Annotated in this window: 89 protein-coding genes (1 of these 89 cut by a window edge); 28 read left to right on the forward strand and 61 right to left on the reverse strand. The window is 62.1% G+C overall.

Going from position 1 to position 115343, the window contains the following annotated elements; genetic code table 11:
- The 6 genes from ABVN20_RS25390 to tpx all read right to left on the reverse strand — a co-directional run.
- Positions 1-1158 carry the 5' portion of a putative bifunctional diguanylate cyclase/phosphodiesterase gene (locus ABVN20_RS25390; protein WP_368558517.1) on the reverse strand. It extends 924 nt beyond the left edge of the window, so the window shows 1158 of its 2082 coding nt (coding positions 1-1158); its start codon is at positions 1156-1158; its stop codon lies off the left edge, out of view.
- A 633-nt stretch (positions 1159-1791) separates the two neighbouring features.
- Entirely contained in the window at positions 1792-3261 is a 1470-nt protein-coding gene (locus ABVN20_RS25395) for an efflux transporter outer membrane subunit (RefSeq protein ID WP_368558518.1), read from the reverse strand.
- The gene (locus ABVN20_RS25400) at positions 3258-6365 is read right to left on the reverse strand and encodes an efflux RND transporter permease subunit (protein ID WP_368558520.1); all 3108 of its coding nucleotides are present in this window, start codon (positions 6363-6365) and stop codon (positions 3258-3260) included. The genes ABVN20_RS25395 and ABVN20_RS25400 overlap by 4 nt, the downstream gene beginning before the upstream one ends.
- Positions 6362-9466, reverse strand: a complete 3105-nt coding sequence (locus ABVN20_RS25405; protein WP_368558522.1) for an MdtB/MuxB family multidrug efflux RND transporter permease subunit — start codon at positions 9464-9466, stop codon at positions 6362-6364. Before ABVN20_RS25405 ends, ABVN20_RS25400 begins: the two co-directional genes overlap by 4 nt.
- Positions 9463-10779 carry an MdtA/MuxA family multidrug efflux RND transporter periplasmic adaptor subunit gene (locus tag ABVN20_RS25410; protein ID WP_368558524.1) on the reverse strand — a complete coding sequence of 439 codons (1317 nt, stop codon included), beginning with the start codon at positions 10777-10779 and terminating at the stop codon, positions 9463-9465. The genes ABVN20_RS25405 and ABVN20_RS25410 overlap by 4 nt, the downstream gene beginning before the upstream one ends.
- 211 nt (positions 10780-10990) lie before the next feature.
- Positions 10991-11491, reverse strand: a complete 501-nt coding sequence (gene tpx / locus ABVN20_RS25415; RefSeq protein ID WP_368558525.1) for a thiol peroxidase — start codon at positions 11489-11491, stop codon at positions 10991-10993.
- Between the two features lie 388 nt (positions 11492-11879).
- Here tpx and ABVN20_RS25420 point away from each other — a divergent pair, with 388 nt between their 5' ends.
- Positions 11880-12260 (forward strand): YciI family protein, encoded by a 381-nt coding sequence (locus tag ABVN20_RS25420; protein ID WP_368558526.1) that lies wholly within the window; start codon positions 11880-11882, stop codon positions 12258-12260.
- Between the two features lie 72 nt (positions 12261-12332).
- Positions 12333-12761, forward strand: a complete 429-nt coding sequence (locus tag ABVN20_RS25425; RefSeq protein WP_368558527.1) for a YciI family protein — start codon at positions 12333-12335, stop codon at positions 12759-12761.
- A 137-nt stretch (positions 12762-12898) separates the two neighbouring features.
- On the opposite strand, the gene ABVN20_RS25430 is transcribed toward ABVN20_RS25425, so the two are convergent.
- The 3 genes from ABVN20_RS25430 to ABVN20_RS25440 form a co-directional block, all read right to left on the reverse strand.
- The gene (locus ABVN20_RS25430) at positions 12899-13570 is read right to left on the reverse strand and encodes a DUF3313 domain-containing protein (RefSeq protein WP_368558528.1); all 672 of its coding nucleotides are present in this window, start codon (positions 13568-13570) and stop codon (positions 12899-12901) included.
- Between the two features lie 237 nt (positions 13571-13807).
- On the reverse strand, positions 13808-14287 hold the full coding sequence (locus ABVN20_RS25435) for a DUF934 domain-containing protein (RefSeq protein WP_368558529.1): 480 nt from the start codon (positions 14285-14287) through the stop codon (positions 13808-13810).
- The gene (locus ABVN20_RS25440) at positions 14284-15957 is read right to left on the reverse strand and encodes a nitrite/sulfite reductase (protein WP_368558530.1); all 1674 of its coding nucleotides are present in this window, start codon (positions 15955-15957) and stop codon (positions 14284-14286) included. The genes ABVN20_RS25435 and ABVN20_RS25440 overlap by 4 nt, the downstream gene beginning before the upstream one ends.
- A gap of 389 nt (positions 15958-16346) precedes the next feature.
- On the opposite strand from ABVN20_RS25440, the gene ccoN reads away from it, so the two are divergent.
- On the forward strand, positions 16347-17774 hold the full coding sequence (gene ccoN / locus ABVN20_RS25445) for a cytochrome-c oxidase, cbb3-type subunit I (protein WP_368558532.1): 1428 nt from the start codon (positions 16347-16349) through the stop codon (positions 17772-17774).
- Positions 17775-17790: 16 nt separating this feature from the next.
- On the forward strand, positions 17791-18012 hold the full coding sequence (locus ABVN20_RS25450) for a cbb3-type cytochrome c oxidase subunit 3 (protein WP_368558534.1): 222 nt from the start codon (positions 17791-17793) through the stop codon (positions 18010-18012).
- 148 nt (positions 18013-18160) lie between these two features.
- On the opposite strand, the gene ABVN20_RS25455 is transcribed toward ABVN20_RS25450, so the two are convergent.
- The 19 genes from ABVN20_RS25455 to gspG all read right to left on the reverse strand — a co-directional run bounded on the left by ABVN20_RS25455 (position 18161) and on the right by gspG (position 51321).
- Positions 18161-19141, reverse strand: a complete 981-nt coding sequence (locus tag ABVN20_RS25455; protein WP_368558535.1) for a LysR substrate-binding domain-containing protein — start codon at positions 19139-19141, stop codon at positions 18161-18163.
- A gap of 66 nt (positions 19142-19207) precedes the next feature.
- Positions 19208-20158 carry a peptidylprolyl isomerase gene (locus tag ABVN20_RS25460; RefSeq protein ID WP_368558537.1) on the reverse strand — a complete coding sequence of 317 codons (951 nt, stop codon included), beginning with the start codon at positions 20156-20158 and terminating at the stop codon, positions 19208-19210.
- Positions 20155-20634, reverse strand: a complete 480-nt coding sequence (locus ABVN20_RS25465) for a YbjN domain-containing protein (RefSeq protein WP_368558538.1) — start codon at positions 20632-20634, stop codon at positions 20155-20157. The genes ABVN20_RS25460 and ABVN20_RS25465 overlap by 4 nt, the downstream gene beginning before the upstream one ends.
- A gap of 19 nt (positions 20635-20653) precedes the next feature.
- Positions 20654-21295, reverse strand: coding sequence for a DNA repair protein (locus ABVN20_RS25470; RefSeq protein WP_368558540.1), 642 nt, complete (start codon positions 21293-21295; stop codon positions 20654-20656).
- 17 nt (positions 21296-21312) lie between these two features.
- Entirely contained in the window at positions 21313-23019 is a 1707-nt protein-coding gene (locus ABVN20_RS25475; protein ID WP_368558541.1) for a putative porin, read from the reverse strand.
- 39 nt (positions 23020-23058) lie between these two features.
- Positions 23059-23763: an energy transducer TonB gene (locus ABVN20_RS25480; protein ID WP_368558543.1), complete on the reverse strand. Its 705-nt coding sequence runs from the start codon at positions 23761-23763 to the stop codon at positions 23059-23061.
- Positions 23764-23765: 2 nt separating this feature from the next.
- Positions 23766-24191 carry an ExbD/TolR family protein gene (locus ABVN20_RS25485; RefSeq protein WP_368558544.1) on the reverse strand — a complete coding sequence of 142 codons (426 nt, stop codon included), beginning with the start codon at positions 24189-24191 and terminating at the stop codon, positions 23766-23768.
- A gap of 11 nt (positions 24192-24202) precedes the next feature.
- Positions 24203-26020 (reverse strand): DUF2341 domain-containing protein, encoded by a 1818-nt coding sequence (locus ABVN20_RS25490; RefSeq protein WP_368558545.1) that lies wholly within the window; start codon positions 26018-26020, stop codon positions 24203-24205.
- An 18-nt stretch (positions 26021-26038) separates the two neighbouring features.
- On the reverse strand, positions 26039-27637 hold the full coding sequence (locus ABVN20_RS25495) for a ShlB/FhaC/HecB family hemolysin secretion/activation protein (RefSeq protein ID WP_368558547.1): 1599 nt from the start codon (positions 27635-27637) through the stop codon (positions 26039-26041).
- A 53-nt stretch (positions 27638-27690) separates the two neighbouring features.
- Positions 27691-28302 carry a transposase gene (locus tag ABVN20_RS25500; RefSeq protein ID WP_368558548.1) on the reverse strand — a complete coding sequence of 204 codons (612 nt, stop codon included), beginning with the start codon at positions 28300-28302 and terminating at the stop codon, positions 27691-27693.
- Positions 28303-28863: 561 nt separating this feature from the next.
- On the reverse strand, positions 28864-41328 hold the full coding sequence (locus tag ABVN20_RS25505) for a filamentous haemagglutinin family protein (RefSeq protein ID WP_368558549.1): 12465 nt from the start codon (positions 41326-41328) through the stop codon (positions 28864-28866).
- Between the two features lie 264 nt (positions 41329-41592).
- Positions 41593-42711, reverse strand: a complete 1119-nt coding sequence (locus ABVN20_RS25510) for a substrate-binding domain-containing protein (RefSeq protein WP_368558550.1) — start codon at positions 42709-42711, stop codon at positions 41593-41595.
- A 460-nt stretch (positions 42712-43171) separates the two neighbouring features.
- Positions 43172-44383: a type II secretion system inner membrane protein GspF gene (gspF, locus tag ABVN20_RS25515; RefSeq protein WP_368558551.1), complete on the reverse strand. Its 1212-nt coding sequence runs from the start codon at positions 44381-44383 to the stop codon at positions 43172-43174.
- Positions 44383-45801 (reverse strand): type II secretion system ATPase GspE, encoded by a 1419-nt coding sequence (gene gspE / locus ABVN20_RS25520; protein ID WP_368558552.1) that lies wholly within the window; start codon positions 45799-45801, stop codon positions 44383-44385. Before gspE ends, gspF begins: the two co-directional genes overlap by 1 nt.
- A complete protein-coding gene (gspD, locus tag ABVN20_RS25525; RefSeq protein ID WP_368558553.1) occupies positions 45798-48167 on the reverse strand; it encodes a type II secretion system secretin GspD in 2370 nt (789 codons plus the stop codon). The genes gspE and gspD overlap by 4 nt, the downstream gene beginning before the upstream one ends.
- Positions 48164-48721: a type II secretion system protein GspM gene (gene gspM, locus ABVN20_RS25530; RefSeq protein ID WP_368558554.1), complete on the reverse strand. Its 558-nt coding sequence runs from the start codon at positions 48719-48721 to the stop codon at positions 48164-48166. The genes gspD and gspM overlap by 4 nt, the downstream gene beginning before the upstream one ends.
- Positions 48714-49889, reverse strand: coding sequence for a type II secretion system protein GspL (gene gspL / locus ABVN20_RS25535; RefSeq protein ID WP_368558555.1), 1176 nt, complete (start codon positions 49887-49889; stop codon positions 48714-48716). Before gspL ends, gspM begins: the two co-directional genes overlap by 8 nt.
- Complete coding sequence (gene gspK / locus ABVN20_RS25540; RefSeq protein WP_368558556.1) at positions 49886-50863, reverse strand: type II secretion system minor pseudopilin GspK; 978 nt, start codon at positions 50861-50863, stop codon at positions 49886-49888. Before gspK ends, gspL begins: the two co-directional genes overlap by 4 nt.
- Before the next feature lie 8 nt (positions 50864-50871).
- Positions 50872-51321, reverse strand: a complete 450-nt coding sequence (gene gspG, locus ABVN20_RS25545) for a type II secretion system major pseudopilin GspG (protein ID WP_368558557.1) — start codon at positions 51319-51321, stop codon at positions 50872-50874.
- Positions 51322-51469: 148 nt separating this feature from the next.
- Between gspG and gspI the strand changes: the two genes are divergently transcribed.
- Positions 51470-51850 carry a type II secretion system minor pseudopilin GspI gene (gene gspI / locus ABVN20_RS25550; RefSeq protein ID WP_368558558.1) on the forward strand — a complete coding sequence of 127 codons (381 nt, stop codon included), beginning with the start codon at positions 51470-51472 and terminating at the stop codon, positions 51848-51850.
- Positions 51851-51853: 3 nt separating this feature from the next.
- Here the strand turns inward: gspI and ABVN20_RS25555 are convergent, their stop codons facing one another.
- Complete coding sequence (locus tag ABVN20_RS25555; RefSeq protein ID WP_368558559.1) at positions 51854-52285, reverse strand: type II secretion system protein N; 432 nt, start codon at positions 52283-52285, stop codon at positions 51854-51856.
- A gap of 117 nt (positions 52286-52402) precedes the next feature.
- Between ABVN20_RS25555 and gspH the strand changes: the two genes are divergently transcribed.
- On the forward strand, positions 52403-52855 hold the full coding sequence (gene gspH / locus ABVN20_RS25560) for a type II secretion system minor pseudopilin GspH (protein WP_368558560.1): 453 nt from the start codon (positions 52403-52405) through the stop codon (positions 52853-52855).
- A complete protein-coding gene (locus ABVN20_RS25565; RefSeq protein ID WP_368558561.1) occupies positions 52852-53460 on the forward strand; it encodes a prepilin-type N-terminal cleavage/methylation domain-containing protein in 609 nt (202 codons plus the stop codon). The genes gspH and ABVN20_RS25565 overlap by 4 nt, the downstream gene beginning before the upstream one ends.
- 6 nt (positions 53461-53466) lie before the next feature.
- On the opposite strand, the gene ABVN20_RS25570 is transcribed toward ABVN20_RS25565, so the two are convergent.
- From ABVN20_RS25570 to ABVN20_RS25580, 3 genes are read right to left on the reverse strand one after another with little or no spacing between them, the layout of a single operon-like run.
- Positions 53467-54408 (reverse strand): FecR domain-containing protein, encoded by a 942-nt coding sequence (locus ABVN20_RS25570; RefSeq protein ID WP_368558562.1) that lies wholly within the window; start codon positions 54406-54408, stop codon positions 53467-53469.
- 34 nt (positions 54409-54442) lie between these two features.
- Entirely contained in the window at positions 54443-54991 is a 549-nt protein-coding gene (locus tag ABVN20_RS25575; RefSeq protein ID WP_368558563.1) for an RNA polymerase sigma factor, read from the reverse strand.
- Positions 54988-55572, reverse strand: coding sequence for an STN domain-containing protein (locus tag ABVN20_RS25580; RefSeq protein WP_368558716.1), 585 nt, complete (start codon positions 55570-55572; stop codon positions 54988-54990). Before ABVN20_RS25580 ends, ABVN20_RS25575 begins: the two co-directional genes overlap by 4 nt.
- A 317-nt stretch (positions 55573-55889) precedes the next feature.
- On the opposite strand from ABVN20_RS25580, the gene ABVN20_RS25585 reads away from it, so the two are divergent.
- Positions 55890-56168 (forward strand): hypothetical protein, encoded by a 279-nt coding sequence (locus ABVN20_RS25585; protein ID WP_368558717.1) that lies wholly within the window; start codon positions 55890-55892, stop codon positions 56166-56168.
- A gap of 307 nt (positions 56169-56475) precedes the next feature.
- Here ABVN20_RS25585 and ABVN20_RS25590 read toward each other — a convergent pair whose 3' ends face one another.
- Positions 56476-57393 (reverse strand): IS110 family transposase, encoded by a 918-nt coding sequence (locus ABVN20_RS25590; RefSeq protein WP_368554840.1) that lies wholly within the window; start codon positions 57391-57393, stop codon positions 56476-56478.
- 524 nt (positions 57394-57917) lie between these two features.
- On the reverse strand, positions 57918-58358 hold the full coding sequence (locus ABVN20_RS25595) for a carboxymuconolactone decarboxylase family protein (RefSeq protein ID WP_368558564.1): 441 nt from the start codon (positions 58356-58358) through the stop codon (positions 57918-57920).
- Positions 58359-58566: 208 nt separating this feature from the next.
- On the opposite strand from ABVN20_RS25595, the gene ABVN20_RS25600 reads away from it, so the two are divergent.
- The 4 genes from ABVN20_RS25600 (at position 58567) to ABVN20_RS25615 (ending at position 61826) form a co-directional block, all read left to right on the forward strand.
- Entirely contained in the window at positions 58567-60000 is a 1434-nt protein-coding gene (locus ABVN20_RS25600) for a PLP-dependent aminotransferase family protein (protein WP_368558565.1), read from the forward strand.
- Between the two features lie 117 nt (positions 60001-60117).
- Positions 60118-60411: an antibiotic biosynthesis monooxygenase family protein gene (locus tag ABVN20_RS25605; protein WP_368558566.1), complete on the forward strand. Its 294-nt coding sequence runs from the start codon at positions 60118-60120 to the stop codon at positions 60409-60411.
- 194 nt (positions 60412-60605) lie between these two features.
- A complete protein-coding gene (locus tag ABVN20_RS25610) occupies positions 60606-61016 on the forward strand; it encodes a cupin domain-containing protein (protein WP_368558567.1) in 411 nt (136 codons plus the stop codon).
- Between the two features lie 207 nt (positions 61017-61223).
- The gene (locus tag ABVN20_RS25615) at positions 61224-61826 is read left to right on the forward strand and encodes a hypothetical protein (protein WP_368558568.1); all 603 of its coding nucleotides are present in this window, start codon (positions 61224-61226) and stop codon (positions 61824-61826) included.
- A 177-nt stretch (positions 61827-62003) separates the two neighbouring features.
- Here the strand turns inward: ABVN20_RS25615 and ABVN20_RS25620 are convergent, their stop codons facing one another.
- A complete protein-coding gene (locus ABVN20_RS25620) occupies positions 62004-66896 on the reverse strand; it encodes an NAD-glutamate dehydrogenase (RefSeq protein ID WP_368558569.1) in 4893 nt (1630 codons plus the stop codon).
- Between the two features lie 517 nt (positions 66897-67413).
- On the opposite strand from ABVN20_RS25620, the gene ABVN20_RS25625 reads away from it, so the two are divergent.
- From ABVN20_RS25625 to ABVN20_RS25670, 10 genes are all read left to right on the forward strand, one after another.
- Positions 67414-67767, forward strand: coding sequence for a hypothetical protein (locus ABVN20_RS25625; RefSeq protein ID WP_368558570.1), 354 nt, complete (start codon positions 67414-67416; stop codon positions 67765-67767).
- 239 nt (positions 67768-68006) lie between these two features.
- Complete coding sequence (locus ABVN20_RS25630) at positions 68007-68966, forward strand: AAA family ATPase (protein WP_368558571.1); 960 nt, start codon at positions 68007-68009, stop codon at positions 68964-68966.
- 5 nt (positions 68967-68971) lie between these two features.
- A complete protein-coding gene (locus ABVN20_RS25635; RefSeq protein WP_368558572.1) occupies positions 68972-69916 on the forward strand; it encodes a DUF58 domain-containing protein in 945 nt (314 codons plus the stop codon).
- On the forward strand, positions 69913-70407 hold the full coding sequence (locus ABVN20_RS25640) for a DUF4381 domain-containing protein (RefSeq protein ID WP_368558573.1): 495 nt from the start codon (positions 69913-69915) through the stop codon (positions 70405-70407). Before ABVN20_RS25635 ends, ABVN20_RS25640 begins: the two co-directional genes overlap by 4 nt.
- Complete coding sequence (locus tag ABVN20_RS25645; RefSeq protein ID WP_368558574.1) at positions 70400-71479, forward strand: VWA domain-containing protein; 1080 nt, start codon at positions 70400-70402, stop codon at positions 71477-71479. Before ABVN20_RS25640 ends, ABVN20_RS25645 begins: the two co-directional genes overlap by 8 nt.
- Positions 71476-73212, forward strand: a complete 1737-nt coding sequence (locus tag ABVN20_RS25650) for a tetratricopeptide repeat protein (RefSeq protein WP_368558575.1) — start codon at positions 71476-71478, stop codon at positions 73210-73212. The genes ABVN20_RS25645 and ABVN20_RS25650 overlap by 4 nt, the downstream gene beginning before the upstream one ends.
- Positions 73209-74849 carry a BatD family protein gene (locus ABVN20_RS25655; protein WP_368558576.1) on the forward strand — a complete coding sequence of 547 codons (1641 nt, stop codon included), beginning with the start codon at positions 73209-73211 and terminating at the stop codon, positions 74847-74849. Before ABVN20_RS25650 ends, ABVN20_RS25655 begins: the two co-directional genes overlap by 4 nt.
- 751 nt (positions 74850-75600) lie before the next feature.
- A complete protein-coding gene (locus tag ABVN20_RS25660) occupies positions 75601-76845 on the forward strand; it encodes an exonuclease SbcCD subunit D C-terminal domain-containing protein (RefSeq protein WP_368558577.1) in 1245 nt (414 codons plus the stop codon).
- Positions 76842-80483, forward strand: coding sequence for an AAA family ATPase (locus ABVN20_RS25665; protein WP_368558578.1), 3642 nt, complete (start codon positions 76842-76844; stop codon positions 80481-80483). The genes ABVN20_RS25660 and ABVN20_RS25665 overlap by 4 nt, the downstream gene beginning before the upstream one ends.
- Positions 80480-81076 carry a glutathione S-transferase gene (locus ABVN20_RS25670; protein ID WP_368558579.1) on the forward strand — a complete coding sequence of 199 codons (597 nt, stop codon included), beginning with the start codon at positions 80480-80482 and terminating at the stop codon, positions 81074-81076. The genes ABVN20_RS25665 and ABVN20_RS25670 overlap by 4 nt, the downstream gene beginning before the upstream one ends.
- Positions 81077-81204: 128 nt before the next feature.
- On the opposite strand, the gene ABVN20_RS25675 is transcribed toward ABVN20_RS25670, so the two are convergent.
- The 9 genes from ABVN20_RS25675 to ABVN20_RS25715 all read right to left on the reverse strand — a co-directional run bounded on the left by ABVN20_RS25675 (position 81205) and on the right by ABVN20_RS25715 (position 88147).
- The gene (locus ABVN20_RS25675) at positions 81205-81462 is read right to left on the reverse strand and encodes a hypothetical protein (RefSeq protein WP_368558580.1); all 258 of its coding nucleotides are present in this window, start codon (positions 81460-81462) and stop codon (positions 81205-81207) included.
- Positions 81459-81671: a hypothetical protein gene (locus ABVN20_RS25680; protein WP_368558581.1), complete on the reverse strand. Its 213-nt coding sequence runs from the start codon at positions 81669-81671 to the stop codon at positions 81459-81461. The genes ABVN20_RS25675 and ABVN20_RS25680 overlap by 4 nt, the downstream gene beginning before the upstream one ends.
- A gap of 118 nt (positions 81672-81789) precedes the next feature.
- Entirely contained in the window at positions 81790-81915 is a 126-nt protein-coding gene (locus ABVN20_RS25685) for a hypothetical protein (protein WP_368558582.1), read from the reverse strand.
- Positions 81916-82102: 187 nt separating this feature from the next.
- Positions 82103-82282 (reverse strand): hypothetical protein, encoded by a 180-nt coding sequence (locus tag ABVN20_RS25690; protein WP_368558583.1) that lies wholly within the window; start codon positions 82280-82282, stop codon positions 82103-82105.
- A 155-nt stretch (positions 82283-82437) separates the two neighbouring features.
- Positions 82438-83607, reverse strand: a complete 1170-nt coding sequence (locus ABVN20_RS25695; protein ID WP_368558718.1) for a lactonase family protein — start codon at positions 83605-83607, stop codon at positions 82438-82440.
- Positions 83600-83893, reverse strand: a complete 294-nt coding sequence (locus ABVN20_RS25700) for a DUF5629 family protein (protein ID WP_368558584.1) — start codon at positions 83891-83893, stop codon at positions 83600-83602. Before ABVN20_RS25700 ends, ABVN20_RS25695 begins: the two co-directional genes overlap by 8 nt.
- 191 nt (positions 83894-84084) lie before the next feature.
- The gene (locus ABVN20_RS25705; RefSeq protein WP_368558585.1) at positions 84085-85665 is read right to left on the reverse strand and encodes an aldehyde dehydrogenase (NADP(+)); all 1581 of its coding nucleotides are present in this window, start codon (positions 85663-85665) and stop codon (positions 84085-84087) included.
- A gap of 11 nt (positions 85666-85676) precedes the next feature.
- Positions 85677-86669 carry an AraD1 family protein gene (gene araD1, locus ABVN20_RS25710; protein ID WP_368558586.1) on the reverse strand — a complete coding sequence of 331 codons (993 nt, stop codon included), beginning with the start codon at positions 86667-86669 and terminating at the stop codon, positions 85677-85679.
- Positions 86670-86824: 155 nt separating this feature from the next.
- Positions 86825-88147, reverse strand: coding sequence for an MFS transporter (locus ABVN20_RS25715; protein ID WP_368558587.1), 1323 nt, complete (start codon positions 88145-88147; stop codon positions 86825-86827).
- A 194-nt stretch (positions 88148-88341) separates the two neighbouring features.
- Here ABVN20_RS25715 and ABVN20_RS25720 point away from each other — a divergent pair, with 194 nt between their 5' ends.
- Together ABVN20_RS25720 and ABVN20_RS25725 are read left to right on the forward strand one after the other, a co-directional pair.
- A complete protein-coding gene (locus tag ABVN20_RS25720; RefSeq protein ID WP_368558588.1) occupies positions 88342-90078 on the forward strand; it encodes an IlvD/Edd family dehydratase in 1737 nt (578 codons plus the stop codon).
- 270 nt (positions 90079-90348) lie between these two features.
- Positions 90349-91068: a FadR/GntR family transcriptional regulator gene (locus tag ABVN20_RS25725; RefSeq protein ID WP_368558589.1), complete on the forward strand. Its 720-nt coding sequence runs from the start codon at positions 90349-90351 to the stop codon at positions 91066-91068.
- A gap of 160 nt (positions 91069-91228) precedes the next feature.
- Here the strand turns inward: ABVN20_RS25725 and ABVN20_RS25730 are convergent, their stop codons facing one another.
- The 8 genes from ABVN20_RS25730 to ABVN20_RS25765 all read right to left on the reverse strand — a co-directional run bounded on the left by ABVN20_RS25730 (position 91229) and on the right by ABVN20_RS25765 (position 101566).
- Positions 91229-93613: an RND family transporter gene (locus ABVN20_RS25730; protein WP_368558590.1), complete on the reverse strand. Its 2385-nt coding sequence runs from the start codon at positions 93611-93613 to the stop codon at positions 91229-91231.
- 16 nt (positions 93614-93629) lie between these two features.
- Positions 93630-94682 carry a WD40/YVTN/BNR-like repeat-containing protein gene (locus ABVN20_RS25735; RefSeq protein ID WP_368558591.1) on the reverse strand — a complete coding sequence of 351 codons (1053 nt, stop codon included), beginning with the start codon at positions 94680-94682 and terminating at the stop codon, positions 93630-93632.
- A 360-nt stretch (positions 94683-95042) separates the two neighbouring features.
- On the reverse strand, positions 95043-97700 hold the full coding sequence (gene pepN / locus ABVN20_RS25740; protein ID WP_368558592.1) for an aminopeptidase N: 2658 nt from the start codon (positions 97698-97700) through the stop codon (positions 95043-95045).
- Positions 97701-97710: 10 nt separating this feature from the next.
- The gene (locus ABVN20_RS25745) at positions 97711-98541 is read right to left on the reverse strand and encodes a DUF2797 domain-containing protein (protein WP_368558593.1); all 831 of its coding nucleotides are present in this window, start codon (positions 98539-98541) and stop codon (positions 97711-97713) included.
- Positions 98538-98798: a YeaC family protein gene (locus tag ABVN20_RS25750; RefSeq protein ID WP_368558594.1), complete on the reverse strand. Its 261-nt coding sequence runs from the start codon at positions 98796-98798 to the stop codon at positions 98538-98540. Before ABVN20_RS25750 ends, ABVN20_RS25745 begins: the two co-directional genes overlap by 4 nt.
- A gap of 34 nt (positions 98799-98832) precedes the next feature.
- Positions 98833-99702 carry a rhomboid family intramembrane serine protease gene (locus tag ABVN20_RS25755; protein WP_368558595.1) on the reverse strand — a complete coding sequence of 290 codons (870 nt, stop codon included), beginning with the start codon at positions 99700-99702 and terminating at the stop codon, positions 98833-98835.
- A complete protein-coding gene (locus ABVN20_RS25760) occupies positions 99699-100679 on the reverse strand; it encodes a metallophosphoesterase (RefSeq protein ID WP_368558719.1) in 981 nt (326 codons plus the stop codon). The genes ABVN20_RS25755 and ABVN20_RS25760 overlap by 4 nt, the downstream gene beginning before the upstream one ends.
- Positions 100676-101566, reverse strand: coding sequence for an NAD(+) kinase (locus ABVN20_RS25765; protein WP_034146463.1), 891 nt, complete (start codon positions 101564-101566; stop codon positions 100676-100678). Before ABVN20_RS25765 ends, ABVN20_RS25760 begins: the two co-directional genes overlap by 4 nt.
- Positions 101567-101704: 138 nt before the next feature.
- On the opposite strand from ABVN20_RS25765, the gene ABVN20_RS25770 reads away from it, so the two are divergent.
- Positions 101705-102655, forward strand: coding sequence for a DUF1853 family protein (locus ABVN20_RS25770; RefSeq protein WP_368558596.1), 951 nt, complete (start codon positions 101705-101707; stop codon positions 102653-102655).
- A 111-nt stretch (positions 102656-102766) separates the two neighbouring features.
- Here the strand turns inward: ABVN20_RS25770 and ABVN20_RS25775 are convergent, their stop codons facing one another.
- Together ABVN20_RS25775 and ABVN20_RS25780 are read right to left on the reverse strand one after the other, a co-directional pair.
- Complete coding sequence (locus ABVN20_RS25775) at positions 102767-104050, reverse strand: arsenic transporter (protein ID WP_368558597.1); 1284 nt, start codon at positions 104048-104050, stop codon at positions 102767-102769.
- Between the two features lie 69 nt (positions 104051-104119).
- Entirely contained in the window at positions 104120-104677 is a 558-nt protein-coding gene (locus ABVN20_RS25780; protein WP_368558598.1) for an NADPH-dependent FMN reductase, read from the reverse strand.
- Positions 104678-104853: 176 nt separating this feature from the next.
- Between ABVN20_RS25780 and ABVN20_RS25785 the strand changes: the two genes are divergently transcribed.
- A complete protein-coding gene (locus ABVN20_RS25785; protein WP_368558599.1) occupies positions 104854-105105 on the forward strand; it encodes a hypothetical protein in 252 nt (83 codons plus the stop codon).
- Positions 105106-105203: 98 nt separating this feature from the next.
- Positions 105204-106097, forward strand: a complete 894-nt coding sequence (locus tag ABVN20_RS25790; RefSeq protein WP_368558600.1) for a LysR substrate-binding domain-containing protein — start codon at positions 105204-105206, stop codon at positions 106095-106097.
- On the opposite strand, the gene ABVN20_RS25795 is transcribed toward ABVN20_RS25790, so the two are convergent.
- The 4 genes from ABVN20_RS25795 to ABVN20_RS25810 form a co-directional block, all read right to left on the reverse strand.
- Positions 106063-106677, reverse strand: coding sequence for a GNAT family N-acetyltransferase (locus ABVN20_RS25795; protein ID WP_368558601.1), 615 nt, complete (start codon positions 106675-106677; stop codon positions 106063-106065). The two genes, ABVN20_RS25790 and ABVN20_RS25795, sit on opposite strands and share 35 nt — an antisense overlap.
- Before the next feature lie 14 nt (positions 106678-106691).
- Positions 106692-108947 (reverse strand): Orn/Lys/Arg decarboxylase N-terminal domain-containing protein, encoded by a 2256-nt coding sequence (locus tag ABVN20_RS25800; RefSeq protein ID WP_368558602.1) that lies wholly within the window; start codon positions 108945-108947, stop codon positions 106692-106694.
- 126 nt (positions 108948-109073) lie between these two features.
- Complete coding sequence (dnaQ, locus tag ABVN20_RS25805) at positions 109074-109820, reverse strand: DNA polymerase III subunit epsilon (RefSeq protein WP_368558603.1); 747 nt, start codon at positions 109818-109820, stop codon at positions 109074-109076.
- A gap of 580 nt (positions 109821-110400) precedes the next feature.
- Positions 110401-111561 carry a DUF3800 domain-containing protein gene (locus ABVN20_RS25810; RefSeq protein WP_368558604.1) on the reverse strand — a complete coding sequence of 387 codons (1161 nt, stop codon included), beginning with the start codon at positions 111559-111561 and terminating at the stop codon, positions 110401-110403.
- Between the two features lie 248 nt (positions 111562-111809).
- Here ABVN20_RS25810 and ABVN20_RS25815 point away from each other — a divergent pair, with 248 nt between their 5' ends.
- Positions 111810-112643 carry a hypothetical protein gene (locus ABVN20_RS25815; RefSeq protein ID WP_368558605.1) on the forward strand — a complete coding sequence of 278 codons (834 nt, stop codon included), beginning with the start codon at positions 111810-111812 and terminating at the stop codon, positions 112641-112643.
- Between the two features lie 60 nt (positions 112644-112703).
- Here ABVN20_RS25815 and ABVN20_RS25820 read toward each other — a convergent pair whose 3' ends face one another.
- The 3 genes from ABVN20_RS25820 to ABVN20_RS25830 form a co-directional block, all read right to left on the reverse strand.
- Positions 112704-113627: an abortive infection family protein gene (locus ABVN20_RS25820; protein ID WP_368558606.1), complete on the reverse strand. Its 924-nt coding sequence runs from the start codon at positions 113625-113627 to the stop codon at positions 112704-112706.
- Between the two features lie 150 nt (positions 113628-113777).
- Positions 113778-114314 (reverse strand): hypothetical protein, encoded by a 537-nt coding sequence (locus ABVN20_RS25825; protein ID WP_368558607.1) that lies wholly within the window; start codon positions 114312-114314, stop codon positions 113778-113780.
- Between the two features lie 18 nt (positions 114315-114332).
- Entirely contained in the window at positions 114333-115136 is an 804-nt protein-coding gene (locus ABVN20_RS25830; RefSeq protein ID WP_368558608.1) for an AbiJ-NTD4 domain-containing protein, read from the reverse strand.
- Positions 115137-115343: the final 207 nt, after the last annotated feature.

Here is a 115343-nt window from a genome sequence, read left to right on the forward strand (position 1 = left end):
GACGCTGGCGGAGATCTGCAAATCGTGTTCGGTGACGCGGAACGAACGCGCGATCAGGCCGACCTGGCGCGCGGCGAGGTTCAACGCATCCTCTTCATTGGCCAGTTGCACCAGCAGCACGAACTCGTCGCCGCCGATCCGTGCCAGGGTGTCCTGGCTGCGCAGGTCCTCACGCAGACGCTGCGCCACTTCCCGCAGCAGCAAGTCGCCCATGTGGTGGCCGAAGGCGTCGTTGACCGGTTTGAAGCCGTCGAGATCAATGAACATCAAGGCAAAACAGCCACCCTGCTCCTTCACCCTCGACATCGCCTGTTCGATTCGGTCGGCCAGCAATACGCGGTTGGGCAGCCCGGTCAGGGTGTCGTGCAGCGCCAGTTGGGTGAGTTCGCGATTGGCCTCGGTCAACGACCGGGCCAGGTCAGCGGTGCGCGCTTCCAGGCGCGCATCGAGAATCGAGGTCAGCAAGGCGATGCTCAACACGGCCAGCGTTGTGACCAGCACCAGGCCATCCAGACCTTTACCGTTCAAGCCATTGGTGGCAGCACCGCAGAAACTGCCCTCGGGAAATTGCGCCGCCGCCATGGCCGTGTAATGCATGCCGACGATGGCGATCCCCATGACCACGGCGGCTCCGCCACGGATCAGGCGCACATATGGCGTGTGTTTGCGCAGGCGGAAGGCGATCCACAGCGCCGCACCGGAGGCTCCGACGGCGATCAGCAAAGACACCACGAACAGCGTGGGGTCGTACTCGATACCCGGCTGCATGCGCATCGCCGCCATGCCGGTGTAATGCATGGCACTGATCCCGGCCCCCATCACCAGCGCGCCGAACGCCAGTTGCCAGAGCGGCAAGCGGGGCTGGCGGACCAGCCACAAGGCGAAGCCGCTGGACAGAATCGCGGTGAGCAACGACAGCCCGGTCAACGTGATGTCGTAGCCCAGCGCGATGGGCAGTTCAAAGGCGAGCATGCCGATGAAATGCATCGACCACACACCCACCCCCATCGCAAAAGCCCCACCCGCCGTCCAGAAATGCACGGCCCGGCCCTTGGCCGTGGCAATGCGCCCGGTCAGATCGAGCGCCGTATAGGAAGCGAGAATCGCCACGAAGAGCGAGATGATGACCAGCGAGGGGGAATAGCTACCGATGAGCATGGGACTTCTCGAGACTACCCGCCGTACTGCTTCCGTTCTCGGTGGGCAAATCGGGGGATTGTACTGATTGCGCCAGAGAACGCACTGAGAAAATGAGCAAAAGGCCAGCAAGCCGATGAAACGCTTGTTTTAACGTAGTTTCTTAACTGCGCTGCCACGGGTTTTGGACCGGATGCAGACCACAAGGCCGGTCGAAATTTTTGTTGCCTGAGATACCGCTATCGCGAGCATGCTCGCTCCTACAGGATTTGTGGTGGGCACGAATCTGCGGTGGGCCGAGATCACTGTAGGAGCGAGCTTGCTCGCGATGGCGATCTAATCAGCGCCATTGTTTTCGCCTGACACTCCGCTATCGCGAGCAAGCTCGCTCCTACAGGATTTGTGGTGGGGACAAATCGTGCGGTGGGCCGAGATCACTGTAGGAGCGAGCTTGCTCGCGATGGCGATTCAATTCGCGCCATTGTATTTGCCTGACACTCCGCTATCGCGAGCAAGCCCGCCCCCACAGGTTTTGCGGTGGGCACAAATCTGCGGTGGGCCGAGATCACTGTAGGAGCGAGCTTGCTCGCGATGGCGATTTAATCAGCGCCATTGCATTTGCCTGACACTCCGCCATCGCGAGCAAGCTCGCTCCTACAGGTTCAACTGGCCGTCCCAGCCGCCGCCGAGCGCGGCGATCAGTTGTACGCTGGCGATCAGCCGGCTCTGCAGCAGGTCGAGCATGCTGCGTTCGTTGTTCAGTGCGGTGGCTTGCACCACGACGACGTCGAGATAGGCGATCAAACCGGCCTTGTACTGGTTCTGGATCAGGCGCAAGGATTCGCGGGCCGCGTCCAGTGCCTGTTGTCGTACCTCGGACTCGTTCTCCAGCACCTTGAGCTGGACCAGGTAGTTTTCCACCTCGCGGAAACCGTCGAGCACGGTCTGGCGGTACTTGGCCACGGTTTCGTCGTAGGCCGCTTCGCTGCGGTCGACTTCAGCCGAGCGCTGGCCGCCGTCGAACAGGGTCATCGCCAATTGCGGGCCGACCGACCAGAAGCGGTTCGGCACGGTGAACAGGTTGTTCGAGGTACTGCTGCTGTAGCCACCGTTCATGCTCAGGGTCAGGTCCGGGTAATACGCGGCCTTGGCGACGCCAATGTTGGCGTTGGCGGCGATCACCGAGCGTTCGGCGGAGGCGATGTCCGGGCGTCGCTCGAGCAATTGTGAGGGCAGGCTCAGCGGTACATCGGGCAACAGCGGGATGTTTTTCGTTTCAGCCAGGCTGAATTCAGCAGGCGGCAGACCGATCAGCACCGCGATGGCGTTTTCGAACTGTGCACGTTGCCAGATCAGATCGACCAGATCGGCTTCGGTGCTTTTCAGCTGGGTCTGCGCCTGCGCCACCGCGTCTTTGCCGGAAACCCCGGCGCGGTACTGGTTTTCGGTCATTTTCAGCGAGCGCTGGTAGGCCTCGACCGTCGCTTGCAACAGGCGCTTCTGCTCGTCGATCACCCGCAGTTGCAGGTAATTCTGCACCAGTTCCGACTGCTGGCTGAGGCGCATCGCCGCCAAATCGGCAAAGCTGGCCTCGGCGTTGGCCGTGTCAGCCTCCAGCCCACGACGCAACTTGCCCCAGATATCGGCTTCCCAGCTGACCCCGGCCTGGGCCGTGTAAGTGTTACGAATGCCGCTGGAGGAACTGCTCAGGCTGGAACTGCTGCTGCCGGTGCCCTGGCTGGAGCGGTTCTTGCCGACGGTCAGGTCCACCGTCGGGAAAAACGCGCCACGGGCGCTGCGCACCAGGGCCTGGGCCTGGCGGTATTGCGCTTCGGACTGTGCCACCGTCTGGTTGGCGCTGTTGAGCTTGTCGATCAGGCCATTGAGTTGCTGATCGCCATACAGCTCCCACCAGGCACCGCGTGCCAGGGAATCGCTGGGCGTGGCCTGGCGCCAGCCCGCCGCTTCCTTGTACTGCGCCGGAGCGACTGTTTCCGGACGCTGGTAATCCGGGCCGATGGCGCAGGCGCTGAGCAGCGCCACGCACAGCGACAGGCTCAGCAAGCGCGAGCCACGGGCCATGATCAGCGATGCGGGCAGGTTGAGTGGCGAACGGTCAGTCATAGCGGAGTTTCCAGAGCAGCATCAGTACGCACCCCGCGCCAGCGGTTGAAGCGATGGCGCAGTTTGTCGAGGTAGAGGTAAACCACCGGAGTGGTGTAAAGCGTCAGCACCTGGCTGAAAATCAGCCCGCCGATGATGGTCAGGCCCAAGGGCTGACGCATCTCTGCACCCTCGGCGCGACCCAGCAACAGGGGCAATGCACCGAGGATCGCCGCCAGCGTGGTCATCAGGATCGGCCGCAGACGTTGCAGGCAGGCGCTGCGGATCGACTCCAGCGGCCCCATGCCCTGATGTCGCTCCAGCTGCAAAGCCAGGTCGATCATCAGAATGGCGTTTTTCTTCACCACGCCGATCAGCAGGAACAGCCCCAGCAGGGAGATCAGGCTGAACTCGGCGCCCAGCGCGTAGATCGACAGCAGCGCACCGACGCCGGCCGAAGGCAAGGTCGAAAGAATGGTCAGCGGGTGAATGTAGCTTTCATAGAGCACGCCCAGCACCAGATAAACCGCCAGCAGCGCCCCGAGAATCATGAACGGCTGGCTCTTTTGTGTCGCGGCGAAGGCATCGGCGGTGCCGGCCATTTTCACGATGACGTCTTCCGGCATGCCCAGTTGCGCGAGCGAGCGCTCGATCGCCGCCGTGCCCTGCTCCACCGTCACGCCTTCGGCCATGTCGAAGGAGATGCTTTCGGAGGCAAACTGGCCTTCGTGGCTGACGCGGTCCTCGGCGAGGCTGCTTTCGTAGTGAGCGATGGTCGACAGCGGAATGCGCGCACCGTCAGTGGTGATTACCTGGACCTGATTGAGGGTGATCGGGTCCTGGGCGTATTTGGGATTGACCTCCATCACCACCTGATACTGGTTGAGGCTGTCGTAGATCGTCGAAATCTGCCGCTGGCTATAGGCGTTGTTGAGCACGGCGGTGACCATGTCCATGTCGATGCCCAGGCGCTTGGCCTGGTCGCGGTCGACGATCAGCGTCACCTGCTGCGCTCCGGCACCCTCGCGGGCATCAATCGCCGTCAGTTGCGGCAGCGCCTTGAGGGCAGCCACCACCTTCGGGTACCACTTGCGCAGTTCGCTCAGATCGGCGCTCTGGATGATGTACGAGTACTGCGAGGTAGTTTGCTCACGGCCGCCACCGAACTGCAGGTCCTGATCGGCCATCAGCATCAATTGCGCCCCGGGCACCTTGGGCATTTCCTTGCGCATGCGCTCGATGACTTTCTGCGCGGACAGGCCACGGTCATTGATCGGTTTGAGGCGCACCAGCATGAAGGCATTGTTGGTGCCGTTGCTGCCACCGATGAAGCCGGCGACGCTTTCCACCGCCGGATCCTTGAGCACGGCACGGCGGAAGATCTCCATTTTTGGCTGCATCACGCTGAAGGACAGACCATCGTCGCCACGCACGAAGCCGATCAGTTGGCCGGTGTCCTGTTGCGGCATAAATGTTTTAGGAACAACGACATACAAGGCAATGTTAACGCCAATCGTCACGATCAGGCTGAGCAGCGTGAGGCGACGGTGGCGCAGTACCCAGTCGAGACTGGTGGCGTATTTGCCGACCATCCAGTCGTTGGTGCGCCGACTCCAGCGTTGCAAACGGTTCTCCTGCCCCGGTGTGTGGGGCTTGAGCCAGCGTGCGCAGAGCATCGGCGTCAGGGTCAGGGACACCACCAGCGATACGACGATGGCCGCCGCCAGGGTGATGGAAAACTCGCGAAACAGGCTTTCGATGATCCCGCCCATGAACAGGATCGACAGGAACACCGCCACCAGCGACACGTTCATCGACAGCAGGGTAAAACCGACTTCCTTCGCCCCCAGGTAAGCAGCCTTCATCGGCCGCACGCCCTCGTCGATGTGCCGGGAGATGTTCTCCAGCACCACGATGGCGTCGTCCACCACCAGCCCGGTGGCCAGGATCAGCGCCATCAGCGACAGGTTGTTCAGGGAAAAACCGTACAGGTACATCACCGCGAAGGTGCCGACCAGGGACACCGGCACCGCCAGGGTCGGGATCAGCGAGGCACGGAAATTACCGAGAAACAGGAACACCACCAGAATCACCAGGGCCACGGCAATCAGCAGGGTCATTTCCGCCTCATGCAGCGTGGCCTTGATCACCGGCGAACGGTCCATGGCCAGGTTCAGCTTGACGCTGGCCGGGAGCACGGCTTGCAGGGCCGGGAGCTGGGCCTTGATTTCGTTGACGGTCTCGATGATGTTGGCGCCGGCCTGCCGGTTGATCACCAGCAGCACCGCCGCATCATCGTTGAAGAAACCGCTGTTGTAGCGGTCTTCGACACCGTCGCTGACCTTGGCCACATCCTTCAGGCGCAGGGCCGCACCGTCGGCGTAATGGATGATCAGCGATTCGTAGTCCTTGGCCTTTTCCAGTTGATCGTTGGCCTGAACCTGCCACATCCGCTCGCCATCCTCGACCGAACCCTTGGGCCGGCGCACGTTGGCATTGGCAATGGTGTTGCGCACATCGTCCAGCGCCACACCGTACTGGTTCAACGCCTGGGGTTCGAGCTCGACCCGCACCGCCGGCAGGGAACTGCCGCCGATCTGCACCTCGCCCACGCCCTGCACCTGCGACAGGCTCTGGGACAGAATGGTCGAGGCCAGGTCATACAACTGACCCTTTTCCAATACGTCCGAGGTCAGCGACAACACCATGATCGGCGCCTGGGACGGGTTGACCTTCTTGTAGGTCGGCATGCTGCGCATCCCGCTGGGCAGCAGGTTGCGCGAGGCGTTGATCGCCGCCTGCACCTCCCGCGCCGCGCCGTTGATGTCACGGTCGAGGTCGAATTGCAGAATCACCCGGGTCGAACCCTGGCTGGAGCGGCTGCTCATGGTGTTGACGCCGGCGATGGCGCCAAATGAGCGTTCCAACGGCGTGGCCACGGTCGAGGCCATGACTTCCGGGCTGGCCCCCGGCAAGCTGGCCTGGACCACGATCACCGGGAAATCCATCTGCGGCAGCGGCGACACCGGCAACAGGCCGAAGCTGACGCCGCCCAGCAGCATGATCGCCAGGCTCAACAGCAGCGTGGCAACCGGGCGCTTGATGAAAGGACCGGACAGGTTCATGGCTGCTCGACCGTTTCCGCCGACTCGGATCGACGACCCCAACGTCGACCGAGGCGATCGAAGTACAGGTAAATTACCGGCGTGGTGAACAGCGTCAGGATCTGGCTGACCAGCAGGCCACCGACCATCACCAGACCCAGCGGTTGGCGCAACTCGGCCCCGGAGCCGGTGGCCAGCATCAGCGGCACCGCACCGAACAACGCCGCCAGGGTGGTCATCAGGATCGGCCGGAAACGCAAGAGTGCCGCCTGGTAGATCGCCGTTTCCGGGTCCATGCCCTGGTTGCGCTCCGCGTCGAGGGCGAAGTCGATCATCATGATCGCGTTCTTTTTCACGATACCGATCAGCAGGATGATGCCGATGATCGCGATCATCCCCAAGTCATTGCCGCTGAGCAGCAAGGCCAGCAAGGCCCCCACCGCTGCCGAAGGCAAGGTCGAGAGAATGGTGATCGGGTGGATGTAGCTCTCGTACAGCACGCCGAGCACGATGTACATGGTCACCACCGCCGCCAGGATCAGCAGCAAGGTGCTCGACAAGGAGGCCTGGAACGCCTGCGCCGCACCCTGGAACTGCGTCTGCACGCCGATGGGCATACCGATATCCGCCTGCACCTGCTCGATGATCTCCACCGCATGCCCCAACGCCACGCCGGGCGCCAGGTTGAAGGACATCATCACGGCCGGGAACTGGCCGATGTGGGTGATCGCCAGTTGCGCCTGGCGCTCTTCGATATGCGCCAGGCTGGACAGGCGTACCTGGGCGCCATCGGTGGTCTTGACGTGGATCTGGTTCAGCGCGTCCGCGCCGATGCGCTCGCCGGACTGCGATTGCAGCACCACGCGATACTGGCTGGCCTGGGTGTAAATGGTCGAAATCTGCCGCTGGCCGAAGGCGTCGTACAGCGCATCGGTGATGTCGGACACCGACACACCGACCCGCGAGGCCGCATCGCGGTCGATCACCAGATAGACCTGCAACCCCTTGTCCTGCAGGTCGCTGGTCACATCGGCCAGTTCCGGGCGCTGGGCCAGGGCTTCGACCAGACGGCCGCTCCACAGGCTGAGCAACTCGGCATCCGGCGACGACATGCTGAATTGATACTGCGTGCGACTGACCCGGTCCTCGATGGTCAGGTCCTGCACCGGTTGCATGAACAGGCGGATACCTACCAGCTTATCCAGCTCCGGTTGCAGCCGGGCAATGACTTCGGTGGCGGTCAGATCCCTCTCGCCATGGGATTTGAGGTTGATCAACAGGCGACCACTGTTGAGCGTCGCGTTGTCGCCATCGACGCCAATGTAGGACGACAGGCTCTCCACCGCCGGATCCGCGAGGATCACCTTGGCCAGCTCCTGCTGGCGCTCGCTCATCGCGCCGAAGGAAATCGACTGCGGCGCTTCGGAAATGCCCTGGATGACCCCGGTGTCCTGCACCGGGAAGAAGCCTTTGGGCACCACCATATACAGGAACACGGTCAGCGCCAGGGTGCCGACAGCCACCAGCAGGGTCAGGGGCTGATTCTTGAGAACCCACTTTAACTTGCGCCCGTAAGCCGCGATCATCCAATCAATTGCCGCGCCACTGGCGCGGTAGAAGCGGCCCTGCTCTTCTTCCTTGGGTTCACGTTTGAGCAGGCGCGCGCACATCATCGGCGTCAGGGTCAGGGACACCACCAGGGAGATCAGGATCGCCACCGCCAGGGTGATGGCGAACTCGCGGAACAGCCGGCCGACCACGTCAGCCATGAACAGCAGCGGAATCAGCACCGCAATCAGCGATAACGTCAGCGACACGAGGGTAAAGCCGATCTGTTTCGCGCCCTTGAGCGCGGCATTCAGTGGGCTGTCGCCCTCTTCGATGAAGCGGGAAATGTTCTCCAGCATGACGATGGCATCGTCCACCACGAAGCCGGTGGCGATGGTCAGCGCCATCAGGGTCAGGTTATTGACCGAGAACCCGGCGAGATACATCACGCCGAAGGTCCCGATCAGCGACAGCGGCACGGCGACCGACGGAATAATCGTCGCACTGAAGCGGCGCAGGAACAGGAACGTGACCATGACCACCAGCGCGATGGCGATCAGCAGTTCGTGCTGCACGTCGGTGACCGATGCACGGATGGTCTGGGTGCGGTCGGTGAGCACGGTCACTTCCAGACCGGCCGGCAGGTTGTCGGTGATGCTCGGCAGCAGGGCCTTGATGCGATCGACCACTTCGATGACGTTGGCACCGGGCTGGCGCTGAATGTTGAGCAGCACCGCCTGGTTTTCGTTGGCCCAGGCCGCCAGTCGCTCGTTCTCGGCACCGTCGGCGATTTCGGCGACGTCTTTGAGGCGCAACGGCGCACCATTGCTGTAGGCCAGGATCAGGTTGGCGTAATCCTCGGGCGACGTCAGTTGATCGTTGGCATCGAGCATCGACACCCGGGTCGGGCCGTCGAAGTTGCCTTTGGGCTGGTTGACGTTGGAGGCACTGACCAGCGTGCGCACATCCGACAGGTTCAGCCCCGCCGCCGCCAGGGCCTCGGGGTTGACCTTGATCCGCACGGCCTGGCGTTGACCGCCGGAAATGCTGACCATGCCGACGCCGCTGATCTGCGCGATCTTCTGCGCCATGCGGGTATCGACCAGATCGTTGAGCTTGGGCATCAACATCGTCTTGGACGTGATCGCCAGGGTCAGTACCGGGGTGTCCGCCGGGTTGACCTTGTTGTATACCGGCGGTGCCGGCAAGTCCTTGGGCAACAGGTTGGTCGCGGCGTTGATCGCGGCCTGCACTTCCTGTTCGGCCACATCCATGTTGATGTCGAGGCTGAAGCGCAGGGTTAGCACCGAGGCGCCGCCGGAGCTGGTCGAGGCCATCTGGGTCAGGCCCGGCATCTGCCCGAACTGACGTTCGAGCGGCGCGGTCACGGCGCTGGTCATCACATCGGGACTGGCGCCGGGATAGAGCGTCATCACGCGGATGGTCGGGTAGTCGACCTGGGGCAAGGCCGACACCGGCAGCAGGCGATAGGCGATCAGGCCGGCCAGGACAATGGCCAGCATGCTCAGGGTCGTGGCGACCGGGCGAAGGATGAACAGCCGCGAGAGATTCATGCGCCGCCCTTTTTCGCCTTGTCAGCGGGCGCCGGCTCGGCCGTGCTGGCCGCGGACTTGCCCTGCAGATGCTCGGTCGGCGCGGTCGGCACGTCCTTGGAGTCGTTGACCACTTCCACTTCGCTGCCTTCCTTGAGCCGGTCGGTGCCTTCCAGGACCACGCGGTCCCCTGCTGCCAGGCCTTCGGTGACCACGGTGTTATCACCATCGCTGGCGCCGATCTTCAACTGGCGGATGGTGACTTTCTTGTCACCGTCCATGGCATAGACGAAGGTGCCGTTGGTGCCGAACTGGATGGCGGCCGATGGCGCGAGGACCACGTCCTTGAGGGTGTCGGCCAGCAGGTGCACGTTGACGAACTGGTTGGGAAACAGCGCCTGGTCGCGGTTGTCGTAGCGCGCCTTGAACTTCAGGGTACCGGTGGCGACGTCGATCTGGTTGTCGAGGCTGCTCAATATACCGGTGGCCTGCAATTTGGCGTCGCCACGGTCCCAGGCTTCGGCCGGCAACTGGGCGCCGCTGCGATAGCGGGCCAGCACCACGTCGAGGCTGTTCTCCGGCAAGGTGAAGGCCACGCTGATCGGCTGGGTCTGGGTGATGACCGCCAGCGCCGTGGTGTCATTGGCCGCAACGAGGTTGCCGACGTCGAGCTGACGCAGGCCGACCCGCCCGGTGATCGGGGCGCGGATCTTGGTGAATTCGAGATTGAGCTTGGCGTCGTTGACCGCCGCCTGGTTGGTCTTGACCGTGCCCTGATACTGACCCACCAACGCTTCGGCGGTGTCCAGGGTCTGTTTGGCAATGCTGTCTTCGCGATACAGGCCGCGATAACGCTCGACATCGACCTGGGCGTTTTTCAACTGCGCCTGATTCTGCAACAACGTGCCTTCGGCCTGGAGCAAGGCGTTCTGGTACGGACGCGGGTCGATTTCGGCCAGCAAGTCGCCCGCCTTGACCATCTGCCCTTCCTGGAAGGCCACCTTGATCAGCTCACCACCGACGCGGCTGCGCACATTGATGGTATTGAGTGCCGTCACCGTGCCCAGCGCCTTGTAGTAAAGCGGAAAGTCACCCTTGACCGCGGGCGCCACACGCACCGGCACCGCCCCGGCTGCGCCGCCGAAACCCGGACGCATCGCGCCCGAACGGCCCACGTGGCCGGACGCGGCTTTCTGCCCTGCCCCTTCTTTTGGCGTCGTGCCACCGGGCCAGAACTTCCAGCACAGGGCAGCGATGACCAACAGCACAAGCAGGCTGAACAGCCAGCGACGAGGACTACGGGAAGCGGAGGATTGCATGGAGTGATCAACCATTGGGCGCGTGGGCTTTTTTCTACAGGAGGCTGAACGATAAGCACTGGCGGGTCATTAGCAAAGCGCCTTTACCGGCAATTTACCTTCGGCTTACGTATCAGGAGGCTTGTCTAAGACACTGAAGCGCAAATGAAAACGGCTGGGCGCAGGGGACATCGGCGCAAATCCGCCGAGCGCGTCCCCTGAACCGTCAACAATTGTAGAAGCAGGTTTATTTCAGAACAGCGAGTGCCGCGTCGTAGTTCGGCTCCTGACCGATTTCACTCACCAGCTCGCTGTGCAGCACCTTGTCGTTCTCGTCCAGTACCACTACCGCACGGGCGGTCAGGCCCTTGAGTGGACCATCGGCGATCGCCACGCCGTAGTTCTCGATGAACTCGGCACCGCGCAGGGTCGACAGGTTCTGCACGTTGTCCAGGCCTTCGGCACCGCAGAAGCGCGCCTGGGCGAATGGCAGGTCGGCAGAGATGCACAGCACCACGGTGTTGGCCAGGTCATTGGCCTGGGCATTGAACTTGCGAACCGAAGTGGCGCAGGTCGGGGTGTCTACGCTTGGGAAAATGTTCAGCACTTTGCGCTTGCCGGCAAAGCTGGCCAGAGGGGTGTCGGACAGGTTGCCGGCAACCAGAGAAAAGGCCGGGGCCTTGGAACCGACTTGTGGCAACTGGCCGTTGACTTGAACCGGGTTGCCTTTGAGAGTGACTTGAGCCATGAACGGAGTCCTTCTGAACGTTGGTGGTGAGAGGGCCGAAGTTAACCATGAAATGGGTCTGCGACCTATGGGTGGAAACAAATTGTGAACTCTGTAGACGCCAATTGTAGGAGCGGGCTTGCCCGCGATGGGGCCCGCACATCCGACATCCATGGCGCCAGATACACCGCCATCGCGAGCAAGCTCGCTCCTACAGGGGTTTTGTTGCGGATGTTGGACTCGCGAACAACACAGCCCCCTGTGGGAGCGAGCCTGCTCGCGATGGGGCCGGCACAGTCAACACCTGAGCACCAGACACACCACACAAGAATCCAACCCCAATATGTCGATTTCACCCACCACAAATCGACCATAAGGTGAACCCACCCAAACCAAGGGAACCACCACCATGCGCTTCATGATCATCATCAAGGCCAGCGCCGACTCCGAAGCCGGCCTCATGCCCAGCACCGAACTGCTGACCGCCATGGGCACCTACAACGAAGAACTGGCCAAGGCCGGCATCCTCGTCGGCGGTGAGGGCCTGCGACCCAGCCGCCAGGGCGCGCGCGTGCACTTCAACGGCGACAAACGCACGGTCGTCGACGGGCCCTTCCCCGAAACCAAGGAGCTGATCGCGGGCTACTGGCTATGGGAGGTGAAATCCAGAGAAGAAGCCATCGAGTGGGTCATGCGCTGCCCCAAACCCATGCCCGGAACCGATGCGCAGATCGAAATTCGCGAGGTTGGCTGCTGTGGCGCAGAAGCAGATCGCCGCCAATCGCAATAAAGGATCCTGTCGATTTGCCCCATCACCAATCGACCATAAGGTGAGTCCACCCAAACCAGAGGAACCATCACCATGCGCTTCATGATCATCATCAAGGCCAGCGCCGACTCCGAAGCCGGCATCATGCCCAGCACCGAACTGCTGACTGCCATGGGCAATTACAACGAGGAACTGGCCAAGGCCGGTGTCCTGCTCGCCGGCGAAGGCCTGCACTCCAGCAGCAAGGGCGCGCGCGTGCGCTTCAACGGTGAAAAACGCACGGTGACCGATGGCCCGTTCGCCGAAACCAAGGAGCTGATCGCCGGTTTCTGGCTGTGGCAGGTCAACTCCCGGGAAGAAGCCATCGAATGGGTCAAGCGCTGCCCCAACCCGATGCCCGGCACCGACGCCGAGATCGAAATTCGCCAGGTGTTCGAGGCATCCGACTTCGGCGAGGAGTTCACCCCCGAGTTGCGTGAGCAGGAAGAGCGGGCGTTCGGGGCGGGCAAAACCGTGAAGTGATGCGCAGGGCCGTCAAGGCGTGCGGAGCCCCCTGTAGGGCTCGCGATGGAGTCAGCGACACCGCTGGGCATCAGACAGCCAGCGCCATCGTTGACGTGCATCGCAAGTCAGGCTCGCTCCTACAGGGGAACGTGTAGCTATTTGGATTTGAGTTTCAGATACGACTGGTGCAAATCCGCCGCCCAGCCGTCTATCACGCCCTTCACGTCGGAGGCTTTCAGGACCTGTTCGTCGTTTTCCAACGGTTTGCCGGTGCCTTTGCGCACGACCTGGGCCAGCACATGGTTGTCACCGCCATCGAGGAACACGGCTTCGGTGGCCAGGTCGGTTTCCTGATCGCGGATGCCGCTGGCCGTACTGACGGCCGCCGCGACCAGCGCAATTGGAATCACTTCATAGGGTTTCAGGCCCTCGGTCTTGCTGCTCACCGCCGTGATCGCCGGGCGCACCACGATCACGCCAGGCCCCGGGCCGGTCGCCAGGGGCAGCGACTTGCCCAACTCGCGCTTGAGTGCCTGATCGTAATAACTGGTGATGCCGTTCAGCGTAGTCTGCGGGATTTTCGCAGTGGGTTGGGGTTTGGGGTAAAGCTGGCTGGGTTCGATGTAGACACTTTTATACTTGCCGGTATCGAGTTTGGGATCGATCCAGCGCATCACCACGGCGCCCGAAGGCGACTTGGCTTCCTGCAGACGGCTGTAGTCCTTGAGAAAACCGGAATACTGATCAGGTTCGACCTTGTTGCTGGAACAACCCACCATGCCGATGGAGGCGATGCACAGGGTGCTCATCATTAAGGCAAGCTTCATGCGGTAACTCCTGTAAGGCAGACGCGACAGTTTGGAAATACTGGTTACAGGTATAGCCAATGCGCTGCGCCGCGTCGGGGAGAATTTCGTTGCATGGAGCAAAGTTGTATCGACTGGTGCCCCCTTGTGGGAGCGAGCCTGCTCGCGATGAGGGAGTGTCAGACAACAGTGTTTTGGCTGACAGACCGCCATCGCGAGCAGGCTCGCTCCCACAGGGGGGGGAATCGGGGGGCAAGGCTAACGCCGGCGGAACAACGGCCGCGGCTCGATCACCGAGCGGCCATACAACACGCTCATCCCCGCCAAGCCCTTGAGTGCATCTTCGGCGCTCTTGTCCTCGCGTACGGCAAAACTGTCGAAGCCGCATTGGCGCATGTGGCTGAGTTGATCGCGCAGCACATCGCCGACCGCACGCAACTCGCCGCTCCAGCCCATGCGGGTGCGCAGCAGGTAGGCCTGGCTGTAGGCGCGGCCGTCGCGGAAGCTCGGAAAGTCCAGGGCGATCAGGCGCAATTGACCAAGCCACGGCCGCAGGCTTTCCACCTCGTCATCCGGCCCGAGCCACACACCGTAAAGACCGGGCGCTTGCAACCAGTTGGCCAGCGGCAGGATCAACGGGCCGGCCAGTCTCACCTGTTCAGGATTGCGCAGCAGCGTCCACGGATCATCAGTGACAATGCGCGCTTGACCCGCTTCCAGTCGCAGCACGTTCCTCATACCGGCACCTCCTGCAGCTTGGGATACACCACTTCCTTGAACGGCTCCAGGCCGATACGTTGCAAGGTGTCGACGAACAGCTCTTCGCTTTCGCGGTAAAGCACGAAGGTGTCGATGATGCGTTCGATCACACCGGGTATTTCATCGGCACTGAACGACGGGCCGATGACCTTGCCCAGCGCACTGTCCTTGCCCTGTGCGCCGCCGAGTGTGACCTGGTACCACTCGCTGCCGCTTTTATCGACGCCGAGGATGCCGATGTTGCCAATGTGGTGGTGCCCGCAGGCGTTCATGCAGCCGGAGATGTTCAGGCTGATGTCGCCCAGGTCGTGCAGGTAGTCGAGGTCTTCGAAACGCGCCTGGATGCCTTGGGCAATCGGGATCGACTTGGCATTGGCCAGGGCGCAGAAGTCACCGCCGGGGCAGGCGATGATGTCGGTGAGCAAGCCGACGTTGGCGCTGCCCAGCCCCTGCTCGCACGCCCGTTGCCACAGATTGAACAGCCCGGCCTTGGGCACATCCGGCAGGACGATGTTCTGTTCATGGGCGATGCGGATTTCACCGAAGCCGAACTGCTCGGACCACGCCGCCACGGCATTCATCTGCTCGGTGGTGACATCGCCAGGTGGTGCCGCCGCACCCGGCTTGGTCGACAGGACCACGCTGGCGTAACCCGGCACCTTGTGCGGCTGTACGTTACGGGTGACCCAGCGGGCGAAGCCTGCGCTTTCGGCCATGCGGCTGCCGAATTCCAGGTCGGTGCTCGACAGGTCACGGTAATCCGGCGGTAGGAAGGCGCTGGCGACCCGTTCGTATTCTTCGTCGGTCAGTTGTGCCGGGCCGTCCTTGAGGTGTTGCCACTCTTCCTCGACTTCTTTGGCAAAAGCCTCGATGCCCAGGGCCTTGACCAGGATCTTGATCCGCGCCTTGTATTTGTTGTCCCGCCGGCCATGGCGGTTGTACACCCGCAGCACCGCCTCGACGTAGGACAGCAGGTGATGCCACGGCAGGCCTTCGCGAATCTGCAAGCCGAGGATCGGGGTACGGCCCAGGCCGCCGCCGACGATGACCCGCAGCAGCATCTGCCCGTAGGCGCCGCGGTAAAGGTACAGACCGATGTCGTGCATCATGATGGCCGCGCGGTCCTGCTCGGCCGAGCAGATGGCGATCTTGAACTTGCGCGGCAGGAACAGGAATTCCGGGTTGATGGTCGACCATTGCCGCAGGATTTCCGCCAGCGGCCGCGGGTCGATCAGCTCATCGGCGGCCACCCCGGCGAAGGCTTCGGTGGTGATGTTGCGTACGCAGTTGCCGGATGTCTGGATCGCATGCATGTTCACCTCGGCCAGGCGTTCGAGGATTTCCGGCACCTGGTCCAATTCGATCCAGTTGAACTGCATGTTCTGGCGGGTGGTGAAATGGCCGTAGCCGCGGTCGTAGTCCCGGGCGATGCTTGCCAGCGTGCGCATCTGCTGTGCGCTCAGGGTGCCGTAGGGAATGGCCACACGCAGCATGTAGGCGTGCTTTTGCAGGTACAGGCCGTTTTGCAGGCGCAGCGGCAGAAACTCTTCTTCGCTCAACTCGCCCGCCCTGAAGCGCTCGACCTGGTCGCGAAACTGCGCCACCCGCTCGAACACCAGCGCGCGGTCATAGTCGTCGTATTGATACATGTGGCTACCTCATCAGGGCATTCGGACACCTGCGCCTACCTCCTGTGGGAGCGAGCCTGCTCGCGATGGATTTGAAAACGCCGCGGGGTATCAGGGCCCCTGCGTCATCGTTGGCGACCATCGCGAGCAGGCTCGCTCCCACAAAGATCGATACGCGGCTCGTTTTCTGTAGATCGACTATGCATCCAGCGCTGACTGCATTACAGCTTCACCTGAACATTAAAAAACCAGATCAGAACACCCCGGATCGCCGCTGCAATGGCGCATTATCTGATCCGCATAAATGAGGTTTTACTGAGTCTGTTTTGTTTCCGGCAAGGTTTCTACAGTGCACCGGCATGCCAGTCCGGGTGGCCTGGCAAGACTTTGCAACCGTGGAAGCATTGACCATGAGCACAGCAACAATCGGACAGGCCTATAACTACAAGGTCGTCCGCCAATTCGTCGTGGCGACCGTATTCTGGGGCGTCGTGGGGATGGCGATGGGGGTGTGGATCGCCTCGCAACTGGTATGGCCCGAGATGAACCTCGACCTGCCATGGACCACCTTCGGGCGCCTGCGACCGCTGCACACCAGCCTGGTGATCTTCGGCTTCGCCGGCAGCGCGCAATTTGCCGCCAGTTACTACGCGGTGCAGCGCACCTGTCAGGTGCGGCTGTATTCCGACACCCTCGCCGCCTTCACCTTCTGGGGCTGGCAGTCGGTGATCGTGATCATGTTCATTACCCTGCCGCTGGGCTACACCACCACCAAGGAATACGCCGAGATCGAGTTCTCCGGCGCGGTGTGGATGGCGGTGGTCTGGGTCGCTTATGCCATCGTGTTCTTCACCACCGTGGTACAGCGCAAGACCAAACACATCTACGTCGGCAACTGGTTCTTCGGCGCGTTCATCCTGGTGATCGCCATGCTGCATGTGGTCAATCACCTGTCGATCCCGGTGGACTGGTTCAAGTCTTATCCGGTGTATTCCGGGGCCACCGACGCCATGGTGCAGTGGTGGTACGGGCATAACGCCGTGGGCTTTTTCCTCACCACCGGCTTCCTCGGGATGATGTATTACTTCGTACCCAAGCAGGTCGGCCGGCCGGTGTATTCCTATCGCCTGTCCATCGTGCACTTCTGGGCGCTGATCACCCTGTACATCTGGGCCGGTCCCCACCACCTGCACTACACCGCCCTGCCCGACTGGGCGCAGTCGCTGGGCATGGCCATGTCGCTGATCCTGCTGGCACCGAGCTGGGGCGGCATGATCAACGGCATGATGACCCTGTCGGGCGCCTGGCATAAGTTGCGCACCGACCCGATCCTGCGTTTCCTGGTGCTGTCGCTGGCGTTCTACGGCATGTCGACCTTCGAAGGTCCGATGATGGCGATCAAGACCGTCAACGCCCTGTCCCATTACACTGACTGGACCATCGGCCACGTCCACGCCGGGGCCCTGGGCTGGGTGGCGATGATTACCTTCGGCGCTACCTACCACATGGTGCCGAAAGTCTTCGGTCGCGAGCAGATGTACAGCACCCCGCTGATCAACCTGCACTTCTGGCTGGCGACCATCGGCACGGTGTTGTACATCGCCTCGATGTGGGTCAACGGCATCACCCAGGGCCTGATGTGGCGTGCGATCAACGACGACGGCACGCTGACCTACTCGTTCGTCGAAGCCTTGCAGGCCAGTCATCCAGGCTTCGTGGTGCGCTTTGCCGGTGGCGTGTTCTTCCTCACGGGCATGGTGCTGATGGCCTACAACGTCTGGCGCACCGTGCGGGTCGCGGATGTGCGCATGGCCGAGCGTGAAGCGCAGATTGCCTGAGGCAAGGGAGCTTTATATGTACGAGATACTGCTCAATTTACTGTTCGTGGCGGGTTTGTGGCTGGCGGTCGAGCATTGCCTGAAGCGCGAGACGACACAGAGCCTGGAGGATGCCAGCCTGATTCCGTTTGCCGATGATCCCGAGGTGGCGCGGCGGGTTGAAGCCGCCACTGGCAAGGTGGTGAAGGCGGTGGCGCCGGAAGAGGCAAAACCTGGATACATCAATCTAGAGATGTGAAGCCCGCTTTTACATGCCTGCTGGAACCACTGTGGGAGCGAGCCTGCTCGCGATAGCGCAATAGCAGTCGACATCTACGTTGACTGGTGCACCGCCATCGCGAGCAGGCTCGCTCCCACAGGTATTTCCAACAGAATTCAAATGGGTCTCAGGTATCAAACCACTCCCGCCGCTCATGGAAGGTGTTGCGGATCAGGTCGACGATCATCCGGGTCTGCTCGCAGCCTGCGGACTCGCGCTTCACCGCCATCCACACCTGGCGCTGCATTGATTGGTCGAACAACCCCGGCAAGGCAATCAGGCCGCGGTCGAAGCGCCCCATGTAGCCGGGTAGCAAGCCGATGCAGGCGCTGCATCGGATCATTTCCAGCATCAGCTCATAGCTATGCAACTGCACCACGCCGGCCAGGCGCTGATCGACGATGTCGTGCCAGGGCCGGAAGCTTTCCACCGGACGCTCGTGCTGCCACTGCACCAGCAGGAAATCAGCCAGGTCATCAAGACTGACCGGGCGCGCGGTGACCCGTGAATAGCGTTTGGCAATGTGCGGCAGGTATTCGAGCGGCGCCAGGCGTTCGGGTTCGCTGACGGCAAAACTGGGACCCGGCAGCGGCGATTCGGTGCTGGCCAGCCACACCACCACGTCCGCGCTCACGGCTTGCAGGGACAGGTCGCTGTCCAGCGAGATGATCTCCAGGCGCACACTGGCATTGCGTCGCAACAACGCCACCAGGTCACGGCCCAGGATGTCGTGCAGGATGCTTTGCGCCACCGCCAGGCGAATCAGCGGTTGCTCGATCACCGGCAATTTGCGTTCGTGGGCCATGGCGATCAACTGCGCATGAAACAGTTGCCCATCGCGACTGAGCGTCAGCGCGCTGCCCTGAAACCGGAACAACGTGCGTTGCAGTTGTTCTTCCAGCAACGCCAGGTGCTTGCGCAGCTGGGTCGGACGGACATTGAGGCTGCGCGCCGCCTGCATGAAACAGCCACAGCGGGCGCTGACCAGGAAATACTGGGCCACCTCGGCATCCAGCCCGGCGGCCACGTCCATCAGGGGATCGCTGCTGACCATTGCAGATCGGTAATCGTCAGCCCGCTGACGCCCCATGGGTTCGGTAAAAGACATCGATGACTCCCTGTCGATCTTATTGTCTGCGCCTGTGCCAGCGAATTTCACTGGCACAGGGCGTGATTAACGCTTGTCCTCGAGGATCTTGTTCAGCTCTGCCCCATCAATGCTCAGCGTCGCCGTATTAAGCATGCCTTCGAGGTAAGCCTTGGCGATCTGCTCCTGGCGTTGCGCACGCAAGGCCTGGGTCAGACGGTCGCGCAGTTCGTCGAGCGTGGCCACGCGGCTCGGTTGCAGCTCGGTGAGCTTGATCACATGCAAGCCCGCCTGGCTTTGTACCGGCTCGGAAACCCCACCGACCTTGAGCCGCGCCACCGCGCTACGCACCTCCGGCACCAGTTGCTGCAACGGTTGCATGCCGGTGTCGCCGCCGCGCTGCGCGCTCTCGCGATCCTGCGAGTACTGGGTGGCCAGCGCAGCGAACTCGGCCGGTGCCGCCTGGGCCTTGCGGCTCAGTTCCTGGGCCTGCTTGCGCACCGCCTCCAGGCTCTGCGCATCGTTGACCGCGAGGAAGATCTGGCTGACCCGATACATCGCCGGCGTCACCCACTCCGCCTTGCCCGCGTCATACGCCTGTTGCAGCTCGGCGGCACTCGGGTAATCCGCGGGCACCTGGCTGACCGACTGCAAGTAATTGCGAAAGACGATCTGCTCGGTGGCAGCGCGGGTCTGCTGTTCGATCTCCGGGCGCTGGCGCCAGCCCTGGGCGTCGGCCTGTTCGAGCACGGCTTTCTCGGCCAGGCGCGAACGAATCCAGCTTTCCAGGGTGGCGCGGTTGCCGCGCAGTTGCTCGCGGGACTCGGCCGGCAGGCTAGCCAGCAACGACTTCAGCTCGGCCGTGGCCACCTGCTGATTACCCAGGCGCGCCACGGCGGGCTCGTTGACTGCCGCGGCAGCGGAAGGCGCCGGCTGCGTCGCCGCCACCGGGTCGTGGCCCGAGGGCAAGCCCAGGGCCACGGCCACCGCCAGTATTGCCAGCGCGCCTGCGCCGGCCATTACCGTGAGTTTTTTCACTGGGCTTCTACCTCTTGCTCCGGCGCCTCAACGTTTTGCGCCTGGGCATTGAGCTGCGCGGCGTTCTGGCTGTAGTCGCGCAGGTAGACGATGAATTCCTGCAACAGGCGGTCCCACAGTTCCAGGTTGCCGCGCAGGTAATCGGCGCTGACACCGGCCGCCACCACCACGTCCATTTCCATCACCAGGAACTCGCCCTGCACCGACAGGCGGGCAAAACGGCGCGAGGCGTTCCACAGTTCCGCCAGGCCGGCGGGCAGTTCGCCCTGCACGCGCAAGGCGCAGCTGAAGGTGAAGTCGACATAGTTGCCCTGCTCCGCCGCCGGGTTGCCGAAACGCACGGCGTAACCGATGCCCTGGCTGGCGCTGAGCAGTTGCACGATGCCGTTCTGGTCAGTCTGGTTAACCCGGTAGCCGGCGTTTTGCAGCACTTCGGTCAGCGATTGTGGCGATACGTGGGCGATCAATTGAGTCATGAATGTTCTTCCCTGTTGTTCAGTGAGCGACCGCGGCTTGCGGCGCGTCGAATTGGTTTTTGTACAGTGCATCGCCAAAGTCCTGGGTCAGTTCTTCGAACTTGACCCGGGCACTGCCGGCGAACGGCTGGCGGATTTTCATCACTTCGGCTACGTCGATCTTTTCGTAGGAAGCGAGAATCTCCTTGGCCACGCCGTACAACTGTAGATTCTTGTATGCACATTGCTGCATTTGTGTGTCACGTTCAGTCAGTTGCTGTTCCAGCCTGGAACGCTCGGTTTCCTTGCCCCGGGCCATGACCAGCAATTCATCGTAGGCCTTCTTGAACTTGCCAATCTGTTCGTTACTGGCGGCGACCTGCGCCTGGGCCTGACTGTGCAGACTGTCCTGCTGGGCCGCCAGTTGCTCGGCGACGCCCTTGTACTTGGCAAGCTCGGCGCTCAATTGTTTGACCTGCGCCTGCGCTGCCTTGGTCTCGGCCTGGGCCGCCACCTGTGCGGCGCTGGCCTGGGCCTGCTGGCTTTGCAGGGCCTGCAATTGCTGGGTGGTGCTGCGCAGTTGCGTGCGCAAGCGTTCCTCCATGCCCTCGGCGCTCGCGCCCTGGGCCAGCGCCAACCCGCTGACCAGCAGGCAGACCGTGGCCGCTATGCGTGTGCTCATGTCGCTCTCCCGGCGCCTTAGAAGCGCGTGTTGATTTCAAGCTGCAAGACGTCGATGTCGAATGGCGCGCCATACACCGCCTCGGAGCTCAACCAGCGACCGGTGGCCGAGACGTTCTTGGCCAGGCCGTAATTGCCGCCGATGAAGTAACCCTTGGCGTTGGTGCCGCCCAGGTGGAACGACGAATCGTTGAAGCCGTCAGGCAAGGCGTCCGGCTGGATGTACTTGTAGCCGGCGAACAGGTTCCAGTCGCCCTGCTTGCGGGTATCCAGGCTGTTGCCCAGGGTGAACTGCATCATCCAGGCATTGGCGCCGCTCTTGATCTCGCCGTCGCTGCCCAGGTTGTTGACGATCTGCCCGGCGGAACGCTTGCGCATGTCGCCTTCGTCGTAGCCCAGGTTGTGCACGTAGTTGGCCTGGCTGCGCAGTTTGAAGTCTTCCGGCAGGTCGGTGTCCCAGGTGAAGTTCAGGTCCACCAGGTTGAACTCGGACGCCAGGCCGACGAATTGCGGTTGCGGCGTGGTGGCCGGGCTGAGCGGGTTCGGCGTGATGTCGCGCAGCAGGAACACGGTGTTGCCCTTCTGCATGAACGCCGCGCGCGTGCCGTCGGAGTCGCAGCCAGGCTGGCCGGACCAGGGTTCGCAGGCACTGGAGCGCTGGCCTTCGATGTCGTCGAAACGGTAGTAAGCCAGCGCACCCTTGAGCCGGTTACTGGAGTTGAGCGCCCATTTGGCGCCGATCTGCGCGCCGTACAGCCATTTGTTGTCGCTCTCTTCCTTGTCGAAACCGTTGCTGGTGCTGCTGTCGTTAGTGTAATCCACCGGAAACGCGCCGACGGTGCCGAACAGGTCCCAGTCGCGGCTGAGCTTGCGATCGAAAATCGCCGCCACGCCGTCGAAGTTCAGGTCGTTGGAATACAGCATGTCGGTGGAATAGAACGGGTTGGCGATCCGCCCGCCGGTCACGGTCAACTGCTCGGACGGCTTCCAGGTCAGGTAACCCTGGTCGAGCCAGATGTCTTTCTTGCCAAAGCCGCCACCGAGGGTCTGGGTGGTCGACACCGGGTTGTTGTCGGAACCGGTGGCGATACGCACGCCGGCGGTCCACTCGGGGGTGATCACCGCTTTCATGCCCAGGCGAGCGCGGACGCGGAACAGGTTTTCGCGATCTTCACGGGTGTTGAGCAACGGCGGCAGCGAGGTGCTGCTGTTGGGGTTCACGTCGTACGGGCCGTTGTTGTTGAGCTTGGCGAAGTCGACGATTTCGTTGCTGTTGCTGCCGGCGTAGTAACGCGACTCGTCACGCAGGCGCATGTCGCCGTCGAAGCTGATGCGCGATACCCAGTCCGGGAAGGTGTTGGGCTGGGCCCAGTTTTCCTGCTTGGCGGTGGCCATGACTTCGGCCTTGACCTGATCGCGGATCTGGTCGCGCACGGCAGCCGGCACGTATTGCACACGTACGTCGCCCGGGGCGGTGGCAGGCCCGGAGGCGGCCACCGCCACGGGTGCTGCGGCGGCGGCTTTCTTCGCCTGGTCGGCCTCGCTCTGGGCCTGGGCAATCAGCTTGTCGGCCTTGTCCTGTTTCAATACGCCTTGTTCCACCAGCAGGCGGATCAGATTGATCGTGGCGTTTTCCGAGGGCGCAGGCGCTGCCGTGGCCTGACCGACCAGGGCGGCGATGACCACGCCGACGGCCAGAGATAATCGGTTGACGTTGGAAATCATTTGCTCACAACTCCTTTTCGCAAAACTTCTGATGTTCGGTTAACCCGGACGCCGCCCTTGCAGGGACAGGCGCACGGGCAAAGTGATGGAAGCTGGCGGCCGCTCGCTCAACGCACCGGCGCCCCGCAGCGCCGCGAGCACCTGGCTGTCGACTTCGGGGTTGCCGCTGGACTTGGCCAGCTCCACCCGAGTGATCTCGCCGACGCTGCTCAGCCACACATCGGCCTGTAGCGAGAAAGCCTGGTTGCGCAGGTCGGGGTTCTCGCGCAGCAAACGCTGGAAGGTGTAAGCGAGGAACTGGCTGTAGGTGCCATTGCCCACGCGACCACCGCCGGAACCGGCCATGCCGCCGCCCTTGCCCGCGCCGATGTTGAAAGCGTCGCTGCCGGACTGGGCGTCGCCGTCCATTTGCATCGGGTTGGCCAGGTCGTCGACGGGCGACGGTGGCGCCTCTTCTTCAGGCTTCACTTCTTCGGGCTCCGGGGTCGGCTCGGGCTCGACCATTTTTTCTTCCACGGGGGTTTCCGGCTCTGGCGGTTTTTCCGGCGGCGGAGGTGGCGGTGGCGGCAACGGAATGATGGTCGGCACCTTCGGCGCTTCCCGGCGGATGCCGCTCATGTCGTTGGCCCACTGCCACAAAAACCACGCGGCCAGGCCGGCGACCAGCAAGCCGGCGCCCCATTTCACGAAGCGCATGGCCGACTTCTTCACGGGTGACGGGCTGATGGGAAGTTGAGCAGTCATGGTCAGCCCTGTGTCGGTTTGCCGGTCACCAGACCGACCTGGGACAGTTCAAGACGGCGCAGCAGGTCCAGCACCTCGATGACTTTCTGGTACTGCACCGTGGCGTCACCGCGTACGATCACCGGGAAGTCCGGGCTCTGGGCCTTTTCGATGCGCAAGCGGTCCTCCAGCTCAGCCAGGGTCACCGGGTAAGCGTCGAGGAACACCTGGCCGCCGTCGTTGACCGAGATCGCCTTGGTCTTGGCTTCGGACAGCGACACCGAGGCGCTGGCCTTGGGCAGGTTGATCTGGATGCCCGAGACCTGCGCGGTGGCGGTGAGGATGAACATCACCAGCACCACCATCAGCACGTCCACCAGGGGCGTGATGTTGATGCTGTCCACCGCGGCGTCTTCGTCATCGTCGTGGGAGGCGTTTACGTTTGCCATGTCGATGCCCCTCAGGCCGGTACGTGGGCGTTGGTGTGATTGCCACGACGGTGCGCCGACTCACTGAACTGGCTTTCGCCGTGCATTTCCGCCAGGCGCGTGATGAACTCGTCGACAAACACGCGCATGTCGGCGCTGACTTCCTTGTTGCGGGTGATCAGGCGGTTGTAGCCAAACAGCGCAGGGATCGCGACGAACAGGCCCATGGCGGTGGCGAGCAACGCGGCGGCCATACCCGGGGCGATGGCGTTGATGTTGACGTCGCCGGCCATGGCGGTGCCGAGGAACACCACCATGATCCCCAGCACCGTGCCGAGCAGGCCGATGTAAGGGCCGCCGGCGATGGCGTTGGACAGGGTCGAGAGTTTCGAACCGAGCGCCTGGTTTTCCCGGGTGCGCACGCCGTCCATGGAGCAGCGGATCGCTTCGATGGTGGCGGCCGAGACCGACGAGGTATCGGCGCCCTGCTCGCGACGGGTGCGGATCTCCTTCACGGCCACCTGGTACAGGCGCCACAGCGAGGAGTCCTGCAGACGACGGGCGAGGTCCTGGTCGCCGGCGAACATTTCAAGGCGCGTGCCGACCTTGGCGAACTGCTCGCGGAAGGCTTCATTGGCAGCGCTGACGCGACTGACCATGCGGTTTTTGCGCAGCATGATGTACCACGACTGGAACATCATCAGCACCAGCACGGCGATGATCACCCAGGCGTCCAGCGGCACAGCGTTGAGCAGGAAGCCCAGGCTGCCGAAGCCGAAACCCGACTGTTCTTCGTCGACGCCGTAGGCCACCAGCTTCGATTCGGCGCCCTGGGAAGTGGCGTCTGCCAGCAATTGCGCGGCCGGACGGGCGACCTTGGACAGGCGCAGCTCGTCGATGGCGCCGGCGAACGGCTGGTAAGGGCTTGGTGGCATATCCGCGGCAACCGGCAGGTCGGCGCCGATGGCCATGACCGAATTGAATGCCGGCATGGCCACGGCCAGGCTCGCGGTTTCGCGACCGTTGACGTACAGCGAGATTTTGCTGCCCTCAGCGGTCAGTGCCAGGTGTTGCCATTGGGCCGGGTTCAACGGCTGGGTCGACACGGCGCGCTGGCCGTCGACTTCCACGAACGGCAGGCCCTGGCTCAAACCGACCAGCAGGCTCTGGGTGCCTTCGCGGCGGGCCAGCACCAGTTGCTCACCGTTGGCCTGATCCAGACGCAGCCAGGCGCTGAAGGTGAAGGCGCTGCCGGCGTTGTGTTGCAACGAGGGGCTGGCCGGCAACAGCAGCGGCTGGCCGCTGAACTGCAGGGCACGACCGATCACACCGTCGATGCTCGCACCGGTGGCGCTTTGCGCGGTGTTGCCGTAAGCGGTGGTGTCTTTCGCCGGGGTGCCGGTGGCGCCGTCGAAATGGTAGAGCGCGGTGTAGTTCGGCTCGAAGGTCAGTTGACCGTTGCCGGTGGCCGGGGCTTTCTGGTTGCCGTAGTACATCCAGATGTCCTGGCGCTGGGCGCCCTCGACTTTCGGCACATCGACCCACACCAGCGCCATGCCCATCAGCGCATCGAAGCTTTCGATCTGGTGGTTGAGCACGGTCTTGTCATCGGCGGCGACGAAGCGCAGGTCTGAGCCGTCTTCCTTGACACCGTCGAAGGTGAAATTGCCGGTGTGCAGGCGCACCAGCAGCGCGGTGCGGCCCAGGGCCTCATTGATGGCCGCGCCCTGGGGCGTGGTGTCCACCGAGATCTGTTTGCGGTAGTGCCAATCGTCCTGCCACCACGCCTGTGCAGTGGCCGGGAGCACGACGCTCAGGCACATCAGGAACGCGAGAAATAAGCGCTGCATGAAAATTACTCCGTAGGTTCAGAACGTCGCTTGCAGGTTGAAATGCACGCGCGAATCACGTTTTGTGGTGTTCGGTCCGTCGAGCAGCGGGTAACCCCAATCCACACTGCCGGACAGCCATTTGCTCAAGCTCGCGCGGGTGCCCAGGCCAACACTGGCCACGGCGTAATCGGCCTCTTGATCGGGAAGTTCGTCGCGCAGGTACAACTGCGCGCCTTCGGCGAAGGCGTAGAAGCGCCATTCCTGGACGTAGCTGCCGAGGAACTTGGCCAGTGACGGCGTGCGCAGTTCCTGGCTCAGCAGGTAGCCGTCGTCGGCGGTACGCTCGGCCGCCAGGTAGCCGCGCACCGAGGTGGCGCCACCGGCGGAGAATTGCTCGTTGGAGACCAGTGGCCCCGAGGCGACCTGGAATTGCGCCTTGCTTGCGCTCTGCCAGTCGTTTTCAAAGGTGTAGGTGAAACTGGTATCGCCCTTGAGCACGGCGAAGCTCGGGCTGGCGCGATAGCGTTTGTAGTCGAAGTCTTCGTCGTCACTGCCGTAGCCGAGGAAGCTGCGGGTGCCGGCCACCAGGCTCAGGCCCAGGCCCAGCTGCGAGCTTTCGGTGTAGCGAAAGCCGTTGTAGGCGAAGGTGAACGGCGCGTATTGCAGCGGCACCTTGTCGCTCGCGCCGCCCAGGTCCAGTTGCTCGTCGAAGTCCTTGAAGTCGATGCCGGCCGACAGCGAGTTGGACCAGTTGCCGCTGGACGGGATCGTGTAGATCGCCGACACACCGTAGGAATGGCCCTTGCCCAACACGTTGCTGCCGCCGATGGTGGCGACGTTGCTGTCGGACTGGTAACCGGAGAATTGCACACTCCAGCGCTCGCTCAACGGCGCGCTGTAGGAGCCGGACCAGACCTTGGCGTTGGAGGTGTCCTGGGGCGCGGTGAAGAAGGTCAGCGACACGCTGTGGCCCATTTGCCAGAGGTTGTTGTAGCCAAGGCTGGCGACGCTGCGCAGTTTTTCGGTGTCGGCGCTGTAGTCGTTGTTCAGGCCCAGGGTGGCTTGCCACGGGTCCTGGTCTTCGACCTGCAAATCCACGTCCATGGTGCCGGGGCGCTGGCCTTCGCGCACCAGCGGCATGACCTGGCGACCGGGGTTCTTGTTGATCTGCGCCAGTTCCGTCTGCACCTTGGCGAAGTCCGGCACCTGGCCTTCCTGCAAGGCCGGCACGTCGTCGCGGATCTCGACCGGCGAGTAGTGCTTGGCCCCGACCACCCGCACGCGGCCGACCTTGGTTTCGCTGATTTGCAGGTAGACGATGCCGTCGTCGACCTTCTGTTCCGGCAGTTCGACGAACACCGACTGGTAGCCGCGATCCTGATAGGCCTTCTGCAAGGCATCACGGGCACCTTCGATATCGCTCAGGGCTTTTTGCGGGCCGAGAAACGGGTACACCGCTTCTTCGATGGCCCGGGCATCGAGTACGGTGTTGCCGCGCACGAAGTATTCGTTGACGTCCACCAGCTTCTGCGGTGCAGCCGCATCAGTGCCCTCTTCTCCCCACGCCGGCTGCACGCCCGCCGTCACCAGCAGCCAGCCCCACAGCGCCAGCCGTGACTTGAAAAAATGATCCACATCACCCCCTGAATTCGATAGACCGATAACCGTCTGCACTGCGGCAGGCTGGCTCAAATGCTTGCGATCGGTGTTGCCACGTGCTTGCCCAGCCAGCTGTGCAGCAGCGCGAAGTTCAGCGAGAACTCGGGCATTTGCAGCAAGGCACCGCAGAACACTTCACCAATGACTTTCTGGATCAGCTCCACCGCCCGCGGGTTGTTCAACAGCGTGGTGGTGGAACGACTCAACACGCTGAAGCTCCAGACCTTCTGGTTGAGGTCCAGGCCGACGAACCAGCGGAACAGCAGGTTGTAATTGAGTTGTTCGTAGAGCTGCTGCTCGCTGGGCACCGAGTACAAGAGCTGCAACAAGAGGATGTGCATGACCGTCTGCGGCGCGATGGACATGCCGGGTTCGGCCGCCAGGGCCTGCATCAGCTCGTAGTGTTCATCAAGCAGGTCGTCGATCTGCGGGCGCAGCAGCACCAGCGAATGCCCGGGCGGGATATAGGCCGACACTTCCTTCAAGGCGCCCTGCCAGTCTTCCTGCGAGACGATCCAGACCCACGGCGCGCCGTAGCGATACACCGAAACCGGCTTCTTGCGCGCAGCCTCGACGATCTTCGACAAGCGTTGATCGAGCTCCTGCATCCCTACTTTCGAGTAACGTTCCATAGTCCCCATCGCCTCACTCCTGGCTGGCTTGCAGTCCCCTCAAGCACGTACATAGGCATGACCGGGCTGGCGAAGTGCTACCGAACTTTTGTCATGAAAGCTTCATTCAAGGATTGCCCCCGCCTGCTTGCGATGGCCACTGTGGGAGCGGGCTTGCTCGCGATGGCGGTGGGTCAGGTGTCTTGGTGTTGGATGTGCCGCCGTCATCGCGGGCGAGCCCGCTCCCACAGGATTGGTGTCGAACACAAATGTTGAATTCACCCATGATCCCTGTGGGAGCGGGCTTGCCCGCGATGGGGTCGGGTCAGGCGCCTTGATGTTGGATGTGCCGCCGCTATCGCGAGCAAGCTCGCTCCTACAGGGGGCTGTGGCGAACACAATTGCCGAGTTCACCGATGGCCACTGTGGGAGCGAGCCTGCTCGCGATGGCGGTGGGTCAGGTGTCCTGGTGTCGGATGGGCCGCCGCTATCGCGAGCAGGCTCGCTCCCACGGTGGTGGAATTTTTGTATGTGTATGCCGGGAAAGAAAAAGGCGGCCCGAAGGCCGCCTTTGTGGTGCTCATGCATCGGTTACAACATCAACTTACCCCGCTCTTCCTCGGTCAACTGCCCCCGGGCGCGATCGTCCAGTGCGCCGGCGCCGATCACTTGTACCGGGCTGTTGGGGTTGTAGGTCGGCGTTGGCGAAAGGCTGGCGCCATCGCGGTTCGGCGCCAGTTGTTCGTTGCCGTAGCTGAGCACCTGCACGTTGAACACCGAGGCCTGGTTCTTGCGGGCCGCGGCCTGTTGCTGGCGGGACATGTCTTCGGCCGCTTGCGTAGCCGAGGTGGCCGCAGAGCTTGCCGAAGTGATCGCACCGGTGTTCACCGAAGCGGTCACCGGAATGCCCGACGACTTGCCCTGCACCTGGATGTTCGCCGCGTTGACCACCCGCAAGGCGATGATGTTGATGTTGCCCGACACCCGGATCCCCGCCTCGCCCGCATCGATGGTGCCCAGTGGCGCGATCAGGTCGATGTCCCCCGGCGGCACCTCGGCAATCGGGTTGAGCGTGGCGATACCGGCACCGGTGCTCGGCACCACCGGCGACAGCGTCACGTTGCCCCAGGTGTCGTAGACACGCTTGGGCGGCGTGAACACCACCGTGGTTTTCGAGCCTCGACCGGCGTTGATGTCGCCCTCGGCCGACCAGCCAAGGATGCCGCCGCCGAACGTGGTCATCACCCGGCTCTGCCCCAGCAGGATACTGCCCTGGGAATACAGCTGAATGTTGCCCGTACCCTGGGTGACGATCCCCGCCGTTGAAGGCGGCGCCGCGCCCTCGACGCCGAACACCTGGCCACCACCGGGGGTGAGCATCTGGATGTCGCCGCCAAACAGCGTCTTGACGCCAGCACCGCCGTACAGGGTGATATCGCCGTCGTAGCGAATCGCATTGCCCGCCACATCAGTGGTCGGGAACAGCTCGGCAATCGCGTTACGACCGCGCAGGTAACTACCCTGGCGCGGACCATTCTGGTCGGCGTATTCCAGGCCACCGGCACGCAATTCGGCGAAGTACACTTGCCGTGCGAACACCGCCTGCTCGTAACTCGGCAGTTCGGCGTAGAACGCACGGGCCTGCTCTTCGCTGCCGCTGAAGCCGTAGCCCAGGGTCAGCCAGGACACCAGTTCCTCACCGTAGGTCTTGACCACCTTGCCTGGTTGCGAAGCGAGTGAGGTGCCGGTGACAGCGAGGTTTTTCGGGTCCAGGTAACGGTCGATGAAACGGCTGTAGTCCACGCCTTCAGGGCCAACGCCAGCCTGCAACACCAGGCTCGCGCCTGGACGGCTATCTCCGGGTCGAATCGGCCCGAGACTGGTGATGCTGGCGCGGTTTTCCATCAGGATGTTGCGCCCGGCGGTGATTTCCAGTGTGCCGGGGCCGGCGATGTCAAAACTGCTGTAGAGGATGTCGCGGCCGGCGAAAACGCGGGAAATGTCGTTTGGATTGTTGTGGATGAACAGGTTGCCGGTGGCTGTGAAATCTGAACTCAAACCGGCGCGACCATCCAGGGTTATGGGCTGCCCCAGAGTCGTGCCCGACGCGACGACATCGCGACCCGCCAGCATCCACACCGGTCCGGCGGCTTCATACCAGGTCGTGTTGGTCGTCGAGTTAAACAGCGTCTCACCACTGCGAACGCCAACCAGGTCACCGGTCAACGCGTAAAAACGCGCAGGAGCCTGAATGCCGCTCAAACCTGAATAGCTGTCGGCGCCAAAGGCGAACAATGAGTAACGAGTGTTGCCGTCGGCAGCAATACCGTCCACGCTGATGTTCGACATCACCGTCCTGTAGCTCCCGCCGTTTCTGGTATAGCCATTAAACGCAGGAGCGAATGGCGTTGTGATGGACAAGGGACTGGCACCCGACTGGTTGATTGCATAGCCGCCGGCGTAAATCGACTCCCCTGCGAGCAATTCGAGCTGCCCGGAGCTCGACGGTGCCAGCAGTAAAGAGTTGGAAATTCCCGGAGCGGAAGTAGCACCATTGAGGTAGCCAGCAGACGGACCGACATAGATAGAACCTTGCCCGGCTACCGCACGCAGGATCGAGGGTATGACAAACCGACCGTCCGTGGGTGAAAAATTGCGCCCGCTAACTATAACGCTGTTGGACGTTTCCGCCATCGAGGTACTTGGAGCAAGATTACCGCCTGCGGAGAACAGATCAATGGCCGTGTGCTCGGTCCATAACGAAAAGCCCGTCAAACCACCGCCTGCATGCATCACCCCGTCCGGCGTGGTGAAGGCAGTAGAGTTCTGCAGTGGCACTCGACCTGCGTCCGCAGCCCCACCCAGCACAAGGTCACCTCGGGTACTGACACGCATACCCGAATCCCCCGGGATCAACACCAACCCACCAGTGGCAGCACTTGTGGTCGAAGTGAATGGGTCGAAGCCCCGTACTTCGCGCAGGTCTTGGTCGCCTGCAGTCGAGCCATAGCTCAATCGCACTGCGCCCGCCGCCGATGCTGTCAATTGCGCGGCGCCGCGCAAGTTGATCAACGCACCTTGTAGATCGTGATGCGGCGCACTGACTCCTCCCGCAAGCGCCTCGGCGTGAGCAGACGGGTTGAGCGTGCCGCCAATGCGAATGTCCATGTCGCCGCCACCGGTCAACTGCAGAGTACCGTCGCTACCTACGCGCCCGGTACTGCCAACGGCGACGATCAGCCCTTGACTTCGTGGCGCCAGATCATTGCCCTGGAATGTTCCCATGGGCCTGAGCATGCCACCATCGGCACCCGCCCGTAGACTGATGTTGCCACCACCCAGGGTGCCAAAGCCGGTGAAGCCCACCAAATAAGGCGCGGGATCATCAGCAAACCCTAACTTCACCCTATCGAGCGGCTCATTTACATAGCTGCCGAAGTTGATCCACCAGGCCGTCGGCACATCAGTGTTACCCGTGCCCTGGCGCCACAGCCAATTACCTACGGCTACGCTTGCTTTCTGAGGACGTGGCCGCGCTTGACTGTCGCTGCCAAGGCTATCACCCGACACCGAACCACCGGCATTGATGGTCAGGTTACCGCCCATCTGCGGGAACCAAGCCTGGTAAAGGCTATCGCTCCCACCATTGACCCATTTTTCATAGTCGCCACCGGAACTGCCGAGCACCGATCCATCATCGGAGAACCGCCCACGAGGCTGGTTGTAACGAGGGTCTATATCACTGGATTGCGTACCTGCCGTGTAGACGCCGAAGGGTGAGTTCATGCTCAGGTTACCTGCGGCGATCAGGTCAAGATCACCTGTGCCGGTGCGCAGTACGCTGAACATCTGGGTATGTGTTTTGAGTTCTTTACCGGGCAAGGTCTCAATACACTGTGTCAGGTCCCACTCACATAGAGCCGGATCATTAGGGGTGATGGGGGCATAGTCAGGCATCCCCCAATAGTTGCCAGGGGCCCAGGTCCAGCGCGCCATCGGCTCGCAGGCTTCAGGCACGATGTCGCAGATAATCAGGTACTCTTCAGGGACCGGCTCATAATCATTGCCATATCCACTGCCCACACTCCAAACCAATCTCCCAGCCGATTCGTTCACTTTAAGACCGTAGTGAGTATCCGCCAGTCGCAGGTCGCCTTCTACAGTCAGGGGCTTCACCGTACGATTATCCGATGCGCTCAGATCTGAGCCCGCCACCAATCGGGTCGACCAGGACGCACTACCTGACGGCAGCATGCTAGCCACTGCCCAGTTGCGCCCCTGTTGAGTGCCGCTCAATGGACGTAAATCTATGTAGAGGGTGCCATCCGCCAGCTTCACATCCGTCATCGAAGGAATCAGCGAGCCACGCAACAACGCCAGCGAACCACTGAGTTTCACGCCCACGGTGGCGTTGTCGAAAATCGTTCCAGGCAGCGGCACGCCTTTGGGCCAGAGCATGCCCTGCATGGCAGTAGCGGTGTTCAAGCGTATACCTGCACCGAGGCGGCTGCCCGCAGGCAGGGTGACATCAGCGCCAAGCAATGTGCCGGCGGCGTACAACAGATTGCCCGCGGCATCATGGACCGCACCCGCCAACACCGTGCCGGCGCTGAAGGTATAAGGGCCGGCCAGGATGCCCTGGGTTGGCAACAACGTGCCACTGGCAAACGTCGCGGCCTGGATCGGCAGGTCGTAGTTCAGCGTGGCACCGACGGTGTACTGGGTACCTTCGGCGAGCGTCACACCCGTACCCGGCACAATCAGGTCACCACCAAACGGTTGCTTGCCGGCCACCAGCTTCCAACCAGCGTCATCCACAGTTTCCGGTGGCGGCGCAAAACCATCGTTGATGCTGCCGTAGATATCCAGGTTGCCACCGGCGCGCAGCACCAGGTTGCCGGACTCACCGGAACCGTACACTGACGTCTTTTGCGTATGCGGGTTGAGGCTGGCATAACGATACCCGGACAGGTCCAGATCGCCCTGCACCACCAGGTCGCCATCAGCGGTTTTGCTGGCGATCTCCACCCCTGGGCGCAGATGGAACGCATCGGCGTAGGTGGTGTTGTTCAGGCCGGCCAGTTTGCGTTGCAGCAAATCGTTATTGGCCAGGGCCGCATTGATGAATGCGTTGCTGTCGAGGTGAATACGGTCCAGATAGGCCTGGTCGATGACCTGATACGGGCGACCACTGGCCGCCGGGTCGACGCCATCGGCCGCGTCGATGTAGCGGCGCGTGGCATTGAGCGCGATGGAACGTGCGCCCTGAATGTTCAGCGCACCGCTGGCATCCACAGCAATATCGTTGCCCCCCAGGCGCGGTGCGTTGAGCTCCAGCGTGCCGCGCAACCGGCCATCGTGTTGCCCCGGCTGGTTGCCGATGGCGACATCGGTGCCGTGACGCAAGTCGATGAGTGCGCCGGAGGCCAGTGTCAGCAAGCCTTCACCCGAGTTCAGCACAATCATGGCGCGGTTTGGCGCGTCAATGATCTTGCCGTAACTGTCGACCCGCAGCATGCGCCCATGGGCATCGAGCACTGCGCTGCCAGCCACGGTCAGGCCAGTCTTGCCCGACAGACGAATACTGCCGACGCGCTCGCCACTGGCGTCGATAAGGCCAACGACGGTCAGGCTGCCGTTGTCCACCGAGACACTGACTTCGCCAGCCTTGAGCCCGTCACCAATCACCAGGTTGCCCTGCTTGAGCTGGAAGCTGCGACTGCCGAACACCTGCCCGGCGTTCAGGCGCTGGTTAAGTGCCGCGAATTCGGCGTTGAGATCGCCGCTGGTGCCCAGGTGCTGAGCACGAATGTCCACGCCACCGGCCTTGTAAGGCACCCAGGTGCCGCCCGCGTCGTAATAGCCGCTGCTGCTGCCGAGGATTTCACCCTGCAGGTCCACCACCCCGGCGCCCGCCGCCAAGGCGATGGCACTGAGGTTACCGCCCTGGTTGTTGACCGCCGACAGGTCGATGCGCGAGCCAGCCGCCTGGCGGATGTTGCCGTTGCTGCTGTACAGCGCGACATCGCCGCCCCAGCTGTATTTCTTCACATCGTTGAACGGCAGCGTGCGGCCGGCCAGGTCCAGATAGGCATTGTTGGTCAGCGTGACATCGTCCTCAGCCTTGACCGTCAACTTGCCGCTGGCCAGGGCAATGCGCCCGTCGACCACCACGTTGCGCGCTTCCAGGCTCAATTCCGCGCCCAGTGCATCGGCAATGGCCGTGCGGTCATCGGTTGGCGAAATAAGGGTGAGAGTGTTACCCGCCTTGAGCAGGTTCACGGACGCGGCTTCGCCGGTCAGCAACGGCGTGCGCAGGTTGAGGTTGCCGCCGCTGTAGGCATAACCCTTGACCGGGTCGTAGGCGCCCTGTTGTTCGTAAACGCTGAGGCTGCCCTTGTGGTTGGCGGTGATGCGCTCACTGGCATTGAGGTTGACGTTGGCAAAGCCCAGGGCCAGGCGATTGTTCTGGTCCTGGCCATTGGGTTGCGGGTTCGGGCCGTAGCCCAATTCGATGCGTTTGGCCTGGATGTCGAGCGTGCCATGGCCGGTGCCGGCACCGCCGTTGACCACCGCGCCAGGCGCTTGAGTGGCACCATTCCAGATCAGGTTTTCAGTGCGAATGGTCGCCACAGCATTGGCATCGCCCAGGCCGTAAATCGCCGGCGTAATCAATACCAGGTTCGCCAGTCGGCTTTTGCCCGTCAGCGGGTCCAGCGTGTCGAGGGTAACGTCGCCGATGAAGTTGAACGAGTCACGGGTGGTCAGGCTCAGGGTTTCAAGGGCTGGGGCACCGAATTGAGTATCACCGCGCAACAGACGATCCAGTACGTTCTGGTTCAGTACCAGGCCGGCCGGCAGGCGACTGCTCACGGCCGCCAGTGCCTCGGCGCTGCCGGCATTCACCGACCCGACCGCGAGTGCCAGGTGACGCGTGCCAAAGCGTACTGAATCACCGAGTTCAAACTTGTTGTCGGTGGCCGCTGTGATACTGCCGTTGGAGTAGAGCATCGCAGGGTTGGTGCACACACCGACCGCGCATGTGCCAATCCGGATACTGCCAGCCCCATCACCCGAATTGGCCGCCATAGGTGCGAGCACGTTGGTCCAGCCGTTGGACACCAGCAACAGTGCAGCTTGGCCCGGCTGATAAACGAAACCTGCCGTCGAGTCATAAGGCACGTTGCCGCGCCCCAGGGTATTGATTGCCGCGCCCGCTTCGAGCGTAATTGCTCCTGAAACGCCTTTCGTCCACAACACGACTTCAGGCGCCGACAACGTCGCGTCCTGTCGCAATGTGATGTTGTTGGCTTCACCGACGAATTGGATGAAGTTGGGTGAGGACTCGTAATACACGAAAGGCGAAGCGCCGACGGTCAAGCGCCCGGCCCCGAGATTGTTGAGGTCATCGGCGTACACGGAGACACCGCCAAATCCCTGGGTGCGTGAGGCGCCCGCCGCCAGTATCTCGACGTCCGTTGCCCCTCTTACCACCGCGGTTCCTAGCACCCCGCCCTGCGCGGCCCCGAACAAAGCCTTGCCGTTGAAGTCCAGGGCGATGTCGCGATCGCTTTTTTTCAGACTCAGGGTTAGCGATTTGCCGTCCATGGTCGACTGCGCGCGGGGCACTCCACGGCGAGCCGCGTCGCTCAAGACGAACTGGTTGTAACTGGTCTCGTTGTACTGCGAATAACGACGCAGCACATCCGCCGAAGTCAGGATGACTTGGCTGGCGAGGCTGTCACGCAGGCCGGTGTTGGCGATCGACATCTGCCCGGAACTGGTCCAGGAGCCGTTACGCATTTTCACTGCATCGCTTGCCCCACTCGCAGTCGCCTGGCCGTTGACCTCAACGCGGAACGCGCCCGGCAGCAAGGCGAAAGTCGAAGGCAGCAAGGTATAAGTACCGGCCGGCAATCCTGGCACACCTGCACCGATGGTGATCTGCTGGCCGATGCGCGGGTCACTCGCACCCGCCTCGCCGTACATCGGTGCGTAGACACTCTGATTACCCGGAACGATGGCATACACCGGGTTGCTGGCCAGGCCCGGAAGGCTGAACGTGCCATCAGCAGCGTTGCGTACCAGCGGGTTGAAACGCGCATCGGTTGAGCCACCCCGTCCAGTGACAAAACCGGCGCCGAGCAAGTCCCCGCCACCGGAAAGGTCGATCAACGAGCCTGCTTGTGCATCGACGTACCGACCATCGAGGACCACACCGGTGTCGATGTTGGCGATCCCTTGCAATACGACAGACTGACCATTGTAACGGTAGTCGATGCCATCAGTAGTACCGCCATAAGGCATGACCAGCCCCGCACCGCTGACCGATGTCACGCTGCCCGGCAACAAGTGAACCGCACGGGTGTCACCAAAGGCATCGTTGCCCAGCCTGATCAAGCCCAAGGGCGCGCGAAGCACTCCGCCCTGCTCGATATTGCCCGCGAAGACTTTCAAGCTGCCGAACGCCGAGTAAGGTGCCGCAACCGGTGCAACGCCATGACTGCTGACGCTGAACGTGCGCTCTGGATTGATAGTGGCCGGTCCCTGAAAACCGACTCGAATCTGGGCCGCTACTCGGGTGCCGGGATAGACTTGCGCTCCAATCAAGTGCAAATCACCTGCGGTCCAGATACTGGTGCCTGTAGGGTCACCCGGCTGACCAAGCAAACGTATATCACCGCTGCTATCGAGGGTGACTCGATCAAAACTTCGACGATTGACCGTCATATTGGCGCCGTTGAGTAACTTGATACGCCCATCGGCACCGAAGGACAGAGAGTTGATGAGGTCGAGCAGGTTCGCGGTGGCAGTGAACTGAGCAGCGGCGACCCGGTTGGTCGGCGTGTTTTGCACCAGGGGACGGACAGACCCGGCTGCAGGGGTGTAGTAAACACCTGGTCCCGACAGTCGCATGTAAGGCGCTGCGAGGTTGATGTGCGCCGTGTCCTTGGAGCTTTCTGCCAAGGATATCGACTTGGCGTACAGGCTCAGGCTCTGGTTCATCTGCAGGTCGACGTCACCGTCGAACGAGAGCAACCCGTTACTGAACAGGCTCAGGCTGTCGAATCCACCGACCATCAGTTTGTCCGCGCTCAGTCGGGTGTAACCGTAACGCAAGGCAGTTGCGGCCTCACCGGGGTGCAAATCATCGGACAGCTGCACACCATCTGCCGCCTGACCGATGATCATTTCCCGCGGCACTCGCACCGTGTTGCTTCCCTGGCCATCACGATACAGCGGCGCGTCCAAGGCTATGTCCAGGCGGCCACCGGCGGCGCCAACACCGCCGGCAGCCGCGCGCAGGCTGCCGTCGACCCACAGGCCGTTGTAGGAACTCAGGGAAATTCGCCCTCCATCGGTGGCGACTCGCGTGAGTCCGACCCCAGCGACATCCAGCATCGCTTCGCTGCCTGAAGCCTCCAGGCGGGCACCTGGGCGAATAATCACGAAGGCGTCGGAAGAAGTCGCAGTGGCCTTTTTTGCGTCGATTTCGCCACCAACGATGATGTTCCCACCCTTGCCCACCTGACCGTAGACCCGACCCAGCGCATCGACGGCGGTAGCAACGCGACCCGCCACATCGAGTACCGCATGGTCGCCGATCCAGATCGAGCGGTTGTTGGCAACAGGATCGGCGTCCTGCGCATCGTTCTCAGGGTCCATCCCAAACAGTTGTTGGCGAATATTGATCGTGCCACCCCAGGCGTTGAGTTCACCTTCGACGGTGATCTGCCCGGCGCTGCGCAGGTTGATGCGCTGGCCGGGGTCAACGGTGATGCGCGAGCCCTGGCCGATGGTCAAGGTATTATTGACCGGGTCCATCAGGCTGGGCAGGCTGCCGCCCGCCTGAAGTGACAGGCTCGCGCCACCGCGCTGGGTCAGTACGCCCTTGGTCGGGTTCTCCTGGAACAGGTTCGGTGTCCACAGCTCGAACGCCCTTAGCGGGTCAATGCCACCAGGTTGATCCAGCGCCGAATCGGCAAAGCGATAGACAGGCATCGAAACGTCGACAACCGCATCATCTGCCACTTGCAAGGTCGTCAGGCCGATGATGTTGTAGGCCGAGAATCCCTTCTTGAAGGTATCCGCAGACAGTTGCAAGGTGTGATCGGCAACAGGGCTGCCGGAATCACCGATCAGCACTTTGCTGGCCTGGATCTTCAACGTGCCGCCACCGGTGACACCGTAACCGCGCACTTCGCCATCCATGACCAGTTGCGACTGGCTCAGCACGCGCTCCGTGCTGGATTCAAGGGCAACGTCACCGCCCTTGCCACCGCGGGTCTTGCCATTGGCCAACACCGCGCCACCGGAAGACACATTGATCACGCTGCCACTGGCCAGGTTGATATCGCCGGTGCTGGTGATGGATACCAGGCCGCCATTGAGGTAAGCCAGGCTGTTGGCATCGGTCAGGTCGGTCCGCAGGTTGGCCCACAGGCCGCGGGTATCCAAGTGGACGCCTTTGGCCACCGATACTTTGCTGGGTTGGCTGCTCGTCAGCACGGTGCCCAGCCTCACGCTGCCGGCGCGGGCGGTCAAGTCGGCGTTGACCTGCACGTCCTGCCCGTTCAGGGTGATGTCGCCACCGGTGTCAACGGTCACCGCTTCATCGACCGCGATCTTGCCCTTGGCTGCGACTTTCAAGGCGCCCAGCGCAAAACCGTTGACCCAATCGGTATCCAGGAACAGCTTGCCCTTGCGCTCGGTAGACACCGCGCCCGTCAGCCCCAGGTCGTCACCATCGGCAGGACGTTCACCGCCGATCTGCACCTGATCCATTACCGCTTCATGGCGATAGACCAGGCCCTTGGCCGTCTCCGACCAGTTTGGATCATAGGTACCGACAACCAATTGTGCCCGCCGCGCCCTGGCAGTCTGCGCCTGATCATAGCCATCAAGGCCGGCGCGCGGCGCCTGGGTCTGACGCTCCCCCTGGAACACCTCGCCCAGCAACTGGCCATCCAGCACCGCATTGCGGGTAGCGATCACCAGCTGCCCGGCATCGCGGCCCACCGTGTAACCGGATTCGGCGCGACTCAAGGGAGCGATCAACGGGTTGAAGTAGTAGCTGGTCTGGCCCCAGCGTTCGCTGCTGTCTTCATAACCCTTGTAGAGCCCGGTATAGAGGATGTCGCCCGGAGCCCGCGAGACTTCATACAGACGCCCATCGGCACCGCGCAGCCAGCTCTGGCGGATGATGCCGCTCTGCACATCGAGGGTGCCGCCGGACAGGTTGATCACCGAGCCCTTCTCGGTCACCACATCATTGCCGGTGAAGCTCACTGTACCGCCCTGGGCCATCCACTCACCGATGGTGTGGCCCTGGGTGCCAAGGTAACCGCCGACTTCGAGCAAACCACCGGCGGTGTACCAGCGATCGGTAGCATAACCATTGGTGCCAGCCGGGACGAAAATCAGCTCGCGTACATCGACCCACACGTCATTGCTGTTGAGCGCACCTTTTTCGCGGTTGATGGACGAATCGCGCTGCTCGTTGCCCTGCACGTTGATCTTGATGTTGTTGGCTTCCATCGCCACTTTCACACCCAACGCGCCGGATACGTCGATCAATGCGCCATTGCGCACCAGGCTACGCAACCCCGCAGACACCGCGACCTGGCCACCGGTAGCGAGGGTGATCGAACCGTCCTGGAATTCCACGGTGCCGCCGCTGCCGATATCGATGCGCGACTGGTCACTGCGGATGCGATTGTTGAGCGTCACACCAGTCAGCGCCGCGTCGTGCTGGCTGTCCAGCGCGGTCAGGTCACTGCTGTCCAGCAGGATCGCGCTGGCGCTGCCCTTACCCAGTGTCACGCTGCCGGTGGTGTCGGTTGCCGGGTTGAGCAAATGAATGGTGCCGCGGGTGTTCACCGAGGTGCTGGCCAGCAACACACCGTTCTGCACCACCTCGTGACCGGTCAGGGTAATGTCGCCGGTCGACGCCTGGATCAGGCCGGAGTTACTGACCTTACCCGAACCACCGGCCTTGAAGCCTGGCGTGACCTCGTTGCCAAAGGTGGTAGAGAACGTGTTGCCCTCGGTGCCCTGCCCCTTGCGGATGTAAAAGCGGTCACCGGCGCCCAGCACCGTCTGGCCCTTGGCGGTGCTGATAGTGCCGGCGTTTTCCACCTCGTTACCCAGCAGCAGCACGTAGCCGCCCGAATCGGTAGAGACCGTTGGCGCGTGGGTTTGAATGCGTGCGCCCTGCTCCACCAGCACCTTGCCAGCGGCATCGGTGAAGGTCGGCTGGCTACCGGTGCTGTCGTAATACAGGCCACGGTCGCGGAATTGCACATCGCTGATGTTGGTCGCCGCCGCCACCAGGTTGCGCACGTTGACCTGGCTGGTGCCGCTGAACACGATGCCGTTGCGGTTGATCAGCATCACCGTACCGTCGCCCTTGATCTGGCCCTGGATCTGGCTGGCACGGGCGCTCGGATCGTTGACGCGGTTAAGCACGGCCCAGTTCGATTGCTGGGCGAATTCCACAGTGGTGTCGCGGCCGACGTTGAAGGTTTCCCAGTTGAGAATGGCCTTGTCGGCGGTCTGCTCGATCTTCACCGTGGTCTTGCCGTCGGCCACCGTTTGCTGCGGCCCCTTGGCATTTTCCCAACCTTGGGTCAGCCCGGTGTCGACTTTCAAGCCGCCCTCGCCGAGGCCGTTAGGCACGAACTGCACGGTATTGAACGCCGCTGCGCGCCCGGCGGCCTGCGCTGCCTGTTGAGCGGCAATGGCGGCGACGGTGTTGTTGAGCGTTTCGACCGAACGCGACAGTTGTTGCCGCGCCCGTTGTTGCTGAGCCAGCGGCGGCGTCATGCCAGGCAAGCCACCCACCGGCCGAGAGGCTGCCGCCTGCTGCGCCGCGCCTTTGGCAGCGAACCAGCTGGAACTGAACGCCGTCGCCGCCTGGGCACTGCCGGCCACCAGGCACAGCGCAATCGCCTGGGCCAGCGGCTTGAGCAGCCACAGCGCCGGGTCCACCGCACGCGCGGTATCACGGCGTACGGACAGAGATGGGGTATTGCGACGAGCTTGGCGAACGAGCATCACTACCAGGTCCTTTTTCAATTGGCGCAAGAGGCCGCAGGTCGAATGGAACCTGCTGTTACGACATAGGCGGTTGGCAAGGGGGGCGACCGAACGGATGTCACACAAACTTCATGTTCGAGGAGTAAATCGCGAGCGAGCAGCCATCTGTGGGAGCGGGCCTGCTCGCGATGGGGCCTGACAACACTCCGATGATTTTCCACACAAAAAAATGGCAGCCCCCGAAGGAGCTGCCATTCGATACTTCAGATCAAAACCACAACCTTACAACGACGCGGCACGCACCTCGCGGCCTTTGCCGTTGCAGATGCTGGCGTTGTTGATGTCGAGGTTGTTGCCGGTGGCGTTGGTGATGAAGTTTTCGGTTACAGCGGTTTTCCAGGTTGGTGGCACTGGAATGAAGTTGTGAGCGCTGGTAGCAGCGTTGTTGCCTGGAGTGCTGTAGTGCTTGGTCAGGAACGCGCGTACATCGGCAGCCACGCCGGCATCCTTGTAGCACTGGCCGAAGATGAGATTGGTGTAGGCCGCCATGGCATAACCAGCAACTGGGTTAGCCACAACCGGTGACCACTGAACCGGATTTGAAGGGTCGGACGGCAGCGCCAGTGACGCCAATGCGCTGTTCACGTTTGCGGTAGTTGGCTGAACGCCGTTGACGCGAGCGACCACAGCGTTGCTTGTGGCATTGGCACCGTCTGGACCGACATAGCCGATGGTGCCATCCACGGCGTTGACCTCGGTGATCACATCGCTCGTAAGGGCTACACCAACGAAGTTGGCAGGCAGAGTCGGGCTAGCTGGCAGACGGGCGCTGGTGAAGGTGGTGCTGACCGCAAACTGAGTTGGGCAAATCGAGTTCAAGTGACGGCTGAGGATCTCGGTGGTGCCGCTGGAGGTATTACGATAAACCACACGAATTGGAGTGGCATCAGCTGTGCCGAACAGTTGACCCCAAGTGGTCTTGGCGCCGGAAAAAGCGTCACACAGTTGCGCGCTGGTCAGGTCCAGGTTAGTGATACCGGCTTTTTTGTACGGGATAACCACGGAAGTGGCCACCGATGGCAACTGGATCAGCGGGCCGTAGGCAGCGCCGAAGGTGGTGTTGTAGGTGTTGATTTCAGCGGTGCTGAGTACCGAATCGCTACCGGCGAAGTCAACAACGCCAGTGGTGCCGAACTGACCTGGGGTGTTGGTCAGAAAAGCACTTTTGCCAATGCCGCTACCGGTTACGGCATAGCTGAAGTTGGCAGGGAGGATGCTGTTGGCAGAACCTTTGTACAGTGCGGCAGGCAGAGAAGCACCACCACCGGTTACGGCCATGGCTTGGGCGGAAGCCAATGCGGCGACAGTCAGGGAGGCGGCGATCAGAGTGCGCTTGAACATGAAGAATCTCCTTTTCAACGTAGGTTTGTGGTCAACGTGATTTCAAGTTTTCTTGCATGACACTGGGAGGACTTGGCGCCGACCGTTGCCGGCTGGTCGGGGTCAAGTCGCAGGGAGAAATTCGCAGTTTCCGGTGACAGATAAAGGAAAAAACCTCGGGTGTGCGGGGTTGATTTCGCGGGTTTTTCTCGGGTGTTTGGGGGCTCTAGGACAAGGGTTTGCTCGGGATAGGCGGCAGGATTGGGCAAGGTTGGGCTGGAGGGGTTGGTCTGTCGTCGTACATGACAGCGGGGAGAACCCGAGGATGGGTCGGGTGGGGATGGGTTGGCTGGAAAATAATCTTGGATTTTTGGCGTCAATGGGTCCGCTATCGCGAGCAGGCTCGCTCCCACAGGGGGGCATTTGTGAACACCAAAGATCCAATGTGGGAGCGAGCCTGCTCGCGAGTTTTTTTGGGGGCTCACTGCACCAACTGATTGATCTCGATGATCGGCAGCAACACCGCCATCACGATCACCAGCACCACCCCACCCATCACCACGATCATCAAGGGTTCGAGCAAGGCGGTCATGCCCATGGCCCGGCGCTCGAGGTCGCGGGACAGGGTTTCGGCGGCGCGTTCGAGCATCGGCGGCAGTGCGCCGGTTTTTTCGCCGCTGGCGATCAGGTGGATCAGCACCGGCGGGAAGACTTTTTCCACACGCAGCGCGGCCGCCAGGTTGACCCCTTCGCGCACCTTGGCGGTGGCGTCGTTGACGCTCAGGCTCAGGCGGTCGTTGGACAGGGTCTGGCGCGCCGCCTCCAGCGCGCGCAGCAGCGGCACGCCGGCGCCGCCGAGGATCGCCAGGGTCGAGGCGAAGCGTGCTGTGTTAAGGCCCAGCACGAAACGCCCGATCAGCGGCAGGCGCAGGATGCGACTGTGCCAGTTGAGCCTGGCCTGGGTGTTGCGCAGATACAGGCGCCAGCTCCAGAAACCGCCGGCAATCGCCGCGAAACACAACCAGCCCCAGGCGCGAATGAAGTCGCTGGCATTGAGCATCGCCAGGGTCAGGCCGGGCAGATCCTGGCGGGCCTGGGAAAACGCGCTGACCACCTGCGGCACCACGTAGCTGAGCAGGAAGATGACGATACCGATCGACACCAGCCCGACCACGCCCGGGTAGATGAACGCGGTGAGGATCTTGCCGCGCAGGTTGTTGCGTTCCTCGATGTAGTCGGCCAGGCGCTCCATCACCTGCGCCAGGTCACCGGACTCCTCCCCCGCCGCAATCAGCGCCCGGTAGATTTCCGGAAAGTCCCGTGGCCGCGCCGCCAGCGCCTCGGCCAGGCGCATGCCGCTGCGTACATCGGCGCGCACCGCGCTCAGGGTCTGGGCGATGTACTTCTTTTCCGCCTGTTCCACAGTGGCGCTCAGCGCCGCTTCCAGTGGCAGGCTGGCGCCGAGCAGGCTCGCCAGTTGGCGGGTGGCCCAGGCCAGGTCGTTGTCGGAGAACTTCGGGCTGAACAGCGCGCCGCCGCCTGCCGCTGCGGCATTGTTTTCCAGGCGCACCTGCAACGCGGTCAAGCCGCGCCCGCGCAGGATGCCGAACGCCGCGCCCTGGCTATCGGCTTCCAGGTGCCCGACCTCGATCTTGCCGTTGGCGTCGGCCGCTTCAAAGCGATAACGGTTCATCAGGCGTCCCGTGTCACACGCAGGATTTCTTCCGGCGCGGTGCTGCCGCTGCGCACCCAGCGCTCGCCGTCTTCACGCATGCTGAACATGCCGGCAGTGCGAGCGGCGGCACGCAGGGCCTGCTCCCCTGCCCCCTGGTGGATCAGCGTGCGGATGTCGTCGTCGATGCAAAACAACTCATGAATGCCGGTACGGCCGCTGTAACCGGTCTGGTTGCACGCCGGGCAGCCCACCGGGCGCCAGGTGCCGGGTACTGCGGCATCGGGCTCCTTGCACTGCGAACACAGGCGCCGCACCAGACGCTGGGCCAATACGCCGAGCATCGACGAGGCCAGCAGAAACGGCTCCACGCCCATGTCGATCAGGCGGTTGATCGCCGACACCGAGTCGTTGGTGTGCAGCGTTGCCAACACCAGGTGCCCGGTCAGCGAGGCCTGCACGGCGATCTGTGCGGTTTCCAGATCACGGATTTCGCCGATCATGATGATGTCCGGGTCCTGACGCAGGATTGCGCGCAATGCCAGGGCAAAGGTCATGTCGATCTTGGCGTTGACCTGGATCTGGCTGATGCCCGGCAGGTCGTATTCCACCGGGTCTTCGACGGTGAGGATGTTGCTGGTGCTGGCGTCGAGCCGGGCCAGCGCGGCGTACAGGCTGGTGGTCTTGCCGCTGCCGGTGGGCCCGGTGACGAGCACTATGCCGTGGGGCTGGCGGATCAAGTGATCGAGCTTGGCCAGCACGTCCGGGTCCATGCCCAGGGTTTCCAGTTGCAAGCGCCCGGCCTGTTTGTCCAGCAGACGCATGACCACCCGTTCACCATGGCCGGTGGGCACGGTGGACACACGAATGTCGATCGGCCGGCCGGCCACGCGCAGGGCGATCCGGCCGTCCTGGGGCAGGCGTTTTTCGGCGATGTCGAGTTGCGCCATGATCTTGATCCGCGACACCAGCGCGCCATGCAGCGCCTTGCGCGGTGAGACCACGTCGCGCAGGGTGCCGTCGACCCGGTAGCGCACCACCGAATGGGTTTCGTAGGGCTCGATGTGAATGTCGCTGGCCTCGTCGCGCGCGGCCTGGGTCAACAAGGCGTTGATCATGCGGATCACCGGCGCGCCGTCCTGGGTGTCGAGCAGGTCGGTGATTTCCGGGATGTCCTGCATCAGCCGGTCGAGGTCGACTTCGTTTTCCGCCGCCCCCACCACCGCTGCCGCACTACCGGTGTCGGCATAGGCGCTGGCGAGCAGGCCGTCGAGTTCTTCGTCGCGCACCCGCTCCAGGCGTGCCGGGCCGTACTGGCGGCGCACCTCGCTGATCGACCAGCCCGGCGTCGACGGGCATACCGTCAGCACCGCACCCGCCTCTTCGGTGCGCAGGACGATGCGCTGCGCCTTGGCCCAGGCGTACGGCAAGGCACTCATTGCAGCGGCACCGCACGAATGGTCGCCCGCGGCATCGAGCCGGACACCGGCACCACTTCCGGCACGCCCTGGGCAGTGGCCGGCAGTTGCGGCGCCTGCATGTCGGGCATTGCCCAGCTGTGCTCCGGTTGAAGGCCGCCCTGGGCGCGGCGCATGAAGTCATAGCGGTTGAGGGTGATGCTGCGCCCTGCCGCGCTGTCGCGGATGATGTAGGGGCGCAGGAACACCATCAGGTTGGTCTTGGTGATCGACCGGCGCTCGTTGCGAAACAGCGCACCGAGGCCGGGGATGTCCGCCAGCCACGGCACCGCGTCATTGCTCTGGCTGTAGCCGTCCTGCAGCAAACCGCCGAGCACCATGATCTGGCCGTCGTCGAGCAGGATGCTGGTGTCGATCGCCCGTTTGTTGGTGACGATGCCGCTGGAGTTGACGCTGTTGGACGCGCGCTCATCGACGCTGCTGACTTCCTGGTAGATGTCGAGCTTGACCGTGCCGCCCTCGGAAATCTGCGGGCGCACGTTGAGTTTCAGGCCGACCTCTTCGCGGGTGACGGTCTGGAACGGGTTGTTGCTGGTGCCGCCACCGCCGGTGACGTAACTGCCGCTGACGAAGGGAATGGTCTGTCCGACGAAGATGCTGGCCGCTTCGTTATCCAGGGTGAGCAGGTTCGGTGTCGACAGCACGTTGGTGCCGCCCTTGCTCTTCAGGGCGCGGGCCAGGACCTTGAGGTCGAGGATCTTGCCGATGCCGGGGATGTCCACGGTGCCGTTGACGTAACCGAGGTTGAGGCCCTGGGGCAGCACGTCGATGCTGGTCTTGCCGCTGGTGTTGAGGCCGGTCCCGCCAAGGTTGGCGCCGCCGATCACGCCATTGCCGCCGAGGTTGCCGGTCTGCCACTGCACGCCGAACTCGCTGGCGTCGTCTTCACCGACCTCGACGATCAGGCTTTCGATGACCACCTGGGCGCGGCGCTGGTCGAGCATGTCGATGACTTCGCGCAGGTTGCGGTACACCGGCTCCGGCGCGGAGATCAGCAAGGTGTTGGTGGTGCCGTCCGCCTGGATGGTCACGCCGTTGGCGCTGAAGGCCAGGTTCTGTTCGCCGGCCGGCGCAGTGCCGGTCTGGCCGTTGCTGGTGCCCTGGCCATAGGCGGGGCTGCCGTTACTGCTGGTGTTCGCCACGGGTGATTGGCTGGTGCTGCCGTTTTGCGTGCCACTGGCATTGTTGCTGGTGCTGCCGCCCATGGCGCTGAGCACCGACCGGGTCGCGTCGTTGGTGCCGCTGTCGCTCTCGCCGGTGAGCAGGCCGCGCAGGGCCTGGGCCAGTTTGGCCGCCTGGGCGTTGCGCAGGTACACCACGTGCAGGTTGCTCGGGTTGCTCTGGGCATTGTCGAGCTTGTAGATTAGGTTGCGCGCCAGCTCGGTACGCTCCGGGCTGCCGGCGCGGATGATGATCGAGTTGGAGCGCGGGTCGCCGATCACCGAGATCTTCTGCGTCGGGTCGTTGCCCGGCGCTTCCAGTAATTCGGAGACCATGCCGGCGATGTCCACGGCGATGCCGTTCTGCACCTGCACCACGTCGGTGTCGATGGCGCTGGGGGTGTCGATGCCCTGGATCAGTTGCGCGACCCGCGCGAGGTTTTCGGCGTAGTCGGTGACGACGATGGTGTTGTTGCCGGGGTAGGCGTTGATCGGGTTGTTCGGCGACACGATCGGGCGCAGCACCGGGATCAGGTTGACCGCGTTTTCGTATTGCAGGCGAAAGGTGCGAGTCAGCATGCCGTTGCCGGCGGGTTTGTCGGCGCCGTACACCGGACCGCCGAGCAATTTGGCGTCGGCCTCAGGGAGGATCTGCGACACACCGCCGACCTCCACCAGGCTGAAACCCTGCATGCGCAGGCTGGCCAGCAGCATGTCATAGGCCTGATGCGCCGGTACCGGGCCTTCGGACACCAGGGTCAGGTTGCCCTTGACCCGCGGGTCGACGAGGAACTGCCGGCCGGTGGAGCGCGACAACGCGCGGACCACCGCCGGGATGTCGACATCGACGAAGTTCAGGGTCACCGGTTGGTTGCCCAGGGGATTGCTCGCCACTGTGGTGCCGGTGCCTGCTGCGCTGCCACGACCGGGGTTGCTGATGCGGTGCTGCGGCCCCGGTGGCTGGCGCAGTTGCGCCTGGGTTTTCTGGCGCTCGGCCAGCGGGTCGGCGTTGCGCTGGGTGTCGGCCAATGGCCGGCCCAGTTCACTGTCGACCAGCAACGGCGCCTGTGTGGTGGTACTGGTGTTGCTGCACGCCGCCAGCGCCAGCAACAGCAAGGGCGCAACCTTGCGCCCATGACGCGCGTACGAAGAACCTGACCCCTTCATGAACGTTCCTTAGCGCCAAGCGCCTGATCCATGCGTACGGTTCCGGACAAAGTGCCCGCCGTGTTATCGGGCAAAGCCTCGCCTGTGCGTTGCAGACGAACCTCGACCACTTCCAGTGAAAATTGTCCGGCATTGGCCAACAGCCAACTCAATGCAGCGTCTGCGGGCGCATCGGTGAAGCTCAGGCGCCAGGTCGGTGGCGTCTGGGCATCGGGCGCCTGTAACTGGTAGTGGCCGCCGAGGCCGGCACTGTCCAGGCTCTGGCGCAGTGACTGTTCGAGGTTGGGCCCCGATGGCGGCCGTGCGACCTCGCGCAGCAGCACTTCCAGGGCTTCGGCCTGGGAGCGTAACTTGGGCGTCTCGGCCTGCCAGTAATTGATCTTGTCGAGGGCCGGCTGGACCAGCAGCATCCAGGTCAAAAGGCCCGCCAACGCCAGCGCCATGCCTGTGGCCAGGCGCTTGTCCCGTGGCGTCAGGCCCTGCCAGGCGACCTGGCGTCGGGCGTGCAGGTGCTGCCAGCGCGCGCGATACTTCGCAAACCGAGGCTTATTCATCGTCGGCTCCGGTTGAAGTGTCGGCGTTGCTGTCTGCCATTTGCGCAGCGGCACGCAGGGACCAGCCATCGTCGCTGGCACTGACCTCAACACCGCCATCGCTCAATGCGCTTTGCCACTGCTTGTCGCTGGGGGCGCGTCGGGCATCGGTGATCAGGCTCAAGCGCAGTTCAGCATTGGCGAAACTGAGGTGCTGCACGCTGCCGGCCATGAACGGCATGGCGTTGCCGGCCTGGGTCAACAGGCTGGCAAAACGCTGGGTCGGGTCGCTGGCGCTGCCGTTCTGCCGCGCCGCCAATTGCTGGCGCGCCTGCTGCAACGGGTTGAGGATCACCGGCAGTTCAGGGAAAGCCTGTTTGACCCGTTGATTCATCTGCGCCTTGAGTTGCTGGCCCTGGCTGGCCTCGCGAGCGGCGTACAGGTTCAGCCCTACGCTCCACACTGCCACGGCCAGCGCGCAACACGCCGCCGCACGGCCCCAGCCGGACTCGTTGGTGCTGCTGCGGGCCATCGCACCGTGCAAGCCCCAGCCCGGCAGCGGACCGCTCCAGCGTCGCGCGTCGGGTAGACGCTCGATGCTGTCATCGCCCAGGCCTGCGCCAATCCATTGCAGGCTACCCCCGGCTTCCAGCAGCAAGTCAGCCAGGGCTTCATCCGGCTGCGGGTGCACTTGCGCCTGCTGCAGGCTGTAGCGCACCAGCAGATGAGCATCCTGCAGACAAGCCACCGGCCCTTCCCCCACCGGCAGGTAATAAGCCGCCGGATGCAGGCCGCGCAGGTTCAAGCGCGCCAGGCGCAGCAATTGGCCGAACTGGGTCAGCCACGACCGCGAGATCCAGGTGATGTACACCCGCCCCTGCTCGTCCCGTGGACTGTGGGCGATGTGCATCTGTTCGAAGTGGCCGAGGATCAACGCCTGCGCCGCGCACTGCACCGCCGCAGCGGTTTTGCTCGCTGGCAGATTGGGCAGCTCCAGGCTCGCCAGCAGGCTGTCCTGGGGATGCAAAAAGAAACTGATGGCCGGCGTCTTGCTGCGCTGTCCCAACGCCAGCAGCGTGCTTTGCCCGGCGCTCGTCACCTGCCCCTGGCGGTCCAGCCAGGCGTAATCCAGCGGGCTGTCGAGGGTCAGGTCGGCCAACGGCGGCAAGGCCACGCGCAACTGGCTCATACGCCCACCCGCGACCAGATCACCCGGGGCAACTGGTCCTGGGGTCGGTGCAGCAGTGCGTCGAGACTGACCCGGCGCTGATCGCTGCGCACCTGTCCACGCAGGCGGAACCAGTCGCTGGTGATGCCGACCCGGATGCGCGTCGCCTCCAGCTGCGGCATGTTCAGGCGATTGACGAAGTCACCCCGATTGATGAACCACTGGCCGCCATCGCGCTCGGCCACCAGTGCCTGGGCACGCTCGATCGACAGGCCTGGCACATAGGCTGCCAACACCAGCGCGCTGGCGGTGTTGCCATTGATCCAGGTCGGCGCCGGCAGCAGCGTGAAATAGGCCGCGAGTTTGGCCAGCAGGGTTTCATTGATGCCCTCGACGCTGCGCAGGTCATCGACGCTGCGCAACATCGGGCGGGTCGGCCGTTGCGGTTTTTGCGCGGCATTGGGCGAGGTCTCGCGGCCGCTGTCGAAGCCGTTGCCGAGCGGTGCCTTGTCCGCCAGTTGCGGATTGAGCAGGCGCGGGTATGAAGCTATCACCCGCTGGCTGATGCGCTGGCTCAGGGTGGCGTTGATGCCGATCAGTTCACACAAGCGCTGGAACGTCGCCAGTTGCTCCTGGTCGATGCGTTCCTGGTTGACCAGGTTGCGCAGGTTGAACTTGCCCTGCTCGTCTTCCAGTCGTCCTTCGAATGGCAGCGTCGATTGGCTCAGCACCAATGGCTGCGCCCACGGCTGTTGGAGGTGGGTCAGCGGGTCACGCTGGCGGGCGTCCCACAGCAGATGACGGCTGACTTCGATGCCGCCGCGCAGCACCGCAACGCCTTGCACCCGAGCCTGCTCGGCTTCCAGTTGGCGAGTGAACACGGACTGGCGCGTGAGCATGCCCGCGGCAATCACTGCTACCACGGCGGCGATGAGCAAGGCGCTGATGATCGCCATGCCGCGCTGCTTCGCCATCGTCGGCGAACCGGCTTTCATGATGGCGCTTAAAGCTGCCAGGAGCCGATGTCGGCATTCACGCCCTCGCCGTCAGGCTGGCCGTCGGCGCCGAGGGAAAACACGTCGATCTCGCCATTGGCGCCGGGATTGAGGTAGTGATAAGGCCGGTCCCACGGGTCGTTGGGCAGGCGCTCCAGATAGGAACGCCAGTTAGTGTTCTTGGCATCCGCCGGGCGCTCGACCAGCACCTTGAGGCCCTGGTTCATGTTCGGGTAAGTGCCGTGATCGAGGCGATACAGTTTCAGTGCCTGCATCAGGCCGCCGATGTCCTGCTTGGCGGCGGTGGCCCGCGCCTGGTCGGGCCGGTCGAGTACCTTGGGCACCACCATTGCCGCAAGAATCCCGAGAATGACCACGACCACCATGATCTCGATCAGGGTAAAACCGTGCTGCCGACGTGGCGGGTTGACCGGTGACTTGAAGCGCGCGATATCCATCTCGACATTCCCTGGCTCGGTTCGATTCGACGCGCAGTGTTGCAAGAAGATATGTCACTGATGTTGAAAAACCTCGGGTGTTTTGGTCGTCAACCGGTCAAGCCCGAGGGTTACCGTCCAAGGCTTCGCACAACGCCCGAGCACCCCGATGCAACGCCCTTCTCCACAGGCCGGTTTTACCTTGATCGAAGTGCTGGTGGCGCTGGCGATCATCGCCGTCGCCATGGCGGCCGCCGTGCGGGTGGCGGGTTTGATGACCCAGGGCAACGGCCTGCTGCGCGACAAATCCATCGCGCTGCTGGCGGCGCAGAGTCGGCTGGCGGAATTGCGTCTGGAGAATCGCTTGCCGATGGGACGCAAGGTCTTCGAATGCGATCAGGGTCGGCTGCTGCTGCGTTGCGAACAACTGATCGGCAACGGCGAGAACGGCCGCTTGCTGCGGGTCGAGCTGCAAGTGTTCGACCGCAGCCGCGAGGCGCCACCACTGGCCCGACTCAACACCCTGTTGAGCCGGCCAGTGACAAAATGACACTCAGGGCCGGACCAGGCTCGGCAGCGCCGGGGAATCCGGCAATTTGCCGAGCAGCAGGCGTGAGCGTTCAGTACCGCGTTCGATCACCACGGCATCGCCTTCGATGGCCACCACTTTCACCCCGTGACTCAATTGCTCGCCGACGAGGAAGCTGCGCGGCGGGCTGTCGTTGAGGCTGAGGATCGCCACCGCGCCACGGCTGCCGGCCAGCACTCCACTGACCTTGATATCGAGTGGCGCGGGCGTATTGGAAAACCACTGCAATGCCGGGTTGCTGGAGCGCTCGGCCAGCAGCTGCGGGGTGGCGGCCGGCGTCCTCGATTCGGCGGACGTCAGCAACAGCGACGACCAGGTGGCCACGCCGGCCAGCGCCGCGATCAGGGCCACCACCTGGACCGCCTGGGCCGGGGAAAAGCGTTGGAGCAATGACATGGGCTGAACCTCCTTTTAGTCCCTGCTTCGATCCTACCGGGCAATTCTCACGTTTTTATTTCACACGCTGATCATCTTCATCGTTCAGGATCGACGTCATGCAAAGGAGCGCATCGGATGAAGGTTTGTACGCAGCAGGGTTTTACCTTGATCGAATTGATGGTGGTCCTGGTGATCGTCGGCATCGCCAGCGCGGCGATCAGCCTGAGCATCAAGCCGGACCCGCTGCACCTGCTGCGCAAGGACGCCGAGCGTGTGGCGCAACTGCTGCAAATCGCCCAGGCCGAAGCGCGCAGCGATGGCCGGCCGATCACCTGGCTGGCCAACGCCAAGGGCTATCGTTTCAGCCGCCGCAGCGACAGCGGCAAGGGCTTCGAGCATTTTGCCAATGACCCGCAACTGCGCCCGCGCACATGGCAGACGCCGGGCATGACGGTGCAGGTCGAGCCACGGCAGAAACTGGTACTGGACGCCGAATGGATCAGCCCGGCGTTACAGGTGAGTCTTTCCGACGGCATCAACAGCATCAGCGTGCGTCGCAGCGCCGCCGGCCAGGTGAGCGTGCAATGAACAACCAGCAAGGTTTCACCCTGATCGAAGTGATGGTGGCGGTCATGCTGATGGCCTTCGTCAGCCTGATCGCCTGGCGCGGGCTCGACAGCGTGACCCGTGCCGACGCGCACTTGCAGGCCAGCACCGAGCAGGCCGAAGCGCTGCTGCGCAGCCTCAACCAACTGGAACGCGATATCGCCCTGCGCGCCAGCATCGAACTGGCGGACCCGATCAAGGCCGCCGTAGAAGACCAGAGCGCCGAAACCGTCCCCGCCGTGACGGTGCGCAGCAGCGACAGCAAGGGTTTTCGCCTGGACGTGATTCGCGTCGCACCGGGCCAGAACGGTGAGTTGCAACGGGTGCGCTGGTGGCTCAAGGGCGGCACGCTCTATCGCGCCCAGGCCGCTTCACGCAGCCACTATCCGCTGCCGGCGCCCACCGAGGGCGTGGCGGTGCTCAATGCAGTCAGCGAGGCGACGTTGCGCGTGTGGGACGCGGACAAGGGTTGGCGACAACTGAGTGGCAATCGCCAGGAAAACCCGCGCGGCCTCGAAATCAGCCTGACCCGCAACACGCCCCAGGGCGTCGAGCACTACCGGCAGGTGTTGGGGCCGCTGGAGTAACCGCCCTCAGCTCAGCACTACCACGCCACCGGGCAGTTCGGTGCACTTGACCCCGTAGGCATCGCGAATCATCAGCGCGACGCCGGCCAGTTGATCGAGGCTGAAGCGCGCCTGCACCTTGCGCTTGCCCAGTTCGCTGTTGAGCAACAGCAACATGCCCGGGCGATAGCGGTTGATTTCGTCGATCACCTGGGCCAGCGTCGCGTCGTTGAACACCAGCACTTGCTGGCGCCAGGCAATCACGGTCGATGTGTCGACGGCCTGAGGGACACTGATTTCCCGGTTGTTGTACGTCAGTTGCTGGCCGGATTGCAGGCGGATGCTGCGGCCCAGCACGTCCACCTGCAGGGCGCCGTCCAGGCAGGTGACGCAGACGTTCTGATCGGTATTACGCAGGTTGAAGCGGGCCTGGCTGGCGCTCAGCCAACCGGATCCGGCCTGGACTTTGAGGGTCGCCTGCGCGCGGGTCTGCACCTCGACTTCACCGCTGATCAATTCGAGCGCCTGCTGACCGTCGGTGCCGGGGCGCCGGTTGATCCGGGTCTGGGTGTTGAGCTCCAGGCTCACGCCGTCGGCCAGATCGACCCGGCGCTGCTCGCCCACTTCGGTGATGTAGTCGGCGCCCAACCCGGAGAAACCGCCGGGGACGCTGGCACGGATCAGGAAGAACGCGGCGGACGCGGCAATCGCACCGCCGAGGAAGGCACGGCGCCCCAGGTGGCGAGGCGCGCTGATCTGCTCGACAGCCGGACGCAACTGCTGCCACAGCAACTTGGCCCGTTCGAACGCTCGGGCATGCTCGGCGCTTTGCGCGCACCACTCGCGCAGCGCGCGGGCATCGGCGACGGTGGCCCGGCCAGAGGTCAACAGCACCAGCCAGTCGCGGGCTTCGAGGCTCAGTTGATCCTGAGGTGTCGGCTCAGGCGATGGAAAACGGAAGATGTTCAAACGCGGGGGTACTCAAGAATTAATCTGGGCTCTTTCAATTAGACGGTTTTCCCGCACCGGGACCGAACCGTTGAATGAATTTTCTTTCCAGGCGCCCGGCACAATGGGTCAAAGCGGCTTTGACTTCCTTCTCGACCATCCGCGTAGAGATGCCGAAACGCTGGGAGATTTCCAGGTGCGGCGCCTCTTCCAGGCGGGCGGCGATGAAAATCTTGCGCCGCCGCGCGGGCAACTCGTACAGGGCACTGAGCAGCAACTGGATTTCCTTCTGCCCGCCCACGACCCGAGCGGGGTCGAGCGTTTCATCGGACACCTGCAACAGCTCATCGACCTCGCTGCCGGTCAGCAGGCGCGCGTCCGACTGCCGCCGGTCGGCCGCGATGTTGAGGGCCATGCGGTACAGATAGGCATTGGGCTGGTTGATGTTCGGGGGTTCTTCCATGCGGTCGACCCGCAGGTAAGTTTCGTGCAGGACATCGTTGGCCAGGTCTTCCGAGCCAAGACGTCGGCGCAGGCGCGCCTTGAAATCGTCATACGAGGTCAGGAACAGCGTGACCATCGAACTTTTCCCGGTGTCTTTCATCCCCCGGAAACTCCCTTCCCATTTGAGCAATCCATGCGTTTACCTGATGACTCCGGCAGCAGAAGCAGTGTGACCGGCTGGCTGAGAGAACTCGGCGCCGGGCGTTCGATGTCCAGGTTACGCAAACTTTCCACCAGCGCGGCGTCGCGCTTGAAGTCGCCGGTCGAACTGACCAGCCGACTGTGTTGCACCACGCCGTCACGACCGATCCACAGTTGCAGCAACGCGCGAAAACTGCCGGGCCGAACCAGTGGTGTCCGGCACAGGCTGCGTTCGATCGCGGCCTGCACCGCCGTTGCATAATTACTGCCACCCGGCAGCGCATTGCCGGTGGTCGGGCCTTCGACGGCGGACACCTGCGCGACCTGCAGGGTAAATGCGTCCGCCTGGGCATAGCGGGCCATGAGTCCGCTGCCGCTGAGCAGGCGGATCAAGGCTTCATTCGCGCTGAACCGCCCCTTGACCGCGACGGAACGACGGCCGCGGGTCAAGGTGTGATCCACCAGCACTGCCATGCCGGTCGCGCGACTGAATCGTTCGAGGGCGCTGGCCAGTTCCTGGGCCGGAATGTCCAGGTCCATCGGCGCTCGCACATCGACCGGTTCGGCCCCTGCGACGGCTGCCTGCAACCAAAACAGCAACGCCAGGCAAGCCTGGCGAACACGTGTCGAAAAGATCTGGCGCCGCTCCCTGGCTCTGCCTCGCTGCACGGCTGACGCACCCCTGAAAACCGTCATCCTGAGGGCTGTTTATGAACCTGATGTGACGGATGGTGCAAAAAAACCATCACGCGATGTTAAACCGCCATGAAGTAGACTCAATGGCATGCAGGGCCCGTTCAGGGCCAGGGAGGTCTTTGATGAAATACCTGATGAGCGTTGCAGCGATCGCGCTGCTGATGACCGGGCTGTCAGTGGCCCAGGCGGAAGAAGCCAAGGGTTGCGTCGACGTACAGGTCGACGGCTACAAGGCGCCGGACTACAACTGCCTGAGCCAGCAGATGGGCAACAACCCCGACGGCGCCAAGGCCGCACAGAAAAACCAGGAAAGAATGAACGTCCCGATCGACAAACGCCCACCCAGCCAAATGGGCCTGGCCACACCAGCGGCCACCAGCACCCGGATGGGCAACACCTTCGGCACCTCCGTCAAACCCCAACGCCCCGCCGGCAACTGACAACACCCCTGTAGGAGCGAGCTTGCTCGCGATGGCGGTGTGTCAGGCGCCATAGATGTTGAATGCCTTGACGCCATCGCGAGCAGGCTCGCTCCCACAGGTTGTCTGGGTGTATTGAGTATTTGTGGCAGCCGGAAAACCTTGTGGGAGCGGACTTGCCCGCGATAGCGGTGTGCCAGGCAACATAGATGTTGAATGTACCGCCGCCATCGCGAGCAAGCTCGCTCCTACAGGTTGTCAGGGTGTATTCAGTATGTGTGGTAGACCGAAACTCTTGTGGGAGCAACTGTCTTACCCATACCGCTCATCACCGCCACTCTGTTCCGTCTCGCAGCATGGCGTTGAGTCTAATCAGCAGTATTCGCATGCAGGCGATGAGCGCGACTTTCGCGCTCTTGCCTCGCTCGCGTAAAGCCTCGTAGCGTGCCTTGAAGTCTGCCTGGTGGCGGATTACGACCCAGCAAGACATGTAGAGTGCACGGCGGACTCGGGCTCGTCCCCCGTAAATCTGGCGCTTCCCGCTGTGATTACCGCTGTCATCGTTGTATGGCGCGATGCCGGCCAACGCCGCGATCTCCCGACGATTCAGCTCACCAAGTTCGGGCAAGTAAACCAGCAAACTGGCGGCAGCCACTGTGCCTATGCCTTTAACAGCAATCAGCCGCTCGGTTTTCTCTGCATCCAGGTCGCGCATGCTTTGGTTGATGGCCTTGCCGAGTTGCCTGATCTGTATCTGCAAATAGCGAATGTGTTCCTCGATCATGCCGACAACCGCTGGCAGCTGGGCTTGTTGCAGCCGACGCTTGTTGTCGTCTCGCTGCTGAACCAAGTGTTCGCGTAGCTGAATCAGCTCGCGTAGAGCCTCTCGCTGGGGCGAGATTACTGGGTCGCAGGGAGCATGCAGAGCTTCGGCGAACGCGGCCAGGACAGCGGCGTCGATCGGATCGGTCTTGGCATTTTTGCCCATTGCCACAGCAAAGGCTCTGGCTCGCCGGGGATTGATCCTCAGCACGTTGAAGTGCGCGTTTTGCAAGGCGACCATGCTCTGGCGCTCATAACCGCCCGTAGCTTCCAGCAGAACCCGGCCAACTTCGTAACGGTTCAAGCGCTGGATCAGCTCAACGAAGCCTTCAGAACTGTTTGGAACATCAAAGCCGTCGTTCTGTGGTTGAACCCAGACAACGAGCTTTGATTTGGAGATATCGATGCCAACCCAGGAAATCATGACAAAACCCTCTTACACTCAGAAGTGAGAGTGCTCTGGCTTTGCCCACGCTTGTGATTCGAGTGGCGCTCGTCTAACTGTTCGGGCTTATGGGCCAGAGTGGAAAGGTGGATGGCAGCTCGGCTCCCACACGTGCTTCAAGCACCGCGGACTCACAGCTTGCCATCCACCCCTCTCACCTCTGATTTTATTCCCTGATCAAGACACAAGCGGGCTTGCCCGCGATAGCGGAGTGTCAGGCAACATAGATGTTTAATGTACCGACGCCATCGCGAGCAAGCCCGCTCCCACAGGTGGTCTGGGTGTATTCAGTATCTATGGCAAACCAAAAATCCTGTAGGAGCGAGCTTGCTCGCGATGGCGGAGTGTCAGGCGCCATACCCACAGGTTTTTCTGGGTGTATTCAGTATTTGTGGCAGCCGGAAAACCTTGTGGGAGCGAGCCTGCTCGCGATAGCGGAGTGTCAGGCACCATATGATGTTGAATGTATTGGCGCCATCGCGAGCAAGCTCGCTCCTACAGGGTCATGCGCTTGGTGTTTGGCGGAAGCTCACGGCCAGTCGGTTCCAGCTGTTGATGGTGGTGACGGCGATGGTCAGGTCGACCATTTCGTTTTCGCTGAAATGCTCGCGCGCCTGTTCGTACACGTCATCGGGCACGTGGCTTTCGGCAAGTAGTGTCACCGACTCGGTCCAGGCCAGTGCCGCGCGCTCGCGGGGGTTGAAAAAATTGCTGTCGCGCCAGACCACGATCGAATACAGGCGTCGGTCGGTCTCGCCCAGGCGCCGTGCATCCACCGAGTGCATGTCGGTGCAGAAGGCGCAGCCGTTGAGTTGCGAGGCGCGGATTTTGATCAGGTGCAGCAGTTCCGGCTCGATGCTCAGGTGGCTGGTCAACGCCTCCATGGCGATCATGGCTTTCATCGCCTTGGGCGATGCGCTGTAGTAATCCAGACGGGAAGTCATGCCAAGCCTCAGGGTGCAGTAGGTAGTGTTTCAAGTTAGGCGCTCTACGCCCGAGGTAACAGAGCCAATTCGGCGAAATTCCACGGGACCACCCGCCACCAGACCAATCCACGGTTTTTCCATTACTCAACTTCTGCACGGCAGCGCTTGCGGGTAATCTTGCGCGACGCACACGCGCGTCAGTCAACGGCTCGGGAGCCCCGTCGGTATGGAACTTCATGTTGTCATCAACGGCCGCAAGGACCTGGCAGGCCAGTTGTATAACCAACTGCGCAGCGCCATCGAATCCGGGCGCCTGGCCGCGGGCACGCAGTTGCCGCCCAGTCGCCTGCTGGCGGAACAGTTGGGCATCTCGCGCAAGACCATCTCCGACACCTACGCACAGCTGACCTACGAAAACTTCCTCACCGGGGTGATAGGCAAAGGCACCTACGTCAACACCCGGCCAGCGAAAAACCAGCCCAAGCAAAGCCATTCACAGCTGGCCAGTGCCGAGGTGATCGAATCCTGGCGCAACCTGCCAGTGTTTCTGCGCCACCCAACCCTGGAAGGCTCGCTGCGTTATGACTTCATCGGCGGCGCCACCAGCAAGGGCCAGTTTCCCCAGGACGACTGGCGGCGCTGTACCTCCCACGCGTTGCGCCAGATCGCCGGTTCCAAGGGCTTCTACAGTTACGCCGAGGGCCTGCCGGCACTGCGTAACGCCATCGCCCGGCACATCGCGTTCTCCCGTGGTGTGAACTGCCAGGACGAAGACGTAGTGGTGTGCAACGGTGCGCAGCAGGCGCTGGACTTGATTTCCCGGGTGATGACACGCCCCGGCAGCCTCGTCGCCATGGAAGACCCCGGCTATCCGCCGGCGCGCCTGCTGTTCGGCACCCATGGCGCGACGGTGGTGGGTGTACCGGTGGACGCCGAAGGCATCGAGGTCGACAAGATCCCCGACGGCACCCGGCTGATCTACGTGACCCCGTCGCACCAGTTCCCGCTGGGCGTCGCCATGAGCCAGGCGCGCCGCGTCGCCCTGCTGGAGCGCGCTCGCGAGCTGGGCGCGATCATCATCGAGGACGACTACGACAGCGAATTCCGCTACGAAGGCCGCCCCACCGACTCCCTGCAAAGCATGGATGAACACGGCATAGTCGCCTACGTCGGCACCTTCTCGAAAACCCTGTTGCCGGAGTTGCGCCTGGGCTACATGATTTTGCCGCCGGCGATCCTCGAAGCGGTGGTCCGAGCCAAGCAACTGACCGACCTGCACACCTCCACCCTGCCCCAATGGGCACTGGCCAAGTTCATTGCCGAAGGCTGCCTGCTCAAGCACATCCGCCGCTGTCATGCGATCTACGCCGGGCGTCGCGAACGCATCCTGAGCCGCGTCGCCGGCGACCTGTCACCGTGGCTCGAAGCGGTCCCGAGCGTGGCCGGGTTCCACATGTCGCTTAGATGCAAAGTGCCTATTGATATGCCTTTACTGGTCGAACTGGCCAAAAAGGTCGAAGTCGGCCTGTACCCCATCGAGCCCTTCTACTACCAGCGGGCGCCACAGGATGGCCTGCTCATGGGCTTCGGCGCCATCGAGACGCTGGACATCGACCCCGCCCTGGACCGTCTTCGAGACATTTTGCAACAACTGTCGTAGACGATTGGCCTGCGCTTTTATCCGGCGATTGGCTATTGGCGGTCCCGGGGTGCAGGCCTATCCTGCATAGGCGTTATCCCTCAATGAGCAGGACGGCCTGATTCAGGAGTGTGAGTAATGTCCAACGAAGTGATCAATACCGTAAAGGTACAGGCCGTCAACGGCCGCTCGGAAGAGCTGGGCAAGCAACTGCAAAAGATTGTCGAAACCCTGCGCGAATTACCGGGCTGTGATTCCTATATGGTCGACCGCTGCCCCGAGGACAGCAACCGCTGGAACGTCAGCGCCCGCTGGCAATCGGAAGCGGCCATGCACCAGCATTTCAACTGCCCTGAAGTGCAGGGCTTCATCGGCCTGATCGATAACCAACTGGCAAACGCCGTGGATTTCAACAGCTTCCCGATTCGCTGAAACGGTTAAAAGACCGCAGACAACGACGGCTCCTACAGGGCACTGGGTACCTCTGTAAGAACCGTCGCAGGCTGCGGTCTTTTTTGTGCGCCGCGGTCATTGGTCCCCTCACCTTCGTGAGAATTGGCTGTTTGACCCCCTGCCATCGGGGTCTAATCTGGTCCCTGACGACTAACCACCGCAGGTAATAATCCATGAAAGCTTTGCGCTTGTGTGCCGCCCCACTCGCTGCCCTTGCCCTGACACTGTCGGTCCCGGCATTCGCCCATGACCCTTCGGAAAAGGTCACGATCCTGCAGGACGAAGTCCTGAAGAACGTCCCCGACAAAAAAGCCCTGATGCTCGAAGTGGACTACCTGCCCGGCCAGTCCTCGATCGCCCACAAACACGAAGGTACGGCGATGGCCTACGTGTTGTCGGGTGCGATCACCTCCCAGGTCAAGGGCGAACCGGCGAAAACCTACAAGGCTGGCGAATACTGGTATGAGCCCGCCGGTTCCGAGCATCTGGTGTCGAAAAACGCGAGCAAGACCAAACCGGCCAAGTTGCTGGTGTTCATGGTGTTGTCACCGGATGAGAAAGTGTTGATTCCGTTGGAGCATTAATTACGCAGAACCCGCACCTGTAGGAGCGAGCTTGCTCGCGATGCATTCTACCATTCACGCATAAGTTGTCTGGAATAACGCATCGCGAGCAAGCTCGCTCCTACAGTTGAGGCAACATCGGGCAATTGTTCAAAGCTGTTCATCAACAGCAACTCCATTATTCTGGCGGTTCGCACGACGCGAACCACTCAAGTTAATGGAGACTTTATGAGTACCGAACAGCAACTTTCCTTTATCGCAGCCATTCGTTGCGATGACACCACAATGAAATTCTTCGAGCAGATGCAGGCAGTTCCTGAAGGCCAGGGCAACCTTCTGACCACCAATCATCAATATTCCACCACCACCCGGAAAATGGTCCGTGTGCATAAGGCGCGCAACGTGCACGAACGCACCCGCTCCGATGAAATGGTGGTGTATTTCAATCGGCATGACGATCATTACGCACTTCAAGTGCGCAGCGATAAGTTTCTGGGCAAGTACCTGATCAAGACCAGCAATGGCCTCCTGGGTGCAACTACCGGTGCGGGCAGTGATACCACGTTATTCAACTTGCTCAACAATGAGCAGCAGGTCATTACTTTGGATGATCTGCAAAACACTCATGCCAGTGTGTACCTGCAAGTTCGTAATTCCGGGGTTATCAAACGCCAACATATGCAAGAGCCAAGGCTGTATTGCTATGGGGATGGTTCGGGTGAATCGGTAAAATTCAACCTGAGGATTCTTGAGCGCAATGTGCTGCAACCTACGGGGAATGAACCTTATCCGTTGTTCATCGAGCCCATTACGGAGTCGGATGAGGATTGATACATAGCGCCTGATATTCCTGTGGGAGCGGGCTTGCTCGCGATGCTGTGTGTCAGCCGACGCAGATGCTGGATGTGATGGCCCCATCGCGAGCAAGCTCGCTCCTACAGGGTCAGGAAGCATCCAGCCAAAAAGCCCCGCATCTTTCAATGCGGGGCTTTTTCATTCAACGCCGGGTCAGGCGGTTTCCACCTCGGCGTTCGCCGGGGTTGCGGCAGGTACTACCGCTTGCCCGCTCAACGCCAAGTCGAGCAACTCGCGGTTGGCCACTGCGTACATGGCGTAGTCCGTACCGCTGGCGGCACGGATTTCCACCAGCATGGCGCGCCAGCGTTCGATCATGGCGGCGTGCTGCGCCATCCAGGCGTCCAGGCGTGCTTCCACCGAGCTCTCGCACAGTTGCAGGACGGAGATGGTGATCGCACGTTGCTGCCAGTCGACGTCATCACGGAACGCTTCACGGGCCAGGGCCTGCCAGTTGTTCTCAACCGGCAAGGCACTGATCTGTTGCAGGTACCAGGTGATGTCCAGCTTCTCGCCCACAGCGAAGAAGGCTTCGGCCACTTCCGCAGGATCCTGCCCCGTGACATCGGAGGCCTCGATCACCGGCAGCAAGGTGTACAGGTGCGAGGTACCCGCCACCATGCGCGCCAGCAACTCAGGCACACCCGCCTTGACATAGACCTCGTAGCGATCCTGCCAGTTTTTCAGGGTTGGGCCTTTGAGCAGCTCAGGCAGCCGCAGCCCCAGCTCCTTCAGGTGCGGACCGAAGTGCGCGACGTCACGGGCAGCGTTCTGCTCGTTGCGACGGCTGCGCAGGAACCAGCGTGTAGCACGGCGGCCCAGGCGCATCAGTTCGTCCATCAGCTCCAGTTGCACGTCTGCCGAGACCTGGTAGTCCAGGGCTTCGATCTGACGGAACCAGTGCGGGAGGTGGAAAATGTCACGCACGATCACGTAGGCACCGGCCACGTTCGCCGGGCTCATGCCGGTGGACTCCTTGAGTCGCTGAACGAAGGTGATGCCCATGTGGTTGACCAGATCGTTGGCGATCTGGGTGCTGACGATCTCGCGTTTCAGGCGGTGACGGCGCATGGCCTCGGAGAACTTGCTTACCAGGCTCGGCGGGAAAGCGGTTTCCATGTCACGGGTCAGGTAGTCGTCATCCGGTACCCGGGATTCGAGCAACTGCGCCTTGAGGTCGATCTTGCTGTAGGAGATCAGCACGGACAACTCCGGACGGGTCAGGCCATGGCCCGCCGCGACGCGTTCGTTGATCTGCTCTTCCGACGGCAGGAACTCGATGGCACGGTCCAGCTTGCCACGGCCTTCCAGGTCGTTCATCAGGCGCTTGTACTCGGCGATGCGTGGCAGTGCGCGACGCGCCGCCAGCGACAGGGCCTGAGTCTGCTTGTAGTTGTTGCCCAGCACCAGGCCACCGACTTCGTCGGTCATGCTCGACAGCAGCACATTGCGCTGCTTGTCGGTCATGTCGCCGGCCTGCACCACTTCGTTGAGCAGGATCTTGATGTTCACTTCGTGGTCGGAGCAGTCCACGCCACCGGCGTTGTCGATGAAGTCGGTGTTGGAACCGCCGCCATTGAGGCCGAACTCGACGCGACCCAGTTGGGTCATGCCCAGGTTACCGCCCTCGCCGACAACCTTGCAGCGCAGCTCGTTGCCGTTCACGCGCAGGGCGTCGTTGGCCTTGTCGCCGACATCGGCGTGGCTTTCGCTGCTGGCCTTGACGTAAGTGCCGATACCGCCGTTCCACAACAGGTCCACCGGCGCCTTGAGCAAGGCGTTGAGCAGCTCGGTCGGGGTCAGCTTGTCGGCCTGGATGTCGAAGCGCTCTTTCATCTGCGGGGAAATCGCGATGCTCTTCGCGCTGCGGGAGAAGATCCCGCCGCCTTCGGACATGATGCTGGTGTCGTAGTCCGACCACGCCGAACGCGGCAGGTCGAACATGCGCTGACGCTCGGCGAAGCTGGTCGCCGGGTTCGGGTTCGGGTCGATGAAGATGTGCAGGTGGTTGAAGGCCGCGACCAGTTGCAGCTTGTCGGACATCAGCAAGCCGTTACCGAACACGTCACCGGCCATGTCGCCGACGCCGACCACGGTGATGCTGTCTTCCTGGACATTGATGCCGCGCTCGCGGAAGTGACGCTGTACGCCCACCCACGCGCCCTTGGCGGTGATGCCCATCTTCTTGTGGTCGTAACCGGCCGAACCGCCGGAAGCGAACGCGTCACCCAGCCAGAAGCCGTAGTCGATGGCGATGCCGTTGGCGATGTCGGAGAAGGTCGCAGTGCCCTTGTCCGCCGCCACCACCAGGTACGGGTCATCGTCGTCATGGCGCACGACGTTGGCCGGCGGCACCAGCGCACCGTCTTTCAGGTTGTCGGTGATGTCCAGCAGGCCGGAAATGAAGATGCGGTAGCAGGCGATACCCTCGGCCGCGATCTCGTCGCGACCACCGCCCAGCGGCAGGCGACGTGGCAGGAAGCCACCTTTGGCGCCCACCGGCACGATCACCGAGTTCTTCACTTGCTGGGCTTTTACCAGGCCCAGCACTTCGGTGCGGTAGTCTTCCTCACGGTCGGACCAGCGCAGGCCGCCGCGGGCCACGTTACCGAAGCGCAGGTGCACGCCTTCGACGCGTGGCGAGTAGACGAAGATCTCGAACTTCGGCACCGGCTTGGGCAGCTCGGGAATCAGGTGCGGGTTGAACTTGAAGCTGAAGTAGGACTTGTTATGGCCCTTGGCGTCGGTCTGGTAGAAGTTGGTGCGCAGGGTCGCCTTGATCAGGTCCAGGTAACGACGCAGGATACGGTCTTCGTTGAGCACCTGAACGTCGTCCAGGGCGCTGAGGATCGCGTGTTCCAGGCGTTGCTGCATGTCTTCCAGGTCGTCGCCGCTGAGCTTGCGCGCCAGGTAGAAGCGGGTCTTGAACAACCGGGTCAGCTCGCGAGCGATGTCGGTGTGGTTGTTCAGGGTGCTGGCGATGTAGCCCAGGTCGAAGCCGAGACGGATTTGTTTCATGTAGCGGGCGTAGGCACGCAGCAGCGCCACGTCGCGCCATGGCAGGCCGGCGGTCAGCACCAGGCGGTTGAATGCATCGTTTTCGGCATCGCCACGTACGATGTGGACGAAAGCGTCCTGCAGCGTGTCGTTGAGCTGCTGGATGTCCAGGTCCAGGCCTTCGGCGGCGGTGAACGCGAAGTCGTGGATCCAGAACTCGCGGCCATTGGTGTGGCGCAGGCGGTACGGGAACTCACCCAGCACGCGCAGGCCGAGGTTTTCCAGGATCGGCAGCACGTCGGACAGTGCCAGCGGGGTGTCGGCGTGATACAGCTTGCAATGCAGCTCGCGCTGACCGGACACCTGGCCCAGTGGCTGGTAGAAGCTCATGACCAGCGGGTTTTTCTCGCTCAGGCTCAGCAGGTGCTGCATGTCGACCACGGCCGAGTGGGCGGCGAAACGCTCGCGGTAGCCGGCCGGGAAGCCTTTCGGGAAGTCAGCCAGCACATTGGTGCCGTGGGCTTCGCCGAAGCTCTCGACGGTCAGGGCGGCGTAATCGTCCTGCCAGCTGCGGCAGGCCTGGATCACTTCGTTTTCCAGTTGCTGCGGGTCGATGTCGATGCGGTTTTTCGGGTCTACACGCAGGATCAGCTGCACGCGGGCCAGCACGGACTCGGAGAAGAAGGTCCAGAACTCGCAGTCCGAAGCCTTCAGGCGATCCATCAGCACTTGCTGGATCTTCTGGCGCACTTCGGTGGAATAGATGTCGCGTGGCACGTAGGCCAGGCAGTAGCAGAAACGGCCGTACGGGTCTTTGCGCAGGAATACGCGGATCTTGTTGCGTTCCTGGATCTGCACGATCGACATCACGGTGCTGAACAGCTCGTCCACCGGGGTCTGGAACAGGTCGTCCCGTGGCAGTACTTCGAGGACCTGGGCCAGTTCCTTGCCCAGGTGGGCCTTGGCCTGGAAGCCCGAACGGCGTTCGATTTCCGCGACCTTGCGGCGGATGTACGGAATGTTGCGTACGCTTTCGCCGTACACCGACGAGGTGTACAGACCCATGAAGCGGCATTCCTTGATGACCTTGCCGTCGGCGTCGACTTCACGGATCGACACGTAGTCCGGGTAAGCCGGACGGTGTACACGGCTTGGGTGCGCGGCCTTGGCGAACGACAGCAGGGTCGGCTCACGCAGGTAGTTGACCGCGTAGTCTTCGATGCGCAGGTCGTCGTAGGTCAGGCCGGTGCGCAGCAGCTTGGTCAGGCCGAGGAAGGAGCTCTGGTCGTACTCGATGTGGCCGCCATCGGCCTGGTCGGTGACCACGAACTCTTCGTAGCCCAGGAAGGTAAAGTGGTTGCCCACCAGCCATTCCAGGAAACTCTTGATTTCGTTCTTTTCGTCGGCATCGACCGCGAAACGGCTGTTGTCCAGGCTGCTCAGGATGTCCTGGACCTTGGCTTTCATCGGTTCGAAATCGCTGACGGCCACGCGCACTTCACCCAGGACCTGCTCCAGTTCCTTGGTCAGCACGTTCAATTCGGCGGTGTTGGCGCAACGGTCGATTTCCAGGTACATCAACGACTCTTGCAGCACGTCGTCGCCCTGGGTGCCCTTCGGCAGGATTTCCAGCAACTCGCCCTTGCTGCCGCGACGCACGCTGAGCACGGTGGTTTGCAGGGTATGGATGCTGTAGCCGCGGCGGTTCAGCTCCGTACGCACCGAGTCCACCAGAAATGGCAGGTCGTGGTGCAGCACTTCGACCGCGGTGTGGGTCGACTGCCAGCCGTGGCGTTCGTAATCGGGGTTGTAGACGCGCACTTGCGGTTGCGCGTGATCGAAGCGCTCAAGCAGGCGCCACGCAGAAAGGGTACAGCCAGCGAGGTCGGACAGGCGACGCTGGGTCAGCTCGTCCATGGAAATGATGCCGAAGAATTGTTCAGCGAACAGCGCCACTTGTGGCAGTGCCTGTTCACTGATGTGCTGCGCCAGTGCCGCTTGCAGTTGGTGCTGGAAGTCGGCTTTGCTGGCTGCGGTGAAGAACGCCATCTGTGGTACTCCGCTTGGGCTTGTTATTGATTGAAGCGTCGCGTGCAACACCCCTTTCGGGGCGGTCCGTCACCCTGTTCCTGAATCTCGGGCAGAGGAAACAGGGTGACAGGTGGGTGAAGCTGGACGGGACACTCAGGTCACATTCACCTTCCGTGAATGGGCATCTGCAAAAACCACTGTGCGATCAATTGCACACTTTCGTTACAGGCAGGTCTTTACAGGTATCCATTCGATGCGCAGCTTAACCAGTGCGGCAAGGCCGGTGCTTGCGGTGCTGCGACATATTCGGTCATCGGAATGCTGCTGTGGCGACATGCATCGAACAACACTAGCAGCCGTGGCGGAAAACGGGCGATTTCTCCCCGGTTTTGCGCCCTCCCCGTGCCGGAAATGTCCCGCAGCGGCCCGGTCGTTCACGACACATTCCCTTGCAGTGCGCCATGCACAAAAGTCCGGGGGCTGGCAGAATTACGGTTTGCCGCTTTCACAATGCTCGTCGAGCCAGGAATTCCCCATGCAAATGACCACCTCCCTGTTGATCGTCAACCCGTGCGACGACGAAGAAGACAACATGGCCATGCTCGCCTGCCACAGCGACAAGGGGGACATGTTCCTCATGAGCCGCTATCCGGACGAGGACGAGCTGGAAATCACCCTGGACGGCGAGCCTTCGACCCTGGAAGGCGTCAAGGTGACCTTGAGCCCTACCCGCCTGCTGATCGAAATCGCCGCGGCGGACGCCGATGCGCTCAATGGCGATGACGTGCTGGAGATCATCCACAACACCGATGCCAGCGACCTGGCGGAGGTCGAATTGACCCTCAAGAACATTCTGGATGGGACCGGGACCTATATCAGCGAGATTTGAGGGCGACCGGGGAAACGCATCGCGAGCAGGCTCGCTCCCACAATGGTTCTGCGTTGCACCGACCATCCCCTGTGGGAGCGAGCCTGCTCGCGAGAGGTTCCCACAGGCGATTGACGACCCATTTCCCACACTTTGCACAAAATGCCGTTAGTCGCCGCCCCCCGCGATGGATTAAAGTAACGCCCCCAGCCTTGGCGTTATTCGAGCGCCCAGGTCACCCTTTGCAGGAACAGTCACCGATGGAACATCGTGAAGCGCTGATCGCGCTGCGAACCTTTCTTTCCACGCAGATTCTCGGCCAGGACAAACTCATCGAGCGCTTGCTCATCGCCCTGCTCGCCGATGGCCATATGCTGGTAGAAGGGGCTCCGGGCCTGGCCAAGACCAAGGCCATTAAGGAGCTCGCCGAAGGCATCGAAGCGCAGTTCCATCGTATCCAGTTCACGCCCGACCTGTTGCCCGCCGACATCACCGGCACCGAGATCTATCGCCCGGAAACCGGCAGCTTCGTGTTCCAGCAAGGCCCGATCTTCCACAACCTGGTGCTGGCGGACGAAATCAACCGCGCCCCGGCCAAGGTGCAATCGGCCCTGCTCGAGGCCATGGCCGAGCGCCAGGTCAGTGTCGGGCGCAGCACGTACGAGTTGTCGCCGCTGTTTCTGGTGATGGCCACGCAGAACCCGATCGAGCAGGAAGGCACCTATCCGCTGCCCGAAGCCCAGCTCGACCGCTTCCTGATGCACGTCAAAATCGGCTTCCCCGACGCCACCGTCGAGCGCCGCATCCTGCAACAGGCCCGTGGTGAAGCGCTCAACGGCGAAACCAAGCCGGAGCGACGGGTCAGCCAGCAGGCCATCTTCGCCGCGCGCAAGGAAATCCTCGGCCTGTACATGGCCGATGCGGTGGAGGAATACCTGGTGCAACTGATCATGGCCACCCGCAACCCGGCCAAGTTCGACCCGGAAATGGCCGAATGGATCGCCTACGGCGCCAGCCCCCGCGGCTCGATCGCCCTGGACCGCTGCGCCCGTGCCCACGCCTGGCTCGCCGGCCGGGACTTCGTCAGCCCGGAAGACATTCAGGCGGTGCTGTTCGATGTGTTGCGCCACCGCATCATCCTGTCCTTCGAAGCAGAAGCCGCCGGCATTGACCAGGACCGGGTGGTCCAGCGGATTCTCGACGTCGTAGCCGTCGCTTGACCCCGATGAACGCCAGCATGCCGCCCGAGCCGGGCATTCGCATCAGCCTCGCCGAGCTGATCGAAATGCGCCATCGCGTGCGTGAAGTGCAACTTTTTTCCACGCCGAGCCAGCGCAGCCCGCTCGTCGGCCTGCACCACTCCAAGCTGCGCGGCCGTGGTGTGGACTTCGATCAGGTGCGGGTCTACCAGGCCGGCGACGACGTGCGCACCATCGACTGGCGCGTCACCGCCCGCACCCAGGAGCCGCACACCAAGCTGTTTCACGAAGAACGCGAGCGACCAATTTTCATCATGGTCGAACAAAGCCGCCGGCTGTTCTTCGGCTCCGGGCTGATGTTCAAGTCGGTCCTGGCGGCCCAGGCCGCCAGCCTGATCGGCTGGGCAGCGCTGGGGCATAACGACCGGATCGGCGGGCTGGTGTTCGGCGACAACGAGCACTACGAAATCAAGCCTCGGCGCAGCAAACAGAGCCTTTTGCAACTGCTCAACCGGCTGGTGCGGGTCAACCAGTCGCTGCACACCGAGACCGAACAGAACCGCGACTCCCTCAACCTCGCCCTGCGCCGGGCCCGCGAGGTGCTGCGCCCCGGCAGCCTGGTGATAGTGATCTGCGACGAACGTGCGCTGACCGAGGGCACCGAGCAGCAATTGAGCCTGCTGTCGCGGCATTGCGACCTGCTGCTGTTGCCGGTGTCCGACCCGCTCGACCACGCCCTGCCCGCTGCCGGCCTGTTGCGTTTTGCCGAGCGCGGCGCGCAATTGGAAATCGACACGCTCAACTATGACCTGCGCCAGACTTACCGCGCCCAGGCCGACGCGCGGATCGCCCGCTGGGAACTGCTGGCGCAGAAGCTGCGGGTGTTGTTGATGCCATTGAGCACGCAAAGCGAAATGGTCGAACAACTGCGCGAATACCTGAACCCGCAGAATCCGGGGGCCGGTCGATGAGTGGGCTGGACGGTTTGCAACCGCTGATCTCGCCGCCGCCCATCAGTGTCTGGCCTCCCGCGCCCGGCTGGTGGCTGTTGCTGTTGGCGCTGGTGTTGATCGCCTTCGGACTGTGGAAAGCCCGCAGCCTGTTGCCCAACAAGCGCCCCATCGTGCGCGCCGAACAACCGCTGGACCCGGTGCGCCTGGCCGCACTGGCGGAACTGGCGTTGCTGCCCAAACCCTACGACGGCGCCCCGGCCGGCGCTTGGTTGCAGCAGCTCAACGGCCTGCTCAAACGCCTGTGCCGCAACCATTACCCCAACAGCCAGAGCCACATCCTCAATGGCCGCCAGTGGCTGGCGTTTCTTGACAACCGCTGCCCGGCCGCCGGCCTGACGCGCTGGATGGTGCTGGTCGAAGGCGCTTACAAACCCGAATGCAAACTGGACGACAAGGCCATCGCCGGCCTGACCCAGGCCGTCGACACCTGGATTCGCAAACATGTTTGAGTTCGCCTGGCCGTGGATCTTCGCCCTGCTGCCACTGCCATGGCTGATGCGCATGGTGTTGCCGGTGGCCGACAGTGGCGAGCCGGCGCTCAAGGTCAGTTTCCTCGGCGACCTCGAAGGCCTGGCCCGCCGCCGCGCCCGCGCCAACCTGCCGGCCTGGCGCCAACAGACCCCGTTCATGCTGCTATGGCTGTTTCTGCTGATCGCGGCGGCGCGTCCGCAGTGGCTCGGCGAGCCGCTGCCGATTGCTGCCAGCGGTCGGGACCTGCTGGTGGCGGTCGACGTGTCCGGTTCCATGGACTTCCCCGACATGCAATGGCAGAACGATGAGGTCAGCCGCCTGGCACTGGTGCAACACCTGCTCGGTGACTTCCTGGAGAGCCGCGAAGGCGACCGGGTCGGCCTGATCCTGTTCGGCAGCCGCGCCTATCTGCAAGCCCCGCTGACCTTCGACCGGCGCACCGTACGCATCTGGCTCGACGAAGCGCGGGTCGGCATCGCCGGCAAGAACACCGCCATCGGCGACGCCATCGGCCTGGCCCTCAAGCGCCTGCGCCTGCGTCCGGCACAGAGCCGCGTGCTGATCCTGGTCACCGACGGTGCCAACAATGGTGGCGAAATCGACCCACTGACCGCGGCACGCCTGGCGGCGAAGGAAGGGGTGAAAATCTACACGATCGGTATCGGTGCCGACCCGGAGCAATCCGGCACGCCGGCGTTTCTGGGCGTCAACCCGAGCCTGGACCTCGATGAGCCGTCGTTGCAGGCCATCGCTGCCGCAACCGACGGCCAGTATTTCCGTGCTCGCGACGGCGAGCAGTTGCAGGCGATCAAGGAAACCCTCGATCAGTTGGAGCCGGTGACCCAGCAACCCACCCAGGCCCGCCCGGCCCAGGCTCTCTATCACTGGCCCCTGGCGATGGCATTGCTGCTGAGCATGCTGCTGGTGGTGCGCGAACTGTGGCCGGACAATCCGCTGCAGCGCCTGCTCACCAAGGATCTGCTGGCGCAGACCGCCCTGCCCGAGTGGCGCCAGCGGCTCAGACGCCTGCGTCTGCGGAGGCGTCGATGAGCGATCTGTGGCCGTACTGGTTCCGCCCTTTGTGGCTGTTGGTGGTGCCGCTGCTGGGCTGGTTGCTCTGGCAGCTGTGGCATCGGCAAAAACGCGTCGGGCGCTGGCAGATGATCCTGCCGCCGGCCTTCCACGCCGCCTTGCTCAGTGGCGGCAACGGGCGCAACAGCAAATTGCCCTGGGTGGCGCTCGGCATCGCCTGGTTGATCACTGTTCTGGCACTGCTGGGCCCAAGCTGGCAGCGGGTCGAACAAAACAGCCAGAAACCCGCCGATCCGCTGGTGGTGATTCTGGAACTGACGCCGGAAATGCTCGCCACCGACGTCACGCCCAACCGCCTGGAACAGGCCCGGCGCAAACTGTTGGACCTGCTGCAAAACCGCAGCGATGCGCAGACCGCCATCGTCGTCTACGCCGGCAGCGCGCACACGCTGGTGCCGCTGTCGGATGACCTGGCGACCAGTCGCAACCTGCTGGATGCCCTGAAACCGTCACTGATGCCCCAGTCCGGTCATCGCGCCGATCTGGCGGTGACCAAGGCGCTGGGCTTGTTGCATCAGGGGGCACTGGGTGACGGCAGGATTCTGCTGATCGGCTCGTCCCTCAATGAGCTGGAGCGCGAAGGCATCCAGCAGGCGCTGGACGGCAAATCGACCCAGTTTCTGATGCTCGGCGTCGGCACCGCCGAAGGTTCGCCCATCACCCAGGAAGACGGCAGTTTCCTCAAGGACGATCAGGGCGCGATCCTGGTGCCGCATCTGGATGAACCGAGCCTGAAAGCCTTCGTCAATGGCCTGGGTGGCCGCTATCGCCATGCGCGCCTGGAAGATGCCGACCTGCGTGGCCTGGGCCTGCTCAGTGGCCCGCGCAGCCTGCGCGACGACGGTCAGACCCTGCGCCTGGATACCTGGGCCGATCAGGGCTACTGGCTGTTGTTGCCGCTGTTGCTGCTGGCCGCCTGCGCCGGCCGACGCGGCTGGTTGTTCTGCCTGCCACTGCTGTTTGCGCTGCCGCAGCCGAGTTACGCGTTCGAGTTCAAGGACCTGTGGTTGCGCCCCGATCAGCAGGGCCTGCACCTGCTCAAGCAAAAGCGCCCGGCCGAAGCGGCCCGACATTTCGACGATCACCAGTGGCAAGGCGTGGCGCTTTACGAAGCCGGCGACTACAGTGGCGCCGCCCAGCGCTTCGCCGAAGGCAACGACGCCCACGCCCACTACAATCGAGGCAACGCGCTGGCCAAAAGCGGTGAACTGGACGCCGCGCTGGATGCCTACGAACAGGCACTGGAGCTGCAACCGGATCTGCGCCCGGCATTGACCAACAAGGCCGTCGTGGAAAACCTGCTGAAGCAGAAAAATGCGCCGAAACCGGCCGAACCGGAAAAGCCCGACGAAGACCAAGCCCCAGGCCCGCAAGAAACACCACCGGGCGCGGCAACGCAACCGACGGACAGCGGCGAAGCGAAACCCGACACACAGGCCGCCGCGCCAGACACACAGGACAGTGAAACCACGCCGCCACGGCCGGGCAGCAATGAAGTCCCCGGCAGCGAACTGGGCGACGAGCAAAGCACCACCCCGCCGCTGCGTCCGGCCGACGATGCCATCGACGGCGAACAGCGCCAGGCTCTGGAGCAATGGCTGCGCAAGATCCCGGATGATCCCGGCGAACTGCTCAGGCGCAAATTCTGGTACGAACAGCAGCAATATCAGGATCAGGAAAAAACCCGATGACCCGCTTCACCGCTTTTTTGGCCACCGCGCTGTTCTGGACCTTGCAGGCCCAGGCCGTGGAACTGGTCGCCAGTGTCGACCGTACTCGCCTGAATTCCGGCGAGACGGTCGAGCTGACCCTGGAATCCAACGATGTGACGCAGTTCGGCAAACCCGACCTGACGCCGCTGGAACCGCTGTTCGAGGTGCGCGGCACCCGCCAGGTCAACCAGTTGACCAGCATCAACGGCGACAGCCGCGCCACCACCCGCTGGATCATCACCCTGTTGCCGCGCCAGAACGGCAGCGTGGTCATCGAGCCATTGAAACTGGGTGACGCCCAGACCCAGCCGATTACCTTGCAGGTGGTCGAGAGTGAAAAACAGGACAGCATCGGCAAGCGCGGGCCGGTGTTCATCGAAGCCAGCCTCGATCAGGCCAGCGTGTATGTACAGGCCCAGGCCCTGCTGACACTGCGCATCTACCACTCCGTGTCGCTGTACGACGACAGCAGCCTGACACCCTTGCAGATCCCCGACGCGCGGATCGAGCAATTGGGTGAGTCGCGCACCTACGAAAAGGACATCAACGGCCTGCGCCACGGCGTGATCGAGTTGCGCTATGCGATCTATCCGCAACACAGCGGCCAGTTGACCATTCCGGCGCAGATCTTCAGCGCCACCCTGGTGGATCCGCAACCGGCCCAGGACGTTGAAGCCCAGGTGCCGAAATCCGGCAAGCTGATGCGCGTCAGCTCCGAGAAACTGCCGCTGACGGTCAAGGCCAAGCCCGCCAGCTATCCCGCGGATATGCCATGGTTGCCGGCGCGCAGCCTGAGCCTGAGCGAAAGCTGGAACCCGGAGCCGGACCACGCCCAGGTGGGCGACTCGCTGACCCGCAGCCTGACCCTGAAAGCCGAAGGCCTGGCCAGTTCACAACTGCCGCCGCTGCCAGCCACCGATGTCAACGGCCTGCGCCGCTATCCCGATCAGCCGGTGCTGGGCAACCAGAACAGCGAGCGCGGCCTGATCGGCAGCCGTGAAGACCGCGAGGCGCTGGTGCCGACCCGCAGCGGCGACATCGAATTGCCGACGGTGGACGTGGTCTGGTGGAACACCTTCGAGGATCACCTGGAACACACCAGCCTGCCGGCGCGCACCCTGAATGTGGCGAACAACCCGGGGCTGATCGTCGATACCCCGGCGGGGGTGACGCCGGTCGCCTCGACGGCGGACAGCGAAGCGCTGTGGTGGTGGAAGCTCAGTACCCTGGTGCTAGCCTGCACCACCCTGCTCGGCTTCGGCCTGTGGTGGCGCGCCCGCTGGCAACCGGCGATCCTGCGCGCCGCGCAAACCGGCCCGAGCCCCCGCACTGTGCTCGACGACCTCAAGCGCGCCTGCCAGGCCAACGACACCCACGCCACCCGCCAGGCCCTGGACGCCTGGGCCCGCCAGCAACCGGAAACCCTGGCCGACATGGCCGCGCGCTTCGTGCCACTGTCCGATGCCCTGGACGGCCTCAACGGCGCGCTCTACAGCGAAAGCGGCCAGCACTGGCAGGGCGAAGAACTGTGGCGCGCCATCCGCACCATTCCGATGGCCGAGCGGACCCAGGACCCACTGGGCGACAGCGGGTTGCCGCCGCTTTATCCGAAATAGTTGTTGCCTGAACCAATGCAATCGCGAGCAGGCTCGCTCCCACAGTGTGGTCAGTGTTCACATCATTTGTGTTCCAACCATGAACCTGTGGGAGCGGGCTTGCTCGCGAAGGGGCCCTGTCAGTCGCCAATGCTGTATCTGACACACCGCTATCGCGAGCAAGCCCGCTCCCACAGTGCGGTCAGTGTTCACACGATTTGTGTTCCAACCATGAACCTGTGGGAGCGGGCTTGCTCGCGAAGGGGCCGTGTCAGTCGCCAAATGTTGTGTCTGACACACCGCTTTCGCGGGCAAGCCCGCTCCCACAGTGTGGTCAGTGTTCACACGATTTGTGTTCCAACCACGAACCTGTGGGAGCGGGCTTGCTCGCGAACGGGCCGTATCAGTCGCCAATGCTGTGTCTGACAGGCCGCTATCGCGAGCAGGCTCGCTCCCACAGTGTGATCAGTGCTCTCACCATTTGTGTTCCAACCATGAACCTGTGGGAGCGGGCTTGCCCGCGAATGGGCCCTGTCAGTCGCCAATGCTGTATCTGACACACCGCTATCGCGAGCAAGCCCGCTCCCACAGGGTTACGGTTGACATACAGATCGTGGGAGCACTCACCGCACTGTGGGAGCGAGCCTGCTCGCGATAGCGCTCTCAAGATCACCTCGATTACCCCTGCCCACCGCTTTCCCCGTAAACTCCCACCCCTTTCGCCGCTGTCCATTTCCTCGCGGCCACGACCTTATTTCCTACGGAGTTCGCCTTGCGTCTGTTTCACACCTCCGACTGGCACCTGGGGCAAAACCTGCACGGCCAGGATCGCGATTACGAGCACGGCTGTTTTCTCGAATGGCTGTTGCGCCAGCTCAAGGCCGACCAGCCTGACGTACTGCTGATCGCCGGCGACATCTTCGACACGGTCAACCCGCCGGTCAAAGCCCAGGAGCGCCTGTACGATTTCATCGTCAGCGCCCACGAACAACAACCCAAGCTGACCATCGTGATGATCGCCGGCAACCACGACTCCGGCTCGCGCATCGAACTGCCAGCACCGTTGATGCGCCGCCTGCGCACCCACGCGCTGGGTCGCGTGCTGTGGCTGGACGACGGCCAGCTCGACGTCGAGCGCCTGCTGTTGCCGCTGCCGGACGCCAAGGGCAAGACCGTCGCCTGGTGCCTGGCGCTGCCTTTCCTGCGCCCGGCCGAAGTGACCGGCGCGCACCTGGGCGACGACTACCTGCGCGGCATCGGCCAGGTGCACGAATGGCTGATCGAAGCCGCCAACGCCAAGCGCAAGCGCGGCCAGGCGCTGATCGCCATCAGCCACGCGCACATGGCCGGCGGCTCGGTGTCGGAAGACTCCGAGCGCAGCCTGATCATCGGCAACGCCGAAGCCCTGCCGGCCAGCCTGTTCGGGCCAAGCATCAGCTATGTCGCCCTGGGCCACCTGCACAAGCCGCAGAAGGTCAACGGCGAAACGCGGATTCGCTACAGCGGCTCGCCGATCCCGTTGTCCTTTTCCGAAATCGCCTACAAACACCAGATCCTCGACGTTCAGCTCGACGGCGACAAACTGGTCAGCGTCGAACCCAGGCTGATCCCCCGCGCCGTCAACCTGCAACGCCTCGGCCCGGCGCCACTGGCCGAAATCCTGCTGCAACTGACCGACCTGCCCAACGTCGACCTGCTGGCCGAAACCCAGCGTCAGCCGTGGCTGGAAGTGCGGGTACGCCTCGACGAGCCGCAACCGGACCTGCGCAATCAGGTGGAAACCGCCCTGCAAGGCAAGGCCGTGCGCCTGGTGCGCATCGCTGCCGAATACGCCGGCAGCGGCAGCCGTGACGGCGTCGATGACGGCGCCGCGCTGATCGAGCTCGACCAACTGACGCCCCAGGAACTGTTCAGCCGTGCCTGGCAGGACAACTACGGCAGCGAGGTCGATGAGCAGACGCTGAAGGACTTCGCCGAGTTGCTGCAAGACGTACAGATGGAGGACGAGCAGCCATGAAGATTCTGGCGATCCGCCTGAAAAACCTCGCCTCCCTGGCCGGGCCTTTCGAAATCGACTTCACCGCCGAACCGCTGGCCAGCGCCGGCCTGTTCGCCATCACCGGACCCACCGGCGCCGGCAAGAGCACCCTGCTCGATGCCTTGTGCCTGGCGCTGTTTGGCGCGGTGCCGCGCCTGAGCAACGCCCAGGTGTCGGCCAAGGCCCCGGACGCCGATGGCGAGATCAGCACCGGTGACCCGCGCACCCTGCTGCGTCGCGGCACCGGTGAAGGCTATGCCGAAGTGGATTTCGTCGGCATCGACGGCCGCCGCTACCGCGCGCGCTGGGAAGCCAACCGCGCCCGGGAAAAGGCCGCCGGCAAACTCCAGGCCAGTCGCCAGAGCCTGCGCGACATCGACCTGGATCAACTGCTGGCCAGCCAGAAAGTCGAGTTCAAGACCCAGCTCGAAACCGTGCTGGGCCTGAATTTCGAGCAATTCACCCGCGCCGTGCTGCTGGCGCAAAGCGAGTTCAGCGCCTTTCTCAAGGCCAACGACAACGAACGCAGCGAACTGCTGGAAAAGCTCACCGACACCGCGCTCTACACGCGCCTGGGTCGGCGCGCTTTCGACAAGACCAAAGAGGCGCGCGAAGCCCACAGGCTGTTGCAGGATCAAGCCAGCGGCGTCACCCCGCTGGAGCCGCAAGCCCGCGCCGAACTGGATGAGCGCTTCAATCAGGCGCAACAGCAACTCAAGACACAGCAGGCGCAACTCAAACAGCTGGAACTGCAACACACCTGGCTGAAAGAACTGCGACATTTGCAGGACGAACAGCACAGTGCCAGCGAGCAACTGAACGGCGCCCAGCAGGATTGGCAGCAACTGGCCGGTGAACGCCAGACCCTGACGCGCCTGGAGCAACTGGCACCACAGCGCCACCAGTTTGCCCGGCAAAGCGAGCTCCGGGCCCGGCTCACGCCGCTGGCGGCGCAGATCCAGGAGCACACCCGGCAAGTAGAGGAATTGCAGGCGCGTGAGCAGCAACTCGAGCAGGCCCTGGGCAGCGCACACGCGGCGCTGATCGCCGCCCAGGACGCGCAAACCGCGAGCGTCCCGCTGCTGCGCCAGGCTTTCGAGGCGCAAAGCACTCTCGCCCGCCTGATCAAGGACACCAGCGCCAGCGCCGACCTGCGTCAGCAAGCCGAGCAGGCCTGCACCGACGGGCAAACCACGGTTCAGGGTTTGCTCGACCTGCAACAACGGGTGGCCGAGCGCCTGCAACAGATCGCCGGCCTGCTTGAGCAAAGCAACCACCTGGCGCCGCTTGGCGAAGCCTGGAACGCATACCGTGACCGCCTGCAGCAATTGATGCTGATCGGCAATCGCCTGAACAAGGGCCAGGCTGAACTGGCCGCGCTGGAGCAAACGGCCAGCCGGGCCAACGAAGAATGGACGGCGCAGAAACAGCATCTGGAGGTTCTGTACCAGGAAGCCGGTGCCGAACCCGAAGCGGTGGCCGAACAGATCCAGTTGCTCGGCAACCTGTTGCAGGACAACCGCAAACAGTTGCGCGCCTTTGAAGAACTGACGCGCCTGTGGAGCAGCCAACGGGAGCTGGACCAGCGCCTGGCCGAGCTGCAACAACGCCAGGCCACTGCGCAAACGGAGCGCGAACGCCTGACCCAGGACGGTGTGAAAACCCGTAACGAACTGACCGTCGCCGAACAGACCCTGAGCGTCACCCGCGAACTGCTCGAACGCCAGCGCGTGGCCCGCAGTGCCAGTGTCGAAGAACTGCGCGCGCAGTTGCAGGACGATCAGCCGTGCCCGGTCTGCGGCAGCCCGGACCACCCCTACCATCAGCCCGAGGCGCTGTTGCAAAGCCTTGGCCGGCACGATGAAAACGAGCAGGCCAACGCGCAGAGCGCAGTGGACGCGCTCAAGGAAAAGCTCACCGACCTGCGCACCGAAGTCGGCGGCGTGATCGCCCAGCAAAAGGAACTGTTGCAACAGCAAGAGCAATTGCTCACCCAGCAACAGAGCCTTGCGCCGAGCCTCGAAGCGCACTCGCTGTCGGCGTCGCTGTTCAACCAGGACGCTGACAAGCGCGACGCCTGGCTGGCCCAGCAAAACAGCCAGTTGAACCAGAGCATCAGCCAGGACGAACAACGGCAAACCGCCCTGCTCACTCTGCAACAGGACGCTGCGCGTCTGCAGCAGCAATTGCGCAACCTGGAGACCGCCAGTCAGCAGGCGACCCAGCAGTTGCTCAATCAGCAGCGCGAAATGAACAGTGACCGCCAGCGCTTGGACGAAGAACTGCACGCGTTCAGCAGCCTGCTGCCCGCCGACACGCTGGAAGCCTTGCGTAATGAGCCGGCCGCGACCTTCATGCAGCTTGACCAGCAGATCAGCCAGCGCCTGGAGCAACAAGGTCAGCAGCGCGACGAACTGGGCGAACAGCAGCAACGCCAGCAGACGCTGGAAAAAGAGCAGCATCACCAACAGCTCCGCACCCAGCAGTTCGAAACCGCGCAGGCGCAGTACACCGCCCTCGCCGACCAGCAGCAGGCGTGCCAGGCGCAGCTGGCCCAACTGCTCGGCAGCCACACCAGCGCCGAGCATTGGCAGCAGCATGTGGACCAAGCGGTCGAACAGGCCCGTAGCGCCGAAAGCGCGGCCAACCAGGAACTGCAATCGGTGCGCACGCAGCAGGTGCAGCTGAGCGCCGAACTCAACGCCCAGCAGGAGCGCCTGACGGCCCTGGAAAGTGAAGATGGCGAACTGGCGGCGAAGATCGGTGACTGGCGCGCCCTGCATCCGGAACTCGATGACGGCGGCCTGGAACAGCTGCTGAGCGTCGATGACCAGCAGCTCGGCGAGCTGCGACAACGCCTGCAACAGAACGAAAAAGCCATCGAGCAGGCCAAGGTGTTGCTGGAGGAACGCGACAAGCGCCTGGCCAGCCACCAGGCGCAGCACAACGGCAACCTCGAAAGCGAACAACTGGCCAGCGCGCTGGCCGAGCTGCAACAGCAGTTTGCCGTCAGCGAACAGCTTTGCGCCGAGCTACGCGCCGAGCAGGCCGAAGATCAGCGCCGGCAGAACGCCAACCAGGCCCTGGCGCAACAGATCGCCGCCGCGTATGCCGAGGCCCAGCGCTGGGCGCGCCTGAATGCGCTGATCGGTTCCGCGGATGGTAGCACCTTCCGCAAGATCGCCCAGGCCTACAACCTCGACCTGTTGGTGCACCACGCCAACGTGCAACTGCGCCAACTGGTGCGCCGCTATCGCCTCAAGCGCGGCGGCAGCATGCTCGGCCTGCTGGTGATGGACACCGAGATGGGCGATGAGCTGCGCTCGGTGCACTCGTTGTCGGGCGGCGAAACCTTCCTGGTCTCGCTGGCATTGGCCCTGGGCCTGGCGTCCATGGCCTCGAGCACACTGAAGATCGAATCGCTGTTCATCGACGAAGGCTTCGGCAGCCTCGACCCCGAATCGCTGCAACTGGCCATGGACGCCCTCGACGGCTTGCAGGCCCAGGGGCGCAAGGTAGCGGTGATCTCCCACGTGCAGGAAATGCACGAGCGCATTCCGGTGCAGATCCAGGTGCAACGCCAGGGCAACGGCCTCAGTACCCTGGAGGTGAAATGATCACCCTGTACTCGTTCCGCCGCTGCCCGTATGCCATGCGTGCGCGCATGGCCCTGCGCTATAGCGGCGTGGCGCTGGACATCGTCGAAGTCAGCCTCAAGGCCAAGCCGGCCGAGATGCTGGCGTTGTCGAGCAAGGGTACGGTGCCGGTGTTGAACGTCGATGGAAAGGTGATCGATGAAAGCCTGGCGATCATGCACTGGGCCCTGGCGCAGCATGACCCGCAGGATTGGCGACTGTTGAATGACCCCGCCGGGCCTGCGGCCATCGCAGAGTTGATCGAGGAAAACGATCAGGTGTTCAAGCTGCACCTGAACCGCTACAAATACGCCGAGCGGTATCCGCAGCACCCGATGACGTTCTATCGCAGTGAGGGTGAGGTGTTCTTGGGCAAGCTCGAAGGCTTGCTGGAACAACGGGATTATTTGTTGGCAGACCAGCCGAGCCTGGCGGACGTGGCGCTGATGCCCTTCGTGCGCCAGTTCGCCCATGTGGACCGTGAGTGGTTCGGGCAGGCGCCTTATCCGAGGTTACAGCGCTGGTTGCAGGGGTTTCTCGATTCGGAGCTGTTTACATCCATCATGAAAAAATGACACCGCCCCCATACCTGTAGGAGCGAGCTTGCTCGCGATGGCGGTGTGTCAGCCGGCACATATGTCGATTGATACACCGCCATCGCGAGCAAGCTCGCTCCTACAGGGGGTAGTCGGCGATTCTCCAATCAGGCAAACACCTCACACATCTGCAACACCGAGCAATCAATCTGGAACGGGCCGAAAAAATCCCCCTGGCGTTTAACCGGTGGATTGCCCGTCAGCAGGCCCATGGCCTTGGCGGTTTCGATGTTATGCGCCAGGTTGTGGTTGGCCTCTATCGAGCGCGCCACACCCCCTGCCGAGCCCTGGCTGAAACCCAGCAGGGACGAACCATTGGTCATGAACGCCAGGAAGGCAATCACCCAGAGTCTGACCCCTTTCATATGCCTGCCACTCCCGCCGCGTCAACGTGATCGACTACGGCGTTCTGCACGCGATGTTCGAACTGGATACCGGGGTGAGCGACCTGGATAGGTGCATCCATGTCGCGTTGCGATTGAGCCGAAAGGCTGACGACCAACACCAGCGCCACGTAAAGACCGATGGCCAGGTAGGCGCCGTATTTGGCTGAAGTAAGAATGCTGCTGGCCATGATGGAATTCTCCGTGGGCGTGTTTCAGTACCCACAGAATCAATCAAAAAAGCCGTAACAACCACTCAGCGTTATCCATAGTGACCATCAGCTTTGTTGATCATTAAGCCAGTCTATTTCAGCCTTCGATAAAACTAATCATGCGCTCGCGGGCAGCGTCGGGCTCGCCGGGAATGGGCGTGTGTGCAGAGAGGATGGGGGAGGAATACAGACAAAGAAGTACTACGGCCAGACGCATCGCCATACTGTCGATCCTTTTATGTGAGCAGGAACTTCAGCGTGCAATCTAATCGCAGTGGCCATGTGATATCAAGCGTTGCGCTGATAGCACGATGACATAGTCGCAAACGCGTTATGCAGGAGCGACATCACTCGGGTTTCAATCAACGCAAGTGACTTCGCTCCTGCATAAAGGTTACAGGGCCGGGCTTTCAGGCTTGGGTCTTGTGATCCAGTGCCGCGTAGAAGTTGGCGCTTTGCTGCAGGTATTTCTGGGTGTAGCTCTGGGTGTGGGATTTCTTGTCGCTGACTTCCACGTTGGCGCTGGCTGGCAGAGCAACGGTCGCGGAGATGGCGGAAGCGGCGATGATGGAGAAGAGATTGAAGTTCATGGGTGTTTCCTCGAAGTCAGTGGGCTTGCTTGCCGGTTAAGGCCGTGGAGCAAACTTAACTTTCGAGGCATCGGCGTTTGAAATCTTTTGTAGCACTAGCCAATATCATCGACATTAATAGAAAGCTACAGGCCCCATCAACCGGGGCCTGCGGCCTATTGCCGCAGCAAAAACTTCAGATCGCTTGGCGCGTCCATCGGCAGCTTTTGCACGGTTTTACCCAGCAGGCCGCTGCTGGGATCACGCTCCAGCACGACAATCTGGTTGCTCTTCTGATTGGCGATCAGCAGGAACTTGCCACTCGGGTCGAGGCTGAACTCCCGTGGGTGATCACCGTCCACGGAACGGCGTTGCAGCTCTTTGAGCTGTCCCGTCGCCCCGTCGATGGCAAACACCAGCAACTGGTTGGCAGTGCCACGGTTGCTGACGTAGAGGAACTTGCCATCGGTTGAGGCATGCAGCGCTGCGGCGGCCTTGTCCGACACCGGTTGCCCGGCGGCCAGCTCGACCATCTGCGTCTGCTTGAGCGTGCCGTTGCTGTAGTCGAACACCGCGACCTGGGCGCTCATTTCCATGGTCAGCCAGGCGTGCTTGCCATCGGCGCTGAACAACAGATGCCGCGGGCCGCTGCCTGGCGGCAACTGCACGAAGGCTGGCTCGGCCGGCACCAGCGGCCTGTCCTTGTTGGCCTTGGGGTCGAAGTGATAGACAAACACCCTGTCGGCGCCCAGGTCGTTGGAGAACACGAAACGACCGTCCGGCGAAGACACCGTCGAATGCACATGCGCCGACATCTGCCGCTCGGGATTGACCCGGCTCGACGGATGGCTGCTCATCTGCACCACGGGCCTGAGCGTGCCATCGGCGCCCACCGGCAACACCGCCAGGGTGCCGCCCGGATCTTCGGACACCGAGTAATTGCTGACGAACAGGTGACTGGCGTCCGCGCTCAGGCTGGAATGCGTGGGCTCATTGCCCAGGCTCTGCACCTGATTGATCAGGCTCAGTTGATGGCTCTTGGGGTCGATGGCAAAGCTGCTCACACGCCCAACCGGGTCCATCTGGCCCGGGCCGTTTTCGTTGACCACGTACAGGTGACGCTGATCCCTGGACAGGGTCAGCCAGGACGGGTTTTCGCTGTTGATCACTTGCAACGGCTTGGCCGCGAGCTGGCCACTGGCGCTGTCAAAACCCAGGCGATAAATGCCCTCGCTCTGCCCCGCCGTGTAGGAACCCACCAGCAGCTGATACTGATCGGCGTACGCCGCCTGCACCCCCATGGCGCCGACACTGCCGGCCATCAGCAATGGCCAGAGCTTACGCATCCTCATGCTCGTCATCCTCGTTGTCGCCACCGGTGGCGTCCAGGCACACCAGGCGATGCTCGCCGGACTCGCCGGTGATCAGCCAGCTCTGCAGGCTCGCATCGAACGTCGCCGCCTCGATCTGCGCCATGCTGAACACCCAACGCTTGAGCGCACGGCCGTCCATGCATTCGATGTGCAGGTGATCTTCTTCATCGAGGGAAAAGTCGAAGGCGTGCAGCCCGTCGATTTCCAGCATGTCACAGGTTTCGAGGGCGGCGAGCAAGGTGTTGGGTACGGCAGTCATGGCAGTCAGTCTTTGAGTTGAAAGGGGCAATGATAGCTTATTGAGCCAAACCCCTTTCACAAACACCACACAATCCCTTGTGGGAGCGAGCCTGCTCGCGATGGCGGTGTGTCAGTCAAAATAATGTGGTCTGACACACCCTCATCGCGAGCAGGCTCGCTCCCACAGTTAACAGGTTTCGTGTTTAAACGTCAGATCGCCTCACGCGACGGCTGGCCATCCACCAGGCGCTGGATGCGCAGCGGGTTGGCGTTTTTCAGGGCGTCCGGCAGCAGGCTGTCGGGGTAGTTCTGGAAGCACACCGGGCGCAGGAAGCGGTCGATGGCCAGGGTGCCCACCGAGGTGCCGCGCGCGTCGGAGGTGGCCGGATACGGGCCGCCGTGGACCATCGAGTCGCAGACTTCCACGCCGGTCGGGTAGCCGTTGAGCAGGATGCGCCCGACTTTCTGCTCCAGCAGCGGCGTCAGTTCGGCGAACTGGTCGAAGTCGCCCGGCTCGCCGATCAGGGTGGCGGTCAGTTGCCCGTGCAGGCCGTGCAAGGCAGCGGTCAGTTGCGCCTGGTCCGCCACTTCGACGAACACCGTGGTCGGGCCGAAGATTTCTTCCTGCAACACCTCGTCGCCATCAATCAACAGGCCGACATCCGCCTTGAACAGTTGCGGCTGTGCCTGGTTGCCTTGCTGGGTGCTGCCGGCCAGGTGCGTGATGTCCGGATGGGCCAGGAGTTTTTGCAGGCCCTTGCCATAGCTGCCCAGGGTGCCGGCGTTGAGCATGGTTTGCGCCGGCTGGTCGTTGATCAGCCCCGCCACCTGCTGCACGAAAGCGCTGAACTGGGGTGAGCGAATCCCGATCACCAGGCCCGGGTTGGTGCAGAACTGGCCGCAGCCCTGGACGACCGAAGCGGTGAGGTCGCGGGCGATGGTTTCGCTGCGCGCCTGCAGGGCCTCTGGCAGTACGATCACCGGGTTGATGCTCGACATCTCGGCGAACACCGGGATCGGTTGCGGGCGCGCCGCAGCCATGTCGCACAAGGCACGGCCGCCACGCAGCGAACCGGTGAAGCCCACCGCCTGGATTGCCGGGTGCTTGACCAGCGCCTCACCGACGCCACCGCCGTAGATCATGTTGAACACGCCGGCCGGCATGGCGGTTTTTTCCGCGGCGCGGATGATCGCGTCAGCTACCCGCTCGGCCGTGGCCATGTGGCCGCTGTGGGCCTTGAACACCACCGGGCAACCGGCGGCCAGGGCCGAAGCGGTGTCGCCGCCCGCCGTGGAAAACGCCAGGGGAAAGTTGCTCGCGCCAAACACCGCCACCGGCCCCAGGCCGATGCGGTACTGACGCAGGTCCGGACGGGGTAATGGCTGGCGCTCAGGCAGCGCACGGTCGATGCGTGCACCGTAGAAATCGCCACGGCGCAGGACCTTGGCGAACAAGCGCATCTGGCCGCTGGTGCGCCCGCGCTCGCCCTGGATGCGCGCCGCCGGCAGCGCGGTTTCGCGGCAGACCACGGCAACGAAGTCATCGCCCAGTGCGTCCAGCTCGTCGGCGATCGCGTCGAGAAACTGTGCACGACGCTCGGCACTCAGGCGCCGATACGCCGGGTAAGCCGCAGCGGCCGCCTTGGCCGCCGCATCCACTTCTTCAGGCGTGGCCTGCACGAAATGCCCCGGCAAGGCTTCGCCGGTGCTGGCGTCGACGCTTTGCAGTTGGACGCTGCCGGCCGCGCTGCGCTGGCCGCCGATGTAGTTGTGACCCAGTGTCTGACTCATTGCGGTTTCCTTTAAAGAGTACCGATGGTGCCGGGTTCGAACACCGCATCGACCGGTGCAATACCGTTGATCAACGGGGCGCCGAACTCGGCCTGGCTGATTTCGAAGACATCACCCGGCTGCGTGCGAACACCGTCGGCGAACGACAGCGTCGCGGTGCCGAAGAAGTGAATGTGCACATCCCCCGGACGCAGGAACTGACTGTACTTGAAATGGTGGAATTCGAGGTTCTCGAGGCTGTGGCACATGTTGGCCTCGCCACTCAGGAACTCGTTCTGCCACAGCACTTCGCCGTTGCGCAAGATGCGGCTGGTGCCTGCCAGATGTTGAGGCAGTTCACCCACGCGAAGTTCCGGACCGTAGCTGCAACTGCGCAATTTCGAGTGAGCCAGGTACAGGTAGTTCTTGCGTTCCATGACGTGGTCGGAGAATTCGTTGCCCACCGCAAAGCCCAGGCGATACGGCTTGCCGTCGTGGCCGATGACGTACAGGCCGCTGATTTCCGGCTCTTCACCGGCGTCCTCGGCAAACGGTGGCAGCGGGAACGGCTGGCCCGGACGCACGACGATGCTGCCATCGCCCTTGTAGAACCACTCGGGCTGCACACCGGCCTGCCCTGCCTGGGGTTTGCCGCCCTCCACGCCCCATTTGAAGATACGCATGGTGTCGGTCATCGCCGTTTCGTCACCGGCCTGCTGGTGCATCTTGTCCCGCGCCGAAGCGCTGCCCAGGTGGGTCAGGCCAGTGCCGCTGACCAGCATATGTGCCGGGTCCGGGTGGTCCAGCGGCGGCAGGATGCGCAGCTTGGCCAGCAGCTCGGCGTAGTCATGGCTGATGCCCAGGCCCAGCACGTTGACCTGCTGCTCCAGGCCGACACCGGCCTCGATGGCCGCCAGCGCCAGGTCGCGCACGGTGCGCGCGTCCTGCACTTCGCGGACCAGCCCGCCCTCGACCACACCTACGCGGCGCTCGCCGTTAATCAATTCGAATTGAACCAGACGCATGGGAATCTCCTTCAACAATTCTTGTACTCAATGCAGGCTCTTTGTGGGAGCGAGCCTGCTCGCGATGAGGTCATCACCTTCAACATCCAGGGTGACTGTCACACCGCTATCGCGAGCAGGCTCGCTCCCACAGGGAAGATCGGGGTTTTAACCAATCAAGTCCGACTCGCCCCCCGCGCACTCGCGGCGAACTGGTCGGCTGGCAATACGTGCTTGCGCTCCAGCTGGCGGTAAACCACGCCAGTGAGGAACAGCCCGAACACCATCACGCCCGCCAGGAAATACAGCCCAGACGCAAGGTTGCCGGTGTATTCCTTCAGCGCGCCGATCACGAACGGGCCGATGTAGCCGCCCAGGTTGCCCACCGAGTTGATCAGGGCAATGCCCGCTGCCGCACTGGCGCCGGCGAAGAAGCGGCCCGGCAAGGTCCAGAACACCGCCGTGCAGGAAAACAGCGAGAACGCCACCAGGCACAACGCCGCCAGTTGCGCTGCCGGCAGGGTCAGCCAGGCACTGAGGAACAGGCCCAGGGCGCCCAATACATAGAGAACCGCCAGGTGGCCGTAGCGATCGTTCAGGCGGTCGGAACTGCTCGGGATGATCAACAGGCCGATGATCCCGAAGATGTACGGCACCGACGAGACGAAACCGGTCACCAGGTCACTGCCACCGAACTGCTTGATCAGCGTCGGCAACCACAGGCCCAGGCCATAAATGCTCAGGGTCACCGGCAGGTAGAACAGCGCCAGCAGCAACACGCGGCTGTCCTTGAGGGCATGCAACGGGTTGCCATGGCGGGTCTGGCCGTATTCCGCCAGGTCCTTTTTCAGCTCGCCGGCCAGCCAGTCTTTCTCTGCCTGGTCCATCCACTTCACCTGTTGCGGGCCATCCGGCAACCAGCGCAGCACCGGCCAGGTCAGCAGGATCGCCGGGGTGCCGATGACGATGAACAGCCACTGCCAGCCATGCAGGCCGAGAATGCCGTCCATGCCCAGCAGACCGCCGGACACCGGGCCGGTGATCAGCATGGCAATCGGTTGGGACAGGATGAACAGGCCGAGGATCTTGCCGCGATGGCGCACCGGGAACCATTGGGTGATGTAGTACAGCACGCCCGGAAAGAACCCGGCTTCGGCGGCGCCCAGCAAGAAGCGCATCACATAGAAGCTGTTCGGCCCCTGGACGAAGGCCATGCCGATGGTGATGGCGCCCCAGGTGATCATGATCCGCGCGAACCAGCGTCGTGCGCCGAAGCGTTCGAGCATCAGGTTACTGGGGATTTCCAGCAGGAAGTAGCCAATGAAGAACAGCCCGGCACCCAGGCCGTAGGCGGCATCGCCGATACCGATGTCAGCGCCCATGTGCAGCTTGGCAAAGCCGACGGCGGAGCGATCCACATAGGCGATCAGGTACAGCAGGATCAGGAAGGGAATCAGTTTGAAGGTAATGCGTCGGATAAGCCCCAGTTCCTGGCTCATGAGATCGGTCTCCGTTTGTTGTTGTTATGGAACCTCGGGGGACGCCTCTCGCGAAAAAACGCCAGGGCCATCCCTCCAGTGGAAGTGACTATATAGTAATACTATTTAATCGAGCAACACTTCCATTGAGACGAAATTGCGCTTAATGTACGCCTCAGCTCGCACAATATAGTCATACAATAAGAGAACCGATCATGTCTGATAAGAAACCCACCCTGCGCTCCGCCCAATGGTTTGGCACGGCCGACAAAAACGGCTTCATGTACCGCAGCTGGATGAAGAATCAGGGCATTGCCGACCACCAGTTCCAGGGCAAGCCGATCATCGGCATCTGCAACACCTGGTCGGAGCTGACCCCGTGCAACGCGCATTTCCGCCAGATCGCCGAGCACGTCAAACGCGGCGTGATCGAGGCCGGTGGTTTCCCTGTGGAATTCCCGGTGTTCTCCAACGGTGAATCGAACCTGCGCCCGACCGCCATGCTGACCCGCAACCTGGCGAGCATGGACGTCGAAGAAGCCATTCGCGGCAACCCGATTGATGGCGTGGTGCTGCTCACCGGTTGTGACAAAACCACCCCGGCCCTGCTGATGGGCGCGGCCAGTTGCGACGTCCCGGCCATCGTCGTCACCGGCGGGCCGATGCTCAACGGCAAGCACAAGGGCAAGGACATCGGCTCGGGCACCGTGGTCTGGCAGCTCAGCGAACAGGTCAAGGCCGGCACCATTACGATTGATGATTTCCTCGCGGCCGAAGGCGGCATGTCCCGTTCGGCCGGCACCTGCAACACCATGGGTACGGCCTCGACCATGGCCTGCATGGCCGAAGCACTGGGCACTTCCCTGCCCCACAACGCGGCGATCCCGGCGGTGGATGCGCGTCGTTACGTGCTGGCGCACATGTCCGGCATGCGCGCTGTAGAGATGGTCAAGGAAGATTTGCGCCTGTCGAAGATCCTCACCAAGGAAGCCTTCGAGAACGCCATTCGCGTCAACGCCGCCATCGGTGGCTCGACCAACGCGGTGATCCACCTCAAGGCCATCGCCGGGCGTATCGGCGTCGAGCTGGACCTGGACGACTGGACCCGCATCGGTCGTGGCATGCCGACCATCGTCGATCTGCAACCGTCCGGACGCTTCCTGATGGAAGAGTTCTACTACGCTGGCGGCCTGCCGGCGGTGCTGCGCCGCCTGGGTGAAGCCAACCTGATCCCCAACCCGAACGCGCTGACCGTCAACGGCAAGTCCCTGGGTGAGAACACCAAGGACGCGCCGATCTACGGCGAGGACGAAGTGATCCGCACCCTCGACAACCCGATTCGCGCCGACGGTGGCATCTGCGTATTGCGCGGCAACCTGGCGCCACTGGGCGCGGTGCTCAAGCCTTCGGCCGCTACGCCGGAGCTGATGCAGCATCGCGGCCGTGCGGTGGTGTTCGAAAACTTCGACATGTACAAGGCGCGCATCAACGATCCGGAGCTGGATGTGGATGCCAACTCGATCCTGGTCATGAAGAACTGCGGGCCCAAGGGTTATCCGGGCATGGCCGAAGTCGGCAACATGGGCCTGCCGGCCAAGCTGCTGGCCCAGGGCGTGACCGACATGGTGCGTATTTCCGATGCGCGCATGAGCGGTACCGCCTATGGCACCGTCGTCCTGCACGTGGCACCGGAAGCGGCGGCCGGCGGACCTTTGGCGGCGGTCAAGGAAGGTGACTGGATCGAGCTGGACTGCGCCAGCGGCCGCCTGCACCTGGACATCCCCGATACCGAACTGGCTGCGCGCATGGCCGACCTGCAACCGCCGCAGCAATTGCTGGTGGGCGGCTATCGCCAGCTGTACATCGACCATGTGCTGCAAGCGGACCAGGGCTGCGACTTCGACTTCCTGGTCGGCTGCCGCGGCGCCGAAGTGCCGCGGCATTCGCACTAAACCCGCCATCCCCTCTCCCCGAGGGGATGCTTGTCTTGTGGCAGAAGGCTTTACCTGTGGGAGCGAGCCTGCTCGCGATAGCGTCATGGCAGGCAATGAATGCGTCGCCTGTTGAGCCGCCATCGCGAGCAGGCTCGCTCCCACAGTGAAGCCCCCACCAGGCGGCTCCTGCACTGGACCTCTCACAATTGATTTTCGTCCAGCTCAAGTTTGTGTCTTGCCTGTTATCATGCGCCACACCTCCCAGCACACAGGATCGCGCCGTTCCCCATGGATTACCGCAAACCCTCCGACCGCAAAAGCATGCACTCGCGCATCGTCCAGGAACTGGGCATGCAGATCGTTTCGGGGCGCTTTCTGCCGGACGACAAGCTGCCCGCCGAAGCGCTGCTGTGTGAAGAGTACGCGGTCAGCCGCCCGGTGCTGCGCGAAGCCACCCGGGTGCTGGTCGCCAAGGGCCTGGTGTACTCGCGTCCACGGGTCGGCACGGTGGTCAAGCAGCGCAAGGAATGGCACATGCTCGATCCGGACGTGCTGCACTGGTTGATGCAGAGCAGTCCGCAAAATGAATTCTTCGACCTGCTGACCAGCGTGCGCAGCATCATCGAACCGGCCGCGGCCGCCCTGGCGGCGCAGTTCGCCACCGAGGCCGACATCGCCGCCATCGGCGAAGCCTACCAACGGATGGAAACCGCGCCGACCCCCGACGCCCTGTTGCAGCCGGACCTGGACTTCCACAGCCGCATCGCCGACGCCACCCACAACGACCTGCTGGCCAACCTGTGCAACATGCTGGCCGTGGCCATCGCCGAAGCGTTGAAACACTCCAACCAACGCCCCAACCTGCACGAACTGGCCCTGCCGCGGCACAAGGCGATCCTCACCGCCATCGAGAACCGCGACGCGCTGGGCGCCCGGCATGCGACGCTGGTGCAGCTCGATGATGCGCGTAGTGCGTTGAGTGTGGTGTTGGGCGCAGAGCCAACCTGAATTCCCTGTAGGAGCGAGCTTGCTCGCGATGCGGTGTATCAGTCGCCACATACATTGGCTGACACGCCGCCATCGCGAGCAAGCTCGCTCCTACAGGGGAGAGTTTCAGGCATAAAAAAGCCGCAACCTCGGGTTGCGGCTTTTTCATTGCGGCCTGGAATCAGTGAGCAAACAACGAATTGCCCTTCTGCCCCGCCAGTTTCTCCGGCTTGATCAGGAACCGCGCCAGGGCCGGCAGCAGCCACAGCGCACCGAACATGTTCCACAGCAGCATGAAGGTCAGCATCAGGCCCATGTCGGCCTGGAACTTGATGGCCGAGAAGATCCAGGTGCACACGCCGATGGCCAGGCACAGGCCGGTGAACAATACCGCTTTACCGGTGGACTTGAGGGTCTGGTAGTAGGCCTCTTGCAGGGGCAGGCCCGCACGCAGGAAGCTTTCCAGGCGGCTGTAGATGTAGATGCCGTAGTCCACGCCAATCCCCACACCCAACGCCACCACCGGCAGGGTCGCGACCTTCACGCCGATGCCCATGAAGGCCATCAGGGCGTTACCCAGTACCGAAGTCAGCACCAGCGGCAAGACGATGCACAGGGTCGCCGCCCAGGAGCGGAAGGTGATCATGCACATCACCGCCACGCAGATGTACACCAGGATCAGGATGATCAGCTCGGATTTCTTGATCACCTCGTTGGTGGCCGCCTCGATCCCGGCGTTACCGGCGGCGAGGATGAATTCCAGGCCGTCCTTGTTGTTCTCCTTGGCGAATTCCTGCACCGCATGCACGGCGCGGTCGAGGGTTTCGGCCTTGTGGTCGTTGAGGAACACCAGTACCGGCGCCAGCGAGCAATTGTTGTTGTACAGGCCATCGGCGCGGGCGATGGAGTTGTTCAGCACGTCCGGGTTGCGCGACAGGGTTTCCCATTTCAGGTTGCCCTCGTTCATGCCCTTGATCATCTGCTTGGACACGGTCACCAGGGAAATCGCCGACTGCACGCCCTCGGTGTTCTGCATCTTCCACATCAGTTCGTCGATGGGCGCCATGGCCTCATAGCGCGAGCAGCCTTCGGACTTGGTCTTGACCATCACCACCAGCACATCGGAACTGGTGGAGTAATTGCTGATGATGAAGTTGTTGTCCTTGTTGTAGCGCGAGTCCGGACGCAGTTCCGGGGCACCCTGGTCGAGGTCGCCGATCTTCAGGTTCTGGCTGTACCAGAGGCCGCCACCGAAGGCCAGCAACGCCAGGACGATCGACACCGGGGCGACTTTCGGGCTGGCGAAGCTCGACAGCAGGCGCCAGAACGGGTGTTCACGGTGCGCATCCTTCTTGCTGCGCTCGACCGCACGCTTGCTGATGCCGACATAGGAAATCGCCACCGGCAGCAGGATCAGGTTGGTGAACACGATCACCGCCACGCCGATGGACGCGCCGATGGCCAGTTCACGGATCACGCCGATGTCGATGATCAGCAGCGTGATGAAACCCACGGCGTCGGCCAGGATCGCGATCATCCCCGGCAGGAACAATTGGCGGAAGGTGCGCCGCGCCGCGGTCAGGGCGTTATCGGCCTCGCTGGACTGCAAGGCGATACCGTTGATTTTCTGCACGCCGTGGGAAATGCCGATGGCGAAGATCAGGAACGGCACCAGCATCGAGTACGGATCCAGACCAAAGCCGAAGAAATGCATCAGGCCCAGTTGCCAGATCACCGCCACCAGCGTGGTGCTCAACACCGCCACCGTGCTGCGCATGCAGTTCGTGAACCAGTACAGCAGGATCAGGGTAATGACGAAGGCGACACCGAAGAACATCACCACCATCACCAGGCCGTCGATCAGGTCGCCGACCTTCTTGGCGAACCCGACGATGTGGATCTTGACGTTGGGATTCTGTTTTTCGAACTTGTCGCGGATCTTTTCTTCCAGGTCATGGGAGAACTTGCGGTAGTCCAGCGCCAGCAACTTGCCCTGGTCCTGCGGGTCCGGGTAGGACTCCAGCAGCGGGATATCGACGATGCTCGACTTGAAGTCGTTGGCCACCAGACGGCCGATCTGCCCGGACTTGAGCACGTTGTTGCGCAACAGGTCGAGGCTTTCCTGGGAGCCGTTGTAGCTCTGCGGGATCACTTCACCGCCGGCGAAGCCCTCCTCGGTCACCTCGGTCCAGCGTACGCTCGGGCTCCACAGCGACTTGAGGCCGGAGCGGTCGACGCCGGAGATGTAGAACACCTCGTCGTTGATCTGGCGCAGGGTCTCCATGTACTCCTTGGAGAAGATGTCGCCATCAGTGGCTTCCACCGAGATGCGCACGGTGTTGCCCAGGTTCGCCAGGTCGTTGCGGTGCTCCATCATCTTTTGAATGAACGGATGCTCCAGCGGGATCATCTTTTCGAAACTGGTGGACGGCCGGATCAGCGTCGCCTGCCAGAACAGGAAGATGCTGACCAACAGGCAGATGGTAATCACTGCCGGGCGGTTGTTGAATATCAGGCGCTCGAGGAACGTCGCCTTGTCCTGGTGATGACTTGTCATGGATGTCATAGCTCCGCCCTTCTTATTATTTGCCCAGCTCTGCGCCGGTTGGCGAAGTAGCGCGAACGCCGCCCTGTCCTGCCAGAATCAGATTACCGTTGCCTGCTGCGGTCACCGCCGACACGGAAATACGATCCGGGCGGTTGAACACGCTGAAGGTTTCGCCGTCGTCAGTGCTGCGCACCACGCTGCCACCGTTACCGACAATCACGATGGAACCGTCATCGAGCAGCGTAGCGCCCGACAGGCCAAACTCCAGTGCGCCGCGTGCCGCCTTGAGCTCGACCTGCTCCCAGGTGCTGCCAAAATCGGTGGAACGATACAGATTGCCGCGCAGGCCGTAGGCCAGCAACGTATTGGCCTGGGAGGTGCCGATCACGCCGAACAGCGAACCTTCGTACGGACCTTCGAGCTTTTCCCAGGTCTGGCCCCAATCGGCAGAACGGAACATGCTGCCCTGCTCGCCGACGATGAACAGCCCGGCATCCTTGACGGCGGCAATGGCGTTGAGGTGGTACTGGTCTTCGTTGTCGAGGCGGTCGCTGGCGTCTTCCCAGTGCTTGCCACCGTCGGTGGTGGCCATCAGGTTGCCGTAGGCGCCCACGGCAAAACCGTTGTCGACGTCCTGGAACCAGACGTCAAGCAGCGGCGATTCGCGGGTCAGGTCTTCGAATTGTTTGTTCCAGGTGGCGCCGCCGTCCTCGCTGGCGAGGATCTGCGCGTCATGGCCGACCGCCCAGCCGTGCTTGTCGTCGACGAAATAGACGGAAGTGAGCAGTTGCCGGGTCGGCACCTTGGCCTGGGTCCAGGTAGTACCCTGGTCATCGGAATACAGGATATGGCCGCGATCACCGACCGCCACCAGGCGCTTGCCGGCGTGAACCACGTCGAGCATCAGGTTTTTACTGGCCTTGGCCGACTCAACGGAATAGACCACTTCGGATGCCGGCGCAGCGGCAGCCAACACAGGTGCCGAGCCAACGGCACTGCCCAACAGCGAGAGCGCTGTGGCCAGCAACGCGAATTTACGCAGTGCCAGCGGGCGGCAGGTACCCACACCCATGACAGGCTCACTCATAGACCTTCCCTCTTTATTATTGTTAGGTCGCAAAAGGGTGCTCGAAGCGTTTGGATAAACCGGAGCATAGTCCTGAAACCCGCAACCCAGAGCCCCTTTGGAAGCTGGGCTTATCCTATCGGGCTTTGGAAAGGTCTGACAATCGACGCCACGTTATCTTTTGTTAACCCGGCGGGGTTGGGAGGGAGGGTGAATGATGGGGTATCAGGTGGGGTGATTGGGGCTTTTGCCACACCTTGAACCACTGTGGGAGCGAGCCTGCTCGCGATAAGGCGTGTCAGTCACCGAAAATGGTGAATGGACCGACCTCATCGCGAGCAGGCTCGCTCCCACAGGGTGGAACTGCGGTGAGTTAAGGGCTTACGCCAAGCTCTTGCTCACCACCTCGAACACATCGCTGGACAACTGCCCCGAGGCGCGGATGCGCTCCAGTTCGCCTTTCATCAAGGCCTGGCGGGCGTCGTCGTATTTGCGCCAGCGGGTCAGCGGCGCCAGTTGGCGCGAGGCGATCTGCGGGTTGAAGCCGTTCAGCTCGATCACCAGATCGGCCAGGAAGCGATAGCCCGAGCCATCGGCGGCGTGGAAGTTGATCAGGTTCTGCCCGGCAAATGCACCGATCAGTGCGCGCACCTTGTTCGGGTTCTTGATGTTGAACGCCGGGTGCTGCATCAACGCCTTGACCCGCGCCAGCCCGCCCGGCAACGGGCTGCCGGCCTGGACGCTGAACCATTGGTCCATGACCAGCGGGTTGTCCTTGAAGTGCTCGGCGAATGCCGCCAGTGCCTTGGCCTTGTCTTCCTCGTACGGCGAGTTGACCAGCACGGCCAGGGCGGTCAGGCGCTCGGTCATGTTGTCGGCGTGCTCGAACTGCTCGAGCGTCGCCGCCAGCACCTCTGGCTTGCCACTGAGCATCAGGTAGGACAGCGCGATGTTCTGCAACGCACGGCGGGCGAAATGCTCGGCCTCGGCGATGTACGGAGTCTGCTTGGACAGGTCACGGTTGGCCTGATAACGCAGCCACAAGGCTTCGAACAAGCCATCGGCCAGTTGCTTGCGCGCGAATTCCCGTGCGATGTGGATCGCCTCGACGTCGGCCACTTCGCTGATTTCGGTCAGGTACGCCTCACCCGGCAAGGCGAGCATTTCGGCGACCATCGCCTGGTCCAGGGATTCGTCCGACAGCACGGTACGCAGGGCCGACACCAGACGCTGATCAAGCACCAGCGCCTCGCCCTTCTGCTGTTGCGCGATCAGTTCCTGCAGCACCTGGACCGCCAGTTGCTGGCCGGCATCCCAACGGTTGAAACCGTCGCTGTCGTGCTGCATGAGGAACATCAACTGATCGCGGTTGTACGGGAAGCTTAGTTTCACCGGCGCCGAGAAACCGCGCAGCAGCGAAGGCAACGGCTGTTCGGCGATGTCGACGAAGGTGAAGGTCTGCTCGGCCTCGGTCACCGAGATCACCCGCGACGTGCCCTGGGCAGTGGCTTCGCCGGCCAGGCGCAAGGCGATGGCTGCGCCCTTGGAGTCCAGCAGGCCCAGCTCCACCGGAATCACGAACGGCAGTTTTTCAACCTTGTCCGGGGTTGCCGGGCAGCTTTGGCGGAAGGTCAGGCTGTAGGTTTTCGCCGCCGCGTCATAGTGTTCGCTCACCGCCAGACGTGGCGTACCGGCCTGGCTGTACCAGCGCTTGAACTGGGTCAGGTCGACACCGTTGGCATCTTCCATGGCCTTGACGAAGTCGTCACAGGTCACGGCCTGGCCGTCATGGCGCTCGAAATACAGGTCGCTGCCTTTGCGGAAGCCCTCTTTGCCGAGCAGGGTGTGGATCATGCCGACCACTTCCGAGCCCTTTTCGTACACGGTCAGGGTGTAGAAGTTGGAAATCTCGATGAAGCTGTCCGGACGCACCGCGTGCGCCATGGGGCCTGCGTCTTCGGCGAACTGGTGGGTACGCAGGTAGGCCACGTCCTGGATGCGCTTGACCGTGGCCGAGTTCATGTCGGCGGAGAAATGCGAATCGCGGAACACCGTGAAGCCTTCCTTGAGCGACAGCTGGAACCAGTCGCGGCAGGTCACGCGGTTGCCCGACCAGTTGTGGAAGTATTCGTGGGCGACGATCGCCTCGACACGCTGGTGCGCGGCGTCGGTGGCGGTTTCGGCGCGGGCCAGCACGGCGCTGGAGTTGAAGATGTTGAGGCCCTTGTTCTCCATCGCGCCCATGTTGAAGTCGTTGACCGCAACGATCATGAAGATGTCCAGGTCATACTCGCGGCCATAGACCTCTTCATCCCAGCGCATGGACTTCTTCAGGCTGTTCATCGCGTGCTGGCACTTGTCGATGTTTTCCGGCTCGACGTAGATGCGCAGCGCCACAGTGCGCTCGGTCATGGAGGTGAAGGTGTCTTCGACACACCACAGGTCACCGGCCACCAGCGCGAACAGGTACGCCGGCTTCATGAACGGGTCTTCCCAGGTCGCCCAGTGACGACCGTCTTCGCCCGGGCCGCTGGCAATCGGGTTGCCGTTGGACAGCAGCACCGGATAGCTGTGCTGCTCGGCCACCACAGTGGTAGTGAACTTGCTCATCACGTCCGGGCGGTCGAGGTAATAGGTGATCTTGCGAAAGCCCTCGGCCTCGCACTGGGTGCAGAACATCGTGCCGGACTTGTACAGGCCTTCCAGCGCGGTGTTGGTTTCCGGGTGAATCCTCACGCTGGTGTCGACCGTGAAGGTGGTGCTGGTCGGCTGCAGGGTCAGGTGGTTCTCGGTCAGCTGATAGTCGCCAGCGCTCAATTCGCTGTCGGCCAGGCTCACCGCCAGCAGTTCCAGTTGCTGGCCATCGAGCACCAGCGGCGGCAGGCCCGGGCCACGCTCGGGGTTGCGGCGCATCACCAGTTGCGCGTGGACCAGGCTGTGGTCCTCGAACAACTCGAAGGTCAGGTGCGTCTCGTCGATCAGGTACTCGGGCGCCTGATAGTCCTTCAGGTAGATCATCTTCGGTTGTTCGGTGCGCATGCTGGAGTCCTTAACTATGCACGGCGAGCTGATAAGCCGTGTACTTACGAATATTGATCACGCCGGTGTCGAAAATCAGGTATTGGCCCTTGATCCCCAGCAGCGTGCCTTCGGCAATCGGGTTTTTGTCCAGGTTGAAGCTGACGATCTTCGCCGGGTACTGCTCGACCGGAAAACGGATCTCCAGCGGTTCCACATCGGCAATGGTCTGGATCGCCTGCAGGCCAAATCGTTCCTGCAAGGCCTGCAATCCTTCGGCGCAGCTGTCGAACAGCTGGTCGCGAATTGCTGCCAGGTCCACCGACGCCGCCTCGCCCTTGAGTAAAGCACGCCAGTTGGTCTTGTCCGCCACCTGGCTGCGCAACAGGTCCTCGACGAAGCCCGATTGCTGGCGGGTTGCCACACGCATGATCGGCAGCGCCTGGCGGGCGCCCTGGTCGATCCAGCGGGTCGGCAGTTGGGTGGCACGGGTAATCCCGACTTTCACCCCGGACGAGTTCGACAGATACACAATGTGATCGGTCATGCAGAACTGCTCGCCCCACGAAGGCTCACGGCAGGTGCCGGCGTCGTAGTGACAGCGCTCCGGGCTCATGATGCACACGTCGCACTGCGCCAGCTTGGTCATGCACGGATAGCAGTAACCCTGGCTGAAACTGGTCTTGGTCTTGCGCCCGCAGTGGGAGCAGAAGATCGCCCCCAGGTATTCCAGGCGAACCGTGCTGCCGATCAACGGATTGACCGGCACTTGCAGCTCACCCAGACGAAACGCGTATTGCACGTCGGCACCCTCGAGGCGTGCCGACATCTTGCTGATTGCACCGCGGCCAATCTCGATCAATGGACGGCATCCGACTTGAACAGGATGTTCGGCACTTCGATCGACTTGGAGCCACATTCCTGGGTGCCCATGTAACCGGTGTGCTGGTCTTCGGGCAGGTTCTGGATTTCCCAGGCGATCATCGCCTGCAACGACAATTCGCGCTGTTCGGCGGTGAGCTTGCCACCGTCGGACCATTTGCCGATTTCCACGGCGGTTTTCAGGCTGTGGTAGATCTCGGGGGTGATGTTGTTGATCATTTCATTAAAAGAGGACATGGATTGTGCGCACTCCGTGATTAACATGAAAAATTCAGGCAGCCAGTTTACGGCGGTTGTACAAACCACCCAACAAACCGGTCAGGCATCCGACGAGCAGCCCGCCGACATGGGCGGCGTTGGCAATTTCACCGAAGCCGATCAACGAGACCAGCCCCGACAGGCAAAGCAATAGCCACACCAGCATCATCACCAGCACGCCTTTTGGCAGGCGATAGGCGCGGTTGGGTGACAGCAACTGGAAGATCCAGCAATGGCCGAGCAGGCCGTAAAGCACGCCAGACAGCCCGCCAAACAGGGTCGGGCCGCTGAAAACGAACTGGGCGTAGTTGGACACCAGGGCAAACAGCAGGGTCAGGCCGATCAGGTTGATGCTGCCCTGGCGCGACTCGATACGCCGCCCCAGCTCCCAGTACCACATGCCGTTCATGGCCAGGTGCAGGAAACCGAAGTGGATCAGCATCGGCGTCACCAGGCGCCACCACTGCCCTGCTTCCAGGCTGTCGGCCAGCGGGGTGAAATGGATGTACTCGCCGACCACGCGAAAATCGAGGAAGGTCAGCCAGCGCATCGTGTCGAGGTTTTCCCCCAGCAGCGTCACCACACCGACGATCAGCGTCAGTAACAGCACCAGCCCGGTGGCCCTGGCATGGCGCAACTGTTCGGCGAAACCGGGGCGATGGTGGGTTTTCGCCAACGGAATATCGAGTTTCTGTTCGGGATCACCGGCCGGATAGCGCTCGTACAGCACACGCACGTCGTCGCTGACGCTGGCGGGCACCCACAACACCTGCTCGCCCTGCTCTTCGCTGACCCGGTGCGGCACCTGCATGCGTTCGAGCAGCTTGACGAACCCGCTCAGGTCCACCGCCAGCGGCAGGCGCAATACGGCCACGGCGCTCATCGCAGGGCCTCGGGACGCTCGACATCGACCCAGACGAATTTGTTCGGGTCCAGGCGGGTTTCCTGGTCCAGGCGATAGGCCACCAGCTTGCCGTAAAGCACCGCGCTGTAGTCCAGGCAGGCCAGGTTCGGCCGGATCGGCGCCGGTTTGCCGCTGCGCCAGTAGTGGCCAACGAACAGCAAGGGCTCTTCGGCGCCGTAACGCAACAGGTTGTTCTTTTCGCTGGAGGTCAGCGGCGTGCGGGCCACCAGGTCCGGCAAGGCGTCGGGCTGGAAGACGATGTCGCCATAGGTCTGCGGGGCGTCCTCTTCTTCCCAGAATTTGGTGCGGAAGAACGACCGGGTCAGGCCATCGCCACTGGTCATGGTCTGGCCACCGGGCAGGCGCATGTCGGTGCCGCGCAGCAGACGATCGAATACAGTGCAGGCAAAACTGCCAGGCATGCCAGACGCCTGGAGAAAATGCTCGTCGACACGGCCATCAGGAAACAGCGCGCGCAGCGGCTCGATCAGGCCGGCGTCCCAGCAGGCGTGGACCACGCGGAATCGCCCGGCATCGACAAACAGCGGCAACTGGTAGAACCATTGCTGGAAGTCATGCCAGTCCGCCGGGTGACCTTCGAACTGCGCCAAAGTCTCGCCCAGCAGGCGCGCGTGGCGTGGCGTATGCTCGCGCACGAACTGCTTGCCACTGCCCGGCGGCGCCGGCGTGCTCCAGCCCAGGGCGTTGAACTCGTGGTTGCCCATGATGCACAGGGCCTGGCCGGCCTCGACCATGTCGTGGACGATGTGCAGCGCCTCGCGGATGCGCGGGCCCCGGTCAATGATGTCGCCGACGAACACCGCCATGCGCGAAGTGTGTCGCCAGACGCCACCCTGCTTGTGGTAACCGAGCTGATCAAGCAAATGTTCAAGGGTCAATGCGCAACCATGGACGTCGCCGATCAGGTCATAACTTCGCGCGGGATCGAGCATCAGTCGCCTCCACCACCCAACTTGCTGCCCCAGCCGAGTTTGGTCCGGCAAACTTCATAGTAGTTATGGTCGAGCGGGTGAATCAGCCGCAGCTTCTGTGCTTTTTTGCTCACGGTGATGGTGTCACCCGGCGCGCAGGTGAAATGGTTCTGCCCGTCGCAGGAAACCTGCGGGTAGATCTGCATATCCTTGGACACGACGATTTTCAGCTCACTGTTGCCATCGACCACGATCGGCCTGCCCGACAAGGTATGGGGGTACATGGGCACAATCACAATAGCGTCGAGCTTGGGATGCATGATCGGGCCGCCCGCGGACAGCGCGTAGGCGGTGGAACCGGTGGGTGTCGCGACGATCAGGCCGTCGGCCTTCTGGCTGCAGACGAACTGGCCGTCGATGTACAACTCGAATTCGATCATGCGCGTGGATTTGCCGGGGTGCAGCACCACATCGTTAAGGGCATCGCCCTGGCCGATGGCTTCGGCATGGCGGCGCACTTCGGCCTGGAGCAGGAAGCGGTTTTCCACCAGGTAATGGCCGTCGAGCACTTCGGCGACCTTGACTTCGAGCTCGTCGGGGCGGATATCGGTGAGGAAACCCAGGCTGCCACGGTTGATACCCAGCACCGGGATGTTGTGCTTGGCCAGTGCCCGCGCGGCGCCGAGCAGGCTGCCATCGCCACCGACCACAATCACCATGTCACAGACTTCGCCGAGCATCTTGCGCGAGGAGGTTTGCAGGCCATGGCCGGGCAGCACTTCGGCGATGGTGTCTTCGAGGATCACATGCAGGTGACGATCGAGCAGAAACCGTTTCAGTCGGCGAACGGTATCCAGTACCTGGGAACTGCCCAGGCGACCGATGATGCCGATATTACGAAATTGCTCCATGGGGCTCCTATAGCGACACGGGGTGCAGGGACGCGGGGGCCTGCGACGACTAAAAACACGATTATGGGCGAAAGCGCCGGATAGACAAAATCCTTTCAGCGACAAGGGTGTACTCATGTTTAGGGCTATGCTCGCAAGATGATCCTATTTCCCGACCTGCTGGCATTGCCCCAACAGTTGCGCCACGCCGAGGTGCGTGACCTGGCCTGGGTCATCCTCACGCCACCGATGCTGCAGAACACGCCCTGGCCACAGCGCCATCCGCTGGCCGGCAGTGACTGGGTGCAGGCACCGGAGCGCCTGGAGCAGTGGCTGCGCCAGCTCGATCACGACAGTTACGACCTGCTGCACTGGCTGGCCCAGGCCCGGACCCGACGCCTGGGCCTGTATTACGAACGCCTGTGGCAATACGCGGTGCACCACGCGCCCGGTATCGAGTTGCTGGCCGCCAACCTGCCGATCCGCCGCGAGGGCCACACCCTGGGCGAACTGGACATGCTGCTGCGCGACCGCGACGGCGTGCATCATCTGGAACTGGCCATCAAGCTGTACCTCGGCCCGCAGGATGGCGGCGGCCAGGACACCGCGCGCTGGCTGGGGCCGGGGTGTCATGATCGGCTGGACCGCAAACTGGCGCACCTGAGCCTGCACCAGTTGCCGATTGCCAACCGCGCGGAAAGCCGCGAGGTCCTGGCGGCGCTGGACATCCGCGAGTTCAGCTCACACCTGTGGCTGGGTGGTTACCTGCTGTACCCGTGGCCAGGGCAGGCCGAGCCGCCCCACGGCGCACACCCGCAACACCTGCGAGGTCGCTGGCTGCATCAAAAGGACTGGCCCGCGTTTTTCGCCGGACGCCCGTTCGGCCGCTGGCAACCCCTGCCCCGCCACGCCTGGCTGGCGCCAGCGCACTACCCGGCGGAACAGACCTGGAATGCCGCGCAGTTACAGGCCTGGCTCGAAAACCTCGAACCCCAGGCACCGGCGCAGTTGCTGGTGCGGTTGGTGGAGAATGGAGACGGTGACTGGGAGGAAGCGGAGCGGTTGTTTCTGGTGGCGGATCTTTGGCCGAATGTGCCGGGGGCTGGCTGAGCTCTCCGTTGTTTGGAACAACGCCATCGCGAGCAGGCTCGCTCCCACAAGGATCTATGTTTCACGGATGTACTGTGGGAGCGAGCCTGCTCGCGATAGGGCCAACCCGATTCAAAGGGTCAAACGCAAAGCCAACGCCGCCAACGTCACCAACAACACCGGCAACGTCAACACGATCCCGACCTTGAAGTAATACCCCCAGCCGATGCGAATGTTCTTGCGCTGCAGCACATGCAGCCAAAGCAGGGTCGCGAGGCTGCCAATCGGGGTGATTTTCGGCCCCAGGTCACTGCCGATGACATTGGCGTAGATCATCGCCTCCTTCACCACGCCCGTCGCCTGGCTGGCGTCGATGGACAGCAGGCCGATCAACACCGTCGGCAGGTTGTTCATCATCGACGACAGCAACGCCGTCAGCACCCCGGTGCCCAGCGCCGCGCCCCACACGCCGTATCCGGCAAAGACGTCCAGCCACCCCGCCAGATACCCGGTCAGCCCGGCGTTGCGCAGGCCGTACACCACCAGATACATGCCCAGGGAGAAAATCACGATATGCCAGGGCGCTTCCTTCATCACTTTGCGCGTGGAAATCTTGTGGCCACGCGCGGCGATGGCCAGCAGCAACGCCGCGCAAACCGACGAGATTGCACTGATGGGAATGCCCAGCGGTTCCAGGGCAAAACAGCCGAGCAACAGGATCACCAGCACCGCCCAGCCGGCCAGAAACGTCGCCTTGTCATGAATGGCGCTGGCTGGATGCGCCAGTTGCTCGGGGTCGTAGGCCCTGGGAATGTCCCGCCGAAAAAACCACAGCAGCACCCCCAGCGTCGCCGCGACGCTGACCAGGTTGACCGGGACCATGACGGCCGCATAACGATTGAAGCCGATGCCGAAGTAATCGGCCGAGACGATGTTGACCAGGTTCGACACCACCAGCGGCAGGCTCGCGGTATCGGCGATGAAGCCCGCGCCCATGACGAACGCCAGGGTCGCAGCCGTGGAAAAACGCAACGCCAGCAGCATGGAAATCACGATGGGCGTGAGGATCAACGCCGCGCCATCGTTGGCGAACAGCGCCGAGACCAGCGCCCCCAGCAGCACCATGCAGGCAAACAGCGCGCGGCCATTGCCACGACCCCAGCGCGCGACGTGCAACGCCGCCCAGGCGAAAAAGCCGGCTTCGTCCAGCAGCAGGCTGATGATGATCAGGCCAATGAACGTGCCGGTGGCATTCCAGATGATCTGCCACACCAGCGGGATGTCAGCCAGGTGCACTACGCCGAAAATCAATGCCAGCGTTGCGCCGAGCACTGCGCTCCAGCCGACGCCCAGGCCTTTGGGTTGCCAGATCACCAGGGTGATGGTCAGCAGGAAGATCAGTGAGGCACTGAGCATGAAAAACTGCCTGAGAAGAACAAAGGCGCAGATTCTGGATCAGGCTGCGCCTTTGTGGCAACGCGGGGATCAGACCTTCTTGTGCTGCTCGACCCATTTGGCATAGGCGTTGATGAAGTTCTGCAGGAAAGGCTTCACCGACTCCGACAGCTTGCCGGCCTCATCGAACGCCGAACCGGCACCACCGAGGTAGGCTTCCGGTTGCTGCATGCACGGCACATCCAGAAACACCAGGGACTGGCGCAGGTGATGGTTGGCGCCAAAACCGCCAATCGCCCCCGGCGAAACGCTGATGATCGCACCCGGTTTGCCGCCCCAGGCGCTCTGGCCATAAGGACGCGAACCGACGTCGATCGCATTCTTCAAGGGTGCCGGAACCGAACGGTTGTATTCCGGAGTGACGAACAGCAGCGCGTCGGATGAAGCCACTTGCTGGCGGAAAGTGCTGTAGGCTGCCGGCGGAGTGACATTGATGTCTTCGTTGTACAGCGGCAAATCGCCGATTTCGACGATGTTCAGCTCGAGATTCGCCGGCGCCAACTCAGCCAGGGCCAAGGCGACCTTGCGGTTGATTGACTGCTTTCTCAAGCTGCCGACGACAACAGCAATCTTGTAAACGTTGCTCATGGAAGATTCTCGACTGTCCGATTGAAAAGAGCTGGTAGTTATAGATGACGTTTCCTACAGAAAGCGACTAAAAACACCGTCATTCACTATTTTTTTCCTGTAGGAAAACTTACCTCACTCAGAGAAGGTCTACTGAGTCGCAAATTGAGTGATTTATCCCCAGAGGTTCTACACAGATGGCAGAAGTACTTGTCGGTCAGTTTCATGCACGCGATGCCGAAGGGCGCGTCTATTCGGTGCATGAGTATCAGGAATCCAACCCGTCGGCAGACGGTCTCATGCCGGCCACCATCTACAAGCTGGCCATCGGTGACCGGGTGAAGAAGCTCGACGACAACCAGTTTTTGCTGGTGCAATCCGACATCACCCTCGTTCGCGAACCCGATAGTTTCGTCACAGGCGAGGCACAAACCACTGTCGCTTCATGACGGCGCCTTACCGGCATGCGTTATGAGCAGAAGTCATGTGCGGACTTGAGTTAGGATTCAGCCACTGACTCTTCACCCGCTGAACATGGACTTCACGCATGCGTTTACGCCATATCGAAGTAATTCAGGCGCTTTTACAGACCGGTCACCTGGGCACCGCCGCCGAATGGTTGCAACTGCCGGTGGCCGAGATCGAGAGCACGCTGCGCGACATCGAGAGTCAGTTGGGTTTCATGCTGTTTTCCAGTGTGCGCGGGCGTTTGCAGGCCACGCGCGAAGCTCGCGAGCTGCAGGTCGAGATCGCCCACGTCTACGAAGCGCTCGAACCGGTGCAGCGCCTGGCCAGCAGCCTCAAGCAGTATCACGCCCCACCCCTGCGCATCATTTGCACGCCGCCCCTGGCCCAACAGCTGTTACCGCAAAGTATCGCGGCGCTGCGCCGACGCCTGCCGGATGTGCCGTGCAGCCTGTTGAGCCAGCCGACCCGCAACATCGTGCGCAACCTGCTGCTGCGTGAGAGCGACCTGGGGTTGAGCCTGCACGATCCCGATCATGCCGACATCGACTGCCAGGTCATCGCCCAGGGTAAATTGCAGTTGCTGGCGCCCCATGGCTGGCTGCAACCGAAGCAGAAGTACATTTCCCTGCAGGACCTTGCAGGCCAGGCGATGGTCGGCCTCGAAGGCCATGACCCGTTGAACCCGGCACTCGACAACAAACTGCATGCGCTGCGCCCTGCCCCGGTCATCCACACCCGGGTGCAGACCCACCAGATGATGCGCAGCATGGTCGAGGCCGGAGAAGGCCTGGCGATTGTCGACCCGTTCACCGCCCTGGGTGCCAGGTCCGCGGGCCTGGGCATGTGCCCGCTGGCGCCCGCGGTGCCGATCAGCGTCTACGCCCTGTCGCTGAAAAACGCTGAAGCGTCGCCGGCAGCCAGGGCCTTGCTGGACATCGTCACGGAACAAGCCGCGGCGATGTTGGCGAGCTGATCGGGTTTTCCAGCGGGTTGTCGAAGAACCGATACCAGAACAGCGCCACCTCGGCGGTGTTCGGGTCGATGCCGCGATAACGCAGGTGATCGAAACCGCCGATCACGTAGCCGCAGCGCTCATACAGCCGGCACGCCCCCAGATTGTTGTTCTGGGTTTCGAGCATGATGCCCGGCAGCTTTTTCTTGCGGCTCCAGAACTGCGCCACGTCAAGCAACGCCTTGGCGACACCATGCCGGCGCGCCGGCGCATGCACCGCCAGCTCGTCGATATGGGCGAACCCATTCCAGTTGGTGCTGATCACCAGGTGACCGACCGGCACGTCATCGAGATACGCCATGAAAATCGCGCTGTCGGCGGCGCCGCGAAAAGCGCTGAACTCTTCGGGGTCAATGCCATAGCACTTGCGGTATGGGGTAATCGGCGTGACCGGCCACTGCTCCACCGGCTGGCCGATTGCCGCCTCACCATAGGCTGCCACTTCAAAACTGAAGTCGCTGCTCCAGATGTAAGCGGCAAACCCGTCATCGGCAACGCGGACCGACAGGCCTGGGCATTTCGCGTTCATGACCAGTTGCATATTGGGAAAAATCCTCACTCCTTGATGCAATCGACGGTGTATTGCCGCCCATTGCCTTGGTCTTCGTGTTGCAACCCGTGCACATCGGCGACGAACCCGGGAAAGCTGCTGTCGAAGGTGCGGGCAAAGGCCAGGTAGTCATTGATCGAGCGGGTCGACTCGGTGAAGCGCTCGCCCGGCATGATCAGCGGAATGCCCGGCGGGTACGGCACCAGCATCACCGCGGCGATGCGCCCTTGCAGCTCGTCGATCGACACCGCCTCCACTTCACCCCGCACCAGGTGGTCATAGGCATCGGCCGGTTTCATGGCGACTTCCGGCAACACCGTGTACATGCGCTTCAAATGCTTGGCCGTGGCATTGCTGCGGTAACAGGCATGCAGTTGATCGCACAGGTCGCGCAGGCCCATGCCCCGATAGCGCGCCGTGTCCTCTTGCGCCACACAGGGCAGGCAACTGGCGAGACTGACGTTGGCGTCGTAGCTGCGCTTGAACTCCAGCAGCTCCGTGAGCAGCGTGCTCCATTTGCCTTTGGTGATGCCCATGGAGAACAGCACCAGGAACGAATACAAGCCGGTCTTTTCCACCACCAGCCCGCGCTCCCAGAGGAACTTGCTGACCACCGCCGCCGGAATCCCCCGGTCGCTCAGTGCACCGCCCGCCGTCAGGCCCGGCATCACCAGGGTGACTTTGATCGGGTCGAGCAGCACATAGTCGTCGGTCACGCCACCGAAGCCATGCCAGTCGGCCTCCGGTTCCAGCAGCCAGTCCTGGGTGAGCACGTGATCCATGCCATCGGCCGACGGCGGCTGCCAGATGGAAAACCACCAGTCATCCTTGGCGATGTGTTGGCGAAGATTGGCCAGCGCGCGGCGGAAGCTCAAGGCTTCGTCGAACATTTCTTGTAACAGGGAGCGACCGGCCGGCCCTTCCATCATCGCCGATGCCACGTCCAGGGACGCGATAATGCTGTATTGCGGCGAGGTGGAGATGTGCATCATGAACGCTTCGTTGAAACGATCCTGATCCAGTTGCCGCGCCCCACCGTTCTGCACGTGAATCATCGAAGCCTGACTGAACGCCGCGAGCAATTTATGCGTGGAGTGCGTGGTGAACACCAGTGGGCTGTCCTCGCTGCGCGACGTGCCCATGCCGTAGCGACCGGCAAAGAATTCGTGAAACGCCGCATAGGCGTACCAGGCCTCATCGAAATGCAGCACTTCCACGCTGTTGCCCAGTTGCTGCTTGATCAGTTCGGCGTTGTAGCACAGCCCGTCGTAGGTCGAGTTGGTCACCACCGCCAGCTTGACCTTCGGCTCGCGCCCACGGGTCAAGGGGCTGGCGTCGATCTTGGCCTGGATCGACTCGCGGCTGAACTCGCTCAGCGGGATGGGCCCGATGATCCCCAGTTCGTTGCGTTCCGGGCACAGGTACAACGGAATCGCCCCGGTCATGATGATCGAATGCAGCACCGACTTGTGACAGTTGCGGTCCACCAGCACCAGATCGTCGCGGGCGACCATGGAATGCCAGACGATCTTGTTGGCGGTCGAGGTGCCGTTGATTACGAAAAAGGTGTAGTCGGCGCCGAAATTGCGTGCCGCGCGCGCTTCGGCTTCAGCCAGGGGACCGGTGTGATCGAGTAGCGAGCCCAGTTCGGGCACCGACACCGACAAGTCCGAGCGCAGGGTGTTTTCCCCGAAAAACTGGTGAAATGCCCGCCCTACCGGGCTCTTGTGATACGCCACGCCACCGCCATGCCCCGGCGTATGCCAGGAATAGTTGGAGTCGGCAGTGTGTTGCACCAACGCCTTGAAAAACGGCGGCAGCAGGCCATCCAGGTATTTGCGTGCGGCACGGGCGACCTGCCGTGCCAGAAATGGCACGGTGTCTTCGAACAGATAGAGGATGCCGCGCAACTGGTTGAGTTCGTCCATGGCGTCGGCCGGGGCGTTTTCCAGCGTCACTTGCTCGCCGAGGGCGAAGATCGGCAAGTCCGGCGCGCGCACCCGCGCCAGAGCGATCAATTCGTCCATGTTGTGCAGCAGATGGGAGTTGGCGCTGGGGTCTTCGGCGGCGATCAACATGCAGGAAAGGCCATGATGGGTCGAGGCGACCAGCCGGCCTTCGGTGTAATCCACCGCCGAGACGATACTGAAACCTTCCTGCTCCAGCTCCCGGGCGATGCCTCGCACGCGATCACCGGCAACGGTGTCGGCCTTGATGTCACGGTGGACGATCAACACCGGAAATTTCAAATCTTTGTACATGAGGCACAGAGTCCTGAGGCGACAAGCGTGGCTTGCCAATGACCTCAGGTTAGAGCGTTGAAGCGGATGTGGCGAGTCTCGAAACCCTGATCCAGGTCAATCAGCGCAGCATCATTTCGCCACTTTTTACGCCTGCGCCTTGGCCTCGGCGAGCTGTTGCCACAGCGATGGAGCACCGGCGGATTTGGCGATCACTTCCAGGCGCGCCATGTGTTGGGCCAGGTCGTCTTCGCTGGCGCGGATGATTCGCGTGCGCTGACGATCAGCCGGCAGACGACGAATTTCGCTGGCGGAGTTACCACCGCCTTCGCCATCAGACGCGTTGCCCGCCAACGACAGGCTGGTCTGCCCGCCGGTCATGGTCAGGTAGACGTCGGCGAGGATCTCCGAGTCGAGCAAGGCGCCGTGCAGTTCACGGCCGGAGTTGTCGACGCCATAACGTTTGCACAGGGCATCGAGGCTGTTCCGCTGGCCGGGGTGACGCTCCCGGGCCATCAGCAAGGTATCGAGGATCGAGCAATGCTGCGAAATATCGGCGCGCTCGTGCTGGCCCATCAAGGCAAATTCGTTGTTGATGAAGCCAACGTCGAACGCCGCGTTGTGGATGATCAGCTGTGCGCCCTGGATGAACTCGAAGAATTCATCGGCCACTTCCGGGAAGCGCGGTTTGCCCGTCAGAAATTCGTTGGTGATGCCGTGAACACCGATGGCGCCCTCGTCGCTTTCGCGATCCGGTTGCAGGTACACGTGGAAGTGCCGGCCCGTCAGGCGCCGACCGATCAACTCGACACAACCGATCTCGATAATCCGGTGGCCGTCGGTCACCGGCATGCCGGTGGTTTCGGTGTCGAGTACAACGGATCTGGTGGCCATCAGTGTTCAGCTCTCAATCGGTGATTCTTGTCAAAGGCGGAGATGTTAACACGCTCGGCGAACCGATTCAGGTAGACCGTGTCGACGGAATGGCGCGCACTGCTATCTGGTTTGCGATGATGACGAATTGGGCTACACCAAGCCACCGCCCTGCCTCATGCTTTTGCTTGAGGAGCTCGAAGCGCTCCGACGCCCCAGAAACGTCAACCGCGTAATGGGTTTTGAGCGCGTTTTTTTACCTGGACATACACCTAGCCGGCTTCAGTGTTGAGCTCCACATCCTCGTCCCGCTCGACCAGCACTTCACGTACACCGGAAAATCGCACCAGGAGTGGGCAGCCCACAGCATACAAATGCTGATAAAGAAAACCATTATGAACAGACTCAACGCGCTTTAACTATGCCGGGCCTAGTACGTCACCGTGATGGGCCTGGTCATTCGATTGCATGACAATCAAATTTGGCATGGGGTAGAGAATTCTGCACAAGAAGTATTCGCTAGGCGACAGCGGGCGCTGCAGCAATTGTTGGTGACCGATAGAGGCGAACGAAACCCGCCCCTTCTCTAGCCCAATCAGCACTAAATCGCCTCAAGCGACAGCAGCAGCTTTCTGATTTCAGAAAACTGGTCTGATCCCAAGATATCGTAGTCCCCAACACTGCTAAGTCGATAGACATCGCGGGCCTTTTTGATCCGATCAAGAAGCGGAAGAATCTGACTCGATGCCAGCTCCAAAAAATCGTTGATGTCAGCCCTCGACCGGGGAATTTTGTAGCCCTTAGGGGCGCTGGCGATGATCACTTCAGCATCACGTAATTTCGCGATGCCACTGGATCTGATCTTCTGCTCGGAGAGCCCTTGGAAGCCTCTGTCAGCAAGATGCTTGGCGATATCCCCAGTAGAGACGTATTCGTCGCCGACGAACTCGCTTCTGAATCGCAGGTAGTCCAGGATGCAGAGCTGAAGGCGCTCGTCCTCGTCGTGATGCTTGCCCACCTTGGTAAGGAATTTATCCGCCTGCTTTAGCGCCTGCTGATGAACACGATGATCTGCATACGCTGATTCATCCATGGGAGGAGGAATCAGCGACTGATAGCGCGGCGGCCATTCCAGGAGACCGATCGTGCGGTTACGCAAGATGTTCTTGTACACCTCAACGACCTCGCCGCTGGCCTTACCTTCGTAGATATGGGCGACTGTGCCGGCGAAGAAATCTGCAACCTGGATCAAAACATCGTCCTTACTGCTTGCAGTGGTGAATGCCGAGTCACGAAAAAGATCGCCCGAGTATCGCTCAACGACATACTTCCTCAGGCTGGCCTGGAACTCCGGGCCACCATGCTCATCGACAGTCAGATGAAGATCCGGGCAATGTTCGAACAGGCGCGAATACAAGAGATTATTCACGTGTTTGATGAAGGTTTTTTTGAATTGCAGGCCACCATCTTGATAGACCCGGCTTTTATCGACGACGGTGAAATATAGCTTGAGCGGCAGCTCGGCAAGATCCACCAAAATCCTTTTGCGGCGATCCGCGTCCTTAGATTTAAGCCTGCTGGACTTTATCTCCCCAGATTGGAAGTGCCTGGCTCTCACACCGCCAGCAAGCTCGTAAGCCCGAGGCAGATCCTTCTCGGCAATAATGATCGAGCACACCACAAAAAAACCTGAGCTTCCCGATTTGGAGGTATCCAAGTCGTGATTACCCGACTCATCGACAAATGCGAATGTCCTTCCCACGCAGTTACTCCGTCATCCCAAGCGCACAGCGCTGCCATGGCATGACCCTGGCCTCAAACTGGTGCCTGGAGAGATACCCCATCAAGCCCAACACCTACCACGCTGATAGCTTTATGCCACAATACTAGCAGCTGCGCGAGAGCCGGCACTGGGCATGACTATCCACGGTTTGATAGCGATGTCCTCTGTTTCAGCGCGATGCCAAAGAGCAGTCAAGACGTGATCGTCGAGGTTGAAGGATCAGGGAGTTGAAGGTTGTGATGACGCATAGAGTTTTGGATTGGCGCAACCGACGTTCATGGTTACAACACATCCGTTCATACGCAAAACCGCTGCTGACACCGAAACTAGTAGCGGTACTGGAGCGGCGCAGGCCCAACTGCTGGTCGGATGTCATGGACTGGCTTCCAGATCACCATGACGTGGTACCTGAATTCTGTGATCGGATGTCCTCGTACTACACACATTTCAAAGCCTTTCATGGCTGCCGCCCAGAATCGCTTTCGAGCTACTACGACCAGGGGCTTCGGGGACAAAACGCCGACTCGATCATCAAGAAATTTCGACAGCTTTTTGCAGATCTCCCGCCGGCCAGCCTCGACCAGGCCATTGAGGAGATGCAGCACCGTGAATCAAGTGAACGGGGCAAGACGTGGCTGTCCGGGGATGACCGCCAGATGGTAAAGGACTTCGGTCACTACATCATCAACGGCAGCGAATACCTCTTGGCACTGGCAGCGAAGCTGAGCAGAGGACATTATGAGGAAGACTACAGGCTCCGGTTGCGGACAATTGGCATTCCGACTGTACTGGAGGTCGACATTCCCATCGAGCTCATTCCACCAGCGCAGAAGTTGGAAGTAGCGAAAATGATATTGTCGGAATGGGGGCAGCTTCGGACAAAAAGCCCTTTGGGGATGTCGTCCTCACCGTGCTACGTAGTGCGCTCAGACATTCCAGCAGAGTGCATCAAAGCGCATTACCATCCGACAAGGATTCGGGACCTCCATCACGACATTCCTACCTACATCAACAAGGCAGTGCGATGTGATCACTGCCCACCAGCCCCTGAGTCTGACTAGACCGGGGCCTCAATCCGCGCACAGGTGCTGGCCCCTGCACCCTTGCAGGTAATCCAGAGCCTACTTGCCTGAGTAGGCCTGATCGTGAAGGAACACGATAGCCGAGGCCGTCAGATTCATCGCATACTTAGCGATATGCTCAGGCACTACCTTCGCGTTTTCTCCTGCGCCATGGGCTGAGCTCAGCTTATTGCGAAGCGTGCTCACAACCATCAACGGAGTCTCCCAAAAGCCTTCCATCTGCGTCTGGGCCATGATGGTTCTCAAAAGCTTTGCAGTGCTATCGCCCTCGCTGTAGCCGAAACGCTTCTGGCCGCAAATCACCTTCATGACGCTCTCATAACTGGCATTGCACTTGGTGACACAGTCACCGAATTTCCGATGCCTGTAGTCTTCAAGCGCGGCCATAAACTCGGTGTTGGCATAGCGAAATGCCGGTTGCTGGAGCAACTGAAGTGCCGGCTCAATTGCCGTTTCATGGATCACCTGACTGTCCTTGGGGATCACCTTCGATTCTTCAAGAAGCCTTATTCTCTGGCTACTGCGAAAATCGTCGCTGTGCCAAGGCTCCCAGACCTGTTTGGTGACAAAGTAAGGCAGGTCATCAATGCTCAAGAACTCGTTCAATCGAGTCACGACGTCCTCTTGCCGTCCACCTAGGCACATATGTGCGTCTGTCTGCAGGATGTACTCAACTGCGTCCAGAAAGTGGGCATCACTACACGTGGTTAGGAACTGCAGGGTATCGTCCTGAGGAGACATGCCCTGACGCTGACTCAAAGAGACACGCCCCACCAAGTAGGTCAGCTTTCCATGAAGATGTTCAAGAGCCGGAAGTAGGCTCCCGTCGCCAGCGTCGCGCAGCAGCATAAGCGTCCGTTGCCTGAATCCTGGGGTCAGCGGTTTTCTGACTGCTGCCTGGTTTACCTTCCTGCGGGAAAAAACGTTGAAAATATTCCCTATCACATCATCTTCCTGCTGCAAGTTAACTGAGGATCGTATTTCTCGCCCGGCAGCCGAACCTCCCAGGCAATTAAGTCAGTCAGCGATCGGTCAACGGGTGCAGTACCATCTACCGACCGCCTGTACGCGATCGACTGAATTCCCCGTCCACCTGGCACCTATCTAAGGCGGTCATTTCACGATCAGCGCCTCTTTCCCTGTCTCAGGATCACGAGACCACCTAGTGTCGCAAGGGTCATCATTCCCGACCTGGAGAAATACCGAAATCACCTCATCGATGCTGATGAAGTACAGGCATTTATCCTTGTCGAGATCTGAGCTGAAGAATGCACCGTCCAGTCCGCCACCCTCGGATATACAGGGCGCGAAGACGAAGCTATGAATGATCCGCCCGCATATAAACATAACGTCCCGCCCCTCTTGGCCTGCCTTGGAGAGGTCGTAGAGCTCATCTAGCCGGTGGTTGTTACGCCATGTCACGCGCTTCAGGTTTGGGTGCTTATGAAGGGGGATAGAAAGGTGGCGGATCTTGTCGGTGATCTTGGCAGGAGCCTCTAGTAGCTTCCTGACGGAGTAGAAGCCGATGAAGATGTCGCGCTCTACCTCTGCAAGTTCTTCATCAGACAGAGCACTGACCGTTTTGAGGTGCTCAAGACGATCTGCCATCTCTAACAGTGGCTGTTTCCAGTACCAGCTCTCCCAGATCATCTTGTGAGTCCTTTTAAGTCACTTCGATTTCTTGATCAAATAGCTGCTGACCGAGGCGCACAGGCCAACTACGAGCTCTGCGTCTTCGAAAGACGGCTCACGCCCTTCCTGGATGTGCCGTCCGAACTCCGAGGCGTACGCCCAGGTTTTGATGACAGCCTGATCCAATGGAGCTGGAATCAGCGTTCGGGAATCATTCATGATCTTCCCGAGGGTCGCTTGTTGGTCACCAGTGACCTGCCGAGCGACACACTCCAGCGAAGCCATGGCATGCTGTATCGCCCCCGTCGGGTCTGGAGACGGTCGGCGTGAGAGATCGGCAATCGCCTGGTGCAATTCCTTGCTGGCCGTGACGTGCCCATTTTGATGCTCAGTTTCTTTCGCCGAGGTCAAAACCTGCTCAAAGGATTCAGAACCACGGATTTCGATGCGACCTTCCAGCAGCTTCCACCCTATGCCGTGCTCAATGAAGAACTCGTTCAGCTCAGTAGTGAAGTGCTCGTACACGCCAGAGTCATAGTTACGGTTGCCGAGGTAATCATCGAGCCGCTCAATGACGTCATACACCTTGAACCACTTGCACTGCTCAAGCCGCCGAACGTTTTCCTCGTGGATATTGGGCCTCTCACTCCAGTTCTGCTTGTCGGGCAAGACCTTCAATGCCTGGCAGATTATTTGGCGCAGGTTTGATGGCTTGAGACCACATTCGTAGCTCAATTGAATCAGATACTCCTGCAGCGCTTGCGGTGCGTCTTCCCGGACAGTGATTTCGGCTTCATCGACCTGCGAGAAACCGTGACGCCTTGAAAATGAGTCCTTCATCCTTACCCTCCGCCTCACCTAGTCCACCGGCAAATCGCCAGAGCGATCTGGCTCGATAATGCCTGACATTCCGGGCTTGGGATAGGTAACGGGAATCGACGCTTGACTTGGCCTGAAGACTGCGCGTTCACCCGCCGCGGTCGATTCAAGCCACGACCTTTGAGGAGCGGCCTCAGGTCTTGCCCGAGCTACAGTGAAGGGTTTCGT

The sequence above is a fragment of the Pseudomonas sp. MYb118 genome (assembly GCF_040947875.1).
Taxonomy (GTDB): domain Bacteria; phylum Pseudomonadota; class Gammaproteobacteria; order Pseudomonadales; family Pseudomonadaceae; genus Aquipseudomonas.

Coding starts and splice junctions, on each gene's coding strand:
- ABVN20_RS25655 (WP_368558576.1), top strand. CDS start 73,209: ATGACCCGCTTCACCGCTTTTTTGGCCACCGCGCTGTTCTGGACCTTG.
- ABVN20_RS25730 (WP_368558590.1), bottom strand. CDS start 93,613: ATGACATCCATGACAAGTCATCACCAGGACAAGGCGACGTTCCTCGAG.
- ABVN20_RS25440 (WP_368558530.1), bottom strand. CDS start 15,957: ATGTATCAATACGACGACTATGACCGCGCGCTGGTGTTCGAGCGGGTG.
- gspF (WP_368558551.1), bottom strand. CDS start 44,383: ATGAACCGTTATCGCTTTGAAGCGGCCGACGCCAACGGCAAGATCGAG.
- ABVN20_RS25725 (WP_368558589.1), top strand. CDS start 90,349: ATGGATTACCGCAAACCCTCCGACCGCAAAAGCATGCACTCGCGCATC.
- ABVN20_RS25615 (WP_368558568.1), top strand. CDS start 61,224: ATGAGTACCGAACAGCAACTTTCCTTTATCGCAGCCATTCGTTGCGAT.
- ABVN20_RS25565 (WP_368558561.1), top strand. CDS start 52,852: ATGAACAACCAGCAAGGTTTCACCCTGATCGAAGTGATGGTGGCGGTC.
- ABVN20_RS25480 (WP_368558543.1), bottom strand. CDS start 23,763: ATGACTGCTCAACTTCCCATCAGCCCGTCACCCGTGAAGAAGTCGGCC.
- ABVN20_RS25410 (WP_368558524.1), bottom strand. CDS start 10,779: ATGGTTGATCACTCCATGCAATCCTCCGCTTCCCGTAGTCCTCGTCGC.
- ABVN20_RS25555 (WP_368558559.1), bottom strand. CDS start 52,285: ATGTCATTGCTCCAACGCTTTTCCCCGGCCCAGGCGGTCCAGGTGGTG.
- ABVN20_RS25825 (WP_368558607.1), bottom strand. CDS start 114,314: ATGATCTGGGAGAGCTGGTACTGGAAACAGCCACTGTTAGAGATGGCA.
- ABVN20_RS25610 (WP_368558567.1), top strand. CDS start 60,606: ATGAAAGCTTTGCGCTTGTGTGCCGCCCCACTCGCTGCCCTTGCCCTG.
- ABVN20_RS25785 (WP_368558599.1), top strand. CDS start 104,854: ATGGCAGAAGTACTTGTCGGTCAGTTTCATGCACGCGATGCCGAAGGG.
- ABVN20_RS25470 (WP_368558540.1), bottom strand. CDS start 21,295: ATGAGCACACGCATAGCGGCCACGGTCTGCCTGCTGGTCAGCGGGTTG.
- ABVN20_RS25395 (WP_368558518.1), bottom strand. CDS start 3,261: ATGACTGACCGTTCGCCACTCAACCTGCCCGCATCGCTGATCATGGCC.
- pepN (WP_368558592.1), bottom strand. CDS start 97,700: ATGCGCACCGAACAACCGAAGATGATCTACCTGAAGGACTATCAGGCG.
- ABVN20_RS25695 (WP_368558718.1), bottom strand. CDS start 83,607: ATGCGTAAGCTCTGGCCATTGCTGATGGCCGGCAGTGTCGGCGCCATG.
- ABVN20_RS25705 (WP_368558585.1), bottom strand. CDS start 85,665: ATGAGTCAGACACTGGGTCACAACTACATCGGCGGCCAGCGCAGCGCG.
- ABVN20_RS25770 (WP_368558596.1), top strand. CDS start 101,705: ATGATCCTATTTCCCGACCTGCTGGCATTGCCCCAACAGTTGCGCCAC.
- ABVN20_RS25675 (WP_368558580.1), bottom strand. CDS start 81,462: ATGAAAGGGGTCAGACTCTGGGTGATTGCCTTCCTGGCGTTCATGACC.
- ABVN20_RS25430 (WP_368558528.1), bottom strand. CDS start 13,570: ATGAAGCTTGCCTTAATGATGAGCACCCTGTGCATCGCCTCCATCGGC.
- gspE (WP_368558552.1), bottom strand. CDS start 45,801: ATGAGTGCCTTGCCGTACGCCTGGGCCAAGGCGCAGCGCATCGTCCTG.
- ABVN20_RS25735 (WP_368558591.1), bottom strand. CDS start 94,682: ATGAGTGAGCCTGTCATGGGTGTGGGTACCTGCCGCCCGCTGGCACTG.
- ABVN20_RS25605 (WP_368558566.1), top strand. CDS start 60,118: ATGTCCAACGAAGTGATCAATACCGTAAAGGTACAGGCCGTCAACGGC.
- ABVN20_RS25780 (WP_368558598.1), bottom strand. CDS start 104,677: ATGAGCAACGTTTACAAGATTGCTGTTGTCGTCGGCAGCTTGAGAAAG.
- gspI (WP_368558558.1), top strand. CDS start 51,470: ATGCAACGCCCTTCTCCACAGGCCGGTTTTACCTTGATCGAAGTGCTG.
- ABVN20_RS25830 (WP_368558608.1), bottom strand. CDS start 115,136: ATGAAGGACTCATTTTCAAGGCGTCACGGTTTCTCGCAGGTCGATGAA.
- ABVN20_RS25680 (WP_368558581.1), bottom strand. CDS start 81,671: ATGGCCAGCAGCATTCTTACTTCAGCCAAATACGGCGCCTACCTGGCC.
- ABVN20_RS25625 (WP_368558570.1), top strand. CDS start 67,414: ATGCAAATGACCACCTCCCTGTTGATCGTCAACCCGTGCGACGACGAA.
- ABVN20_RS25650 (WP_368558575.1), top strand. CDS start 71,476: ATGAGCGATCTGTGGCCGTACTGGTTCCGCCCTTTGTGGCTGTTGGTG.
- ABVN20_RS25665 (WP_368558578.1), top strand. CDS start 76,842: ATGAAGATTCTGGCGATCCGCCTGAAAAACCTCGCCTCCCTGGCCGGG.
- araD1 (WP_368558586.1), bottom strand. CDS start 86,669: ATGCGTCTGGTTCAATTCGAATTGATTAACGGCGAGCGCCGCGTAGGT.
- gspL (WP_368558555.1), bottom strand. CDS start 49,889: ATGAGCCAGTTGCGCGTGGCCTTGCCGCCGTTGGCCGACCTGACCCTC.
- gspK (WP_368558556.1), bottom strand. CDS start 50,863: ATGAAAGCCGGTTCGCCGACGATGGCGAAGCAGCGCGGCATGGCGATC.
- ABVN20_RS25580 (WP_368558716.1), bottom strand. CDS start 55,572: ATGGACCTGGACATTCCGGCCCAGGAACTGGCCAGCGCCCTCGAACGA.
- ABVN20_RS25720 (WP_368558588.1), top strand. CDS start 88,342: ATGTCTGATAAGAAACCCACCCTGCGCTCCGCCCAATGGTTTGGCACG.
- ABVN20_RS25640 (WP_368558573.1), top strand. CDS start 69,913: ATGAGTGGGCTGGACGGTTTGCAACCGCTGATCTCGCCGCCGCCCATC.
- ABVN20_RS25450 (WP_368558534.1), top strand. CDS start 17,791: ATGTACGAGATACTGCTCAATTTACTGTTCGTGGCGGGTTTGTGGCTG.
- ABVN20_RS25575 (WP_368558563.1), bottom strand. CDS start 54,991: ATGAAAGACACCGGGAAAAGTTCGATGGTCACGCTGTTCCTGACCTCG.
- ABVN20_RS25790 (WP_368558600.1), top strand. CDS start 105,204: ATGCGTTTACGCCATATCGAAGTAATTCAGGCGCTTTTACAGACCGGT.
- ABVN20_RS25645 (WP_368558574.1), top strand. CDS start 70,400: ATGTTTGAGTTCGCCTGGCCGTGGATCTTCGCCCTGCTGCCACTGCCA.
- tpx (WP_368558525.1), bottom strand. CDS start 11,491: ATGGCTCAAGTCACTCTCAAAGGCAACCCGGTTCAAGTCAACGGCCAG.
- ABVN20_RS25800 (WP_368558602.1), bottom strand. CDS start 108,947: ATGTACAAAGATTTGAAATTTCCGGTGTTGATCGTCCACCGTGACATC.
- gspH (WP_368558560.1), top strand. CDS start 52,403: ATGAAGGTTTGTACGCAGCAGGGTTTTACCTTGATCGAATTGATGGTG.
- ABVN20_RS25435 (WP_368558529.1), bottom strand. CDS start 14,287: ATGAGGAACGTGCTGCGACTGGAAGCGGGTCAAGCGCGCATTGTCACT.
- ccoN (WP_368558532.1), top strand. CDS start 16,347: ATGAGCACAGCAACAATCGGACAGGCCTATAACTACAAGGTCGTCCGC.
- ABVN20_RS25455 (WP_368558535.1), bottom strand. CDS start 19,141: ATGTCTTTTACCGAACCCATGGGGCGTCAGCGGGCTGACGATTACCGA.
- ABVN20_RS25465 (WP_368558538.1), bottom strand. CDS start 20,634: ATGACTCAATTGATCGCCCACGTATCGCCACAATCGCTGACCGAAGTG.
- ABVN20_RS25405 (WP_368558522.1), bottom strand. CDS start 9,466: ATGAATCTCTCGCGGCTGTTCATCCTTCGCCCGGTCGCCACGACCCTG.
- dnaQ (WP_368558603.1), bottom strand. CDS start 109,820: ATGGCCACCAGATCCGTTGTACTCGACACCGAAACCACCGGCATGCCG.
- ABVN20_RS25715 (WP_368558587.1), bottom strand. CDS start 88,147: ATGAGCCAGGAACTGGGGCTTATCCGACGCATTACCTTCAAACTGATT.
- ABVN20_RS25700 (WP_368558584.1), bottom strand. CDS start 83,893: ATGACTGCCGTACCCAACACCTTGCTCGCCGCCCTCGAAACCTGTGAC.
- gspG (WP_368558557.1), bottom strand. CDS start 51,321: ATGGATATCGCGCGCTTCAAGTCACCGGTCAACCCGCCACGTCGGCAG.
- ABVN20_RS25585 (WP_368558717.1), top strand. CDS start 55,890: ATGACCGGGCTGTCAGTGGCCCAGGCGGAAGAAGCCAAGGGTTGCGTC.
- ABVN20_RS25795 (WP_368558601.1), bottom strand. CDS start 106,677: ATGCAACTGGTCATGAACGCGAAATGCCCAGGCCTGTCGGTCCGCGTT.
- ABVN20_RS25600 (WP_368558565.1), top strand. CDS start 58,567: ATGGAACTTCATGTTGTCATCAACGGCCGCAAGGACCTGGCAGGCCAG.
- gspM (WP_368558554.1), bottom strand. CDS start 48,721: ATGAATAAGCCTCGGTTTGCGAAGTATCGCGCGCGCTGGCAGCACCTG.
- ABVN20_RS25420 (WP_368558526.1), top strand. CDS start 11,880: ATGCGCTTCATGATCATCATCAAGGCCAGCGCCGACTCCGAAGCCGGC.
- ABVN20_RS25400 (WP_368558520.1), bottom strand. CDS start 6,365: ATGAACCTGTCCGGTCCTTTCATCAAGCGCCCGGTTGCCACGCTGCTG.
- ABVN20_RS25425 (WP_368558527.1), top strand. CDS start 12,333: ATGCGCTTCATGATCATCATCAAGGCCAGCGCCGACTCCGAAGCCGGC.
- ABVN20_RS25750 (WP_368558594.1), bottom strand. CDS start 98,798: ATGTCCTCTTTTAATGAAATGATCAACAACATCACCCCCGAGATCTAC.
- ABVN20_RS25485 (WP_368558544.1), bottom strand. CDS start 24,191: ATGGCAAACGTAAACGCCTCCCACGACGATGACGAAGACGCCGCGGTG.
- ABVN20_RS25670 (WP_368558579.1), top strand. CDS start 80,480: ATGATCACCCTGTACTCGTTCCGCCGCTGCCCGTATGCCATGCGTGCG.
- ABVN20_RS25775 (WP_368558597.1), bottom strand. CDS start 104,050: ATGCTCAGTGCCTCACTGATCTTCCTGCTGACCATCACCCTGGTGATC.
- ABVN20_RS25500 (WP_368558548.1), bottom strand. CDS start 28,302: ATGGGGACTATGGAACGTTACTCGAAAGTAGGGATGCAGGAGCTCGAT.
- ABVN20_RS25765 (WP_034146463.1), bottom strand. CDS start 101,566: ATGGAGCAATTTCGTAATATCGGCATCATCGGTCGCCTGGGCAGTTCC.
- ABVN20_RS25595 (WP_368558564.1), bottom strand. CDS start 58,358: ATGACTTCCCGTCTGGATTACTACAGCGCATCGCCCAAGGCGATGAAA.
- ABVN20_RS25490 (WP_368558545.1), bottom strand. CDS start 26,020: ATGCAGCGCTTATTTCTCGCGTTCCTGATGTGCCTGAGCGTCGTGCTC.
- ABVN20_RS25630 (WP_368558571.1), top strand. CDS start 68,007: ATGGAACATCGTGAAGCGCTGATCGCGCTGCGAACCTTTCTTTCCACG.
- ABVN20_RS25590 (WP_368554840.1), bottom strand. CDS start 57,393: ATGATTTCCTGGGTTGGCATCGATATCTCCAAATCAAAGCTCGTTGTC.
- ABVN20_RS25685 (WP_368558582.1), bottom strand. CDS start 81,915: ATGGCGATGCGTCTGGCCGTAGTACTTCTTTGTCTGTATTCCTCCCCC.
- ABVN20_RS25510 (WP_368558550.1), bottom strand. CDS start 42,711: ATGTTCAAGCGCACTCTGATCGCCGCCTCCCTGACTGTCGCCGCATTG.
- ABVN20_RS25505 (WP_368558549.1), bottom strand. CDS start 41,328: ATGCTCGTTCGCCAAGCTCGTCGCAATACCCCATCTCTGTCCGTACGC.
- ABVN20_RS25690 (WP_368558583.1), bottom strand. CDS start 82,282: ATGAACTTCAATCTCTTCTCCATCATCGCCGCTTCCGCCATCTCCGCG.
- ABVN20_RS25755 (WP_368558595.1), bottom strand. CDS start 99,702: ATGAGCGCCGTGGCCGTATTGCGCCTGCCGCTGGCGGTGGACCTGAGC.
- ABVN20_RS25475 (WP_368558541.1), bottom strand. CDS start 23,019: ATGATTTCCAACGTCAACCGATTATCTCTGGCCGTCGGCGTGGTCATC.
- gspD (WP_368558553.1), bottom strand. CDS start 48,167: ATGAAGGGGTCAGGTTCTTCGTACGCGCGTCATGGGCGCAAGGTTGCG.
- ABVN20_RS25620 (WP_368558569.1), bottom strand. CDS start 66,896: ATGGCGTTCTTCACCGCAGCCAGCAAAGCCGACTTCCAGCACCAACTG.
- ABVN20_RS25635 (WP_368558572.1), top strand. CDS start 68,972: ATGAACGCCAGCATGCCGCCCGAGCCGGGCATTCGCATCAGCCTCGCC.